Below are 115,343 nucleotides of genomic sequence, written 5' to 3'. Positions count from 1 at the left end.
GCGAGGTCTTCCTGCTGGACGACGAGGACGAAGCCCTCGGGATGGCGGCGCTCAAGCTGGGCCTGCCGATGAACACCGCCGACGCCGGCGACCTGGCGAAAATCGACGCCGAGCTGAAGAGCCTGCGCCCGCACCTGCGCGGTTTCTCCAGCGACGACTACAACAACCTGCTCAACGGCAACTCCCTGATGACCCAGGCCTGGAGCGGCGACATGGTCTCCGTGCTCAACCAGGCCAAAGACGCCTCGATCTACGGATTCCAGACCGCCAAGGAAGGCTCCGCGGTGAACACCGACTGCTACGTGATCCCTTCCAACGCCGAGCACCCCGGCACGGCGATGCTCTTCATCGACTACATGCTCCGGCCGGAGAACGTCGTCAAGAACATCGACTACATCGGCTACCCGATGCCGGTGAACGGCACCGAGGACGCCTACGCGAAGCTCGTCGCGCAGCTCCCCCAGTGCGTCATCAAGGCCGAGGACCTGGTGACCGACCGCATGTTCCAGAACGGCACGGCGGCCCAGGAGCACGCCCGGGACGCCGTGTGGACCGACGTGAAGGCGGGCTGACCGTGCCCAGGACCGCATCCGAACCGACGGCCGGCGGGCCCAGCCCGACCGGCCCGACCAGCCCGACCAGCCCGACCAGCCCGCCAAGCCCGCCAAGCCCGGCCGGCCCACCAGCCCCGAAAGGCTCGCCCGGCCCGATCCGCTTCCGGCGCCCGAGACGGCGGACCTCGCGGCGGCCGGCCTCGGCCGACACCCGGGTCTGGAACCGTCTGGCCCTTCCCGGAACGCTGTGGATGTCGGTGTTCTTCATCTCCTCCCTGCTGCTCGTCGCGGCGCTGTCGTTCGGGACCACCGACGATCTGGGCAACCCCCGGTTCGGCACCACGCTGGACAACATCCGGCGGCTGGCGGCACCGGCCTACCGCACGGTGATGTTCCGCTCGCTGGAGTACGCCGCCCTGACGTCGGTGCTGTGCCTGCTGATCGCCTATCCGGTCGCCTACGCGATCGCGCTGCACGCCGGGCGGTTAAAGAACGCACTGATCGCCGCGATCGTCGTGCCCTTCTTCGCCAACTACCTCGTCCGGATGTACGGGTGGTCGGTGGTGCTATCCGACGACGGCCCGGTGCTGCGCTTCCTGCGCGCGATCGGCCTCGCGGACTCGCACACGAAGATCCTCAACACCGGGCCGGGGGTCATCGCGGGCCTGGTCTACGGCTTCGTGGTGTTCATGATCATCCCGCTGTACGCGGCCCTGGAACGGCTGGACACAGCGCTGATCGAGGCCGGGCGCGACCTGTACGGCGGCCCGCTGCGCACCTTCCTGTTCGTCACGGTCCCCGCGACCCGGCAGGGCGCGGTGGCCGGGATGGTGCTGGTCTTCCTGCCGGCCATGGGCGACTTCGTGTCCGCACAGTTCCTGGGCGGCCCGAACCAGCTCATGATCGGCAACCTGATCCAGGACAAGTTCTTCGAGGGCCAGGACTGGCCGCTGGGCTCGGCGCTGACGATGCTGCTGATGGCCGTGCTCCTGGTCGGCATGTTCGGCTACCTGCGGCGCGCCCGCAAGGACGAGGCGGAGGCGACCCGATGACCGCTGTCGATCCCCAGAGGCGGCCGGGGCCGCCCGGGCTACCCGGACCGGACGGGCCGGACGCGCCGCGGCGACGCCGGCTGGCCCGGCCGCCACGGCTGGCCCGGCTGCCCCGCCTGCGCCGGCGCGGCGTCGAGGCCAGGCCCCGCTTCGCCTTCGTGGTCACCGTGCTGTTCTTCGTCCTGCTCTACCTGCCCATCGGCATGGTCGTGCTGTTCTCCTTCAACTCCCAGAAGTCGCTGACCGTCTTCAAGCACTTCAGCACCCGCTGGTACTCGGCCTTCTTCCACGACCACGTCCTGCTGTCCTCACTGGGCATGAGCCTGAAGATCTCGCTGGTGGCGATGATCGGCTCGGTGGTCCTCGGCGTGGCGCTGGCACTGGGCCTGGTGCGGGCCCGCGGCCGGCTCGGCTCCTACTCCGGCCTGATCATGCTGGTCCCGCTCATCACCCCGGAGATCGTCACCGGTGTGGCGTCGCTGATGCTCTACAAGGGCCTGGACACCACGCTGTCCACCGGCACGGTGATGATCTCCGAGATCACCTTCTCCATCTCCTACGTGACGGTGATCCTGCGCTCGCGGGTGGCCGCGCTCAATCCGGAGGTCGAGGAGGCCGCCATGGACCTGGGCGCGACGCGCTGGCAGGCCGTGCGCCTGGTGACGCTGCCCGCGCTGCTGCCCGCCATCCTGGCCAGCGCGGTCCTGATCTTCGCCTTGGTCTTCGACGACTTCGTCCTGGCCTACTTCACCACCGGCGTGGACCCGCAGCCGCTGGCGGTGCGCATCTACTCCGCCATCCGCTTCGGCGTCGAGCCGACCATCAACGCCGTCGGCACCCTGATGCTGGCCGGCTCCATCACCCTGATCGCCGCGGCCCTGTCCATCCCGCGCCTGTTCGGCCGCTCCGGCGGCCTCGACCTCCTGTCCGGGGACTGATACCGATGACCACCATCTCTTCTCCGGCCTCGCCGGCGGCTCCCGCCACGCCCGACACACCCGCGGTGCGGCTGGACCGGATCACCAAGACGTTCGGCGAGGACGCCGCGGCCGTCGCCGACCTGAGCCTGGACATCGCCGCCGGCGAGTTCTTCTCGCTGCTCGGGCCGTCCGGCTGCGGCAAGACCACGACGCTGCGGATGATCGGCGGCTTCGCCGATCCCACGGCCGGGACGATCCTGCTCTCCGGCCAGGACGTGACCCGCCTGCCGCCGAACAAGCGGAACGTCAACACCGTCTTCCAGAGCTACGCGCTGTTCGACCACCTCTCGGTGGCCGACAACGTCGCCTTCGGCCTCAAGCGGGCCGGCGTCGCCCGGGACCAGATCCGGCGCCGGGTCGCCGAGATGCTGGAGCTGGTGCAGCTGCCGGCCTTCGCCGACCGCAAGCCGCGCACCCTGTCCGGCGGCCAGCGCCAGCGCGTCGCGCTGGCCCGCGCCCTGGTCAACCGGCCGGCCGTGCTGCTGCTGGACGAGCCGCTGGCGGCGCTGGACCTGAAGCTGCGGCGGCAGATGCAGATCGAGCTCAAGCAGATCCAGCGCGAGGTCGGCATCACCTTCGTGTTCGTCACCCACGACCAGGACGAGGCGCTGACCATGTCCGACCGGGTGGCCGTGATGAACGCCGGGCGCGTGGAGCACTGCGGCACGCCCGAGGACGTGTACGAGCGCCCGGAGACGAAGTTCGTCGCGTCCTTCATGGGGACCTCGAACCTCATGACCGGCGTCTACCGGTCCGGTGCGGTCCAGATCGGCGGCGGCCCGGCGATCGCCGTGGGGCCGTGTCCGGAGATCGCCGACGGCGCCGAGGTCAGCGTCTCGATCCGGCCGGAGAAGATCTGGCTGTCGGACTTCGAGCCGGACATGCCCCGGGCCCGCGGGGTCATCAAGGACACCGTGTATTCGGGCCCGACCACTACCTACCTGATCGAGCTGGCGCCCGGAGTCACCGTCGCCGCGCTGGAGCAGAACACCGCGCGGTCCCGGAACGAGGACCGCTGGGTGGGCGGCGAGTCGGTCGAGATCGCCTGGAAGACCGAACACTGTCTGGTCCTGGTCTGATGCCGGCCCGCGAGGAGGACTCATGCACCACTATGACGTGATCGTCCTGGGCGCCGGCCTGGCCGGCCTGTCCGCCGCCCGGGACCTGGCCGCCGGCGGCGCGGACGTCCTGGTCCTGGAAGCCCGGGACCGGGTCGGCGGGCGGGTCGAACAGGCGATCCTCGAGGACGGCCGGATCCTGCAGCTCGGCGGCGAGGTCGTCGGCCGCGCGCACACCGCCTACCTGGGCCTCGTCGCCGAACTCGGCCTGACCCTGATCCCCAGCTACGTCGCCGAGCCGGGCGCCATGGTCCGCGCCACGCCGGAAGGCGTCTCGGCCGGGGGTCCGCCGCACTGGTTCGGTCCGGGCGACGAGGACTGCCAGAGAAGAGTGACGAAGGAGTTCGTGGACCTCGCCCAGACCGTCGACCCGGACGACCCGTGGTCGCACCCCGACGCCGCCGCGCTGGACGCGATGTCGGTGGGCCGGTGGCTCCGTTCGGCGGGGGCGACGCCGCAGGTCGTGCGGCTGTGGGAGATCGGGCAGCTCAGCCTGGCCAGCGGCTCGGTGGAGCGGACGTCGCTGCTCGGCGCGCTGCGCAAGAACGCGGCGGTACCGAGCGCCGGGCACTACGACTACGAGGACTGGGAGGGCCTGCGGGTCGCCGAGGGCTCGGCGACGGTCGCGCTGGCGATGACGGTCGAACTGGGGCACCGGGTGCGGACCGGGGCCGCGGTGGCGGCCGTGGACGTGCGGTCGGCGTCTGCGTCTGGGTCCGCGTCGTCCGGTCCGGGGCGCTGCCGGGTTCGCCTCGTGGGCGGAGAGACGCTGACCGCTGACGCGGTGGTCAGCGCACTGCCGGTGGGACCGTTGCGGTCCGTGGCCGTGACCGGGGTGTCGGACGAGCGCCTGGCTTCGCTGCACGCGCAGCGGCAGGCCTGCGCCGCGAAGCTTGCCCTGGCCTACGATCGGCCGTTCTGGCGCGTACAGGGGATGAATGGTTTGTCAGAGTGCGAGGATGTCCTGGGCAGCACCTGGCCGCAGGGATTCGGGCTGCTCTCGGCGCTGATTCCGCCTGAACGCTACGGCGTGATGCTGGGGATGCCTCCGCAGGAGCGTATGCGGGAGCTGATATCCGACGTCGCGCGGCTCTACGGGGCAGAGGCCGAGCAGCCGATCACCGCGTACCTGCGGATGTGGGGAAGCGACCCGTGGACACAGGGGTACGTGACGCAGTGGGCCCCGGGAGACGTGATGCGGGTCGGGCCCCTGCACGGCACGCATGAGCCGCCGTTCTACGTGTGCGGATCGGACCAGTGGGTCGCCGGGTACATGGAGGGCGCGGTACGGACCGGCCGCGCGACGGCCGGCGAGGTGTTGCGGCATGGCTGAGTTCCCGGATGTCCTCAACGTCATCGGCGGCCACGAATCCGCAGCGGCTTCCGGCGCGCGCCTGGACCTCGTTGATCCGTCGACCGGCCTGGTCGCCGGCCGTTCGGCGCTGTCCGGCGCCGACGACGTCGACGCGGCGTGTGCCGCGGCGGCCTCGGCGTTCGAGTCCTGGTCGGTGACCACTCCGGCGGAGCGCCAACAGGCGCTGCTGCGCATCGCCGACGGCGTCGAGGCGCGGGCCGGGGCGTTCGCCGACGCCGAGGTCCGGGAGACCGGCAAACCCCGGGCCCTGTTCCTGCGGGACGAGTTCCCGGCGATCGTCGACGTGCTGCGCTTCTTCGCCGGGGCGGCCCGGACCCCGCCGGGCGTGGCGGCGGCCGAGTACACCGAGGGCCGGACGTCGATGCTGCGGCGCGAGCCGGTCGGCGTGTGCGCGCAGATCACGCCGTGGAACTACCCGCTGATGATGGCCGTGTGGAAACTCGCGCCGGCGGTGGCAGCGGGCAACACCACCGTACTGAAACCCGCCGACACCACGCCCTCGACGACGGCGCTGCTCGCCCGGGTCGCCGCGGAGCACCTGCCGCCGGGCGTCGTCAACGTCGTGTGCGGCGACCGCGAGACCGGGCGCGCGCTGACGGCGCACCCCGCGGTCCGCCTGGTGGCCGTGACCGGAAGCGTCCGCGCCGGCCGCCAGATCGCGGCCGCGTGCGCCGCCGACCTCAAACGCGTGCATCTGGAGCTCGGCGGCAACGCCCCGGTCGTCGTGCACGACGATGTGGACGTGGAGGCGACGGCCGCCGCCCTGGCCGCCGTCGCGTTCTACAACGCGGGGCAGGACTGCACGGCCGCGACGCGGTTGCTGGTCGACCGGTCGATCCACGACGCGTTCGTGGCCGCGTTCGCGGAGCAGGTCAGAGGGCTGCGCACCGGTCCGTCTCCCGACGCCGACTTCGGCCCCCTGAACAGCGCCGCACAGCTGGCAGCCGTACGCGGTGTTCTGGAACGGCTGCCGGCGCACGCGGAAGTGACGGTGGGCGGCCACGCGCTCGACGGCCCCGGCTGGTACCACGAGCCGACAGTGGTCGTACATGCGGCGCAGGACGACGAGATCGTCCAGGAGGAGACCTTCGGCCCCGTGGTCACGGTGCAGTCGTTCGCCACCGAGGCCGAAGCGATGGCGCTGGCGAACGGCGTCCGTTTTGGACTCGCCGCGAGCGTCTGGACCCGGGACCACGACCGCGCGATGCGTGCGGTGCGCGGTTTCCGGTCCGGGATCGCCTGGGCCAACACGCACGGCACGACCGTGTCCGAGATGCCACACGGCGGAGTCGGGCACTCCGGCTACGGCAGCGATCTCGCGATGGCCGGGTTGCTGGACTACACGCAGGTCAAACACGTGATGATCTGATGCGCCGGTGGTGCGGTCCTCACGCGGAGCCGGCCAGGTCGCGAGCCAGGTCGCCAGCCTGCTCGCCTGCCAGTTCACCGGCCAGTTCACCGGCCAGTTCCAGTGTCCTGGCCTGCTCGGCGTCGTCGCCGACCAGGCTGACCAGCAGGTCGGTGGCGCCCGCGGCGGCGTACGCGCGGATCGCGGCGGCGACGGCGTCGTGGTCTCCGGCGACGACCGTCTCCGCGACGTTGCGCTGCCCCTGGCGGTCCAGCAGCGTCCGGTAGCTGGCGAAGTCGGACGCGAAGCCGACCACGGCGGCAACCTCGTCGCGCACGGCGTCCGGCCGGGCGGTCACGCTCACCATGACCGTCGCCACGACGCGCGGGTCCGCGGCCACCGCGTCGATCTTCGGCCGGATGTGGTCGGCGATCGTCGCGGGGGTCGCCCACACCGTGATCGTGCCGTCGGCCAGCTCGCCGGCGATGCGGAGCATCACCGGGCCGAGCGCGGAGAGCAGGACGGACGGAGGCTGCGCACCCGGCACCTGGAGATGGCCGGCACCCGACAGTTCGGTGCGCAGCGCGGTCAGGTATTCGCGGGTGTGCTGTGCGGGCCGGTCGTAGGACAGGCCATATACGCCCTCGATGAACTGCTTGTGGCTCGGCCCGACGCCGAGGGTGAGCCGGCCGCCGGTGGCCGCGGCCACCGTCAGCGCCTGCCCGGCCAGCGCGATCGGATGGCGCGGGTAGGTGTGCACGATGGCGGTGCCCAGCTCGATCCCGGGCACAGCCGCCCCGGCGAGCGCCGCGACGGTGAGCGGGTCCCACGCCAGGACCTGGTTGAAGAACGCGCTGGCCAGGCCGTGTTCAGCCGCTGTCCGAGCCTGCCCGATCTGGGACTGGGGGTCGCTCTGGTCTGCTACGTAAAGTCCGATCCGCATGGCGCACTCCAAGGTGAATTCAATATTCCGCTTCTGCGAAGGTAGCATAAGCTGAATCAGAGATTCCGGTTGATGGGAGGCCACGGATGCGAGCGGACGCGCTGCGCAATCGCTCGGCGATCACGAGCGCCGCCTTCCGCCTGGCCGCCGAACGGGGCGAGGCCGTGTCGATGGAGGACATCGCACGGGAGGCAGGCGTGGGCGTCGGCACCCTCTACCGGCACTTCCCGGATCGCCGCGCCCTGCTGGAGGACATCGCGATCGACACCCTGCGCACCCTGCTGGAGTCCACGCGCGCGGAAGTCGGCAGAACCCCGGCGTGGGAGGCGCTACTACGACTCGTGGACCGCTGCATGGCCCTGCCGCTGGCGCTGATCAAGTCTCTGATCGCCGACGCACCGGAAAGCCCCGAACTGCTCGCGCTGGAAGCCGAGGTCAACACACTGATCGCGGCCATCGCCGCAGCCGCGCAACGCGAGGGCGACCTGCGCGCCGACGTGCCGCCGGCCGAGGTGGTGCGCGTGCTCAACGTGGCGGTCTGCCGCTGCGGCGCTCGGCCCGACGACTACCTGACCCGCGTGCTGCTCGCCGGCCTGCGCGCGCCGAAGGACTAGGTTCGGAAGTCAGCCGCCGGACCGGCTACCCGTAGTACTTGTGCTCGACGTGCCCCGACTGGTCGATACCGAACAGATCGGTGCGGCCCGGCGCCCAGGAGACGACGGCGAGGCCCGACACGATCGGCGGCGCGTTGGCCCCCAACCCCTCCCAGGGCTGCCACGCGGCGCCGGTCCACCAGTGGTAGGCGGCGAAGTCAGTGCCCTGAGTGAAGACATCCAGCCGGACAGGTCCCCAGGCGGAGACGGCCGGCGCGAAGTCGAACAGGACTCCCGGCTGCGGGGCACCGGGCTCCGGCTGCCAGGAGGTCCAGCCGGTGCCGGTGGACCACTTGTGCCAGTAGCGATGGTCGGTTCCCACGCCGAACACGTCGATGCGGCCGGATGCCCCGGAGATCACCGCGGGGTTGGAGATGATGTCCGGTCCCAGCGATTCCCAGGGCATGCCGTTCACCCGTCCCGCCCCAGACGCCACTCGCCTTGTGAATCAGGGTACAGATTCACTATCCGCACATCATCGTGTCGCCCGCCGCGCCGGGACGCCGTCCAGGACGTCGGTCTCGCACGTCCTGCAGGTGCCCTCGGTGCAGGAGTAGAGGACCGGCACGTCGGCCGCGCGCAACCTGTCGAGGATCGATGCGTCGGCCGGGACGTCGAAGACGCCGCGGGTGCGGGACAGCTCGATCTCGAACCGGCGGTCGCCGGCGGCCGCACCGCGTGCCACGGCGCCCGCCTTCGGCTCGAAGCGCTCGACGTGCGGTTCGGGCCAGCCGGTGGTGCGGCAATACGCTTCGACCGCGTCGCGCAGGCCGCCCGGCCCGCAGCAGTAGACCTCGGTCCCCGGCGCGGGTACGCCGAGGTGCCCGGCGAGGTCGAGCAGGCCGTGCCGGTCCTGCGGACGCAGGATGACCCGGTCGCCGTAGCGGGCCAGTTCGTCAACGAACGCCATCGAGGACCGGCTCCGTCCGCCGTACAAGAGCGACCACTGCGCGCCGGCGGCCTCGGCCGCAGCGATCATCGGCAGAATCGGGATGATGCCGATGCCGCCGGCAACGAACCGGTAGCGCTCGGCCGGCCGCAGCTCGAAGCGGTTGCGCGGCCCGCGTGCCGAGACGCGCGTCCCGACCGACAGCCGGTTCGTAGAGGCGGCCAGAGCGCGAAGGCTGGCGAATCAGGAGTCGGATTCTCTGACGGCAGTCCGTCTCAACCTGGACGGAAGGCGTTCCCAACGATCAACCGGGCAAATTAGAGTTCTGCGATAGTCGTCACATCACCCCGGAAGGAATGCTGACGCCATGTCCCGTACTCCCCGAGCAAGCCGTCCGCGCTGGTTCGTGCCGCGCCGCAGGCGGGCCGCACTGGCAGCGGCGGCGATGCTGTGTGTCGCCGGCAGCGCCGCGGCACCCGCCTCCGCGACAGACTCCCCCGCCGTCCGCACGGCCGCCGCCGACCCGGTGACCGGACAACTCGCCTACGTCGCCGTGGGCGGAGCCTTCGGCCTGCCGAACGCCCTGGCCGTGATGGACACCCGGACCGACTCGCTCGTCGACTTCCACACCATGCCCCAGTACCTGAACGGCATCGCGGTGAACCCGGCGGGGACCCGGGTCTACGGGACCACGCAGGGCGCCGTCGTCGTCATGGACCCGGTGACCGACGCGACCCTCGGGACGATCCCGGTCGGCGCGAGCAACGGTGACATCGCGATCTCCCCCTCCGGCGCCCAGGCGTACGTCGCCGACTCCAGCGGCACCGGATCGGTCCACGTCGTCGACACCGCCGCGCAGACCGTGACCGCCACCATCGCGGCCGGCGGCGAGGGCCTGGCCCTGAGCCCGGACGGGACCCGGCTCTACAGCACCGGGCCTGGCGGAGTCCTGTCAGTGATCGACACCGCCACCGACACGGTCGTGGCGACCGTCGCCTGCGGCACCTCCACCGGATACGTGGCCGTCGACGGCACCGGAGCCCACGCCTACGTGACCGACTGGGCCACGCACTCCCTGTACGTCGTGGACGCCGCGACGGACTCCGTAACCGCCACCGTCTCGCTGGCGACCTTCGTCGGCAATCCGACCCGCGTGGTCGTCAACCCGGCGGGCACGACGGCGTACGTCGGCCAGGGCCCGGCCGGCGAGGTCCTGGGCATCGATCTGGCGACTCGCAATGTCCTGCACATCCTGCAGGCGGGCACGGGCATCCTCGCCGAGGCCATCGACAGTGCCGGGAGCAAGCTCTACGTGGGCGCCTCCGACGGCACCATGAACCCGGGGGGCTCGGTCACAGCGTTCGACACCGCCGGCCCGACCCAGAGCGGCGCGCTCGGCCTGGCCGGCTATCCCACCGGCATCGCCCTGGGCCCGACCTCGTCCGGCACGGCCGTGTCCTTGACGACCGCCCCGACCGGGACCGCCACGCAAGGAAAGCCGGTGACGCTGACGGCGACGGTGTCGGGAGCGGACTCCGGGACGGTGCAGTTCTACGACCGGACGTCGTCGGCCTACGGCCCCGTCCCCCTGGGCGCACCCGTGCCGGTCACCAACGGCACCGCCACCCTCAGCACCTCCTCGCTGACGCTCGACATCCACAGCCTCAGCGCCGCCTTCACTCCGGCCGCGCCCGGACTGTTGCGCTCGGCCTCAAGCGTGGTGAGCGTCCAGGTGATCCCCGCCGGCGTGAACGTCGAGCAGGCCTACAACGCGACCGGAACCGGCATCGTGATCAGCACGCTGTACACCACGGGTCCCCGGCTGCTGCTCGCGTTCGTCAGCTCAGACGGCCCCGCGCAGAAGCAGAGCGCCAGCATCACGAGCTCGGGTCTCGACTGGACGCTGGTGAAGCGCGCCGACAACCAGGGCGGTACCGCGGAGATCTGGTCCGCCTACGCCTCCGGTCCGCTGTCCGATTACGCCGTCGCCTCCTCACCGCAGTTCGACGGCTTCGACCAACAACTGACCGTCCTGGTGATCACCGGCGCGACGCGGGTCGGGGCGAGCGCCGCGGCCGGCAGTTCCACCGGTGTCGGACACGTGTCGCTGACCACGACCGGGGCCGGCTCGCAGGTGTACGGCGTCGGCGAGGACTACACCGACGCGCAGGCCCGGACCGTCGCCTCGGGGCAGCGGCTGTACAGCCAGTGGGTGGACACCGCCTCCGGGGACACCTACTGGACCCAGGGCACCAGCGGGACGACCATCCCGTCGGGGACCAAGGTCACCCTCTCCGACACCGCACCGACCGGCGATACCTGGAACATGGCAGCCGTCGAGGTGCTTAGTTCCGGTTCATAGCCGGGCTGGGCGAATTGCCGGGCTCGACTCACAGCCGGACTCGTTCCGCTGCAGGGACGACGATGACTTCCTGCAGCGGAATCAGCTTGCTGCCGATGTCGCCGATGATGTCGGCGGGGACATCCAGCTCCGTGAGCGTGTCCACAAGGTGGCCCACGACGCGGTCGAAGTGCTTCTGAGTGACCGCCAGGCGTGCGTGCGCCTCCTTCATCGCGCGGCCGGCGTAGATCTCGGAGCCACCGACCGCGGCGGCCAGGAACGAACGCTGATGCGCCTTCAGCCGCTCAAGATCCACACCCTCGAAGTAGCCCACGAGCTCCGTGTCCGCCAGGACCCTCGCGTAGAAATCCTCGACGGCCGCCACCAGAGCAGGCGCACCGCCGATCGCCTCGTAGATGCTCATGGCATCGATTTCAGGGCTGCTCCATACGGTCGGGATTGCCGACTGGTGACGGTTCGGTGAGAGCTTCCGCACGGTGCGTATCCGCGATCAGTGCCCGAGCGGAGCGCGACTGCGGCGAATACCGGAACCGGAACCCGAACCAGACGGGTCCGGCGAACCGAACGCGCCCGCCGAACCCCAGGCGTGGTACGTCGAGGACAGCCTGCCCGAGCACGAGGTCGGCACGTTCGCCGAATGGCCGGACGGGATGGTCGCCGAGGTTTTGAAAGGCTTGGCAGGCATCGGCCTGCTGGCTTCCGCGCACTAGTCGCCGGACGGCCGCCACTCCCGCCGGAGCAGCCCGTAGACCCACGAATCGGAGACCACGCCGTCGACGATGCAGTCCTCCCGCAACGTCCCCTCGCGCACGAAGCCGAGCTTCTCCAGAACGCGAGCAGATCCCACGTTGCGCGTATCGGTCTCGGATTGCACGCGATTCAAGTCCAGCGTGTCAAACGCCCACCCGAGCAGAGCGCGCCCGGCCTCGGTCGCATAACCCTGGCCCCACGCGGCATCGTCGAAGCAGTAGCCCAGCTTCGCGCTCCGGAAGTCCGGATTCCACGCTGGCACCGTGCACCAGCCGATGAACGCCCCGTCGGAGACGCGGTCCACGGCCAGTCGCACCCCGGAGCCCTCGCTTTCCATCTGCCGGCAACGTGCGATGAACTGCTCGGCCCGCGCGCGTTCGGTCCACGGCAGACTGTCCCAGTAGCGCAGCACATAAGCGTTGCTCTGCAGAGCGAAGAGGGCGTCCGCGTCCGAGTCTTCGAAGGCGCGCAGTCGAAGGCGAGCGGTCTGCAACGAGGGGGCGCGCAGGGACGTGCTCACATGTTCCTCCCATGATCGGTAGCCGGTCAATCAGACATCCGATACCGAGCGCTCGCAATGAGTTTTCGCGGCAGGACTACCTCTGCGGCAGGTCGCGTCACGTCCTCGCGGAGGGCACTCCCCCGCGTGGGAACAGGTCGAGGCCGCGCCGGTCGGCGTCGGCGGCGAGGACCTGCGTGGCCAGGTGCGACAGCCGCCTGCGGTCGCCGTCGGGCAGCCCGGCGACCAGCGCCTCGATCCGACCGGTGAAGGTCGCATGGATCTGGCTCGCCAACTGCCGTCCGGTTTCCGTGATCGACACCTGGAATGACCGGCGGTCGGACGTGCTCACGCTCCGCCTCACGAGGTCCCGCTTCTCCGCCCGGCTGACCAGCCCGGTGATCGAGGACTTGTCCAGGCTCAGGTAGCCGGCCAGCTCGTTCATCGTCGGCTCCCGGTCCGACAGGATGCCCAGCAGCCGGGTCTGGATGATCGACAGTTCGAACTCCCCCGCCACCTCGCCCAGCGCCTGCTGCACCAGGAACGACAGCTGCGTGAGGGCGTCCACCAGCCCGAGGTCTTCGCCGGGAGGCGGCGTTGCCGGGCTCTGCGGGGCGTGCGAGGAGTCCATGGACCCAGTCTATTTGCAAAAGTATGTGACGCCAACTAACTTAGTATGCGAGACAAACCAAGTGATCGGAGTGTGACATGGAGATCCAGGCCGCAGTGGTCAGCTCGTTCGACGACCCGCCGCGCTACGAGCCGTTCGAGCTACCGGCTCCGGCCGGCGAGGACCAGGAGCTCGTGGACGTCGTCGCCGTGGGCCTGCACCCGCGGGTGCGGACCGACGCCTCGGGCAAGCACTACACCAGCACCGGGAAGCTGCCGATGGTCCCGGGCATCGACGGCGTCGGCCGCCGGCCGGACGGTTCGCTGGTGTACTTCGCCGCCGATGACGACCTGGTCGGCTCGATGGCGACCCGGACGATCGTCGACCGGCGCCGCTGCGTGCCGCTGCCGGAGGGCGCCGACGCGGTGAAGATCGCCGCGGCGATGAACCCGGCCATGTCCTCGTGGGTGGCGCTGCGCCGCCGGGTGCCGATCCAGGCCGGGCAGTCGGTGCTGGTCCTGGGCGCGACCGGCAACGCGGGGCGGATGGCCGTGCAGGTGGCCAAGCGGCTGGGGGCCGGGCGCGTCGTCGGCGCGGGACGTGACCGCGACCGCCTGGCGACGCTCGCGGATCTGGGCGCGGACGCCGTCGTGGCGCTGACCGACGACGCCGAGGCGACCGGCGCCGCGCTGGCGGCCGCGGCCGGCGAGGTCGACCTGGTCGTCGACTACCTGTGGGGCAGGCCCGCGAGCGAGACGATGATGGCGCTGCTCGGCGGCCGCGCCGACCGCAGCCGCGCGCTCGACTGGATCCAGATCGGGGCGGTCGCCGGTCCGACGATCGAGCTGCCGTCGGTGGCGCTGCGCTCGGCGAACCTCCGGATCCAGGGCAACGGCCAGGGGGCGGTCTCGACCAGGGGGTATCTGGCCGAGCTGCCGTCGCTCATCGCCGAGATCGACGCCGGGGGCATCGCCGTCGGCACCCGGGTCGTCGCCCTGGCCGACGTCGAGGCGGCGTGGGCTGCGCCTGAGGTTCCGGGCGTGCGGACCGTTCTGGTCCCCTGACCTGAATACGCCACTCGCCACTCACCACTCGTCACTCGCCACGAGTTGACACGAACTAAGTTCGCCCAGTAGAACTTAGATCGTCAAACCGAACGAACTAAGTTCGTAACTACCTCGGAGGTACGTGATGCGAGTTTCCATAGTCGGAGCCGGTCTGGGCGGTCTGGCTCTCGCGCAGGGTCTGCGCGGTGCCGGTATCGAGGCCGACGTCTTCGAGCGCGACCCGGGCATCGTCGCCCGGTTCCAGGGCTACCGGCTGGTGTTGGACCCGATCGGCTACCAGGCCGTGCGCGACTGCCTGCCGACGCGGTGGCACCCGCTGCTGAACGAGATCGTCATGGACGCCGCCGCCGAGCAGCTGATCCTGGACCCGCAGCTGAACGAGATCGGCCGGCTCGGCGCGGGCCGGACCGGCATCGTGGTCGACCGGCAGGTGCTGCGCCATCTGTTGCTGACCGGCCTCACCGTGCACACCGACGCCGCGCTGACCGGCTACGACGTCCAGGCCGATGGCACCGTCCGCAGCGAGTTCGCCCGCCGCGGTCCGGCCACCGCCGACCTGCTCGTCGGCGCGGACGGCGTCACCTCCGCGGTGCGCCGGGTGCTGACGCCGCAGACCACCCCGACCGACACCGGCGTCCGGTTCGTCATCGGCCGCACCCCGCTGACCGACGAGTTCGCCGGCCTGTCCAAGGCCTACGGCTCCAAGATCGCCGGTGACGGCGTCAGCCTGCTCCTCGGCGCGATGCGCTTCCCCACCCCGCCGAAGCAGGCCGCCGAGCGCCTGGCGCCCGAAGTCACGCTGCCCGACATCGGCGACTACGTGCGCTGGGCCATGATCCTGCCGCCGGACGGCTCGCTGCACGACCTGAGCCCGCAGGACGCCGTACTGTCCCGTATGGACGGCTGGCACCCGGAGCTGCGCGCACTGATCGAGCAGGCCGACCCGGACAACAGCACCCTGCTGTCCATCCGCGTGGTCAAGCCCGGCGACCGCTGGACCCCCGGCCCGGTCACCCTCCTCGGCGACGCCATCCACGCCACCTCCCCGACCGGCGGCAACGGCGCCAACACCGCACTACGCGATGCCGACCTGCTCCGCCGCCGCCTGATCGAGGCCGACGCCGGCCGCCGGGACCTGCTCGGCGCGGTCGACGACTACGAGCGCCAGATGTTCGAGTACGGCGCCCAGGCCGTGCAGAGCAGCCTCGACAAGCTGCCCGCGTTCGCGCCCGAAGCGAAGCTGGCCTGAGGCCGAGCCGGCTCGCCAGACCCAGCTCAGCCGGTCGCCCTCGCGCCATCAGCGTTCATATATATGAACGCCAGTCACTAATCTGAAATTTTACCCGCCAACTCCTTGTGCGGCCCCGTATACGCGGACGACATTGTGTACCGCACGCGCGCACGCCCACGTTCCAGTCACGGATCCCGCGTCGAGCCAGGAGCTGTCACAGCGACCATGAAGACCGTTATACGCACGCGCGCCGTCACGGCTGCCGCGACCCTCGCCGCCGCCAGCCTCGCCGCCGCGCTGACCGGCGCCGCGGCGCATCAGCCCACGTCGACAGCCCCTGCGGCCGCCAGGGCCACATCCACCGGCCTGGCCATCACCGTCCACCCCGGCCAGACCGGCCAGCGGCTCCCCGCAGGCTTCGTCGGGCTCTCGTTCGGGGCCGCGACGGTCGCCGCCGACAACTACTCCAGTACCGACCTCGCCGGGTATCTCAGGACGCTGGGTCCGGCCGGGACCATTCGGGTCGGGGGCAACTCCGGCGACGGCACGTTCTGGACCTCCACCGGCGAGACGCCGCCGAGTTGGGCCACGTCCGGCACCATCACGCCGGCGAAGCTGGCGCCGCTGGCGGCGATCGCGAAGGCGGCCGGCTGGAAGGTGATCCTCGCGGTGAACCTCAAGCACCGGGATCCGGCACGGGCCGCTGATGAGGCACGCTACGCGCAGCAGATCTTCGGGCGCTCGCTGCTGGCGATCGAGGTCGGCAACGAGCCCAACTTCTACGAGGCCGACGCCGCCGCCTACTACGCCGACTTCGAGACCTACGCCGCCGCGATCCGGGCCGCCGTGCCGGGCATCCGGCTGACCGGGCCGGAGGCCGAGACGAACCACAGCTCGTGGCTCGCCGGCTTCGCCGCCGCCGACGCCGCGCACCCGGACGTCTCCCTCGTCACCGACCACACCTACCCGACGAGCGCCTGCGGCACCCAGGTCGCGACCATCCCGCAGCTGCTGGGCACCGCCTCGGTGCAGTACGAGAACGCCAACGCGCAGGCGGCGCTGAGCGCGGCGCGCCAGCTCCACGTCCCGGCGGCGATGAGCGAGACCAACTCCACGGTCTGCGCCGGTACCGCAGGGGTCAGCGACACCTTCGCCTCGGCACTGTGGTCCCTGGACTACAACCTGCTGCTCGCGCAGGACGGCATCACCAGCGCGGAGTTCATGGACGGCACCAACGCCGCCGGCTGCGACCCGTACACCCCGCTCTGCCCGACGACCGGCGACCTGACACCGCGTCCGCTGTACTACGGAATGCTCGCCACCGAGCTCGTCGGGAGCGGGGAGTTCGTCGCGCTGGACAACCCGGACGCCGCCGACGTACGCGCCTACGCCATCCGCGACCACGGCCACCTGACGGTGGTGCTCGACGACGTCCAAGACCCGGCGAGCCACACAGCCACGACGGTGAACCTGAACCTCGGCCTGCGCGGCCTGCACCGCGGAAGCCTCACCGCGCTGACCACGACTTCCCCGGCCGGGCTGGCAGCGACCTCCGGAATCACGCTCGGCGGACAGCAAGTCGGCGCACACGGAGCGTTCGGAACCCCGCAGCAGACGCCGGTCGAAGTGCGGCACGGGAACGCGAGCGTGACGGTGCAGGCGGGAAGCGCGGTCATCATCCGATTCAGCTGACGGCGCCCCGGATTCGGACAGGATTCGGCCATGGAGCGGGCCCGGCGTAGAGAGCAGTCAGTGCGAGCTCACGCCGGGGTCCGCCGCCGGACCACCACTGGAGCTCCCACTCGAATCCGCTCCCGAACTGGACCCCATGGATGACAACCGCGATGAAGGTCCTGACGACGACGTCGACGCGCTGCTGGATCCGGGACCGCTACCGGTGGTCTGCGGCAAGCCCGAGGTGCCGGAAACAGACGGCATCGGCGTCGAAGTACTGGCCGGCGGTCCCACCGGAGTCGTACGGTCGGGCGCGGGAGCCGAATGCGTACTCAGCACCAGCACAGCGGTCGCGGCACCCACCGCAGCAACCGTCCCGATAGCCAGAACCGACATCCGCAACGAAAACCGCCGCTCCTGCGACGACGGACGGATCGCGGCGACCCGACGCGCCAGATCCGCCGAAGGCTGGATGTCCTCGGCCCGGGTGGCGAAGTGTGCCCGCAGCGCCTGTTCCCCGTATTCGCCGTAATCGACCCGCTCAGCCTGATCGCTCATCGTGGAACCTCACTTGTCGAGGTCAGTCGGCCGTGGAGCGCTTTGAGCCCCCGGGACGCGTGCGTCTTCACCGAGCCGGTCGAGATGCCGAGCGTGTCGGCGATCTCGCGCTCGTCCAGGTCGCACCAGTAGCGCAGCACCAGGACCGCACGCTGCCGGGCGGGCAGCGCGGCCAGGCCGGCGGCGAGGTCGCCGGACGGATCCGCGTCGCCCGAGCCGGACCCGGGCCCGGAACCGGAAGGAGACCCCGACCCACCCACCGCATCCCGGCCAGAGCCGAGCAGGTCCAGATCGGTGGCATCACCGATCGGCGTGTCACGCCCGCGCTTGAGCTTCCGCGTCCGGTCGATCGCGAGGTTCACCAGCACCTTGCGCGAGTACGCCTCAGGATTGTCGCCCCCGATGCGCCGCCAGTGCCGCGCCGTGCGCTCCAGCGAGACCTGCACCAGGTCCTCGGCGGTGTGCCGGTCCCCGACCAGGAAGACCGCGGTGCGCAGCAGCCGGTGCATGATCCCGCGCGCGAAGAGCTCGAAGTCCGCCTCCGCCCGGTCCCCCAACGCTGCGCTCCCGTCAGCCACGCCCACCCCGCGACGGCCTCCTGCACTGCCGCGGGGACTGGACGGTACACCAGTTGATCACCTCAGCGCGCCGCCGACGACACCGGCGCCGAGCCGGACGAGCGGGTGTCGACCGGGCCCGAAGGCGAGGAGGACCAGCCACCGGAGCCGGGCCCCGAGGACACCGGCCCGCTCGGCGCAGAAGACGACCCCGACGACCCCGAGGACACCGGCCCGCCGGGCGCCGAAGACGACCCCGAAGCCGAAGGCCCACTCGACACCGGCGCCGAACCCGGCCCCGAAGAAACCGGCCCGCCCGGCACCACCGAGCCCGCCGGCCCCACACCCCCGGCGCCCGCCGAAGCCGCCTGCGACACCCCGATCCCGATCCCGGTCACGGCCAGCACCCCCAGCCCCACCCCGACACCCGTACTCCGCAGGTTCCGCTTCCGCGCGATCGCCATGTCACACCCTCTTCCCCGGCGGGCCCATCGCCCTGCCACGCCCTCCTCAACTCCGCCCGCCGGCCGCGCGTTGACACGACTTCCGACTTTCTCGCCGCCGTCCCCACACCCCGGCGCGCTATCGTGGACACCACAGCAAGACACCACAGCAAGACAACAGAACCCTCCGTCGATGGCCCCGGCGCGCCGCGAAGCGCCGCCACCGAAATGAAGTCCTCGATGATCCGCCCGACGATCTCGACCTCTCTGCCGGAGCCGCAGAAGCCCCTCCGGTGACCGCATCCGCCGTGCGGGTGAAGTCACCCCGCGATCTGCGCACCGAACGCCGCCGCCGCACCCACAGCTGCTGGGACCACCTCATCGCCGCACCCCTGTGGCCGATGCACGACGCCAACCTCGGCACCCTCCTGCGCACCTGCGACGCGGTCGGCGCCTGCCTGGCCGTCCCGAAGCTCCCCTGGGTCCCCGACGCCCTGGCCCGCGGCAACACCCTGCGCAAACCCGCCTGCGTGCACTGGACCGGCGACCAGCTCACCTGGCTCTCCCGCCAGCACGCGCGCAAGGACACGAACGTCGTCGGCGCCGAACTCGCCGACGAAGCCGTCCGCCTCGCCGACCTCCCGGCCGCCCGCACCCGCACCGTCCTGGTCCTCGGCCACGAACGCGACGGCATCCCGCCCGACGCCGTGGAACTCCTCGACCTGGCCGTCGAGATCCCCATGATCGGCACCGGTGCCAGCCTGAACGTGGCCGTGGCGGGATCGCTGGTGCTGTACCGACTGGCCGGGCTTTTGTGACGGGACGTGCCGCCCGTTGCGACCACCGGTGGGGCCCGGACCCGAAGGCCCGGACCCCACCACCTGGTCAAACGCTCACATCACTCGCGATCATGCATAGACGCCGAACTCGTACAGCGAGTAGCCGTACGTGGTTCCGCGCCGCGTCCCGTACATGCGCACATACCGGCCGGTCCCCGAGACATCGAACGTCTCCACCCCGCCGGCACCGGTCGTGGTGCTGTACACGGTGGTCCAGTTCGTCCCGTCGTTCGAGACCTGGATCTGGTACGCCTTGCCGTACGCGGACTCCCAGCCCAGCTGGATGTGCTTGATCGCAGTGCTCTGACCCAGATCGACCTGGAGCCACTGCGGATCGCTCCAATCACTGGCCCACCGGGTCGACCAGTTGCCGTCGGTGGCGTTCGACGCCACGTAGGTCTGCCCGTTGCCCGCGGCCTGGAAGGACGAGGCCGTGGTCGGTTTGCCCAGCGCCACGTTCGTCCCCGCGACCGGCGGCGCGACCACGCGGAACGACGCGGACTGGATGCCGACGCCGCCGTGCTGGTCGTAGACGTACACGTAGACCTTCCACACGCCGAGCGTCTGCGGCGCGGTGACGGTGAACGCTCCCGGGCCGGTCTGCGTGTAGCTGGACGGCGACTGCAGCGCGGTGGCGCTGTTCACGTACTTGCTGGACAACGCGACGTTGTAGCTCAGCGCGTCGCCGGTGTGGTTGTTCGCCGCGACGTTCACGGTGAACTGGCCCCCGGCCGGGACGCTCGCGGTGTTGCTGAGCGTCATCGACGTAATCTCTGGCGGGGTGTTGGTCTGCGCCTGGCCGGTGAAGGCCTGCTTGACCGCGTAGTACGACAGCCGCCGCCAGCCGCCGGTGAGCAGGTTGAACCAGACGCCGCCGAAGTCGTTCTCGACGCCGTAGTTGAACAGCGTCCCGCCGAAGGAGACGCCGGGATGCCCGGCGATGCAGTTCCACGCGCTGGTGTAGCCGTCGCGCTGCTGCTGGTCGGTGGGCTCGGTCGGCACGCCGTTGGCGTCGTTCGGCACCTCCCACTCGCCGGCGTCGCCGGACTCGGTGACGATGTACGGCTTGGTGTACCCGCCGTTGGTCCAGTCCGTGTTCACGTTGCAGACCGAGCCGTAGGAGTTCACCGCGAGCAGGTCCAGGCTCGGCGTGTACTGCTTGTAGTACGGCCAGGCGCCGGTCCAGGCGTCGGTCGAGGTGACCGGGTGGTTCGGGTCGATGGCGTGGATCGCCTCGGTGATCTGCTCGACGTACTGCGCGTACGCGTCGCGTTCCTGCTCGACCGTGGCGCCGTTGGGATACGTGTAGTTCTGCGAGGTGAGGATGACCTCGTTCCCGACGTCCCACATCAGCGTCGCGGGATGGTCCTTGTACTGCGCGACGTACTGTTTGATGGTGTTCAGGGTGTTGGTCTTGTACGTCGTGTCGTTGACGTAGTCAGCTCCCTGATTCAGCCAGAAGCCGTTGATCACCTTGATGCCGCGCGCCGCCGCCGCGTCCAGCAGTGGTTGCGACGTCCCGTCGGTACCCCAGGTGCGGATGGTGTTGACGCCCATCGAGGCGGCGTCGTTGAGGTAGCCGTCGCCGGCCTGGTTGCCCGGGCCCCACGTGACGCCCTTCACCTGGTACGGCGAGCCGTTGACGTTCAGCTGCCAGTTCCCCTGACTGCCGGTGACCTTCACGACGTTCGAGCCGGTCGCGGCCGGCGGCGGCGTCAGCGGGGTCGGAGCCGGGCCGGTCGTGGTGTAGACGGAGATCGGTCCGACGCTCAGCGTGCCGCCGGAGGTGGTGGCCGCGGTCGGCGAGGTGCAGCCGCAGTCGGCGTTCGGCCAGGAGCCGCCGACCGCCAGGTCCAGGATCAGGAAGAAGCCGTGGTCCACGGCGTTCTGCCAGGTGGTCACGCCGACCTGGCTCTCGCTGACCGACCAGGTCTGCACGCCGTCCACCGAGAAGCGGATCTGCTCGTCGGACTGCGTGCGGTCGATGACCTCGGTGTACGTGTGGTACGCGCTCAGGCAGCCGCTGCAGGTTCGCAGACCGCTGCCACGCCCGCTGTACTCGTTGCACGGACCGTTCGGCGCGACCCCGCAGTGCAGGCCGGACGAGGTGGTCGAATGGCCGTTGACGTTCTCCATGATGTCGGTCTCGCCGATGGCCGGCCAGGTGCCCGAACCCGTCCGCGATCCGTTGCCCAGGGCCCAGAACGCGGGCCAGTAGCCGGCCGGGTTCGCCACGTTCGGCTGCTTGATGGTCGCGGTGACCTCCAGCTCGCCGCCGGCCGGGGCGGCGAAGTCGGAACGCTGCGTCTCGATGCGGCCTGAGGTCCAGTTCCCCGAGCTGTCTTCGAGGGCTGTGATGTTCAGGTGGCCGTTGCCGTCCACGGAAACGTTTGCGGTGGACGACGAGGCCGATTCGACCTCACCGGTGCCCCAGTCCGCCGGACCGCCCGGCGAGTTGTGGCCGGTGTCCTCGATCCAGTTGGACGCCGACGGCGCGGTGCCGGCCGTGCCGCCGAACGTGTCCTGCCACACCAGGTTCCAGTTCGGCGGAGGCGGAGTGCTGCCCCCGCCTCCGTAGACGCTGAACTCCCACAGCGAGTAGCCGTAGCCGGTGTTGCGCGCCGTGCCGTACATGCGGATGTAGCGACCGCTGCCGGACACGTTCAGCGTTTCGGTGCCGCCGGGGCCGGTGGTGGTCGAGTAGATGCTCGTCCAGGTCGAGCCGTCGTTCGAGGTCTGGATCTGGTAGGCCTTGCCTGAGGCGGTCTCCCAGTTCAGAACGACCTCGCAGATGCTCTGCGTGCTGCCCAGGTCGACCTGGAGCCACTGCGGGTCAGAGAACTGCGACGACCAGCGCGTCCCAGTGTTCCCGTCCACCGCGGCCGAGGCCGGGGTACCGGCACCCTCGATCGAGGAAGCCGTCGCGGTCTTGTTCAGAGCCAGGTTCGTACCGGTGTCGCAACTCGCCGCCCGGGCCCGTACCGCCCCGAGTGACGGTACGGACAGAACAGCGAGCATCAAAGCCAGGACCAGCAGTAAAGCCGACGATCTTCGTGCGGGGAACATGACCCTCCTACGCGGGTGGCGGCGGTGAACTGACCATGCGGGGAGGGCGCCCCTTCGGTCCTGAATCGTCAACCCTCTGCTGTGGGGTGTCAAGAAGGAACCGGTTCCGGAACTGGTTTCGGAACCGCTACCGAAACCAGTTCCGGAACCAGCTCTGTATTGACAGCAGGTAACGCGTGCGCCACTTTTAGGGCCGAGGGCGCTCTCTTCGGTCCAACCACCCCACGCCTTGGAGAGCACATGAGTAGTAGGTTGGCCCGGCCACGGGCCGCTTTGTTCGTCGTACTCACGCTGTTGCTGGCGGCGTTGTCCGTGCCGTCCTTCGGGGCGCGGCCGGCGTCGGCAGCGAGTTGCAACACCGGCACCAATCTGGCTCTGAACAAGACCGCGACGGCTTCCTCGATCGAGGGTGCCGGCACCCCGGCCTCGGCCGCGGTCGACGGGAACCTCGGCACGCGCTGGTCGTCGCAGTTCTCTGACCCGCAGTGGCTCCAGGTCGACCTCGGCAGCACGCAGAGCATCTGTGAAGTGGTTCTGAACTGGGAGACCGCCTCAGGCAAGGCCTACCAGATCCAGACCTCGAACGACGGATCCACGTGGACGAGCATCTACTCCACGACATCGGGTCCCGGCGGTAACGAAACGCTCAACGTGTCCGGCAGCGGCCGTTACATCCGGATGTACGGCACCGCACGCAACACCGGCTACGGCTACTCGCTGTGGGAGTTCAGCGTCTACGGCGGCAACGGTGGCGGCGGTACTCCCCCGCCCCCGACCGGCGGCAGCCTGGGCTCGAACGTCATCGTGTTCTCCCCCTCGATGGCGCAGTCCTCGATCCAGGCGACGCTGAACTCGATCTCGAACCAGCAGGTGCCCAGCGAGTTCGGGACCGGCCGGTACGAGCTGCTGTTCGAGCCCGGCACGTACGGCTCGGCGGCCAGCCCGCTGATCTTCACCGTCGGGTTCTACGAGGCCGTCGCAGGGCTCGGACGCAACCCCGGCGATGTGGTCATCAACGGCACCGTCGACTCCTACAACCAGTGCTCGGGCAGCACCTGCAACGCCACCACCAACTTCTGGCGCTCGCTGACCAACCTGACGGTCAACGTCATGGGCATGAGCGGCTGCCAGAACGGCGACGACTTCTGGGCCGTGTCGCAGGCCGCGCCGATGCGCCGCGTGCACATCAACGGCAACGTGAGCCTGATGGACTACTGCGTCGGCGGCCCCGGCTACGCCAGCGGCGGGTTCATCGCCGACTCGCAGTTCACCGGCGGGACCGTGACCAACGGCTCGCAGCAGCAGTACATCACCCGGAACTCGGCGCTGGACGGCTGGAGCAACGGGGTGTGGAACCAGGTGTTCTGCGGGGACCCCGGCGCGCCGGCGCAGAGCTTCGCGTCGAACTCCGGCCTGTCCGGCGGCCCGGCGCCGTACACCACGCTCGGAACCTGCCCGGTCACGCGCGAGGCGCCGTACCTGTACCAGGACTCCGGCGGCAACTACAACGTGTTCGTACCCTCGCTGGCCACCAACTCCAACGGCCCCACCTGGACCGGCGGCCAGACGCCGGGCACCTCGCTGTCGCTGAACACGTTCTTCGTGGTGCAGCCCTCGGCGACGGTGGCCCAGATCAACGCGGCGCTGAACGCCGGCGACAACCTGCTGTTCACGCCGGGTGTTTACACCATCCCCTCGACTATCACGGTGACCCACCCCGACACCCAGATCGTCGGCCTGGGCTTCGCCACGCTGGTCCCGAGCGGCGGCAACACCGCGCTGAGCGTCGCGGACGTGAGCGGCGTGCAGGTCAGCGGCCTGATCTTCGACGCGGGCGCGACCACCTCGCCCTCGCTGCTCCAGGTCGGCACCGCGGGCTCCACGACCCGGCACAACACCGACCCGGTGGCGCTGGACGACGTGTTCTTCCGCGTCGGCGGCGCGACCGCGGGCTCGGCGACCACGCCGCTGGTCGACAACAGCAACGACTCGCTGCTGGACGACGTCTGGATCTGGCGCGCGGACCACGGCGCGGGCGCCGGGACGTGGAGCGGCGACCAGAGCCCGACCGGGCTGGTGGTCAACGGGAACAACGTGACCGCCTACGGCCTGGCCGTGGAGCACTTCCAGCAGAACGAGGTCGACTGGAACGGACAGAGCGGGACGGTCGTCTTCTTCCAGAACGAGAACCCCTACGAGGTGCCCAGCCAGGCCGCGTGGATGTCCTCGGCGTCGCAGAAGGGGTACCCGGCGCTGTACATCCCGAACTCGGTGAGTTCCTTCCAGGGCTACGGGCTCGGCAGCTACAGCTACTTCGACCAGGGCGTGGACATCCACAACGCGATGGCGTTCCAGGTGCCGCAGACCTCCGGGGTGCAGCTGCACGACCTGCTGACGGTGTTCCTGAACGGGTCCGGCGGGATCGACTCGGTCGTGAACGGGACCGGGAAGGCGGTGAGCTCGGCGTTCGGCGGACCGTCCGACATCGTCACGTATCCGTGAGTCGCCGACGCGCCTCCCAGTAGTCAGCACGACCGGAGCCGGCTTCCGAGATCTGATCGTCTCGGGAGCCGGCTCCCGGCGCGCGGCTATGCTGACGCGGTGACGCAGAACAAGATCCGCTGGGGCATCCTCGCGACCGGCGGCATCGCCGCGACCTTCACCGCCGACCTGCAGACGCTCGACGACGCCGAGGTCGTGGCGGTCGGCTCCCGCACCCTCGGCGCGGCTCAGGCCTTCGCCGACAAGCACGGCATCCCCCGGGCCCACGGCTCCTGGGCCGAGCTGGCCGCGGACCCCGAGGTCGACATCGTCTACGTCGCCACCCCGCACTCGGCGCACCACGCGGCGGCCGCGCTGTGCCTGGACGCCGGCAAAGCAGTGCTCTGCGAGAAGCCGCTGACCCTGGACGCCGCGCAGGCCGAGGACCTGTGCCGCCGTGCCGAGGCCGCGGGCGTCTTCTTCATGGAGGCGATGTGGACCCGCACGGTCCCGGCCGTGCTGCGCATGGTCGAGCTCGTGCGGGCCGGCGCGATCGGCACGCCGCGCCTGGTCACGGCCGACTTCTCGGTCAGCTTCACCGGCAGCCCCGAACACCGCATGCGCAACCCGGAGCTCGGCGGCGGCGCGCTGCTGGACCTCGGCGTCTACCCGCTGGCGATCTCGCAGCTGGTGTTCGGGACGCCGAGCGTGGTGCAGGCGGTGGCGACGCTGACGCCGGAGAGCGTGGACGACACCACGGCCGTCACGCTCGTGCACCCCGGCGGCGGGGTGTCGGCGCTGACGTGCTCGATCTCGGCGGACGGCACGTGGAGCGCGACCGTGGCCGGGAGCGAGGGACGGATCGAGTTCGGGCGTGGGTTCACCTCGCCGAGCGGGTTCTCGGTGTTCCGCGGCGACACGCTCGTCGAGCGCGTCGAGGCCCCGTTCCTGGCCGGCGGCATGGTGCACGAGGCCATCGAGGCGCAGCGCTGCCTGCGTGCGGAGCTTCAGCAGAGCCCGCTGGCGCCGTGGTCGGAGACGCTCGCGGTGATGCGGACGATGGACGCGGTGCGGGAGCAGGTCGGGGTCCGGTACCCGGCGTAAGCGAGCGCTTCAACGGCGGCCGAAGTACCGACAGTCTGAACGCTGAACCAACCCTAGGCTTACGTGGGTGTTCAGACGTCGCACCAAGACACCGGCTTATGATCCGGCGCGGTTCGTACCACCGTTGGGTCGACAGCTCGACGGACTCACGACCGGCCGACCCGACTCATCGGAGCCGTCGGCCTGGAGCACGGTCGAGGAGCTGCTGCGGCCGGAGGAAGCCTGCGGCAGCTGGTTCGACGTGGCGCTCCACGACAACGGCGGCAAGCAGCTCGGCGTCGGCCGCATCTTCTCCACGGACCGGGCGATCCTGCTGGACGCCGAATACCGCAAGCCCCGGCGCCAACCGTCGCCTGAGCGCATCGACGACGCTCGGCTGAGCGTCTTCGGCCAGCTCGACGGCCGCTTCTGCCTCGCCTTCACCCGCGCGCACGACAAGCGCGTCATCATGATCCTGAAGTTCCTGAACCCCGCCGACGCAGTGCTCCTGGATCGGTTGTCGACCGTGGCGGATCGGCTGCACCGCAAGGGGCCCGGCGTCTTCCGCTTCGATCCGGATGTGGTGTCGCTGCCGGTGTGAGAGTTCGCGGCGACCGGGCCCCGCGCCAGGTGCGGGGCCCAGCCGCCGGCTATCGCGCTGGCCTCAGCTCACGGTCGCGTGCGTCAGCGCGCACGAGTTCGTGTCGTTCGACCAGCTCCCCTGCTCGGTGTACGTCCCGTTCCCCATCGGCACGTTGCCGGCGCCGCCGGTCACGCCCTTGAGCCAGGCGCACTCGTCGGCGTTCTCCTGGCCGGTGCTGGTGTTGGTCCAGCCGCCGGGCGGGTTCTGGTCGGTCAGGGTCTCGCTGTACTCGTGGCCCAGGGTCATCGTCCAGCCGTCGAGCGTGCCCTTGCTGCCGGTGTTCAGGAAGTTCACGCCGCAACCGGCGCCGGAGTCCATGTTGTAGGGCTGGTTGGAGAAGGCGAAGTCGCCGACGTCGGAGGCGACGGCGCCGCCGGTCAACGTGCTGTCGCCGTTGTAGTCGTGCCAGGCGCAGTACGCACCCTGGTAGTTGTCCGGGTTGGTGCCGTGCGGGGACAGGATCACGTAGTACGCGTGCCGGTTCGAGGCCGCGGTCGTGTTGCCGAAGTGGTGCGCCGCGGCCAGGGCCTCGGCGCCGAGCTGGTGGCCGGAGGCGGCCTGCGGGGACGCCGCCGAGTTGTCGTACCAGACGCCGGCCAGCACGCCGGGGCTCGGGTAGGGCACGTGCGCGGCGCCGGACGAGCAGCTGGTGGCGCCCTTGGCGACCAGCGGGCCGTCGCAGTACTGGGTCATCGTGCCGGACCACTGCTCGCCGCCGGTGCCGATGCCCTTGAACATCATCTGCGCGGTCGGCGCGCCGCTGTCGGCGTCGTTGCTGAACGTCAGGTTGCCGTTGGCGTCGCTGCCCTGCGTCCCCCACTGACTGCCGTAGAACACGAGATAGACCTGGGGCTGCCCGTCCATCACGCCGATGCCGTCGATGCCGCCGCCGTACGTGAGCGTCTTGGAGCCGTGCCGGGTGGCCGCGCGTGCCGCCTGCGCGTCGGCGACGTCCGGCAGGTAGCCGTGGCCGCGGTTGACGTGCGCGCTGCCCGAGCCCGAAGCGTTCGGGGAGGCGGAGGCGGTGGCAGTGGAGACCGCGGAGCCGATAGCCAGCACCGCGGTGCCGACAACCGCTGCGGCGACCCGGCGCCGCTGAGACGAACCGTGGGACATGTGCTTCCTTCCGATGTGGGGTATCGGCGCACGCGGGATCGCCGCGGCACGCCGATGGAGCGTCCGTCGTGCAGGAAGTGGTGGCATCGGTTCGGTGAACCGTGATGCGGGAAACTAGCAACGGTTGACCTTGACGTCAACGGGCGAAGATGAGGGGGTTTACGCACCGATGGCCGAAGAGATCCACTTCGCGACCGACCTCTACCAGGGCACCGCCGGCTACTACGACCGCTATCGGCTGCCCTATCCGGCCGCTCTGCTCGACTACCTCGTGGCCGCGAGCCAGGTCTCCGGCGGCGGACGCCTGCTGGATCTGGCCTGCGGCACCGGCCAGCTCGCCTTCCCCCTGAGCCCGCACTTCGCCGAGGTGTGGGCCGTGGACCAGGAACGGGACATGGTCGCGACGGTGCGCGCCAAGGCGGACGCCGCAGGGATAAAAGCGCTGCGGTCCGTGGTTTCCAGCGCCGAGACGCTCGACGCGCCGCCGAACTCCTTCGAGCTGGCCGTCATCGGCAACGCCTTCCACCGGCTGGACCGCGACCTGGTCGCGCGGCGGATGCTCGACTGGCTCGCCCCCGGCGGACACCTCGCGCTGTGCTGGTCCACCTCGCCCTGGGTCGGCACGGAGGACTGGCAGCGATCGCTCGCGGCCACCCTGAACCGCTGGCAGCAGCAGCTCAGCGCTGAAGAGCGGATTCCAGCGGGTCTGGATCAGGCGCGCCGGGACTTGCCCGATGCCGACGTGCTCGCCGAGGCCGGGTTCGAGGTCGTCGGGCGCTCCGCGTTCACGGCCGAGCACTCCTGGACGCTGGAAGAGCTCACCGGCCACATCCGCTCGACGTCGTTCCTGCCGCCCGCGGTCCTCGACGACCACGGCGCAGCGTTCGACGCCGACCTCGCAGCCACGCTCCTGCCGCACAGCGCCGACGGGATCTTCACCGAGACCGTGAGTTCCGCCTACGACCTCGCCCGCAAGCCGGCCTGAACCGAGGTGGGCCGAGACCGGCCGACCTGAACCAAGCGGAGCCGAGCCGGCCTGAGCCAAGCCGAGCCGACCTGAGCCGAGCCGAGCCGAGCCGAGCCGAGCCGTGCCGGCCTGAACCGAGGTGGGCCGAGACCGGCCGACCTGAACCAAGCGGAGCCGAGCCGGCCTGAGCCAAGCCAAGCCGACCTGAGCCAAGCCGAGCCGAGCCGAGCCGACCTGAGCCGAGCCGAGCCAGCCTGAGCCAAGCCGTGCCGTGCCGTGCCGTGCCGAGGCCAGCGAAACCGAACCACAAGCAGCCGGCCGACGCCCTCCCAAACGCCGGCCGGCCACACTCAGAGTTCCGTCGACCGGCTCAGGAAGCAGCCGCCGGAGTGTAGTGAGCCGCCTCGTCGCCCTCGAGGATCCGGCTGGCCGCACCGTCGATCCCGATCGGCACGTCCCCCGCGATGGTCACCCGGTTCAGCCGCCGCGGCAGCGTGTCGTAGTCGTCCGGCGCGTAGTGCTGCGTGATCCGGTTGTCGAAAACGACCACGTCGCCCGGATTCCACTGCACCCGCAGCACGTTCTCCGGCCGCGTAACGTACGCCTGAAGCAACCGCAGCACGTCCTTCGACTCGGTCGTGCTCAGCCCCTCGATGGTCTGCGCGAACGCCCCGATGAACAGCCCGCGCTCACCGGTCTCCGGGTGCACGCGCACCACCGGATGCGCCGTCCGGTACTTCGTCGAGACGAACACGTCCCGGTACTGCTGACGCTTCTCGTCGTCCGCCTTCGGGCTCGGCCCCGCGTAGTCGTAGTCGTTGGTGTGCACGGCCCACAGCGTGTCGGCCAGATCGCGCAGCGGCTTGGGCAGATCCCGGTACGCCGCCCCGGTGTTGGCGATCAGGGTGTTGCCACCGTACGGCGGGATGACGATCCCCCGCAGCGTCGAGGCCTTCGGCGGCGACTGCACGAACGTGACGTCGGTGTGCCACACGTTCGCCGCCCCGCGCTCGCTGTCCACGGGCAGGATCTGCGGCTGCTCGGCGATGCCCGGCACGGTCGGGTGCGCGCTGGTCAGCGGCCCGAACAGCGAGGCGAAGCGCAGCTGCCCCTCGTCGTCCAGGTCCTGGCCGCGGAACACCAGGGCCTTGTGCTCCAGCAGCGCGGCCTTGATCTCCTTCAGGATCCCCTCGGCGAGCTCGCCGGACAGGTCGACGCCGGTGATCTCGGCGCCGATCCGGCCGCCGATGCGCCGGACGTCGAAGTCGGTCGGTGTGGGTGTGGAGGTCATTCCAGATCGTCCTTTCGAAAAAGCGGATCAGTACTGCGACGCGGAAGCGAGCAGCGGTCGGGAGAAGTGATCGGCCGGGCGCGACAAGCCGTAGTGGTCGCGCAGGGTGGTGCCGGTGTACTCGGTGCGGAACAGCCCCCGGCGCTGGAGCACGGGCACGACGTGGTCGACGAAGTCGTCCAGCCCGGTCGGCAGGATCGGCGGCATGATGTTGAACCCGTCGGCGGCGCCGGCCCGGAACCACGACTCCAGCGCGTCGGCGATCTGCTCCGGCGCGCCGGCCACGACCCGGTGTCCGCGGCCCCCGCCGAGCCGGGCGATGATCTGCCGGATGGTCAGCCGCTCGGCCCGCACCAGCTCGGCGACCAGCGTGAAGCGGCTCTTGTTGCCGTTGACCTGGTCCTCGGTCGGCAGCACCTCCTCCGGCAGCGGCTCGTCCAGGCGGTAGCCGGCCAGGTCGACGTTCAGCATGTTCGAGAGCTGACCCAGCCCGTAGTCGATGACCTGGAGCTCGGTGAGCTCGTCCTCCAGCGCCAGCGCCTCGGCCTCGGTGGCGCCGATGATCGGGCAGATCCCAGGCAGGATCACCGGCAGCTCGTCCCGGCCGTGGGCCGCGGCCCGGGCCTTGACGTCCGCCGCGAACCGCCGCGCCTCGGCCAGCGTCTGCTGCGCGGTGAACACCGCCTCGGCGTACCGCGCGGCGAAGTCCCTGCCGTCCTCGGAGGACCCGGCCTGCACCAGCAGCGGCCAGCCCTGCGGCGAGCGCTGGACGTTGAGCGGCCCGCGCACCTTGAAGAACTCGCCGGCGTGCTCGATCTCGCGCAGCCGATCAGGGTCCGCATACACCCCGGCGGCCTTGTCGAGCACCACGGCGTCGTCGGCCCAGCTGTCCCACAGCCGGGTGGCGACCTCCAGGAACTCCGCCGCGCGCTCGTAGCGCACCGCGTGGTCGAGGTGCTCGTCCAGGTTGAAGTTGTTGGCCTCGTTCACCGTCCCGGACGTGACGATGTTCCAGCCGGCCCGGCCGCCCGAGACGTGGTCCAGCGAGGCGAACCGGCGCGCCAGGTGGAACGGCTCGTTGAAGGTGGTCGAGGCGGTGGCGATCAGCCCGATGTGCCGCGTGGCCACGGCGATCGCCGGCAGCACCGTCAGCGGCTCCAGGCCGCCGGACACGTTGGCCCCGGCCCGGCCGCCCCACACCGCGAGCCCGTCGGCGAAGAAGATCGAGTCGAACTTGCCGCGCTCGGCGGTCTGCGCGAGCTGCTGGAAGTAGGTGATGTCGGTGACCCGGTGCGGCTGGCTGGCCGGGTGCCGCCAGGCGGCGTCGTGGTGCCCGGGCGCCATCAGGAAGGCGTTCAGGTGGAGCTGTCGTCGGTCGGTGCTCATGTCGGATGACCCCTCACGGTACGGAATCAGGCCCCTGCCACCGGACGCCAGCGGGTCAACCGCCGCTCCAGCAACACGAGCAGGTGGTTGAAGAGCAGCCCGATCACCGAGATGGCGATGATCGCGGCGTACATGTCGGGGATGGCGAAGTTCTGCTGGGAGGCGTTGACCAGGTAGCCCAGGCCCGCCTTGGCGCCCACCATCTCGGCGGCGACCAGCACCAGGATCGAGGAGGCGCCGGCCAGCCGGATGCCGGTGAACACGGTCGGCAGCGAGGCCGGCAGGATCACCTTGGCGAACAGCCGGTGCGGCGGCAGGCTCATCGAGCGGGCCGACTTGATCAGGACCGGATCGACCGTGCGGACGCCGCTGATGGTGTTCAGCAGGATCGGCCAGGTGCAGGCGTAGACGACGATGGCGATCTTCGAGGTCTCGCCGATGCCCAGCAGCAGGATGAACACCGGCAGCAGCGCCAGCGCGGCGGTGTTGCGGAACAGCTCCAGCAGCGGTCCCAGGATCTCCGCGACCGGCTTGTACCAGCCGATCAGCAGGCCCAGCGGCACGCCGACGCCGATCGCGATGAGGAAGCCGGACAGCGAGCGCACCAGGCTGGCCCGCGTGTTGTCCCAGAGCTGGCCGTCCTTCGCCAGCTCTATCAGGGCCTTGACGGCCTCGGAGAACGGCACCAGGAACGTGCGGTCGACCAGGCCGACGCGCGGCGCGACCTCCCACAGCACGAGGAACGCGGCGATCGCGACGGTGCGTTTGCCGAACACCGCCAAGGCCCCGGCCACGCGCGCGACCGGCGTCGGAACGGTCCGCTTCAACAGCTGGACGGTCGGTGCGAACGGGATCTCAGCCAACGGAAACAACCTCCCTCACCGCGGTGACCTCCTCGCGCAGCAGGCTCCACACCCGGTGCCGGTAGGCGGCGAACTCCGGGCTGGAACGCACGTCGTCCTCGGCCTGCCGGTCGCCGAGCCGCACGTCCACGACCTGCTTGATGCGCCCCGGCCGCGAGGTCATGACCGCGACTCGCTGCCCGAGATAGACCGCCTCGTCGATGCCGTGCGTGATGAACACGATCGTGGTGCCGGTCTTGTGCCAGATGCGCAGCAGTTCTTCCTGGAGCCCGTCGCGGGTCTGGGCGTCCAGGGCCGCGAAGGGCTCGTCCATCAAGAGCACGGCCGGATCGGCGACCAGCGCCCGGGCGATGGCCACGCGCTGGCGCATGCCGCCGGACAGCTCGTGCGGATAGCGGTCTTCGAACCCTGACAGTCCGACCAGGTCCAAATACTCACGGGCCCGCTCGGCGCGGCCCTTGCGGTTCAGCCGGTCCAGGCGCGGCTGGGCTTCCAGGGCGAACTCGACGTTGCGCTGCGCGGTGCGCCAGGGCAGCAGCGCGTACTGCTGGAAGACGATGCCCCGGTCCAGCGCGGGGCCGGTCACGGCCTTGCCGTCCAACAGGATCCGGCCGCTGCTGGGCTTCGTCAGGCCGCTGATGAGGTCCAGCAGCGTCGACTTCCCGCAGCCGCTGGGGCCGACCACGACCAGGAACTCCCCCGGCGCGACGGTCAGCGTGACGTCGTCCAGCGCGGTGAACGTGGCGCCGTCGCGGACGGCGAAGGTCTTGCTGACGCCGTCGATGCGGATCTTCTCCGCGCTGTTGATCACCGTGAGCGCGGTACCGGTCGCGGCCATCTCAGCTGCCCCCGTTCGCGAAGGAGTTGTACTTGTTGGTGTAGACGTCGGCGGCCTTGACCTTGCCCTTGGGGATCTGGCCCTGCCCTTCGAGCCAGCTGATCCAGGTGGTGAACTCCTTCTCGGCGATGACCCCGCCGGTCCCGGCGATGCCGAAGGATTTGAAGTACTTCAGCGCCGAGGCGTCCTCGTTCCGGCCGCGGGCCTTGATGATCTTCGTGAAGCGGTCCACGACCTCCGGGAGCGGCGTGCTGCGGGCCCACTCGATCGCCTTGCCGACGCCGGAGGTGAAGGCGTGCACGGTGTCAGGGTTCTTCGCCAGGAAGTCGTTGCGGAACACGTAGGTCCCGGCGCTGAACGAGCCGAGCAGGTCGAAGTCGGTGAACAGCGGCTTCACGCCGCCGTCGGCCAGCGCCTTGTCGCGCAGGATGCCGCCGAGCACGGCGACGTCGATCTGGTGCGCGCGCAGCGACTGCTCGGTGTTCACCGGCGGCACCACCAGCGGCTCGACCTTCTTCACGTCCGCCTCGGTGACGCCGTTGCGGCCCAGATAGATGTCCAGGATCGCCTCGTCGTGGGCGCCGAGGGTGTTCATCCCGATCTTCTTGCCGAACAGGTCGGCCGCGCCGGCGATCGGGCTGCCGGACAGGGTGTAGAAGCCGTTGTACGAGTACTGGTCCACGCCGTAGTAGCTGATGACCGCGGTGATCGGCGCGCCGGCGGAGTGCAGCTTGGCGACCGCGCCGTTGAAGGCGCCGCCGAAGTCGGTCTGGCCGGTGGCCGCCGACTGGATGTCCTGCGGCCCGCTGATCGTGTTGCCGACCCAGTCGAGCGTGACAGGGCCCAGATATCCGAGGTCCGCAGCCAGTTCGGGCGGGGTGATCGAACCCGCCGAGCCCTGGTAGCGCAGCTTGGTGGTCTTCCGGGCCGAGCCGCCCGACGCCGAACTGCACCCGGCGGCCAGGGCGGCGGTCCCGACCAGGCCGAGGAAGCCGCGCCTGGTGTGCGGGGCCGTCGTCAGGACGCTCATCGCCCGACCGCCGCGGGCGAACCGTTGGCCAGGGCCAGATCGCCGGCTTCGGCGTCGAGCTGCGGCCGCGCCGCCGAGAAGCCGATCCCGCGCAGGTCCAGCGCCCCGTCGAACCGCTCCAGCGTCTCGATCAGCCGCTTCTCGGTCTGCGGGGCGAGGTACACGCCTTCCGCCTCACTCCGGGCGATGTCGATGTCGAGCAGGAACCGGCCCGGCAGCACGTGGTCGGCACCGAGCGCGGTGAGTACGGGGCGCAGCGCGTAGTCGATCGCCAGCAGGTGTCCGACGGTACCGCCGGTGGCCAGCGGCAGGACCACCTTGCCGGCCAGCGCGTTCTCCGGCAGCAGGTCCAGGAACGCCTTGAGCAGGCCGGTGTAGGCGGCCTTGTAGACCGGCGTGGCCACAATGACGCCGTCGGCGTTGGCGACGGCGTCGAACGCCTCCCGCACGGCCACGGTGTCGCGCGCGCCTGCCAGCAGCTCGGCCGCCGGCAGGTCGCGGACCGCCAGATGAGCCGTCCGGTGGCCGCGGTCGGCCAGCCAGGAAAGCGCGTGGTCGACGGCCGACACCGTGCGCGAGGCCGGTGACGGGCTGCCGGAGACAGCCAGGATCGAGGGCATGGTGAGACTCCTTGGAAAAGGGCGAGAAAAAACAGGCGCGCTAAAGCAGTTCAGCAGAACACGCACACATGCGAAGGGGGCGCCGGAGCGGCGGCGCGAACCGAAAAGAAAGACCCGATGAAGCGAAGGCTACGGGTGGTCAGGACAGATGGCGCTCGCGGTCCGTCGCAGATCGACGTGACGGCGAGCCACAAGAAGTCGGCCCTGGTGCATAGCATGAGAATGACAGCGAAAGTGCACGCACGTCAATGGAAGTTCGAGCAGTCTCGTATCCCGGAAGTCCGATGCCTGGTATTCGAGAGCGCGTGAGACGAGCACAGAAAAGTGTCGGGCCCCGATGCAATAAGCATCGGGGCCCGACACATTGTCGCGGCGGAATTCAGCTCACGCGAGTCCCCGGGACCGCAGAACCCTGCGTTCCAACGGCACGAACAGCAGCTGGTTGACCGCGACGCCGACCGCGAGGATCAGCACGATCGCCGCGAACGCGCCGGCCATGTCGTTGGAGTCCTGGGCGTTCTTCAGCAGGAAACCGAGTGAGTGCCCCAGATCCGCGGACTGCACGATGATCTCCGCGGCCAGCAGCGACCGCCAGGCGAACGCCCACCCCTGCCGCAGCCCGGCCAGATAGCCGGGCAGTGCCGCCGGCAGCAGCACGTAGCGCACCGAGGCCAGACCCCGGGCTCCCAGGTTCCGGCCGACCCGCAGATACAGCGGCGGCACCTGATCGAGCCCTGAGACGACGCCGACCGCGATCGACGGCACGGCACCGAGCAGCACCACGCCGTACAGCATCGCCGGCTCCGGGCCGAAGAACATCAGCGCCGGGGGCACCCAGGCCACCGACGGCAGCGACTGGAGCCCGGAAAGGATCGGCCCGACACCGGCCCGGATCAGCCGGAACCGGCCGACCAGCAACCCCAGCGGCGTGCCGATGGCCACCGAGGCGGCGAAGCCGATCGCGCCGTGCTCGGCGCTGTGGCCGACCGACGGCCAGGCGTCGCCGCTGCTGAAGGCGGACTTCAGGGAGGTGAAGACCTCCGAGGGCCCGGGGAGCTTCCAGTCCGGCCAGATCTTCGCGACGTACAGCACCTGCCAGACGGCGATGATGATGAGGACGGCGAGCACCGGCGGGTAGACGGCGCGCAGGACCGTCGCGAGCCTGCTGGTCTCCCGCTCGACGGAGGTCTCCAGGGCGTCCAGGCCGGCTTCGACGTCCTGGAGGGCGTCGGTGGCTTCGGTCTGCGCGGCCTGCGGGGCTTCTTCGAGCGTTTCGGCCGCTTCGGATGCTTCAGGTTCCCGGTGTTCCTCAGGCTCCTGAGGCTCCTCGGCCTCGATTGCCTCGACCGGCTCTTCGACCTCGACCGGCTCGACAGGTTCATCGGCCTCGGGAGCCTCGACGGCAGCTCCCGTTTCGACGGATTCCCGCGCGCCGCTCACTTCTTGCTCAGCCCGGCGTCGGAGACCGCCGGCTGACCGTTCTTGGCCAGTTCGGCGTTCAGGATCGACAGGTCGAAGATGCCGTGCAGGTCGGTCGACTTCAGCAGCTTCACCGCGACCGCGTGGTCCAGCGCGGTCTGGAGCGTGGAGGCGTCGGGGTCGTTGGTGACCTTCTGCTCACTGAAGGACCGCTGGATCTCGGCGTCGGTCAGCGCCTTGCCGGTGAGCCGCTTCAGCTCGCTGTTCACCAGCTTCTGCGCGTCAGTCGGGTCCGAGGTGATCCAGGAGTTGGCGGCTATCTGGCCGTCGATAAGGGCCTTGACGGTGTCCGGGTGCTTGTCCAGGAAGCTGGTCGCGACCACCAGCGTGGTGGTGGAGAACTGGCCGTTCGGCCACAGGCTGCGCTCGTCGACGAGCACCTTCGCGCCGGCCTCGGAGACCAGCCGCGAGGCCCACGGCTCGGGCAGCCAGGCCCCCTCGATGTGCCCGGCCTTGAACTGGTCCAAGGTGGTCGCGTTGTCCTGCGGGTCCACCGAGACGTCGCCGGTGCCGTCCGGGTTCGCGGTCAGGCCGTTCTGCTTGAGCCAGTAGCGCAGCGCCACGTCCTGGGTGTTGCCCTTCTGCGGCGTGGCGAGGGTCTTGCCCTTGAGGTCGGCAGCGGAGTTGATGCCCGGCTTGACGACCAGCTCCGCACCGCCCTCGGTGGCGCCGGCCACGATCTTCAGCGCCTCGCCGTGCGACTGCACGAAGGCCGACAGGGCCGAGGACGGGCCGACGTACGCGGCGTCCAGCTGCCCGCCGAGGACCGCGGTCATCTCCGCCGGGCCCGCGTTGTAGATCTGGGTGGAGAGCTTGGTGGATCCCAGGGCCTTGGCGAAGTCGCCGTGCGCGACGCCGACCACGGCGGTGGCGTGCGTGACGTTCGCGAAGTAGCCCAGCCGCAGCGTCGAGGCCGCCGAACCACCGGAGCTGCCGGCGGCGGCGGCCTTGGTGTCCGAACCAGAGCTCTTCGACGACCCGCACGCGGCGGCCGAGGCGACGATCCCGAGGGCGGCTGTCAACGCCGCGGCCGTACGAACCAGAGTCTTGATGTCCATCACAGGAAGGCTCCCGAAAGGATCGCCGGGCACACCGGCGGGCGGCTTGGCGCAGCCGCTCGAATTGAGGAAAGAAAGAAGGTGGCTGTTCAGCGCCAGGACAGGCGCGAACCGGGCCGCGAAAAGCGCAGGCGGATCAGACGGCCGCCGTACAGCACGTGCTGGACAGGCGTCCGAAGTCGACGTACGGCCGACCGACCAGGGCCACTCCATCGCGGGACATGGCTAGAGAGTGGCACGGTCTCGGATTCCCGTCTATTTCTTGTCCGATATATGGACGGTCCGAAAGGCTTCGGAGAACCACTATTTCTGAGGCCATTCATATCGGTGTCCGAACCTTTTCTCCTCCGATATTTTCGGACTACCGGGAGGAAGGCATCGCAGGCAGCTCACGTGTCCGGCGCGCTCCCGGGACGACCAGCGGCGTCCCGGTCTCCGGGTCCTCGATCACCCGGCACGGCAGGCCGAAGACCGACTCCACCAGCTCGGCGGTGACGATCTCCTCGGGAGCCCCGGACGCCGCCACGCGACCGTCGCAGAGCACGATCAAGTGCGTGGCGTAGCGCGCGGCCTGGTTGAGGTCGTGCAGCACGGCCACGAGGGTGCGGCCCTCCTCCTCGTGCAGCCGCGCGCACAGGTCCAGGATCTCGATCTGGTGCGCGATGTCCAGGTACGTCGTCGGCTCGTCGAGCAGCAGCAGCGGCGTCTGCTGCGCCAGCACCATCGCCGTCCACACCCGCTGGCGCTGGCCGCCGGACAGCTCGTCGACGGCGCGCTCGGCCAGGTCGGTGACGCCGGTCGCGGCCATCGACGCGGCCACGATCCGCTCGTCCTCGCGCGACCACTGCCGCAGCAGGCCCTGGTGCGGATGGCGGCCTCGGGAGACGAGGTCGGCGACGGTGATGCCGTCCGGCGCGATCGAGGACTGCGGCAGCAGGCCGACGATCCGCGCGACCTGCTTGGTCGGCATCGAGGCGATGTCCGCGCCGTCGAGCACCACACTGCCGGCCTTCGGCTTCAGCAGCCGCGACAGGGCCCTGAGAAGGGTCGACTTGCCGCAGGCGTTGGGGCCGACGATGACCGTGAAGGACTCGTCCGGGATCGCGACCGAGAGGTCTTCGGCGACGGTCCGGCCGTCGTAGGCCAGCGTCAGGCCGGTGCCGCGCAGGCGGGACGAGGCCGGCGCCGGCTGACCGTTCTCGGTCGTCATGATGGGCGTCTCCTTGGTATTCGTCGTCAGCTTCGAGTTCAGCACGGTCAGATCCGCCCCGCCTTGCGCCCAGCCGCCAGCAGCCAGATCAGGTACCCGCCGCCGAGCACGCCGGTGACCGCGCCGACCGGCAGCTGCCGACCGGGGATCGCATGCTGCGCAACGAGATCGGCGCACGTCAGGAGCACCGCCCCCAGCAGCATCGAGGGGATCAGGTTCGGCCCCGGCGCCCGCGTCAGCCGCTTGGCGAGCTGCGGCGCGGTGAGGGCGACGAAGGCCACCGGCCCGGCCGCCGCCGCGGCGAACGAGGTGAGCAGCACCGCGGCCGCCAGTGCCGTGAGCCGGGCGCGGTCGACCGGGACGCCGAGCGCGCGCGCCACGTCGTCCCCCATCTCGGCGACGTGCAGCGCCCGGCCGCACCCGACCAGCAGCACCGGCACGAGCACCGCCATCGCCACGGCCAGCGGCGCGACGTCGCTCCAGCCCCGGCCGTCCAGGCTCCCGGTGAGCCACAGCATCGCCCGCGCGGCGTCCATCAGCTGCGCCTTGGTCATCAGATACCCGTTGACCCCGCTCAGGATCGCCGAGACCCCGATGCCGACCAGGATCAGCCGGTAGCCGTGCACGCCCTGACGCCAGGCCAGGGCGTAGACCCCGATGCCGGTGAGCACACCGCCGAGCACCGCCCCGCAGGCCAGCGCCAGGCTGCTGCCGCCGGCCAGCACCACGACCAGCGCGCCGGTCGCCGCGCCCTCGGTGAAGCCGAGCATGTCGGGGCTGCCCAGCGGATTGCGGACCAGCGACTGGAAAACCGCGCCGGCCAGCGCGAGGGCGGCGCCGACTAACAGCGCGGTCACCACGCGCGGCAGGCGCAGCTCGACGACGATGAAGTGGTCGCCGACCGTGCCGCCGCCGAACAGCGTGCGCAGCACTTCGCCCGGCGGGATCCGGTAGTCGCCGCTGCCGAGGGTGACGACCATGGCCGCGAACGCGAGCAGTACGCAGGCGGCGGAAGCGGTGAGCGTCCGGGGCCGGTAGCGCACCGAGAACGCGGCGGTTCGCAGAACCCTCATGCCCGCACCGCCTTCGCGCGCCGCAGGAAGTACAGGAACACCGGACCGCCGACCACGCTGGTGACCACGCCGACCTGGATCTCGCCGGGCCGGGCCAGGATCCGGCCGAGCACGTCCGCGCCGAGCAGCACCACCGGCGCGAGCACCGCGCAGTACGGCAGCAGCCAGCGCAGGTCCGGCCCGGTGATGGTGCGCACGACGTGCGGCACCATCAGCCCGACGAACACGATCGGCCCGCACGCGGCGGTGGCCGCCCCGCACAACAGCGTGACCGCGACGATCGCGGCCGCGCGTACTGCGGTTGGCCGTGAGCCCAGGGCCCGCGCCGAGTCCTCGCCGAGGGCCAGCGCGTTGAGCGGCCGGGCCAGGGCCAGAGCCAGCACCAGGCCGACGGCGGCGAACGGCAGCACCCTGACGACGGTCGACGGCGTCGCACCGGCCAGCGAGCCGACGGTCCAGAACCGCATGGCCTCCAGCGACGCGGAGTCCAGCAGCATCGCGACGCTGACGTAGGAGAACAGGGTGGCGTTCAGCGCGGCCCCGGCCAGCGCCAGCCGGACCGGCGTCGCCCCGCGCCCGCCGCCGACCAGGTAGCCGGCGGTGGTGGCGATCGCGGCGCCGGCCAGGGCGAACCAGACGTAGCCGTCGAAGGTCCCGATCCCGAACAGCCAGATGGAGGTGACGACCGCCGCCGAGGCCCCGGCGTTGATGCCGAGCAGTCCCGGATCGGCCAGCGGGTTGCGGGTCAGCGCCTGCATCACCGCGCCGGCCAGACCGAGCGCCAGGCCGACCAGCAGGCCGAGCAGGGTCCGGGGCAGCCGCATCTGGTGCACGACGGTGTAGTACGGGGAGCTCGAGTCGGACAGGCCGTGCCAGACGTCGCCGACCGAGAGCGACTTGGCGCCGAGGCAGATGCTGAGCACGAGCACTGCGAGCAGCAGCAGGGTCGCGGCGGCCAGGCCGGCGCCCCGGCTCACCCGGCTGAGGCCGCGCGGTCCCGGTGGAGGCCTGCGGAGTGTCGGGACTGCGGCCTCAGGGGCCTGCGGTGGCGCGGTGGCAGACAAAACCTGGCTCCGGATCGACGACGCGGGGGGCGACCCCCCTTGGGCGATTGGTGAGGTTAGGCTAACCTAACTTCACTGCGCCGGGTAAGCGCCCCTCGATCATGAGAAAGCGACATTCATGCCATACATCCCTTCCGTTTCCCCCTTATCCCGTCGTGGTGTGCTGGCCGGCGTCGGCGGTGGCGCCCTGGCCGCCGTGCTCGCGGCCTGCGGCAGCGGTTCGAGTTCAGGCCCGCGCTCCTCGGGCCAGAGCGGCCCGTCCGGTCCCTGGTCCTTCACCGACGACCGGAAGACGACGGTGAAGCTGTCCTCCGCGCCGACCCGGGTCGTGGCCTTCACCGGCACCGCCGCCGCGCTCGTCGACTTCGGCCTGGACCAGCAGATCGTCGGCGTCTTCGGAGAGACGACGCAGCCCGACGGCAAGCCCACGGCGCAGGCCGGCGACCTCGACGTCGGCAAGGTGACGGTGCTGGGCAACGCCTGGGGCGAGTTCAACGTGGAGAAGTACGCCGCGCTCAACCCCCAGCTACTGGTCACGCACATGTACGAGCCGGGAGCGCTGTGGTACGTGCCGAACGAGAGCAAGGACCAGATCGCCAAGCTGGCGCCGAGCGTGGCGATCAACGTGGCCCGGGCCTCGCTGCCGACGCCGATCCAGCGCTACGCCGACCTCGCGCAGTCGCTCGGTGCGGACTTGAACGCCAAGAAGGTGACCGACGGCAAGGCCCGGTTCCAGGCCGCGGCCGAGACGCTGCGCAGCGCGGCGAAGGCGGCCGGCGGGCTGAAGGTGCTGGCCGCGTCCGGCAATCCCACCGTCTTCTACGCGTCCAATCCGAAGATCGCCAGCGACCTGATGTACTTCGCCGAACTCGGCGTCGAGCTCATCGTCCCCACCAAGCTCGACACCGGAGACTACTTCGAGAGCCTGAGCTGGGAGAACGCCGACAAGTACGCGGCCGACCTGATCCTGCTCGACAGCCGGTCCACGGCTTTGCAGCCGAAGGCGCTGGCCTCGAAGCCGTCGTGGAACGCCCTGCCTGCAGTGAAGGCGGGCCAGGTCACGCCCTGGGACGCGGTGCCGCGCTTCTCCTGGGCCGGTGCCGCTCCGCTGCTGGAAAACCTCGCCAAGGCGATTCAGAACTGCAAGAAGGTGAGCTGACCGTTATGAACTCGACCTCCTCAGTAGACGCAGTGCTGGCGGCCACGGCCTCGGCCGCGGCCATCTCCTCGGTCGCGCCGGCATCGGCGCCGATTGCCGAAGCACCGTCGGCGTCCCCGCTCGTGCACGGCAAGTTCCGTTTCTTCCAGGCCCGCGTCGTGGTCACTCGCCGCCTGGGGCCTTCGATGGTCCGGATCACCTTCGGCGGGGCACAGCTGCGCGCCTTCGCCAGCGGCGGCCGGGACCAGAGCTTCTCGCTGTTCCTGCCGCAGCCGGGGCAGGACGCGCCGATCGTGCCGTTCGACGCCGGCGACGACTGGTTCACGCGGTGGCGGGCCATGCCGGCCGACGAGCGGGGTGTCATGCGCTCCTACACGGTTCGCTCACAGGACCGCGAGCGCGACGAGGTGGATGTCGATTTCGTGTTGCACGGCACCGCAAACTCCAGCGCGACTCCGGCCGGACCGGCATCACGCTGGGCCGCCGAAGCCGTGCCGGGCGACCGGGTGGTGCTGCTGGGGCCGGCGTTCGAGGACAACCGCAGCATCGGCTTCCAGCTTCCGCAGGACACTGACTGGGTCCTGATCGCCGCCGACGAGACCGCGTTGCCGGCCGCCGCGGCGATCCTGGAATGGCTGCCGGCCGGACTGCGCGCGCGGGCCTGGATCGAGGTCCCGGATCTGAAGGACACGCAGGAACTCCTGAGCCCGGCCGAGGCCGACATCACCTGGCTGGTCCGCGATCCCACGCGCCGGCCCGGCGCGTTGCTGACCGAGGAGATCGGCGGCGCGGCCTTCCCCGACGGCGCGCCCTACGCGTGGATCGCCGGGGAGGCCGGGATGGTCAAAACTCTGCGACGCCACCTCGTCGGCGAGCGCGGCATCGACCGCGGGCGCGTGGAGTTCTCCGGCTATTGGCGCCTCGGAGCCACCGAAGAGGATCTGCGGACCGAGAAAATCTCCGCCGCCGAAACCGAGGCGGCACAGTGAGCCCCCAAGCTTCCGCCGTCGCGACCGCACGCGCCATCTTCTCCCCCGCCGTCGAGGAAGCCGCCGGCCACCTGTTCAACGCCCGGACACTCGATCGCTACCGGCACACCATGGCCGACGGCATCGATCGCGTCGCGGACCGAATAGCGCGTACGGGCAGCCCTTTCACCGGCGTCTCCCCCGACGATCTCGCTCCCGGCATATCAGGCATCGATCTGGACCGGCCCTTGGCCGACACCGGAGCCGCCCTGGACGAGCTCGAAGAGCTCTACCTGCGCGACGCCGTCTACTTCCACCACCCGCGCTACCTCGCGCACCTGAACTGCCCGGTCGTCATCCCGGCGCTGCTCGGCGAGGCCGTTCTGACCGCGGTCAACTCCTCGCTGGACACCTGGGACCAGAGCGCCGGCGGCACGCTGATCGAGCGCCGGCTGATCGACTGGACCGCCGGCCGGATCGGTTTCGGTCCGGCCGCCGACGGCGTCTTCACCAGCGGCGGCAGCCAGTCGAACTTCCAGGCGCTGCTGCTGGCGCGTGAGGAGATCGTGGCGAAGGCCGTGGCCGGGTCGTCGGTGCCGGGAACCGGTGCGAAGTACACGGCTGCCCGGGACGTCCTGGACCGGCTGCGGATATTCGTCTCCGAGGCGGGGCACTTCAGCGTCCGCAAGTCGGCGAAGATGCTCGGGCTGAGCCCGGACGCGGTGGTCACGGTCGAGACCGACGCGCGCAAGCGGATGCGTCCGCAGTCGCTGGCGTGGGAGCTGGAGCAGTGCCGGTGGGCCGGCTTCATCCCGATGGCCGTGGTCGCCACCGCCGGCACCACCGACTTCGGATCCATCGATCCGCTGCGGCAGATCGCCGAGCTGTGCGCCGAATCAGGGGCCTGGTTCCACGTCGACGCCGCGTACGGCTGCGGTCTGCTCCTGTCGCGGTCCCGGCGCGACCTCCTGCGGGGCATCGAGCGCGCGGACTCGGTGACCGCCGACTTCCACAAGTCGTTCTTCCAACCGGTCAGCTCCAGCGCGCTGATCGTGCGCGACCGCACGGTCCTGAGCCACGCGACGTATCACGCCGACTACCTCAACCCGGCCCGCATGGTCGAGCAGCGCATCCCCAACCAGGTCGACAAGAGCATCCAGACAACGCGGCGCTTCGACGCGCTCAAGCTCTGGATGACGTTGCGCATCATGGGCCCGGACGCGGTCGGCGATCTGTTCGACGAGGTCATCGACCGGGCCGCGCAGGCCTGGGTGCTGCTGACCGTCGACCCGCGCTTCGAGGTGGTGACCAGGTCGCAGCTCAGCACCCTGGTTTTCCGCTACCTGCCCCCGGAGGGTCCGGCGCGGGACTTCGCCGACGGCGCGAATCTCCACGCGCGCGAGGCGCTGGCCGCCTCCGGCGCGGCGATGGTGGCCGCCACCAAGGTCGGCGGCCGGCACTACCTGAAGTTCACGCTGCTGAACCCCGAGACCACGGTGGACGACATCGCGCACGTCCTGGACCTGATCGCGGACCATGCCGCCGAATACGTCGAGCGCCGGAGAGCACTCTGAACATGCACGACTTGAACATGCACGACTTCATAGCCATCGGGCTCGGCCCCTACAACCTGGGCCTGGCCTGTCTGACCGAGCCGATCGAGGGTCTGAACGGCCTGTTCCTGGAAGCCCGTCCCGAGGCCCGCTACGCGTGGCATCCCGGGATGCTGCTGACGTCGGCGACGCTTCAGACGCCGTTCATGGCCGATCTGGTGACGTTGGCCGACCCGACGTCGCCGTACTCCTTCCTGAACTTCTTGAAGGAGACGGGACGGCTGTATCCCTTCTATATCCGGGAGAGCTTCTATCCGGTGCGCGCCGAGTACGACGAGTACTGCCGGTGGGCCGCGACGCGGCTGCGCACCGTGCGCTTCGGGCAGAAGGTGTCGCGGGTCGACTACGACGAAGCAGAGGGCTGCTACGTCGTCCGGTCGGTCGGCGTCGACAGCGGTGTGGTCACCGAGGATCGCGCACGGCGTCTTGTGCTGGGGACCGGGACGCCGCCGCATATCCCGGAACCCTGTCACGGGATCGGCGGGGACCTCGTGCACAGCGCCGATTACCTGAGCGCCAAAGCACTTCTGCAGAGCAAGGAGAGCGTCACCGTCGTGGGCAGCGGCCAAAGCGCCGCCGAGATCTACCTCGACCTGCTCGCCGACGCCGGGACCGACACCTACCACCTGAGCTGGGTGACGCGCTCGCCGAGGTTCTTCCCGCTGGAGTACACCAAGCTGACGCTGGAGATGACCTCGCCGGACTACGTCGACTACTTCCACGCGCTGCCGGAGGCGACTCGCTATCGGCTGGAGGCGGAGCAGAAGGGCTTGTTCAAGGGCATCGACGCGGTGCTGATCAACGAGATCTTCGACACGCTCTACCTCAAGAGCGTGCGCGGACCGGTGGCCACTCGGCTGGTGACGAACACCGAGGTGCGCGGGGCTTCGTACGATTCGGCCGGCGGCACGTACACGCTCGATCTGCATCACGAGGAGCAGGACCGCGCCTTCTCCCTCGCGACGCAGGGCTTGGTGCTGGCGACCGGATACCGGTATCAGTTCCCGGACTTCCTCGAACCGGTCCGCGACCGCATCCGCTTCGACAACAACGGACGCTTCGACGTCGCGCGGAACTACACGATCGACGCCGCCGGCCGCGAGATCTTCCTGCAGAACGCCGGGACCCACACGCACAGCATCACCTCGCCTGACCTGGGCATGGGAGCGTACCGGAACTCGTGGATCATCAGCGAGATGCTCGGCCGGGACTACTACCCGGTGGAGAAGACCATCACGTTCCAGGAGTTCGGCGCACCGGACGGTCTGCTCACATGATCACGTTCCGGCCGCTCGATCTGGACTGCGACGCCGAGGTCGCGATGCTGCACCGTTGGGTCACGCATCCGAAGTCGGCGTTCTGGCTGATGCAGGGATGCGACGTCGCCGAGGTGCGGGAGGAGTACCGCAGGATCGAGCGGCATCCGCATCACGAGGCGTTTCTGGGCCTGGTCGACGGCACGCCGGCCTTTCTGGCCGAACGCTACGACCCCCGGTACGTCGAGCTCGTCGGCTTGTACGAGCCCGAAGACGGCGACGTCGGGATGCATTTTCTGTGCGCGCCGACCGACACGCCGGTGCACGGGTTCACGCGGGCCGTCATCATCGCTGTGCTGGCCTGGATCTTCTCCGATCCGGACGCGCTGCGGGTGGTCGTGGAGCCGGATGTTCGCAATACCGCAGTTCAGGCGTTGAACGCCGCGGTCGGATTCCGGGTCGTCGGGCCGATCGCCAAACCCGAGAAGCAGGCGCTGTTGAGCGTCTGCACCTGGCATGACTTCCAAGCCGCCACTTCCGCCCTCCTCCGCCTAGGAGCCACTTCATGAACCCGCGCGACGCAGTCCGTCATTTGACCCCTGAGAACTGGGAGCGTGCCAATCGGCTGCTGTTGCGCAAGGCGATCGCAGAGTTCTCCCATGAGCGGCTTCTCGCTCCGCACCCTTTGGCAGACTTCGAACATGGTTTCGCAGTGCACAGCGATGACGGGAGCGTGGAGTACCGATTCTCGGCGAAGGTGCTGGCGCTGAATCATTGGCAGGTCGATGCGGAAAGCATTGTGCGCGTTGCCGACGGGGATCAGCTGCCGCTGGATGTGGCGGACTTCTGCATTGAGATGCGCGGGGCGCTAGGGCTGAGCGATCAGGTGCTACCGGTGTATCTGGAGGAGATCGGCTCCACGTTGGCGAGTACGGCGTACAAGCTGAGCAAGCCGGCGATCTCCGCGGCGGAGTTGGCGCGCGCCGACTTTCAGCGGATCGAGTCGGAGATGACAGAGGGGCATCCGACGTTCGTCGCCGGCAACGGCCGGATCGGGTTCGGTGTCGACGATTTCCGGCAGTACGCGCCTGAGGCTGCGTGTCCGGTGCATCTGATCTGGATCGCTGCGCATCGCGACCATGCGACTTTCACGGCGTGTACGGATACTGAGTACGAGAGCCTGATGCGTTCTGAGCTGGGTTCGGAGTTGCTGGGGCTGTTCGCCGACGTCATGACCGGGTTGGGTCTGGATCTGGACGACTATGTGCTGATCCCGGTGCATCCCTGGCAGTGGTGGAACAAGCTTTCGGTGACGTTCGCCGGGGATATCGCGCGGCAGCGTCTGGTGTGTCTGGGTCCCGGGGACGACGAGCATCTGGCGCAGCAGTCGATTCGGACGTTCTTCAACGCCACGGATCCTTCGAAGCATTATGTGAAGACGGCGTTGTCGGTGCTGAACATGGGCTTCATGCGGGGGCTCTCGGCGGCCTATATGGAGGCGACACCGGCGATCAACGACTGGTTGGCGAGCGTGATCGCTGACGATGTGGTGCTGAAGCGGACGCGGCTTTCGGTGATTCGCGAGCGTGCGGCTGTGGGGTATCGGCATCGTCATTTCGAGGCGGCCACCGGGTCTTCGTCGCCTTATCGGAAGATGCTGGCGGCGTTGTGGCGTGAGAGTCCGGTGCCGGCGGTGGAGCCGGGGCAGCGGCTGGCGACTATGGCGAGTCTGCTGCACGTGGATCGCGAGGGCGGGTCGTTGGCGGCAGCGCTGGTCGCGGAGTCGGGGTTGGCGGCGGAGGTGTGGTTGCGGCGGTATCTGGATGCTTATCTGACGCCGTTGCTGCATTCGTTCTACGCGTACGGTCTGGTGTTCATGCCGCACGGGGAGAACGTCATCCTGGTGCTGGACGGCGGGGTCGTCGAGCGCGTCATCTTCAAGGACATCGCCGAGGAGATCGCGGTGATGAGCGCCGGCACGCCGTTGCCGGCGGGGGTGGAGCGGATTCGGGTGGAGGTGCCCGAGGATGTCAGGCTGCTGTCGGTATTCACTGATGCGTTCGACTGTTTCCTGCGGTATCTGAACGCGGTTCTGAGCGAGCGGGGCGTGCTGGCCGAGGACGTGTTCTGGCGCACGGTCGCGGAGTGCGTGCAGGCGTATCAGGACTCGATGCCCCAGCTGGCTGCGGAGTTTCGGCGGTTCGACCTTTTCGCGCCAGATTTCGCGTTGTCCTGTCTGAATCGGCTTCAGTTGCGGAACAACCAACAGATGGTAGATCTCAGCGATCCCTCCGGGGCGTTGCAGCTGGTCGGGACTTTGGAGAATCCAGTGGCTCGATTCCGTCGAGATCCGCTCGATGGGTGAGATGCGGGTGGCGAACGGGCTGCTCGGGGATCGGGTGCGGCTTCGGGCGCTGTTCGCGGATGAGGGGTATCTGTTCTTTCGGGGCGTGCTTGATGCGGCTGCGGTGCGGGCCACGGCCGAGCAGGTGGTCCGCACGCTCGTCGAGCAGCGGTTCCTCGACGCCTCGTCGGCGTGGACTGGCAGGGCTTTGACGGCTTCGGTCGACAGTGAGCTCCAGGACGCGCTGAACTCGCAGCAGTTGTGGGAGCGTCTGGTCGCGGTTCCGGCGGTGGCGGCGTTCTTCGCGGCGATCGCCGGCGCGCCGGTCGGTTTCATTCCGCTGGCGCGGTACCGGATCATGCCGCCGGGCGGCGTGACGCAGGTGCATCAGGACGCGCTGCTGAATCCGGGCTTTGCGATGACCACGGCGTGGATTCCGCTGATGGCGATCGGGGTGGAGCTCGGGGGGTTGGCGGTGGCTCGGGGGAGTCATCGCGGGGGCTGCTTGCCCGCTGGTTCTCTTCCAACGCTGGATGATTCGTGGCTGCGCGCCGACTACCAACCCGGCGATGTGGTTCTCATGCACGAAGCTTTGGCCCACACCGGCCTGCCGAATCGGTCTCCTGACGGGGTGCGGGTTTCGATCGACGTGCGGTTCCAGGATCCGGCGGCTCCGGCGGCGGTCGTCGGGCGGATCACTGCGGTGGACGCCGGTTCGGTGCATATCGCGAGCGAGGACAGTGGCATCGTGACGCTCGGCGTGGATGCCTCGACTCTTCTCCGCAGCAGTACCGGCGCCCGAATTCCGCTCGATGACCTTCTGACATCCGACCTCGCTCCGGGCCGCCGCATCATCGCCTCGCGCCGCGACGGCCACGCCATCATGATCAAGCCGCTTTAACCCTCACCGTCGCAGCTGTCAGCTCCACCACGCCGGCGCGCACGCGATGGCGGCATCCACCAGGTCTTCCCTGGTCACGTCATCATCGGCGAGCCATGCCTCGATGGCGCCCGCGAATCCATGCGCCACGAACGACGCGACGATGGCGTGGTTGGCGCGCGGGGCGTCGGGGTGCGTCGAGCGCTGCATGAAGTCGAGCGCGTAATCGGTGAAATGGCGGACCAGCGCGGCGTAGACGCCGTGGTCGGCCGGGTCACCGAGCGCGTGCTGGTAGATCGGGCGGAAGCGCTCGACGTGCTCCGCGACCTCGGCGACCGACATGCGCAGCAGCTCCGCAAACGTGTGACCGCCCTCGGCACGCAGCGCACCTTCCCTCGCGTGGCCCAGTTCGAGGTCTGCTTCGAGGACCTGGACGAGGAGGTCGAGGGGGCTGGCGTAGCGGTTGTAAAAGGTCGCGCGCGTCACCCCGGCGCGAGCGGCCAACTCGGCGACCGTGACCCGCGAGACCGGCCGCTGCCCCGCCAGCTCTACGATCGCGCTGGTCAGGGCTTCATTCGTGCGGCTGACACGCGGATCGGTACGCCCGGCCACAGTGCTCAGCGCTCCCCGGCTTGCGCCACGGCCCCGCACTTGCTTCTATACATGTGTCAAATAGTTGCACGAAGGGATCCACCATGACATCCCCAGCGACACTCTCCCCCGCCGAAGCGGCCGACCGCCTGGCCATCCGCGAACTCGTGGACGCCTACGCCCACTGCGCCGACCGCCGCGACGCCAAGGGCCAGATGGCCCTGTTCACCGAGGACTCGCACGTCCTGGTCTACATGGACGTCAAGGCACCGGAGCCCACCCAGGAACTCCACGGCCGCGAAGCCCTGGCCCCGGTCTTCGACGCCCTGAACGCCTACGCCGCCACCACGCACTTCAACGGCCAAAGCACCATCACCCTCACCGGCGACACCGCCACCGGCGAGAGCTACTGCATCGCCCACCACCTGACCGTCAACGAAGACGGCACCCGCACCCTCATGATCGCCAGCATCCGCTACCTCGACCACTTCACCAAGCAGCCCGACGGCCGCTGGCTCTTCGCCGAACGCCGCCTGATGGTGGATTGGACCGACATCCGGCCGTCGGCACCCTGGCAATAGGCACGCGGCACCGGCACCGGCTCGGCCGACCGCTTCGCGCCGCAGCGACATGGCTCACCCGGCCACCCGGTCGCCTCGCCAAGCAACAGCACTGGCGACGCCTGCCGCCGCGAGCCCGGCCGACCAACTACTCCACCAGCCTGCTGGCACTGCCAAGCCAACCAGTCACCCCGCGACGCTCCAGCATTCACAGCACCGCCCGCCACCGCGAGCCCCGCCGACCAACTACTCCACCAGCCTGCTCGCACTGCCAAGCCACCCGGTCGCCCCGCGATGCTCCAGCATTCGCAGCGACGCCCGCCGCCGCGAGCCCGGCCGACCAACTACTCCACCAGCCCGCTGGCACTGCCAAGCCAGCCAGTCGCCCCGCGATACTCCAGCATTTCGCAGCGCCGGCTCGTGCTCCGGCGCCGGCATCATGACCCGTCGCGCGCGGCAGCGGCGGCCACCGAAGTCGCAGCCGCCTGCCGCTCCCCGATCTCAGCTCTTCGCCGGCGTGCTGCTCCAAGGCTCCAGGTCCCAAGCCGGGAACGAGAACCCGTCCCACATCCCCCGCTCAGCCTCCTGCGGTCCGTCCGCCACGCGCTCCGGTACGTCCCAGATCTTCGTCGCGCGCGTCGCCGGCGTGTAGCTCGGCCAGCCGGGGTGGCCGGTGCGGGCGAAGCCTGACCAGGCGGCCATCATGTGGTCCGACAGGGTTGTCAGCTGGGGGCGCTCGGCGGCCAGGGTGGCGGCGCCGCGGGGGTAGTCGCTGATGTCGAGGTTGCCCAGGACGAAGGGGACCTCCTCGGTGTGCATCGCGCCGAGGTTCTGCGCCTCTGGGGCGCCTGCGGCGTAGGGGACGTGCCAGTCGAACTGGTAGACGTACGTCGGGCGCCACTTGGCCTGGGCCTGGGCCATGCGCAGGGTCGGGACGCGGAAGATCTGGTCCGTGAGCATCGCGTTCACCACGCGCCCTTGGGTCAGGCCGGGGCGGTCGGCCGCGTAGCGGTCGAACATCTGCTGCTTCTGCGCCGCCAGTACCGCCGGGAAGCTGCGGTACGCCGACAGCGGCAGGTCCAGGACCTGCGGCGCGAACAGGGCCCAGTAGTCCGTCTCGTTCTCGGTGGTGCCGACCATCAGGTCGACGTTGCGGGCGCTGCCCGCCGCGATGCGGTCCGTGACCGGGCCCGGGATCAGCGTGCCGTCGATCGACGGGCCGAAGAACAGCGCGTCGGCGAGCCCTGACACCCCCTGCTGTGCCTTGCTCTGCAGCTCCAGCAGTTGCTGCGTGCTCATCGCGTCGAGCTGCGCGACGCTCGTGATGTTCCCGGTGCTCAGCAGGTGGTTCGCGGCGTCGTCCGCGTACTGCTGCGTGTGCACCAGGTACCCGGGGCCGCTCTCCACGATCGCGCGCTTGAACAGGCGCTCGGGGTGGTCGCCGGCCAGCAGCGCCGAGATCGAGACGGCGCCCGCCGACTGGCCGAACACCGTGACGTCGCGCGGGTCGCCGCCGAAGCCGCGGATCTGCCGCTGCACGAACGTCAGCGCCGCGATCTCGTCCCGCAGCCCGTTGTTGCCCGACCCCGCGTAGCGCCGGTCCAGGCCGCCGAGCTCGGTCCAGCCGAGCATCCCGAGCCGGTAGTCGACGCTCACCACGACCTCGTTCCCGCGCGCCGCCAGCGCCGAGCCGTCGAACACCGGCTCGCCCGCCGAGCCGAACTCGTCCGCGCCGCCGTGCAGGAACACCAGCACCGGCTTGTTCGCGCCGCCGGAGTGCGGCTGCCAGATCTGCGTGTACAGACAGTCCTCGCTGCCGCCGCCACCGCCGCTCAGATCCTGCGGACAGCCCGGCTTCGCGGTGGTCGCCGCCAGCGTGCCACGCCAGCGCGTGGGCGGCGCCGGCGGCAGGAAGCGCCGAGCTCCGGTCGGCGGCGCGGCGTACGGCACGCCGAGGTACGCGCACGTCGCCCCCTCGGCCACGCCCTGCACCCGCCCCAGCGAAGTACTGACACGGCAATCACGGCTGTCAGACGCGGCCGAAACGCCGGACGCGCTACCGAACGCACTGCCGGACGCGCTGCCGGAAGCACCACCCGAAGCAGCCGCCGCCGGCCCCACCGCACCCAGCAACCCGCCGCCCACCACCAAGGCCGCGGCAGCCGCCACCAGCCGCGTCCGCCCCCTCAAGGTCATGTGGAACACGAAGCAATCCCCTTCGTACCGACGCCGGGGCCCGAATGATCCCGGCCGTCCCAGCTTGGCGATCGAGGACCCGCGCGGGCATCGGCGCGCGGGTGGAAGTCCGGATCTCCACCCGGGGGGCCCAGCCCCGCAGGTGGACCACGCCCCTCCACCCCGGGGGTGGAGCGGTTGCGCAACCGCCCACAATCGGGAGTTCTATTCCCCGGCAGCTTATGTGAATGATATGTGTTGGCCTATGCATCTTGGCTCGCAGCAAGCCAGTGGTCGCACCCCGGACTCAGAGCCCGTATTCGCCTTCCATGACCCGGTCGACCTCGACGACGGCCAGCAGCTGCACCCCGAAACGCTCGAAAAACGCATCCTGACGGTCGCACCGCAGATCCGCGACTGCCTCGTCGCCTCGGCACGCCTGCGCGGCCGCGTGCAGACCGACGTCCTGCTGGTCCTGCAGCCCGGCGTCGACCCCGACGACGACCACGAGTCCGCCATCGGGCCCGCGTTCACCGCCACCGAGCTCGCGACGATCCGCCGCATCCTGGTGCTCGGCGCCGACCGCGACCTCCCGCCGGAGCGGCTCGCCGACGACCGGGTCCGGACGTGGCAGCACCAGATCCTGGAGATGGCCGGCGCGCGGCTGCCCGGCCTGGGCGCCGACCCCGATCCGGTGCCGCGGCCCGACGAGCGCGTCCCGGTGGAGTTCGCCGGCGACACCGCCGGCGTCGCGGCCCTGACCTGGGGCCAACATGAGATCTGGCAGTCCATGACCCGCCAGGGCAACTGGCTGCCGCTGGGCGGATGGCGGCCGCTGGAAGCCGGGACCACGGTCGAGGCCGTCGCCGACGAACTCGCCTACCTGCACACCCGCTTCCCCTCGATGCGCACCTTCCTGCGCTTCGACGCGCAGGGCAACCCGCACCAGGAGCTCCTGTCCTCCGGCACCACCCACCTCGAGATCTACGACGCGCCGCCCGGCGCCCAGGCCGCCGACGACCTCGCCGCCGCCATCTCGGACCACTACCAGTACACGCCCTACGACCTGCGCACCGAATGGCCGGTCCGGATGGCCGTGGTCCGCCAGGACGGCGAGGCGACCCGGATGGCCGTCGCCATGCACCACCTGGCCTTGGACGGCGGCGGGGCCGAGGTCATGTTCCGCGACGTCGCCGTGCGCGCCAGCACCCCGCCGTCGGGGCTCCAGCAGTTGGAGCAGACCAGCTGGCAAACCTCCCCGGCCGGCCTCCGCCACAGCGACAGGACCCTGCGACACTTCACCGACATCCTGCGGGTGATGCCGACCCCGACCTTCCCGCCGTCGGACGACCCGCGCCGCCCGCGCTACTGGAGCGCCGAGTACCACTCCCCCGCGCTGCGCCCGGCCCTGGCCGCGCTCGGCCAACGCACCGGCGCCGACCAGACGCGGGTGATCTTCGCGGTCTACGCGATCGCGCTGGCGCACGTCACCGGCGTGCACCCGGTCCTGTTCCGGCCGGTCATCGGCAACCGCTTCCGGCACCAGCTGGCCGACGTGACCTGCCACGCGGCCCAGGCCGGGCTGGTCCTGCTCGACGTCGCCGACTCGACCGTCGAGGACGTCATCGACCGCGCGGGATCCGCCGCGATGAACGCCCTCAAACACAGCTACTTCGACCCGAAGCGACTCAATGAGCTGATCGAGGAGATCGGCCAGGAGCGCGGCGCCGAACTGGACATCGCCTCGTTCTTCAACGACCGCCGCGCCACGACGATGACCTCGCCGAGCCCCGCGGACGCCGAAGCCCCGACGGGATCGGCGACCCCGCAGCCGACCGAGCCCGCCACCGCCGAGGAGTACGCGAAGGCGCGCGCCGCCGGCCGCTTCGAGTGGGTCCAGCGCCGCAACGACCCGGTGGAGCGGCTGTTCCTGCACGTCGACGAGGGCCCGGACGCGCTCAGCCTGATCGTCGAGGCGGACACCCGAGGTATGTCGCCGGCGCAGATCGAGCAGCTGGTCCGCGAGATCGAACAGGTCGCGGTCGAGGCGGCGCTCCAGCCGAATCTCAGTACAGGAATATCGAAATCCTGACAGTGCTGCCGAGGTCGAAGACACCGGCCTCGGCAGCTCTGCGTCTCGCGGAAGCTGTCAGGAGCTGTATGTAGTAGTGCAGACGGTGCCGTTCAGGCTGATCGCCGCCGGCGAGGGATAGGCGCCGTCGTTGTTCCCGACGAGCCCGATGCTGGCCGAGTTGCCGCCGCCGGGCGCCAGGTTCGCGTTCCAGCTCAGGCTGGTGGCCTCGATGTTCTGCCCGCTGCTGGTCCAGTTCGCGTTCCAGCCGGAGCCCAGGGTCTCACCGGTCCCGGGGAAGCTGAAGGTGAGCGACCATCCGTCGATCGGGCTCGGCCCGGTGTTCGTGACGGTGAGCGCCGCTACGTAGCCGTTCCCCCAGCCTGTCGTCACTTGGTAGGTCACGGCGCAGGTGCTGTTCGCCGGAGTCCCGGTGGTGAACGCGACCGGGTCCGAGGGCGGCGACAGGTTCCCGTTCCGGTCGGTGGCCAGCACGTTCAGGGTGTAGCCGCTGCCGGGGACCAGGTTGCCGATCGTCGCCGAGGTGGACGTCGACTCGGCGAGCAGTTCGCTGGTCGTGCCGAACTGCCGGTAGACCTCGTAGCGGGTGGCCGCGCCGCCGGCCGACGGGGACCAGCTGACGGTCGCCTGTGTGTCGGTGACCTGCGAGACCGAGGGCGAGCCCGGCGCCGTCAGGGTGCTGACGGGGTTGCCGGACGGGGTCAGGACGACGGTCTCGATCGAGTACGGCGCCAGCGTCTGGACCGCGCTGCTGCCCTGCGCCGCCGAGGTGATCGACGTGGCCTCGTCGCCGTACGTGTAAACCGTCGGCGTGACGGTGCTCGGCGTGTAGCCGGCGTAGTGCAGGTTCACGGTGTAGGTGTTCGCAGGATCCTTGTTCACCAGCATCACGGCCAGATTCCCGTTCGCCTGCCGCACCGCGTGCGCCGCGACCAGCTGCTGGTCGGTGCCGGCCTTGACCATCTGGTCGCCGGGACGGCCGAGCTTGCTCAGCATGCTGATGGCGTAGTAGGCCGGGAACGGCGTGTTCACCGCCGGCTCGCAGACCGAGCCCGTACAACCGCCGCTGGAGAGCACTCCCCCGTCACCGTAGTCGGTGGCGCCGTCGGGCGCGGTGCTGATCGTCCCGACCCCGTTGTGGGTGTTCCACCAGTCGACCGTGAAGACCCCCTGTTCCAGGGCCGTGAAGTAGGCGTCCGCGCCGAACAGGGCGTCGGGCTGGGTGTCCTGGTCGAAGCTGCCGTTCATCTCGGTGAGCGCGATGCCGAGCCTGGAGCCGCCGGAGCCGGCGTATTCGGTGATCTCGCTGCGCAGCTGGCTGAGCTCGCCGGGCAGCTGGGCCGGCGTGGCCATGGTGCCGGCGGCGTCCTTGGCGCTGGGATACCAGCAGCACGGTACGGTTCCAGTCCGCCGCGTCACCGGAGGCCACAACGCCGTCCGGCCAGTTGCCGGGCAGTGTCAGCACGGCGCCGACCTTGATCGTGGGATCCACGGCCTTCATGGCCTTGCTGTACTGGATGACGTTCTGCGCGTAGGTGGTCGGGCTCTTGCTGCTGTGGTTGTCGGCTTCCCAGTCGGCGCCGTAGTAGCCGTTGCCGTAGTTCTCGTTGCCGACCTCCCAGTACTTGTCGCCGTAGCCCTTGGTGACGTTGGCGTACTGGACCCAGTCGGCGGCCTCCTGCGGCGTGCCGGTGCCGTAGTTGGCGATCAGGATCGGCTGGGCGCCGACGGTCTTGACGGTGCCCATGAAGGAGTCGAAGTCGGTGCCCGGCGCGACGTAGCCGCCGGGCGCGGTGTTGGTCTGCCAGTTGTAGATGTCGCCGTAGGAACCGCCCGGATAGCGCAGCATCCCGATCCCGGCCTGGCCGAGCAGGTTCTGCACGGCCGGGGCGTTCATCTGGCTGTCCCAGACCGCGCTGTTCAGGCCGTAGCCGGTGGCCGGGATGGTGCCGAGGCCTTCCAGGGTGTTGACCGTGACGTTCACCTGCGGGGCCGTGGCCGCCGCAGCGGTTCCGTCCGGGGCGGCGGCAACCGCTGTGGTGAGGGTGAGCAGGCCGGCCGCGAGCGCCATACCCGGTCTCCATACTCTCAAAGTAATGACTCCCTTCGATCAGATTTCAATAGGCTGATATGCAAGCTCTCTCAGCAGCCGATCCGGCCGGTGCTCAGCACCACGTCGTCGAACCACAGCGTGTCGTCGCCGCTGCTGTAGTTCTCCCAGCCGAGCTTCAGGTCGGTGAGCTGCGGACGCCACGACGCCCCGGTGCCGGCCAGCCACTGGTCATCCAGGTTCGGGGTCGACACGCCGTCCTCGGTCAGGCCCGGGACGGGGCTGCCGTTGTACCAGGTGTGGATCTGGCCGCTGGTGCCGTCCACGGAGAACTCCAGGCACTCCCAGGCGCCGGTCGGCAGGACGACGCTCTGCGCGACGCCCGCCGGGCTCTGGTCGGGCAGCGTGGCGTCGTCGGACTGCCGGTTCCACATCAGCGCGCCGTTCTGCGCGCCGAGCCGCAGGTCGGTGTTGCCGTGCGCGGAGTCGTTCAGCGCCAGGAAGGTGGTGTGGTCGGTCGGCAGCGGCGCGGTGTGCTTGATCCAGAAGCGGACGTACCAGGTCGGCGCGGCGGCGGCCAGGTCGGTGGTGTCGCCGGCGAAGACGTGGTCGCAGTAGGTGCCGCGGCCGTTGATCTCCAGGGACTTGGTCCCAGAGTGCGCCTGCGCGGTGGTGATCGCGGCGGTTCCGGTGCCGGAGCAGTTCGGGGTGACGACCGACCATCGGCCGGACGGCGTGGTCGAGGTCTGATTCTCGAAGCCGTCGCAGAACACCGCGGCGGCCGGGCACGGTCCGCTGCTCGGCTGACTGGAGGGTTGACTGGAAGGCTGAGTCGACGGTGAGCTGGACGGCGAACTCGGCGAACTTGTCGAACTCGGCGACCCGGGGCCGCCGCACGACACACCGTTGAAGGCGAAGTTCACCGGGGCGGCATTCGTCCCCGAATACGTGGCCTGAAATCCGAAGGCGACCGTCGCCCCGGCCGCGACGGATCCGTTGTAGGGCTCGCTGGCGGCCGTGACCTGCTGCCCGCTCTGGCCGACCTGCGCGTTCCACCCCGACGTGACCTGCTGGTTCCCGGTCCACGACCAGGTCACGGTCCAGGCGCTGACCGCCGGACCGCCGTTCGTGACCGTCACGTTCGCGGTGAATCCGGTGCTCCACTGGTTCGGCTGGTAGGCGACCGTGCAGCCGGTCCCGGCGCCCGCGGCCGGCCGGGATCCGAGCACGAACATGGCCGACATCGCCAGCACCGCCGCCGCCACGACGACCAGGACGCGGATACTGCGCAGCCACGAGTGATCGCGGGACATCAGGGCACCTCCACCGTGAACGCCGCCGTGTGCTCGGCACCCGACGTCTCGAACTGGACGAACAGCCGCCACACCCCGGACTCGGGGAACTGGATCGTCGCCGTCAGGTCGCCGGCGCCGGCCGCGCCACCGGCGGAGCGTCCGGTGGACAGCGCTCGGGCGAAGGCCGCGTCGCCGGCGTGGAAGGCGGTCAGGTGTACGTAGCCGTCGAGGAGCCGGTCGAACTGCTGGACCGGCTTTCCGTTCTTGGCGACGGCGACCCCGAGGTCGGTCGCAGCCCCCTGATGCGGCGATCCGGTGAGCCGGAGTGTGTAGCCGTCGGCGGTCGTCGTCTCGGACGCGGCGGGCAGCGCCGAAACGGTCGCGCTACCGGGGACGGTCAGTGGCTGGGACAACGAGTACGACAAGGGCGTCCCGGCGCTGGAATCGGGCGCCGCGAACGTGATGTAGGTGCGGTAGGAACCAGGCGTCAGCGCCGACAGCGGCACGGTCCAGGTGCCGTCCGCGCGCATCGACGGCGTCAGCTGACGGAAGTCGCCGAGATCGCTGCGGACCAGGTAGAACACCAACAGTTGGCCTTCGTAGGGCTGGAACCGGGTGACCGTCTTACCGCTCGGGCCGGTGATGTGGAACGTGAACGGCGCGGCCGAATCGACGACGTAGGAGTAACCGCCGACAGCGCCGTGGAGTCCGTTGTCGGCGGCCACCGCGGCCGCGATCTTCGGGCCGGTGGGCTCTCCCATCCCCGGCATGTCATCGCCGGAGCCAGCCATGTTCATGCCGTTCATGCCGTTCATGTCCATACCGCTCATGCTTTTGGGAGCCGCCGAGTGGCTGCACGCCGCGAGGCCGGCCACGAGCAGGCACCCGGCGGCAGCCGATATCAGAGCGCGTCGAAGCGCGGCCATGACAGGACCCTTCATCAGAGGTGGCGGGCGGCGGCGCGGCCGGCTCGATCCCGGCCGCGCCGCCTCGGCTGCGCTACGGACTCGTGCAGGACAGGCTTTCCGGCTGTGTCGGAGCAGTGGTCTGATTCGCCACGAAGCCGAAGTTGGTACTGCCCCCGGCCGCGAGTTGCGCGTTCCAGTCCGCCGACTTCATCGTCGCCAGCGACCCGGACTGCGACAGCGTCCCGTTCCACGCGCTGACCACGCTCTCGCCGTCAGCGAGCACCCAGCCGACCGTCCACTTGTTCATCGGGCTGTTGGTCGGGTTCGTCACCGTGATCTGGGCCTGGAACCCGCCGCTCCAGGAGTTGGTCACGGAGTACGTGGCCGTGCACGGCACCGAGGGCGGCGGCGGTGCCGTCGCGCCGATGCCGGTCACCTGGCCGGTGCCGCCGTCGAACACCACGTCGGAGCAGCCGTAGAAGGTCTCGGGGCTGTCCGAGCGGGCCCAGACCGAGTAGATGATGTGCCGACCGGTCTTGTTCGCGGGCAGCGTCGCGTTCCACGAGTAGTAGCTCTGCAACGTGGCCACGGTGCCGGTGTTCGGCGGGTTGGTGATCGTCGAGAACGGCGCCGGTTCCAGGTCGGCCCAGGTCAGGGGCTTGGTCTGGTCCCAGCCGTCCTTGGTGATGTAGAGGCTGAACGTCCCGGGGTGCGCGGCCCACCGGTTGTAGTTGATGGTGATGCCCGCGCCGGAGGTCAGGTGCGTGACCGGCCAGTCGGCGTTGACCTGGTCGAACCCTGAGAAGTCGTAGTAGTTGCTGTTGCCGCTGCACAGCTTCCCGTCGGGGATGAAGCCGACTGTGCCGCCGCTGGTGGCACCGCTGCGGTTGCCGACGGCGAACCAGTTGTACAGCGGGGTGGTCCCGCTCTGGGCCACCGCCGCCTGACAGGCCGGGTTCTGCGGGACGATCTGGCCGGTGGAGGTCAGGCCGTCCTCGTAGCAAAAGAAGGTCCGGCTTCCGGGGATCATCATCGCGCCATGCGCCGAAGCCTGCGGCGCGAAGGTAATGGTCCCGATCAGGCCGGCCAGCGCGAGCAGCACGCCGGCCAGCTTCCTGGGGATCTTTCTGCTCACATCGCTCGCCTTTCCACAGATGTGGCGGACTGTGTCGGGCGGAGCGTAGCTCTGGCGACGCGGACCGTTACGCGAGCCGCCGGAGGGGGTCGGACGGCCGGTTCGTCGAACGAAATCGAACGGGCATGTCAGAGCCCGTACTAGTACGACGGCGCGCGCAGCGGCTCGCCGGCCGTTACCCGAAAGTTTCGTGCCGGAGCGGCTGCGACCTGGGGCGGTGTCGCAGGGCTTTGACGCTTTTCGACCCTCCGGCAGACCATGCGACTGCCGAGATCTACTGAGGGGAGCCGCCACCGTGCGCCACACCAGACCAGCTCCACCGTTCCGCCCGCGCCGCGCACGCCAGGCACGCCAGGCGCGCCGCCGCCGCGCCGTCCTGCACACCGCCCTGGCCGCGCTCGCCGCGCTGCTCGTCGCGCTGGCCGCGGCGCTGGCCAGCAGCCCCGCGCAGGCGCTCGGCGTCGGCGGCACCCCGAGCCCGGTGACCGGCAACGCGACCCACTTCGACGGGCTCGGCGCGCCGTACGGCGGATGCGGCTTGCCGCAGGCGAACCTGGACTCGCAGGACTTCATCGCGCTGAACGTCTTCAACACGCCGGGGAACTACGGCCAGTTCCCGCGTCCGGTACCGCCGTCGCAGGCCGGCGTCCTGGGCATGTTCGACAACGGCCTGAACTGCGGCCGGTGGGTGAAGGTGAGCATCGGCGACTTCTGCACCGGCACCAACGACGGCGCGCAGAACGAGCCCTTCTGCCGCAACGGCTCGTGGGTCGCCGACAAGTACAACGGCGCGACGCTGAACATGCTGGTCGCCGACAGCTGCGGCGACTCCAACGCCTGGTGCCGCGACGACCCGTACCACATCGACCTGCACACCGACTCGGTCAACCGTTTCCAGCTGAACGGCGCCGCCGTCGGCGACCTGCTGGACCACTGGAACAACCGCCAGGTGACGTGGCAGTTCATCAACGCACCGAACTACAGCGGCGACATCAACATCGGGTTCATCCAGGGCGCTCAGGTGTACTGGCCGGCGATCTCGGTGTCGCACCTGGCGAACGGGATCCACGGCGTGCAGTACCTGTCGGCGAACGGGACGTGGGTCGCGGCGACGATGGACAGCGACATGGGGCAGGCGTACATCATCGGGCCGACGGTGGCCGCCGGGTCGAGCTACCAGATCCGGGTGACCGACGCCTCCGACAACCTCATCAACGGCGGTCAGGTGTACAGCTTCTCGCTGCCTTCGTCGTGCGGGAGCAACTGCAGCGCCGCATATACGCAGGTGGCGTATACGACATCGCCGGGTTCGGGGCCGAGTTCGCCGAGCTCTAGCCCCAGTTCCACGCCGAGCTCAAGCCCCAGTTCGAGCCCGAGTTCCACGCCGAGTTCCACGCCGAGTTCCAGCGCCGGCGCGGGATGCTCGGTGACGAGTTCGGTGACCGGCTCCTGGTCAAGCGGCTACCAGGTCGCGTTCACCGTGACGAACACGGGGACGGCCGCGACCTCCGATTGGGCGGTGCGCTTCTCCTTCGCCGGAACGCAGACGATCGCGAACTCCTGGAACGTGACCGCAACACAATCCGGCCAGGCGGTCACTGCGAACTCGGTGTCCTACAACGGATCCTTGGCGCCGGGCGCCTCGACCTCCTGGGGCATGGTCGTCAACGGAGCGAATCAACCGCTCAGTAGAATTTCTTGCGTTTCCACCTGACCTCCTCCGGGTACCGCGTTCGACGTGAAGACCATGATGCGATTCGACGTGGTGATCGAGATACCGGCCGGCTCCCGGAACAAGTACGTCATGGACCACCGCCTGGGGCGCATCCGCCTGGAGCGGCAGCTGTTCACCTCGACCAGCTATCCCGCCGACTACGGCTACATCCCCGACACACTGGCCCAGGACGGCGACCCCCTGGACGCCATCGTGCTGCTGGACGAGCCGGCGTTCCCGGGGGTGGAGGTGGCCGTCCGGCCGGTGGCGGTCTACCGCTCGCATGACGAGAAGGGGGTCGACGACAAGATCCTGTGCGTCCCGGCGGGCGACCCGCGCTACGCGGACGTCCAGGATCTGGCCGACGTCGCCCAGGAGCGGCTGGACGAGATCGGACACTTCTTCGACATCTACAAGGACACCGAGCCCGGTCGGCAGGCCCAACCGGGCAGCTGGGCCGACCGCGCCGCGGCCGAGGCGGTCATCGCCGCCGACCGCCGGCGCCGCAGTGAAGCAGCACCCGAATAAGGCAGCAGCCTAATACGCCGTGCGCTCAGCGCGGCGGCGAGACGCAACAGCCTGCCGAGCGCCAGCGGACCCTGTGTCCGGCGTTCGGCAGGCTTCACTGCTCTACGGACCGCATGAACAACGGACCTGGCGACTAGTTGACGGCGACGCAGTCCGCCGAGATCAGCTCCCAGTACGAGCCGTCGGCGTTCTGGCCGTCGGTGTAGATCCACTTCCCGACCGTCACGTTGCCGATCATGTCCTCCATGGCCGCCTTGTGCGCCGCCTGAGGCGTCGGGCCGTCGCCGTAGCCGGTGCACTTCCAGCCGTGGTCATAGGCGTTCGCCGTCGAGGCCGCGACAACCGGCCCGATCGTTGCGGCCAGCACCGCTGCGGCGGCGATGGCGTTCCTGATCCGCATGAAGACTCCTGTCGTGATCTAGGCGTACCGCTCGACCTGGGCGGCTCGAATCATTAAGGCACCGGCCGAACGCTGGTGAGTCTCACATTCGTCTCATGCCGGACAGCCCGGTTGTCACACCGGTGCGACATTGCCGCCCCCGGCAGCCCGCCGGACGATGAAAGCGTGGAAGACGCTCTGTTCAGCGCGGTTCGCAGGGTCCTGACCCACTTGCGCAATCCGCGGCGGCCGTCGGACCGGTTGCTGGAGACCTGGCCGGGGCTCGGGTCGCTGCAGGCGGTCAACGCCTTCGTCCGCACCGAGATCGACGCGATGGCCGGCTCCGCCTCGCCGGTCGACCAGGAGGCCGCCGAGATCCTGCGGCTGTACTACCTGGGACGGAGCACCGGGCACGACGTGACCGCGCATCGCGTCCACCTGAGCCGCGCCACCTACTTCCGGCGGCTCGACTACGGGATCCGGTGCCTGGCCGAGGCGGTGCGGGCTTTGGACGTCATCGAGGGCTGAGACGGCGTTCCGGCGGCAGGCTCGGTGGAAGTGGCGGTGGCGGTGGCGGTGGCGACAACCGTGGCTGTGGCGGTATCGGCGGCGCGCCTGGCGAACTTGTCCCCGGCCCGCCGCAGCAGCGTGGCGACCGTGGACTTGTCCACGCTCAGCCGGTGCGCGATCGCCTCGTACGTGTGGCCGCGGCTGCGCAACAGCAGCACCTGGTGCTCGGTCGGGGACAGCACCGGCGGACTGAGGCTGATGACGAAGGCCAGCTCCGGCGTGATCGCCACGGCGCCGGCGTGCACGGTCCGGATGGCGTCGGCGAGCTGGTCCGGATCGTCGTCCTTGACCAGGTAGCCGCAGGCGCCGGCCTGCATCGCCGCCCAGACCTCCCGGTGGTCGGCGTGCACGGACATGACCAGCACCGTGCGGCCGGCGCGCACCAGCGCCGCGATGTTGCGGGCCGGGGCGACGCCGTCCTGCAGCAGCAGGTCCAGCAGCACCACGTCGGCCTCGACCCCGGCGGCCAGATGCCCGGCCAGGCTCGTGTGCACCGCGCAGACCTCGATGTCCGGCTGCGCGGCCAGCAGGGCCCTGATCCCCGCCGGGGCGAGCCGGTCGTCGTCGACCACCGCGACCCGGATCACGCCGGCCACCGCAGCCGGACCCAGGTCCCGTGGCCCGGCACGCTGTCCACCCCGGCCGCCCCGCCGACCTCGGCCATCCGGCCGGCGATCGCCGTCGGCAGGCCCACGCCGGCCGGCGTCGTGCCGGGGTCGAACCCGGAGCCGCGGTCGACGACGTCCACGGTCACCGCCTCCGGGTCGTCGCCCGCGGCCTCGACGGTCACCCAGGCGGTGCGGGTGCCGGCGTGCGCCAGGACGTTGTTCAGCGCGGCGCGCGTCGCCCCGCACAAGGCCTCGACGACCGGCTCCGGCAGCCCCGGCGGCAGCGCCCCGAACTGGTAGCGCACCCGCAGACCGAGCGCGGCGCAGTCGGCCCCGGTGCCGACCAGCGCGAGGCGGAGTTCGGGCACTGATTCCCCGCCGGAGTCGTCCTTCTCGCTCAGCAGACCGCGCAGCAGGTCGGCGTTCGCCGCGCACCGCTCCCGCACCCGGGCGTCGGGATGGCCGACCGGCGCGGGCCGGGACATGGCGGTCAGCAGCGCCAGCGGGCCGTCGTGCAGCTCCAGATGACGCCGCCGCAGGTCCCGGTGCTGGCGGCGGCGCTCCAGATCCCGGCCCCGGTCCTCGGCCAGCCGCTCCCGCTCGGCGAGCACCGACCGCGCGCCGGCGCTCACGGCGGCCGCGGCCCGGTGCAGACGGCGCGCGCCGGTCAGGCAGACCAGCGCGATGCCGACCTGCCAGGCCAGGTCGCCGAGCGCGTTGCCGACGTCGGCGACCGACAGCCGGGTGATGACGGTCGCCAGGTACGCCGGGCCGAGGACCGCGCAGGCCGCCAGCGTCTGCCGGGTCGAGGCGTGGATCGCCACCCCGACCAGGGCCGCGGACACGAACGGCTCCAGCGCCGAGTTGCTGACGTCGTCGAAGTAGCCGGCGCCGCCGGCGACGCGCAGCGTGATCAACGCGGCGGCCAGGAGCCCGACGTCGACCGCGCTGATCCAAAGGGCCGGCGGGCCGCCGCGAGCCCGTGCCAGGTACACCAGCGCCCACGACCCGACCGCCGCGTAGGCCGCGACGGCGAGTCGGACGTGCGCGAACTGTCCCTCGCGCAGCCCGACGACGAGGCTGATGACCGCGCAGACCAGCGCGACGGCCCGGGCCGTGACCGCGACCGCGGTCAGGACCGCACCGACGTGCCTCTCGATATGAAGGCCGTCTTCGACACCAGCCGTCACTGGCGCTTCCACCCGATCTCGCCGTGCCTGCCCGATGACGCGTCGTCGGTTTCACTCGACCGCCGATGAGACTCCACAGCTGATATGAGTGTCCGACGACGCTTTCATTCATCGTAGTTGCCACGGCGGGCATTGGCCCTCAGCGCGGCTCAATCCTCAACGAGACGCCGGCTGCTCGTTGACCGGCGGGACGGCGCCGAAGCCGTAGCCCCACTTCAGCTGGCTGACACCGCTGGCGTTGTTGTTCTGCAGGCGCCCCTTGGCATCCAGGCTCTCTATCGAGTACGAGTCGCCGGTTCGCAGGCCCGGCCAGTAGACCATCCCCATGCCCATGCCGCGGGCGGTGTCGGTGACGGCGGCGAAGTAGGACGTGTACTGGTTCCCGTTGTGGGCGCCGTAGTTCAGGCCGGTGGTCATCGGGGAGCCGGCCTCGTCGATGATGGTGCGGTAGGCGTAGCCGCCGATGCGGGGAAGCAGGTTGTTGATCCAGTCCGCCTCGGTGGTGGAGCTGGCCCAGTAGCCGTAGAAGTGCAGCGAGAGCAGCGTGCCGTTCAGAGCCGGGGCGGCACCGACGCCGGTGACGTTGTCGTTGTAGCCGCTGCCGGAGATGACGACGTGGTCGCGCGGGACGTCGGCGTGCCGGGCGAGCCAGCCGGTGCAGACCTGGACCCACTCGTCGAGGGTGTAGCCGAAGGGCTCGTTCATCGGCTCGAAGTAGACGCGCGGGTTGGTCCGGTACGCGGCGGTGACGGTGTCCCACATGGTGTTCCAGGCGGCGACGTCGTCGATCCTGCCGTTCTTCGGGGTCGGCGCCTCCCAGTAGCTGAGGATCACCTTGTCGCCGGAGGCCGTCGCGGCGTCGATGGTCGCGCGGTAGGAGTTCCACCAGGCGGTGCCGACGCTGGCCGGGTTGATCGGCAGGCGCAGGGTGTCGGCGCCGAGGTTGGCGCGGAAGCCGTCGACCATCTTCTGGGTGACGCGGTAGACGGTGCGGTAGTCGTCGGTGACGCTCAGGCCGCTGGGCACGACGGCGTCGCTGGCGTAGTTGTCGCGGGGGTCGGCCCAGTTCACACCGTGGAAACTGCTCGGCGGGGCGCCCTTGGCCGCGCCGGCGGCGGCTGCCGGGGCGGCCGGAGCCGGGCTCGCGGCGGCGTAGGCGGCGAACCCGCTGGTCACGGTGGCCGCGAGCACGCCGACCACGATGACCGAAGCGGTGCGCCGGAAACGCACGAGGGGATGACGCATCAGGTACTCCCTCAATTAATTCGGGTGTAAATTAACTGCACGGAAGCTAGGGCCGCAGCGAACGCACTGTCAAGGGGCGGCCCGGCACGCCGCCCGGCCCGGACCACTACGATTCCCCCATCAGCTTCCCCATCAGTGCGCCCGGCACGGCCGACGACGTGGCGCGGGGCCGTCCGGCGAAGAAAGCGGTTGATATGCGGTGGGGCGCGGGCTTCGTCTCCGGGGACATGACCCGCACCGCGGTGCTCGCGCTGCTGGCCCGGCGCGGCCCGCTCAGCCGCGCGCAGATCGCCGAGCTGCTGGACCTGAGCCCGGCGACGATCACGCAGGGCACGCGGCGGCTGCTCGCCGAGGGCTTGTTGGTGGAAGAAGCGCCGCGGCCGTCGCAGGGCGGCGGACGTCCCTCGATCCCCCTCGCACTGGTCCCCGAATCGGCGCACACCATCGGGATCCAGGTCGCGCACGAGCACGTCACCGGCGTCACCTGCCGGCTGGACGCCGAGGTCGTGCACAGCTTCCGCCACACCTTCGACCCGGCCGCCCCGGACGCACTCCAGACTCTCATCACCCTGATCCGCACGGAGATCGACGAGGCCCGGCACCGCGGACTGCCACTGGCCGGAGTCGGAGTCGCGGTGCCCGGCATCGTCGACCCGGAGACCGGAACCCTGCGGATGTCGGTACGGCTGGGCTGGAACGGCCTGCCGCTGGCCGCACGGCTCCGCGAGGCGCTGGGCGTCCCGGTGTTCGTGGACAACGACATCAGCGCGGTGACGGCCGCCGAACGCCTCTACGGCCCCGGAGCAGACGAGGCCGACTTCCTGCTCGCCGCCATCGGCCAGGGCATCGGCCTCGGGATGGTGCTCGACGGCGCGCCGTACCGAGGCGCCCTCGGCGCCGCCGGCGAGTTCGGGCACATGCCGGTGCAGCCCGACGGACCGGTGTGCGTGTGCGGCAACCGCGGGTGCCTGGAATCGCTGGTGAGCACAGAGGCCTTGCTGCGCAGAGCGCACGACGCGGGCATCCTGCCGGCCGCATCAGACCTCGATGACCTCGGCACAGCCGCCCGCAACGGCGACCCGGCGGCTGTGGCGCTACTGCAGACGGCGGCGACACTGCTCGGCCGAGCCCTGGCCGGGGTGGTGAACCTGCTGGGGCCGCGCAGCGTGGTCGTCATCGGCGAGATCACGGCACTGTGGGACCTGCTCGGCGAACCGATGCACGCGGTCCTGCTGGACCACCTGCTGCCCTGCGTCCGCGACACCACGATCGAGGTGCGGCCGTGGGACGACGAGCTGATCGCGGCCAGCGCTGCGCGCGTGGTGCTGGCGGCGCCGCTCGCCGCGCCACGGCAGCGGGGGTGAGGCGCTGAGTTCCGCGCCCACGTCTCGTCTGACGGTGTGAGAGCCACGACGGCCTTGCTCGGCGTGGATGCTCAACGCGGCGCACGCGCTGGCCAGTCGCGCACGCCGCGAAGCGCGCGCCCTCAGCGGAACCGAACATCCCGCCGCCACCGCGCCGGCGGCGTGCCGTACCGGTTCTTGAACGCGCGGCTGAATGCGGCCTCCGAGGCGTAGCCCACGCTCTCCGCGACGTGCGTGACCGGCAGGAGGGTGTCGCGCAGCAGCGTGGTGGCGGCGTCCAGGCGGACGTGCGCGAGGTACGTGGCCGGCGGCTTGCCCACCCGGGCCACGAAGCGTGCCGCGAATGCCGAGCGGGACAGGTTGCTGGCGCGTGCCAGCTCGTCGACTGTCCAGTCGTGGCCGGGTTCGCGGTGGATGGCGCTCAGGGCCAGGCCGATCTGCGGGTCGAAGGCGCCGGCCAGCCAGGTGGGTTCGGCGTCGGCGCCGGAGGCCCAGGTGCGCATGATCTGGATGAAGATCAGGTCCAGGATGCGGGAGACCATCACTGCGGAGCCCTGCGACGGCGACTGCATCTCCAGGACGATCATGCGGCGGGCGACTTCGAGTCCTTCGAGCGCCTCCAGGTCCGGGCCGCCGGAGCCACCGGAGCCGCGCAGGATGATCACCGCCGGCAGGCTGCCGAGCAGGTGGCTGGCCTGCGGGTCGCCGATGGTGAACGTGCCGCAGAGCCAGCGCGCGGGTTCGGGGACGTCGTCCGCCGCTCCGTCGGCGAGCGCGAGGGCGTGCGCGCCTCCGCCGGCGTCGCTGATCGAGTGCGAGTCGCCGCGGGGCAGCAGGACGAAGTCGCCGCGGCGCAGGTGCTCGGCGTGCGGGTAGCCGTCGATCTCCAGCAGGACCTCGCCGGCTTCGACGATGTGCAGACTCCCCCGGTCGGCGAACCCGATCGAGAACGACGGCGGCGGGGTGTACGCGACGATCCGCTCACCGCTCAGCCGGACGCTCCGCAGCAGTTCCGAGAGCAGGTCGTGGGGCTGGCCGTCCGGCGTGGCTGGACGATCTGCAAGGTTTTCCGGCGGGGCGGTCATGGTCGCTGCCCATTCCTCTGAAATATTCTCGACGAACAGTGAGCGGGACCACCATACGCCACATCAAATCCGGCCCGCGCACGTCGATTACCGCCACCATAACGGGAGGTCATAATGGCCGAGTACAGCAACTCCACCAAAATCAGCTTCATCTATTCCAATCCCGCCGACCCGGACGCCTTCGAGGCCGCCTACGCCGACCAGCTCGCGCTGGCCCGCAAGCTCCCGGGCCTGAGCCGGCTGGAGGCGGCGAAGGTCTGGCCGAAGGAGGACGGCAGCCCCACCCCGGCATACCGCCTGCTGGACCTGTACTTCGCGGACTACGCGGCGGCCAGTGCCGCCGCCGCGGAGGCCGGTCCGCTGGTCGGCGCCACGAAGCAGCACGCCACCGGCGGCGTGATCATCGCCTTCGCGGAAGTGCTCGAAGAAGACTGAGCGTGTAGGTGATTCTTAATCGTTGCCGGGGCCGGATTCTTCGGGCCCCGGCAACGATTATTTTCCCCACATTGAACTGCGAATATTCAGCGGCGAGAATACCACCGAGTCAGTCATGTCAGCATCCCTGTCAGCGCCGAGTCAGTCCTGTCAGCGCCGAGTCAGTTCCGTGTCAGCACGCCCGCCGAAAGTGGAGACACGACAGCGGGCCGCAGCGGCCCGCGAAGCAGACAGCCAGACCAGGGAGACCACGATGACCACCTTCGCCACCCCCGCCCCGATCTCCGTCGTCCTGGACATCCCGGCGGGCCGGGTCCGGCTGATCGCCGGCGAGCGCGCCGAGACCACCGTGGAGGTGCTGCCGGTGCAGGCCTCGAAGAAGCGGGACGTCAAGGCCGTCGAGCAGACCGCGATCGAGTTCGAAGACGGCGTCCTGCGCGTCACCACGGTCGAGACCAACCGCTACCTCGGCACCGGCTCCGTGGACGTGACGATCCATCTGCCCGCCGGCTCACGAGTCCAGGGCAAGGCCGGCGCCGCCGAGCTCTACGGCACCGGGCGGCTCGGCGACGTCGCGTTCGAGGGCGGATACCGCGCCATCGACCTCGCCGAGGCGGCCAGCGCGCAGCTCACGATGCACATGGGCGAGGTCACCGTCGGACGCCTGACCGGACCGGCGCGCATCCGCAACGGCATGGGCGACATCACCATCGCCGAGGCCGTCACCGGCACCGTCGAGCTGCGCACCGACATGGGCAACCTGTCCGTGCACGCCGCCAGCGGTGTCTCGGCCACCCTCGACGCCGGTACGACGCAGGGCCGCATCATCAACGCGCTGACGAACAGCGTCGGCGCCACGGCCGCCCTGACCATCAAGGCGACCACGTCCAGCGGCGACATCACGGCCGTCAGCCTGTGACGGCGGTGCGTGAAGCGTGCAAGGCGCGTGAAGCCTACGACAGCCTCACAGCGGCGCGATCTCGGTCTTGCGCAGATGCTCGTACACCAGCGACGTCCGCACGTCCGCAAGCTCCTTGCGCCGCGTGAGCTTGTCCAGCACCAGCGCCTGCAACTGGTCGGTGTCCTTCACGGCGACGTGGATCAGGAAGTCGTCGCCGCCGGAGACCACGAACACCGACAGCACCTCGGGCAGCTCCTCGACGAAAGCCCGGAACCCGTCGATGACCGCGCGGTTCGGCGGCCGCACGCGCACCGCGATCAGCGCCTGCAGCGTGCGGCCGATGGCCGCCAGGTCCACCTGCGCGTGATACCCGACGATCAGCCCGCGGCGGCGCAGCGAGCGCATCCGCTCCAGACAGGTCGAGGGGGCGATGTTCAGCGTCTTGGCCAGCTCACGGTTCGTGCGCCGGCCATCGTTCTGCAAAAGCGCCAGCAGCGCCGAATCAATGGCGTCCAGATCGGTCACTCCGGCAACCTAGCAGAACTTAATTCGGATCTTGAGCGATCGGAGCGCACCAGCGGCTACTGTCGGCCCTCAGATCCGGCACTGGTTCGCCCGAACGGCGCGAACACCGACTGCCGGCCGGCGCCCAGCCCCGCGAGGAGTACCGCATGCCGTCGCCCGAGAACACCCTCCCCCGCTTCGAGAAGTGCGCGATCGTCATCGACGACGCGCTGCCCACCGGCCTGGCGATGAACGCCGCGGCCGTCCTGGCGCTCTCGATCGGCGACGCCTACGGCCAGAGCGCGCTCGGTCCGGAGGTCAAGGACCGCGACGGCCAGGTGCACGCCGCGATCACCGAGGTCCCGCTGCCGATCCTCAAGGCCGACGCGCAGGCCCTGCACGGCATCGTGGCCAAGGCGCTGGCCGAACCCGACGTCTTCCTCGTCGACTTCACCTCCGCCGCGCAGGCGGCCCGCGACTACGGCACGTACATCGAGTCGATGGAGGTCACCTCGGCCGAGGACCACGTGTATGTGGGCGTCGCCGTGGTCGGTGCGAAGAAGGCGGTACAGCGGCTGAGCGGAAGCCTGCCGCTGTACCGGTAACGGTAACCAGCCGAAGCCGGATCGGATCAGATCGGTTCAGCTCAGATCGCTTCAGATCAGATCGGATCAGCTCGGATCAGATCAGCTCGGCTCGGATCGGTTCAGCTCAGGCCGAGCGTCGACAGCGCCGTCTGCCAGTCCGTCGCGATCGCGTTCTGCGCGTCGGCCAGGCTGGCGCTCCCGTTGCAGACGGCCTTCTTCAGCTTGTTCTCGACACTGTCCTTCGTGTACGAAGTGCCGCCCGAGCTGTCGGTGCCGTAGTGCGGCTCGGGCCACAGGTTCTGCGGGTCGCGCGGCGCGCCGCCGAGCTCCAGCGGGATGAAGTGGTCTTCCTCGTAGTCGCTCGTGCTGGTGTCGCTGTAGCCGTACTCGGCGATCTGCTTGACCTTCAGCGCGTTGGTGTAGGACGTCGGCGGACGGACCGTCGCGGTCCAGCCCGACACGCAGATCGTCGAGTCGATCGTGTCCTGCGTGACGTCCGGGTTCAGCGCGCCCGGCGTGCACGCCGGGTCCGGCAGCGGCAGGTACGCCTGGGAGCACGTGATGTCTGCGTGGGCGGCCTGGGCGTCGGGCCCGACGAACACGGCCGCGCCGGCGATGGCGGCCGAGACGGCGACGAACAGGGTGAAGCGACGCGATATCGCGTAGGACATGGGGATGCGGCCTTCCGGTGGGTGGCGAAGGTGGCTTTCGCTGTCGCCGGGGAAGCTACCGACGAGTACGGAGGGCCGCAAGATGCTGATATCAAGATTCAGTCATAGGCCCGGAACTCATAACCTGCCGTTTCCCGCAGCGCACGCCTCAATCCATCGGAAACCCGGACTTGGCCGCCATCCCGAAGTCCGACAGCAGGTGGGCGCCGTTCACCGGCCGGGACACCGGCGAGGCCAGGAAGAGCACCAGAGCGGCGACCTCATCAGGGCTCTGAACCGGGTAGCCCACGCCGTCGAAGCCGGCCGCGAGCCCCATGTCGGCACGGGACATCGGCGTGTCCACGATCGAGGGGCACACGCAGTTGACGCGGATGCCGTCCGGCGCGAGATCGGTGGCCAAAGCCTTGCCCAGCATCAGAACCGCGCCCTTGGACGCGCAGTAGGGCGCCATGCCTTCCGAGGCGACCAACGACGAGTCGGAGGCCAGCAGCACGATGCTCGGCGCCGCCGCGCGCCGCAGATGCGGCACGGCGTGCTTGGCGCTGAGGAACGCGCCCCTGGCGTTCACCGCCATCACCGAATCCCAGTCCCGCACTGCGATATCGGCCGCGTGTGTACCTACCGGACCGGAGATCCCGGCGCAGCACACCAGGACGTCGATGCCGCCGTGCGTGCCGGCGATCGCGTCGAGTGCGGCCGCCACCTGTGCCTCGTCGGTGACGTCGGCCGGCCACGGCGCCGAGGCCGAGCGGTCCAGGACCGCGACGCGGGCACCCTCGGCCCGGAACGCCTCCGCGCACGCCGCCCCGATCCCGGAGGCGCCGCCGGTGACGACGACCACGCGGTCGGCCAGTCGCAGCTCCATCGCCTCAGGCCGTCCAGGTGGCCGGGTCGTGGGCGGTGTGGTTCAGGAACACCGCGCGGGCGCCCATCGCGATGGCGTTGGTCGTCCCGGCGTCGGTGTCGTAGCCCCAGATCCGGCCGGTGGACTGGTAGGCGCCGGCCCGGAAGTTCAGGATGACGACGCCGTCGCAGGGCACGACCTTCTCCTGCCAGGTGAGCAGGTAGATGTCCGCGCGGATCTTCCACACGCGAGCGCGGTCGACGTCGGCCAGACCTTTCTCGGCCCCGGCCAGGCACTGCCAGGCGTAGGCGTTCTCGTGCAGGTAGATGTGCTCGTAGGCGTTGTCGGGTCCGTAGACGTACTGGATCCGACGACCGACCAGGTCGGCCGTGCGCTGATGGCGTTCGGCACTGGTGCCGTCGAAGGTGCCGCCGTCCACGTCCTCCTCGGCGAACAGGCCGCCCTTGGCCGGGCCCGAGACTATGGAGCTGCGCACGACGGTTGCGACGCTCGCGGTCAGGTCGAGGAGCATCACCACGGCGGCCATATCGTCGTCAGCCCGAACGAAGTGCACGAGGAACAGCCCCGCATCGACCTCCTTGATCGAGGCCTGATGAACGGTCGTCGCCGAGCCCTCCCGCAGTTCCACGGCTCCCCCGCCGCTGAACCACACCGATACCTCGCCGGCCGTGTCCAGCCGCAGCTTGAGAACTCTGCCGTCCAAGGCCGAGGACTCGGGGATGTTGTAGGCGGCGAACCCGTTGTTGTCGAGGACGTTCAGCGTCGGCCACAGATCGGCGGCGACGTAGTCCTGCTCGTAAGTGGTCATCGTGTGCTCCTGTACTCCTGTGCTCGTTACCTTCAGCCGAGCCCGTCGGCGCCGACCCGCGTGGCGTCGGCGGACTCGTCGAGAACGGTGTCGGTGATCGGCTGCGGGACGCCGTCGAGGTCCAGGACCGGAGAGGCCTCCTTGTACCAGGACTCGATGACGGCGTTGCCCCAGAAGTCGCGGCGCCGGTCGTCGTGGATGTTCCAGCGCCACGTCCGGTGGTCCGGATCGCCGGTGTAGTAGTCGGAGGTGTAGATCTCCACGCGGTGCCCGTCCGGGTCGCGCAGGTAGACGTAGAAGGCGTTGGAGACGCCGTGCCGGCCGGGGCCGCGCTCGATGTGGTGCTCGGCGTGCACGGCGCCGAACAGGTCGGCGGTCCGCAGCACCTGGTGCGACTCGTGCGTGGCCAGGCCGAGGTGGTGCAGCCGGGGCCCGGCGCCGCCGGTGAAGGCGACGTCGTGGACGGTCTGCTTGCGGTACATCCAGGCCGCGTACAGCTCGTGCTCGTCGCCTTCGATGGTCTCCGAGCAGCCGAATCCCAAGCCCTGGTAGTGCTCGTAGGCGGCGGGGATGTCCGGGGTGCAGATGTTGAAGTGGTCCAGGCGCGCAATCTCGGCGCCTCGCCGCAAGTCGTAGCGCTGGATCAGCCGCTCAGCCTGCGCTATCTCATAGAAGAACTCGACCGGGAAGCCGAGCGGATCCACCACGCGTACCGCTTCGCCGATCCCGTGCGTCCCGCTCCCGCCGGGGATCCGACGCGTCTGGCATCCCAGGGCCCTGACGTAGGCCTCGGCACGATCGACATCCTGCGGGGTCCGGACGCGGTAGGCGATGTGATCCAATGCCGCTGTGTCGCCGAGGCGCAGCACCAGCGAGTGGTGCGTGAGCTCATCAGTGCCGCGCAGGTAGAGGCTGTCCTCGGTCTGGTACTGCACGTGGAAGCCCAGCATCTCGACCCAGAACCAGCGCGCGGCGTCCAGATCGGTGACGGCCAGCTGCGCGTACGCGGAGCGCACGACGTCCGGTGGCGGCGGGGTATCGGTCATAGATATCAGCCCTCCTCATCAGTACCGGCGCCGAAGCGCGGGACGTGGGTCTCGCCGAGCGCGACGGAGACGATCTGGGAGTCGGTGTAGAAGTCGATGCTGTGCGCGCCGCCCTCCTGGCCTAGCCCCGAGGCCTTCACCCCGCCGAACGGCGTCCGCAGATCGCGCACGTTGTGCGAGTTCAGCCACACCATCCCGGCCTCGATCGCCTGCGCGACCCGGTGGCCGCGCTGGAGGTTCGAGGTCCAGACATAGCCCGCGAGTCCGTAGCGCGTGTCGTTGGCCAGCCGGACCGCCTCGGCCTCGTCGGCGAACGGCACGACGGCGACGACCGGCCCGAAGATCTCCTCGCGCCAGATCCGCATCGACGGCTGCACGTCGGCGAAGACCGTGGCGGCCAGGTAGTTGCCCTCCGGCAGTGCCTCCGGCCGCGCGCCGCCGGCCACCAGGCGTGCGCCTTCGGCGATGCCGGACGCGACGTAGCCGAGGACCCGCTCGTAGTGCTCGGGGTGGACCAGCGCGCCGATCTCAGTGTCAGGATCCTGCGGATGCCCGACACGGATCCGTGCGGCGCGCGCCGCGTAGCGCGCCACGAACTCCTCGTAGATCGAGGCCTCGACGATGACCCGCGAGCCGGCCGTGCAGCGCTCGCCGTTGAGCGAGAAGACGCCGAACAGCGCGCCGTCGACGGCGGCGTCCAGGTCGGCGTCGGCGAACACCACGCACGGCGACTTGCCGCCGAGCTCCATCGACAGGCCTTTGAGACCGGTGGCGGCGGCCCGCATGATGGTCTGCCCGGTCGTGGTCTCGCCGGTGAAGGAGATCAGCGGCACGTCCGGGTGCTCGACCAGCGCGGCGCCGGCTTCCTCGCCGATGCCGTGCACGATGTTCAGGACCCCGGCCGGCAGCCCGGCCTCCTCGGCGATCTCCGTCCACAGCGACGCCGACAGCGGCGTGAACTCGGCCGGCTTGAGCACGACGGTGCAGCCAGCGGCGATGGCCGGGGCCAGTTTCCAGCTCTCCAGCATGAACGGCGTGTTCCACGGCGTGATGAGCCCGGCCACGCCGATCGGCTTGCGCACGACGTAGCCGATCTGCGCGGCGGTGCGGAAGGCGTCCTCGTGCAGCGCGTTGACCAGGTCGGCGAAGTACCGGAAGTTCTCGGCCGCGCGCCGGGCCTGGCCGCGGGCCTGGGTGATCGGCAGGCCGGTGTCGAAGGACTCCCAGGCGGCGAGCCGGTCCTCGCGGGCCTCGATGGCGTCGGCGATCCGGTGCAGGATCCGGCCGCGCTCGCGCGGGCTCATGCGGGGCCAGGGGCCGATCTCGAACGCGGCGCGCGCCGCCACGACGGCCGCGGCGATGTCGGCGGGGCCGCCGGAGGCGACGTCGCAGTACCCGATGTTGGTGGCCGGGTCGGCGTTGGCGAAGGTGCGGCCGTCGGCGGAGTCGGTCTGTTCGCCGGCGATGTAGTGGCGGATCGTCTTGGGCAGGTCCGCAGGGATGGAAGTCATGGGTGGTCCTCTATGCGGGGAAGTCGAGCAGGTCGGCACCGGCGGACCGCAGGGCCCTGATCTTTGCCAAACCGGCCTCGGTGGGTTCGATCAGCGGTGGGCGGACGTGCGCGGATGCCAGGAGTCCGGCGTCCTTGAGCACCCATTTGGCCGGGGCCGGATTGGTCTCTACGAACAGCAGGTCGACCAGCGGATGCAGCCGGTAGTGCAGGTCGCGCGCGCCGTCCTGATCCCCGGCTTCCCAGAGTTCGTACATGCGCGCGACGGCGGCCGGTGCGATGTTGGCCAGGGCGGAGACGAAGCCGGCGCCGCCGAGGGCCAGCAGCGGCAGGCACAGCAGTTCGATGCCCGACCACATCAGCAGGTCCGGGCCGCAGGCGTGGGAGGTGCGGGAGAAGTGTTCGAAGTCCTTGGTGGTCTCCTTGATCCCGACGATGTTGTCGAAGTCCTTGAAGAGCCTGGCGACGGTGCCCGGGTCGATCTCGACCGCGGTGCGGGAGGGCACGTTGTAGACGACCAGCGGCAGGTCGGGGAACTCGGCGGCGATCGTGGCGTACCAGCGGTACAGCGCCTCCTGCGTCGGGCGGGCGTAGTACGGCGTGATGATCAGCGCGGCGTCGGCTCCGAGGTCGCGGGCGGCCGAGGTGAGTTCGAGGGTTTCGGCGAGCTTCGCCGAACCGGTTCCGGGCAGGAAGGGCACCTGATCGGCGATGGTTTCGGCCGCTACTCGCATGGCCTCGATGCGTTCCTCGGTGCTCTGCGCACCGGGCTCGCCGGTGGAGCCGCCGAGGGAGATGCCATGGGAGCCAGAGCCGATCTGCCAACGGATCAGGGTTCGCAGTCCCGCCACGTCCAGGGCGCCGTCGTCGGCGAACGGCGTGACGACCGGCGCCAGGGAGCCGCGGATCTGCCGGGGGTCGGAGCGGAACTTCATGCCGGGCTCTCCATCCGGTTGTCGGTCGAGCTGTCGGTTCGGCCGGCGAGCCACGCCTGGTAGGCCTGCTGCCAGTCCGGGCCGAGCGGGTACAGACCGGCGATCGAAGCTCCGGCGGCCACCTGCTCGGTGATGAACGCCTCCTGGAGTTCCTGCTCCCGAGCGTCGGTAATGAGGTCGTCCAGCAGATGCGAGGGCAGGACGAGCACGCCGTCGGCGTCGCCGACCAGAACGTCGCCGGGCTGAATCAGGGTGTTGCCGCAGGCGATCGGGACGTCGGTGTCCCAGGGCACGTGCTTGCGGCCAAGCACCGCGACGTGCACGGAAGAGGAGTAGACGGGAAGATCGAACCCTGACACGGCAGCGCTGTCTCGCAGTCCGCCGTCGGTGACGATGCCGGCGGCGCCGCGTTGGAGCGCGCGCAGGGCCAGGATGTCGCCGAGCGTGCCGGCGTCTGCTTCCCGCCGGGCGTCCATCACCAAGACCTCGCCGGGCAGCAGCGATTCGATGGCGCGCTTCTGCGCGTTCATGCCGCCGCCATAGCGTGCGAACAGGTCCTCCCGCAGCGGGAGGTAACGCAGGGTTCGAGCAGTCCCGACCATCTTCAGGTCCGGACGCGTCGGGCGCACGCCGTCCACGAAGAAGCCGTTGAAGCCGCGCTTGCGCAGCTGGGAGGCGAGCGTGGCGGCGGAGATCACGGCCAGGGCGGCGCGCCGCGCGGCTGTGAGGGTCGCTACGACAGCAGCCGCGTCGCCGAACGCCGCCGCCTTGTCCTCGGCGAGCACCCGTGGCATCGCGCCGTACTCGGCCAGCGCGGCCTCCGCCTCGACCACGCGGTTGGCGAGCTTGCCGGTGGTGTGCGTGCCGCTGCTCACCTCGACCTCGACCAGGTCGCCGGGTTCGACGACGCCCGCCCCGGCGGGGGTGCCGGTGAGGATGACGTCGCCGGGCTCCAGGGTGATAGTCCGGGACAGGTCGGCGACCAGCCGGGCGAAGTCGAACAGCAGCGTGTCGCTGGTGTCGTCCTGGACGACGGTGCCGTTGACCCAGGTCCGCAGCCGCAGTGCGCCGGGTTCGACGGCGCGCGCGTCCAGCAGGCGCGGACCGACCGGCGTGAAGCCGTCGGAGCCCTTGGAGCGCAGGTTGGAGCCGCGGTCGGCGTAGCGCAGGTCGTAGACGCCTGCGTCGTTCGCGGCGGTGACCCAGGCAACGTGCTGCCAGGCCCGCTGCGGCGGGACTCGGTAGGCACGCTCGCCGATCACCAGGGCGATCTCGCCCTCGAACGCCATCAGCTCGCAGCCGCGCGGCCGGACCAGCGGGTCGCCGGTGCCGGCCAGCGAGGTGGCGGGTTTGAGGAAGTACGAGGGCTGATCCGGGATCCGGCCGCGCTCGGCGGCGCGGCTGCGGTAGTTGAGGTGGACCGCGATGACCTTGCCGGGCCGCGTTCCCAGGGGGTGGGGCATCAGTGTTCTCTCTCGCTGTTCTGGTGGGCTCAGCCGCGCGGCTCGATGCGGAATCCGTAGGCGCTGGTGCCGACGTCCACGACGGTCGCGCCGCCGTCGATCGGCAGTACGGCGCCGTTGACGTAGGAGGCCGCCGGGAACAGCAGCCAGGCGACCGCCTCGGCGATCTCGGCCGCGGCGGCGGCGCGGCGTTGCGGGACCAGGCGCGTGACCTGGTCGTAGCCGGCGTCCCGGGCGCCGCCGTGACCGATGAAGTCGTCCATCTCCTGGTCGGCCATCTCGGTGCGGACCCAGCCGGGGCACACCGCGTTGGCCCGCAGTCCCGCCGCGCCGTAGTCCGCGGCCAGGGTCTGCGTCAGCATGATCAGACCGGCCTTGGACGCCGCGTAGGCGCTGGCGCCGGTCGGGGCGCGCAGCCCGGCCACCGAGGACACGGCGACGACCGAGCCGCGTGCGGCAAGCAGGTGCGCGAGCGCCGCCTTGGCCAGCAGCGCCGGACCGGTCAGGTTGATCCGCAGCACCGTGTCCCAGTCCTCGGCCGAGGTCTCGCCGAGCGCGCCCGGGATCATCACTCCGGCGTTGAGCACGAGACCGTCAAGGCGGCCGTAGGTGTCCACGGCGGCAGCCACGACCGCGTTCGCCCCGTCGGCGTCGGCCGCGTCTCCGGCGACGGCCAGCGCGCCGGTCTCGGCGGCGATCGCGGCCAGCGGCTCGGGGCGGCGTCCGGCCGCGACCACCTGGTGCCCGGCGGCGGCCAGGCGTCGGGCGGTCGCCGCACCGATGCCGCTCCCGGCGCCGGTGACGATGAAGACGTGCTTGTCGGTCATGAGACCGAGTCTGCTCACGCGCCGGGCCGCGCACTTGTCCGGCAACGCACACCCGTTGTCGTCGGGTGAACGTCAGCCGAACGTCGGGCATGGCTCGGGTCCGGATCGATCGACTGGAGCTAAGGACACGGCCGGAAACCCTTGTCGCTCCCCGACAACTCCTGAGCGCTCCTGGACAAGACCCCCGTCGGGCGGCCCGCTCACACTGTGCTCACTTGTCCCCCGACCACAGGTCCCCGGCCCGAGGAGCAGCAGTGACCACGCAACAAGCAGGTCCCGGATACGAACAGCTCGGCAACGGCCGCAAACTCGGCCTGCTGGACGTCGTGGCCCAGTCCGTCGGCTTCATGGGGCCGGTGTTCTCGGTGGCGGCGATCGTCCCGCTGGTCGCCGGCATCATCACGGCCTCCGGCAAGGGCGCCGGCGGGGCGGCGCCGCTGGCGGTCGTCATCGCGGCGGTCGGGATGCTCGGGCTGGGCTGGACGGTCGTGCAGTTCACCAAGCGGATCCAGTCGGCGGGGTCGTTGTACGACTACATCGCCGAGGGCCTCGGCGAGCGGATCGGAGTGGCCGCCGGCTGGGTCTACTACGCCGGGATCATCATCCTCGGCGCCGGGATCGCGGTGCTGATCGGCGGCACCGTCCACGACCTGCTGCTGGCCGAGTTCGGGCACTCCGTGCTGCCGGGCTGGGGCTGGAACGTGCTGCTGCTGGCGCTGCTCGCGGTGGTGCTGCATCTCGGCGTGCAGCTGTCGACGCGGGCGCAGTTCGTGCTGGCGATGCTGTCGCTGGCGGTGATGACGGTGTTCTTCCTGTACGTCATCATCAAGTCCGGTTCGGCCAACAGCTTCAAGGCGTTCAAGCCCTCCAGCTCCCCGACGCACTGGAGCGGCGTGTTGTTCGGCGTGCTCTACGGGGTGCTGCTGTTCACCGGCTTCGAGGCCGCGGCCAACGTCGCCGAGGAGAGCGAGCACCCGAAGCGGGACGTGCCGCGCGCCGTGCTGTTCGCGATCCTCGCCGCGTTCGGGTTCTACCTGTTGGGCAGCTACGCGCAGGTCGTGGGCTTCCACTTCGACCTGAACGCGATCGGCCAGGCCAACGGCAACGCCCCGGCTCCGGCCGCCGGCCTGGTCACGGTGCTGGCCGGGCCGCACTCGGCCGGCGGTGTCGGCGCGGTGGCCGTGCGCCGCCTGGTGGAGCTGATCGTGCTGCTGGACATGACGGCCGTGTACATCGGCGTTTCGGTCTCCGGCGCGCGGGGCGTGTTCGCGATGGCCCGCGACCACCGGATGCCCAAGGCACTGGCCCGGGTCTCGGCACGCCGGGGTACGCCGAGCGCCGGGAACGCGGTGGTGGTCGTGGTGTACGGGACGTGGATCGTGCTCACCGCGGCCTGGGCCGGGCTGTTCGCCACGCCGGGGCTGCCGCACTACTTCGCGATGTACTCGTGGCTGTCGGCGTTCGGCGCGTTCGGGCTGGCCGTCACGTACGCACTGCTGTCGCTGGCGGTCCTGTCGCCGGTGATCGACACCGCGTTGTGGCGCAAGGGGTTGGCCTGCCTGCTCGGACTGGCGGTCACCGGAGGGGCGATTTTCGGCTCGGTCTACAAGGTCACGGCGCCGACCATCTACGCCCCGTACGCGGCGCTGGCGGTGCTGGTGCTCGGGTTCGCGGCGTCGTTCGTGTTCACGGGACGGACCCGGGCCGGCCAGATTCGTTGATCACCGGTGCATTGACTACCAGCCCCGCTTGGAGCAGCGTGGACCCACCCGCACGACCAACCCCGGGACGCACCATGACCCTGGCACTGCGCACCGCCGACCTGCCCGCGAACGACCGCTTCGACTTCTGGCGCAGCGTCGTGTGCGACACCTTCGTGCCGCTGCGCGCCGAACCGGGCACCGCGGACTTCCACGGCCAGATCCGCAGCATCCACCTCGGCGAGCTGCAGGTCACCGAGATCGACGCGACCGCGCACACCGTCAACCGCACGCCGCGCGCCATCGCCGCCTCCGACCGCGACTACTTCAAGCTCGGGTTGCAGCTGCGCGGCTACTGCGTCCTGACCCAGGACGGCCGCGAGGCCCCGCTGACCCCCGGCGACTTCGCCATCTACGACACCACCCGGCCCTACAGCCTGGCCTTCGACGACAGCTACCGGCAGCTGGTGCTGATGCTGCCGCGCCGGCTGCTGCGGGTCGCGCCGGAGGACGTCGGGCGGATCACGGCCGTGCGCGTCTCGGGGCGGCAGGGGGTCGGGGCGCTGGTGTCGCCGCTGCTGATGCGGCTGGCGGACCATCTGGACGAGTACGAGACGCCCGGCAGCGTGCGGCTGGCCGACAACATCGTCGATCTGCTGGTCACGCTGGTCGCGGACCGTCTGGAGCTGGAGGCTCCATGTCCGGATTCCGGGCGGCGGGCGCTGATGATGCGGATCACGTCGTTCATCGAGAGCCACCTCGGCGATCACGACCTCGGCCCGGACACCGTGGCGGCGGCGCACTTCATCTCGACGCGGTACCTGCACAAGCTGTTCCGGGACGAGGGGACGACGGTCTCGTGCTGGATCCGCGATCGGCGGCTGGAGCACTGCCGCCGGGATCTGCGCGACCCGCTGCAACTGGACCGCGCCGTCGGGGCGATCGCGTCGCGGTGGGGCTTCGCCGACGCCGCGCACTTCAGCCGGATCTTCCGCTCCGCATACGGCGCGAGTCCTCGGGAGTACCGGCTGACCAGCGATCCCGGCGGCGAGATCACGCTGAGCGTGGCGGATCGGGACTTCTAGCGCGGCAGCTGTATCAGGACTCGAACGCACCGCCCGGTCGAGGCCGCCCGGCGGGGCCGTCGCGTTGGCACTCTTGACGCGAGAGTGCCAACACTGCTTTCGTTGACACTCTCGCAAGCACAGAGCGCCGATCGCAGGGGGCTGAGAATGGCGACACCGGCGCTGGGCGCACCGTATCGGCGGCTGTGGACGGCAACACTGTTGTCCAACCTGGGCGACGGCATCCGGGCGGCGGCGTTCCCGCTGCTCGCGGCGGCCCTGACCAGCAGCCCGGTGCTGATCTCCGGCGTGGCCGTGGCCACCCAGCTGCCCGGCGTGCTCCTGGCGCTGCCGGCCGGTTCGTTCGCCGACCGGTTCGACCGCCGGCGCGTCGTGGTCGCCGCGGACGCCATCCGGCTCGTGTTCCTGCTGGGCCTGATCGCCCTCATCGTCTCCGGCGGAGCGACGATGAGCGTTCTGTACGTCGTCGTGTTCATCTCCGGCGCCACCGACGTGGTCCGCGCCACGGCTGCCAGCACCCTGGTGCCCTCGCTGGTACCGCACGAGCACCTGGACATCGCCAACGGCCGCATGGTCACCGCCGAGATCGCCGGCAACGAGTTCCTGGGCCCGCCTCTGGGCGGCTACCTGTTCGGCATCGCCCTGGTCCTGCCGTTCGCCGTCAACGGCGGAACACTGGCGATCGCCGTCGCGCTGGTGGCCGGCATCCCCGCGCTACTCCGAACCCCCGCCGGAGCAACGGCGGAAGCCAAAGCCGGCCGGCGACCGAACCGGACCGGCGGCGGCATGCACTGGCTGCGCCACCACCGCGGCTTCTGGCCGGTACCCGCGACCAGCGCCGCCCTGGCCCTGACGGACAGCGCCTGGTTCACCCTCCTCGTGCTCTACCTCCACCAGGTCCTGCACCTGAGTTCGGCCTGGTACGGAATCCTGCTCGCCGCCGGAGCCTTCGGCGGCCTCAGCGGCGGCTACTTCGCCGCCGCCCTCACCCGCCGGATCGGGCCGAAAGCCACCGCCCTGACCTGCCTCGCCCTCGCCGCAGCCGGCCAGCTGGCGCTGGGCACCACGAGCTCGGTGCTCGCCACCGCCGCCGTCCTGGCCAGCAGCAGCATGGCCTTCGCCATCTGGAGTGTGCAGGCACGCACCGCCATCCAGAGCTCGGTACCGCCGGACCTGTTGGGACGCGTCATCAGCATCAACCGGGCGGTCATCACTGCGGCATCGCTGGCCGGAGCCGGGCTCGGCGGCGTCGTCGCGAGCCGGCTGGGACTGCACGCGCCGTTCCTGCTCGGCGTCCCGGTCCTGATCGCCGCCGGGATACTGATCGCCGCGAGCACCGGGACGTTCGCAGACGCCGGTTGAGCCCGATCCTGCCTGACGCCCTACTGAGCAGCCCCCGTCAACGGCTGTTCGCTGACGGACAAGCCCCGGCTGCGGCCGCTTGCGACGCTGAACGCGACGACGCTTCAGGCGGCGCCAGCGGACCCGTACACGAAATGGGGCATCGAAAGCATGGAGCAGACACAGGCCCGGCTGTTCATCGGCGGCGAGTGGGCCGACTCCGCCGACGGCGGCGCACCGTTCCCCAGCCTGGACCCGGCCACCGGCGCGGTGGTCGGGACCTTCGCCGAAGCCGGCCCCGCCGACGTGGACGCGGCGGTCGACGCGGCGCGCGCCGCGCTCGGCGCCCCGGCCTGGGCCGGGATCACCGCCGCCGAGCGGGCCCGGCTGCTGTGGCGGGTCGCCGACCTGATCGAGGAGCACGCCGGGGAGCTGGCCGAGCTGGAGACGCGCGACCAGGGGCAGCCACTGGGCGTCGCGCGGGACGTCAGCGTCGCCGGGGCGGCCGAGCACTTCCGGTACTACGCCGGGTGGTGCACGAAGATCGAGGGCGCGGTGGCGCCGGTGTCCTTCCCGGACACGCTGCACTACACGCGGCGCGAGCCGGTCGGGGTGTGCGCGCTGATCACGCCGTGGAACTTCCCGCTGATGATCGCGACGTGGAAGATCGCTCCGGCGCTGGCGTGCGGGAACACGGTGATCGTGAAGCCGGCGGAGCAGACCCCTGCGACGACGGTGCGGCTGGTGGAGCTGATCGAGCGCTCAGGGATCCCGGCGGGCGTCGTCAACCTGCTGACCGGCGGGCCGGCGGTGGGGCGGGCGCTGGTCGAACATCCGGGCGTCGACAAGGTCTCGTTCACCGGGTCGACGGCGGTCGGCAAGGAGATCGTGCGCGGGAGCGCGGGAAACCTGAAGCGGGTGACGCTGGAGCTCGGGGGCAAGGCGCCGAGCGTCATCGCCGCCGACGCCGACATCGACGCGGCGGTCGCGGGGAACCTGCAGGGCGGGCTGTTGAACAGCGGGCAGGTATGCGCGGCGTACACGCGGTTCTACGTCGATCGGCGGCGGGTGGACGAGTTCACTGAGAAGCTGGCGCGCGGCGCGGCCGGCCTGCGGCTGGGGAACGGGCTGGACCCGGAGACACAGCTGGGGCCGCTGGTCACCGCCGAACATCTGGCGAAGGTTGAGGGGTGCGTGCGGCGCGCGGTCGAGGAGGGCGCGGAGTTGGTGACCGGCGGGGCACGGTGCGACGGGGAGTTGGCGCGCGGGAACTTCTACCGGCCGACGGTGCTGGCCGGGGTGCGGGACGGGATGTCGATCGCGCGGGACGAGGTGTTCGGGCCGGTGCTGCCGGTACTGGCTTATGACGATCCGGAGGAGTTGGCGGCGCGGGCCAACGACACCGAGTACGGATTGGCCGCGGCGGTGTGGACGAAGGATTTGGCGACGGCACACCGGTTGGCGGCTGATATCCGGGCCGGGGCGGTGTTCGTCAACATGCTGCCGATTCCGGACAGCGGGGCGCCTTGGGGCGGGTTCGGGGCCAGCGGGTGGGGGCGGGAGATGGGGAAGTACGCGGTTGATGTGTACACGGAGGTCAAGGGCGTGTGGATGCATTTGGGCTGAGTGCTTCAACGACCCCTTTCCCTTCTGGTTCAAGGAGATTTCGATATGCCCGCCGAGAAGCTGCCCGCTGCGGCTCATCCGCTTGACCGCCTGAGCGAGGCTGATGTTCTCGCCGTCCGATCGATTCTGGAGAAGGCCGGGATGCTGGACGACGGTACGCGGTTCGCTTATGTGGGGGTTGAGGAGCCTGATAAGCGCGATGTGCTCGCGTTTCTGCCGGGGGCGCCGTTCGAGCGACGTGTCAGGGTTCTTCTTCTCGATGTGACGGACGGTCGGTCCCGCGATGTCGTCGTCTCGGTGAGCGGCGGGATTGTGGAGTCGGTGCGCGAGCCCGATGCCGAGCGGGACGGTCGGCTGCCGATCCTCGATGCGGAGTTCGCGGTGGTCGAGGAGATCCTTGGCGGGGATGCGGGCTGGCGTGCGGCTTTGGCGGCGCGGGGGTTGGTACCGGAGCAGGTGCGGGTCGCGCCGTTGTCGGCGGGGTCTTATGACCATCCGGGCGAGCGTGGGCGGCGGATCATCCGGTCGCTCGGGTTCCGGCAGGACCATCCTCGGGACAATCCTTGGGCGCATCCGGTCGATGGGCTCGTGGCGTATGTCGATCCGATCGCGCGGGAGGTAGTGAGCGTGATCGACACCGGTGTGGTGCCGGTACCGGCCGAGTGCGCGGACTTCGACGATCCGGCGTATGTCGGGCCTACGCGGGAGGGGTTGCGGCCGATCGAGATCACGCAGCCGGAGGGGCCGAGTTTCCGTCTGGTCGGCGATGTTCTGCATTGGCAGAACTGGAGCGTGCGGCTCGGGTTCGACGCGCGCGAGGGGTTGGTGCTGCATCAGCTGGCGTATCAGGACGGCGAGGAGGAGCGGCCGATCCTGTATCGGGCTTCGATCGCGGAGATGGTGGTTCCGTACGCCGATCCTTCGCCGGTGCGCTTCTGGCAGAACTACTTCGACGCCGGCGAGTATCTGTTCGGGCGGTATACGAACTCGCTGGAACTCGGGTGCGATTGTCTGGGTGACATCACGTATCTGGATGTGGTGCTGGCCGACGAGCTTGGCGTGCCACGGCGGGTCCGGAACGCGGTGTGCCTGCATGAGGAGGACTACGGGGTGCTGTGGAAGCACTCTGATGGCTGGACCGGTGCTTCCGAGACGCGGCGGCAGCGGCGGATGGTGGTGTCGTTCTTCACGACGGTCGGGAACTACGACTACGGGTTCTACTGGTATCTGTACCTTGACGGCACGATCCAGTTGGAGGCCAAGGCCACCGGCATTCCTTTCACCTCGGCCATGACGCACCGCGAGCCGGAGTTCGCCTCCGAGCTGGCGCCGGGCCTGGGCGCGCCGTTCCACCAGCACTTGTTCTGCGCGCGCCTGGACATGAGCGTCGACGGGCCGCTGAACGCGGTCGACGAGGTGGAGGCGCGCGCGCTGCCGCTCGGGGCGGGCAATCCGTACGGCAACGCCTTCACCCTGGACCGCACGCGGCTCGCGCGCGAGTCGCAGGCCCAGCGCCTGGCCGACCCGGGCCGCGCCCGCGCGTGGCACGTCGTGAACCCCGGGCACGCCAACCGCCTGGGCCGCCCCACCGGCTACGCGCTGCACCCCGAGGGCCAACCGGTGCTGCTGGCGCACCCCGACTCCGCGGTCCACCGCCGCGCGGCCTTCGCCGCCAAGCACCTGTGGGTCACGCGCTACGACCCGGCCGAGCGCTACCCCGCCGGGGATTTGGTGAACCAGCACCCCGGCGGCGCGGGCCTGCCGAGCTACGCGGCGGCGGACCGGGACATCGACGGCCAGGACATCGTGTTGTGGCACACGTTCGGCCTGACGCACTTCCCGCGCACCGAGGACTGGCCGGTGATGCCGGTCGACTACGCGGGCTTCACGCTGAAGCCGGTGGACTTCTTCGGGCGGAACCCGGGGTTGGATGTGGGGGCGGTGGGTCACGGGGCGGCGAGTGACGGGGCGGCGAGTGACGGGGCGGCCGGTGACGGGCATTGCTGCGGGTGACGGGGCGGTGGGACGCGGGGCGCCGGGGACGGGGCGGTGGGTCGCGCGGCGGCCGGTGGCGGGCATTGCTGCGGGTGATGAGCCGGGCTCGCCGGCACCAGCTCTCGGACATCGGTGCGCAGCTGGATATCAAGCGATCTTCAGCCGGATCTGCACTCCGAGTTCGGTGAAACCCAACGCGTGCGCCACCCGCTGCGACGCCGGCACTCGCGCGCGCCACTGCGGCAACATCCCGGCTGCGAGCGCATGCGCGACAGCGCTGGAGGCGGTCACTTTCGCCAGGCCTCGCCCTCGCGCACGGGGCGCGGTGAGGATGGCCAGGTGCGCGGTGTCGCGTGGCCAGGCCACATAGCCGGCGGCCGCGATGAGGTCGCCGCCCTCGCGGATGGCGAACACCGGCGAGGTGAGCTCGCCAATGCTCGCCTCGCCGCGTTCTTCCAGGCTGCACCGGCTTTCCAGAGCCCTGAGGTCGATATGGTCGGCGGGCAGCTGCTCGACAGCGGGACCGGAGGCGGGCCGGAACGCGTCCGGCGCGAGGTAGGCCAGGGCCGCAGGTCCGAGGATCTCGCCCGCCGGAAGCACCTCGGCGGCCTCCACCGGATCATGCAGCCGTTCGGGCGGACAGTCGGCGAGCGCCGCACGGACCGCGTCGGCGGTCGCGTCATCCGGAGCCGTTCCGATCCCGGCACCGGCCAGCACCACGAGGCCGACGGATCCCGGCGGGCACATCCCCGACCTCGGGGACGTCACGATGCTGATTCCCCGGTCCGGGAAAGCTACAGGAGCTGCGGCGATCTGGGTCCACAGGTCTCGTGCGCCCTGGAGGATCTGCGAATGCTGTCTCAAAGCCTGTGCTCAGTTCCCGCAGACGCTCTTCACCGAGGCCGAATCCGTCGTGACCTTCGCCGAGATGGTCGTGACGTCCGCGGCCGCCGCCTTGTCGCCGGCGTCGGCCTTGCCGATGGCCGCGACGAGCGAGGTGTAGTCGGCGGCGAACGCGGCCATGGCGGTCTTGGCGTTCGGATCGGTCGCGGCGGCGGCTTCCTGGGTGAGGCTTTGGGCCAGCGCCTGGCCGTTCTTGAGGGTCGTGGCCTGGTCCGTGGCGCCGTTGTTGCCGCTGATCGCGGCCGCGATCAAGGTGGCGAAATCGGTGCAGGATGTGGTCTTGGCCGACTGCGCGGGCGCCGACGACGAGCACGCCGACGCGCCCAGGGCCGCCGAAGCAAGCACGAGAACGAGCGCCGCTACGCGGGTGGTCTTCTTGCGGTGGGGCACCGGTTCACTCCCAGGAATGAGCCGGTGATCTTCACCGGCGTCTCCAGACTAGAGCGCGGCATCGGGCTATCGGCTCAATTCGGCTCGTCGTCGGGCAACGCTCGCGAAATCCAAACGCGGACCGGGCTCAGCACCTCAGCAGCATCTCGCCCCTCGAAAACCCCTCGCCCGCAGGCTCCGGCGACACGGATATTGGGGCCATGGCCCTGAACATGCACCTGTTCGCTGTCTTCCTGCTCACCACCGCGGTCGCGATGGTCAGTCCCGGCCCCGACATGCTCTTCGTCCTCGGCTGCGGCATCCGGGGCGGCGCCCGGGCCGGGCTGCTCGCCACCGCCAGCGTCGCCACCAGCGAGGTCGTGCACATCGCGCTCGCCGCGGCCGGCCTGTCGGCGTTCTTCGCCGCGGCGCCGACCGCGTTCACGGCGCTGCGCCTGGCCGGCGCGGCCTACCTGATGTACCTCGGCGTGCAGGCCATCCGCCACCGCGGCCAGGACCGGTTGGAGACCGGCAGCGGGGTCTCGGGGCGGCGCGCGTACCTGCGGGGCCTGCTGACCAACCTGGTGAACCCGAAGATGATCACCTTCACGATCGCGTTCCTCCCGCAGTTCGTCGACCCGCGCCTGGGACGGGTCTGGCTCCAGTTCGCGATCCTCGGCGCGGTCTTCATCGCACTGGAGTTCCTGGTGGACGGCGCCGTAGGCGTCTTCGCGGGGCGCATCGGCGGCTGGCTCGGCCGCCGCGAGAAGGCACGGCGCCGCCTGGACGCCGCGACCGGCGGGGTGTTCATCGGCCTGGGAGTGCGGCTGGCGGTGGAACGTTGAACGGTGAGCATCGCCGACGTTGGGCCTAACGGCTGAACTCCGGCCGGCGGCGGCGTTGCGGGCGCCGTGACGGCTGTGCCAGGGCTTTTGATGGCCGGTGGAAAAGGGAGGGCGTCCGGCCCGGTCCCTGACGCCGTGCCGCGGCCGGCGGCCGGGCCGAGAACCTGAAAGGCACCCGCATGCCCCGCTCCCTCCGCCGAATCGATTCCGGCTGGCGCCGCACCCGGGCCCGACGGCGGCTGCGCACGACCGCACTCTGCGTGGCCGGCGCCATGCTGCCCCAAGCTCTGGCTCTGGTCACGGCCGCGCCGACGGCGTCCGCACAGGACCCCTACTGCGGTACCGCCAGCACCAGCGACGGCGTCATCACGATCGGCTTCAGCGGGACCACCGTCCAGTGCTCCTACACGGTCACCGCGAACGCAGGGGGCGAATTCGCCTTCACTGTCCCGGCCGGTATCACGACCCTGAACGACATCACCGCGACCGGCGCGCCCGGCACCCAGCTGGGTGGATTCGGCGGCACGGTCACCGCCTCGACCCTGGCCACCGGCCCCGGCCAGACCCTGTACTTCGAGGTCGGCGGCGTCTACAGCGGCGTCGGCCCCGGCGCCTACAACGGCGGCGGCTCCCCCGGCTTCGAAGGCGGCGGGGGCGGCGGCGCGACCGCCGTCCAGACCTGCCCGGCGTCCGCCTGCGTGCTGACCGGAGACCCGGCCACCGACCCCCGCCTGCTCGTCGCCTCCGGCGGCGGCGGAGGCTTCCCCGAACCTTTGGGCGGCGGCGGAGGAAACGGGAACGGCACCGGCGGTATCGCCGGTCAGGCCGGCGCGCAAGGCGGCAGCGGCGGCGGCTTCGGCATCGGCGGGGGCGGCGGCGCCAGCTCGCTCCCCGGCGGCGACGGCACCACCGACGCCGGAGGCGCCGGAGGCATCGGCAACCCGGACATCGGGAACGGCGGAGCAGGAGGCGGGCCCTCCGCGGCCGTCGCCGGCGGCGGAGGCGGCGGAAGCTTCACCGACCCCGCGTCCGACGCCGGCGTCGGAGCCGGAGGCGGCGGCGCCACCGGAGGCGCCCTCGGCGGAGTCGGTTCGGAGGGCACCCCCGGCCTCGGCGGCCGAGGCAACGCCGGCGGCGGGGGCGGCGGCGGCTTCTTCGGCGGAGGCGGCGGCCAGGGCGGCGGCGGGGCCGGATCGTCCTACGCCTCGCCGGCGCTGGTCACCGGAGCGGTCGCCATCCCCGACACGACCGGCAGCCCGACGCTCACCTTCTCCTACTCCGTGCCCGGGGCGACACCGACGGCGCCTGCGGCTGCGGCTGCGGCGGCGGCTTCGGGTCGCCGGTCGCGGTAGGGACCGCCGACACCTGCACCAAGGCAGGGACGAGTGAGCCAGACCCCGAGTACCAGGGCCTGGCTCACTCGCTGGGTTTCCCGACTATTCGGTCACGTCACCGATGCCCCCAGCCACCGGAGACGTTCAGGAAACCGCTCGGCAGGTTGTCGTTGGGGTCCCGTCAATGGCTGTCGGCTCGAAATAGCTCGCGCGGCCAACGGGTTTGACGGTGGCGGTCGGCGCGATGGCGACCGACGCCGCGCCGGTCCGGATCCCGCCGCCAACGGGCCCCGGCGCCGGCGAGCGTGACGGCCCCGACGGCCAGGACGACCGAGTGCATGGAATGACGCCTCGAAGCCCTCTTGGCGCTGCTGGCAGTAGTGAGCATGCGTTTCCTTCTATTGGCCGTACGGACGAGTGGTACGCCCGCGGACCGGGGAGAGGTCCAGCGGGCGGCCGTGCTGTGTGGTCCGCCCCGTGTCGGTCACGTACTCCGGTCTAGCGCTGTGTCGTTGTCCGGTGTCGGAAGACGGACACCTGACAACAGAGTTCTGACAAACTCGTGGACAGCGATGCGTTATCGTTCTGTGACATTGGACGATCGGGGGATGCCGTGCCACGTACTGAGCAGCCATTGCCGCCGGACAGCGGGGTGTTGGGAGAGTTCGCAGAAGAACTCAGGGGTCTGAGACTCCGGGCGGGGATGCCGCCGTATCGCGAGCTTGCCCGGCGCGCGCATTTCTCGGCCACCACCCTTGCCGAGGCCGCCGGCGGACGCCGACTGCCGAGCCTGTCCGTGACTCTGGCCTTCGTCCGCGCCTGCGGCGGCGACGCGCAGGCATGGGAGCCGCGCTGGCGTGCGCTCGCCGCGGATCTGGCGTCGCGGGGCGGCCAGAGTCCGCAGGAAGACGCCGACTACAAGACCTGTCCCTACCTGGGCCTGGCTGCCTACGGTCCGGCGGATGCCGACCGGTTCTTCGGCCGCGAGGTGCTGACCGAGCAGCTGGTGGAAGCGGTCCGTAAGCAGCGTTTCGTCGGCGTCTTCGGTGCCTCCGGCTGCGGCAAGTCCTCGCTGCTGCACGCCGGGCTCCGAGCCTGGGCGGCCCGTCCGGTCCCCGAGGGCCCGTTGTGGCAGTGTGTGGACTTCACCCCGGGGCCGCATCCGCTCCAGCAGTGCGCAGCCCAGTTCGCCTGCCTGAGCGGCATCTCGGCGATCGGCCTGTTCCGCGACCTGAAGACAAGTCCGGAGGCGCTGCATCTCAGTGTCCTGCAGATACTGGCCGCCAGCGGGCCGAACAGCCAGTTGTTGATCGTGGTGGACCAGTTCGAGGAACTGTTCACGCTCTGCTCAGAGGAAGAGGAGCGCGAAGCCTTCATCGCCGCGCTCGCCGACGTCGCCCGGGCCGGCGAGAGCCGTGCCCGCGTGGTCATCGGGGTGCGCGCCGACTTCTACGCTCACTGCGCACGGTATCCGGCGCTGGTAGAACTACTGCAGGGCGCACAGTTCCTCGTCGGACCGATGACCGGCGAAGAGCTGCGGACCGCGGTCAGCCGGCCGGCCGCCGAGGCGGGCTGCGCCGTGGAAGCCGCTCTCCAGGCGCGCGTGGTGGCTGACGCCGCCCGGCAGCCCGCGGCCTTGCCGCTGGTCTCCCACGCCATGCGCGAGGCGTGGCGGCGCCGCCGTGGCAATACCCTGACTCTGGCCGGGTACGAAGCCTGCGGCGGCATCGCCGACGCTCTGGCGCGCACCGCCGAGACCGCCTTCTCCGGGCTGCCGCAGCGACAGCAGCAGGTGGCCCGACGACTGCTGCTGCGCATGGTCCGCCTGGGCACGAACGCAGAAGACACCAAGCAGCGACTGGACCGGCGCGAACTGGACCCCGACACCGCCGAAGTGCTCACCGCACTGGTCGGCGCGCGCCTGCTCACCGTCGACACGGACAGCGTGCAGATCGCCCACGAGGCGCTGTTGTCGGCCTGGCCGCGCCTGCGGTCCTGGATCGAGGAGGACCGCGCCGGACTGCTGGTCCGCCAGCGGCTCACCGACGCCGCCGCGGCCTGGACCGACGCCGGACACGACCCCGGCCTGCTGCTGCGCTCCGGCCGCCTCGCGGTCGCCGCGGAGTGGGCGTCGGGCCACCGGGACGATGTCCTGGGCACGCCGGCCCTCGATCGGTACCTGGCGGCGTCGCGGCGCCAAGCGAGTCGGGCGGCGCGGGCACGGACTCTGGTGATCGCCGCGCTGGCCGTTCTCAGTGTCCTGACCGCGACGACGGCGGCCGTGGCCCTCCAGCAACGGACGACCGCACGAGCCGCGCAGGACCATGTGGTCGCCGACGAGTTGGCCGTGGACGGCCCCGAACTGCTCGGCCAGGACAGTTCGATGGCGGCCCGCGCGGAGCTGGCGTCGTATCGGATGTACCACGACGCCGACATCGGTGCCGACTTGCTGAGCACCGAACACGCGCCCCTGGCTCGGGTGTTCGCCGTTTCCTCCCCGACGGTCTACGCCCTCGCGTACAACCCGAATGGGAGCGTTCTGGCCACCAGCGGGGGCGATGACTCGGACGGAAGCGCTCCGGGCCCGTCCGGGCGCGGCGGCCAGATCCGGTTGTGGGACGCGACGTCGTTCGCTCAGCTCGCCCCACCTCTGGCCTCCGGCAGACAGATCTTCGACCTCGCATTCAGTCCCGACGGCAAGCTCCTGGCCGGCTCCGGAACCGAGGCGGGAGTCCAGCTGTGGGACGTGTCGGACCCCAGACGCCCCGCCGCGTACGACATTTCGGCGACCGGCCTCGGTACCAGCCGTGCGGCGTCCGTCTCGTTCAGCCCCGACGGTCGGCTGCTGGCGACCGCGAACAACGACGACACCGTCGGGATCTGGGACATCTCCAACCCCTCGCATCCCCGGGCAGTCCAGCGGCTTTCGAACGGCGGCCAGGGCGTCGCGTCGGTCACGTTCGTCCACGGCGGGATCCTGGCCGCGTCAGGGCGCGACGGCACCGTCCGTCTGTGGGACGTGAACACCGCGGGCTTCAGTCCCCTGACAAAGTTTCGAGTCGACTCCGACGACAGCGTCGCCATGCAGGTCACGTTCAGCCCGGACGGTGCCGTCATGGCAGCCGCGGGCGACGACCACGCCGTCCAGTTGTGGAGCTTGGCCGACCGTGCTGATCCGACCCCGCTCGGACCGCCGCTCACCGGCCACAACGGCGCGGTCATGGCCATGACGTTCAGTCCGGACGGTCGGGTTCTGGCCACTGCCGGCGCGGACCACACCGTGCGATTGTGGAACACCGCCAACCCGGGCGCCGCGATCCAGCTCGGCCAGCCGCTGACCGGTCACACGGGGGCGGTCGACGCGCTCGCCTTCCGTCCCGGAGGCCACGAACTCGCCAGCGCCGGTACCGATGCCACCGCACGGATCTGGACTCTGCCCGGAACCGTGCTGGTCGGCCACAGCGCTCCCGTCACGGCACTCGCCTTCCGGCCGGACGGCCAGGTGCTGGCCAGCGGCGGCAAGGACGAGACGGTCCGGCTGTGGGACCTGGCCGACCCTTGGCACCCGAAGGCTCTCGGGGATCCGCTGGCCGATCGCGGCGGCACCGTGACCAACCTGGTCTTCCGAGCCGACGGCAAGGTCCTGGCCGGCGGTTCGCAGGACGGCACGATCCAGCTGTGGGACGTCTCAGACTTCTCACATCCGCTCGCGATCGACATGCTGCGGACGGGCTTCGTCGGAGCGGTGACCTGCCTGGCGTTCAGTCCTGACGGCCGTATCCTGGCAGCGTCCAGCGAGGACGGGACCGTACGCCTGTGGAACGTCTCCGATCCGGCGGACCCACTGGCGATCGCCTCGCCGCTGTACCGGTCCACCAGTTCCGTCCACGCCCTCGCCTTCACTCCCGACGGCCGCGACCTGACATCCGCCACCGACGCCGACACGGTCCGCCGGTGGCGGATGTCAGACCCCGCCAACCCCGTACCGCTCGTGTCCTCCCGCCTGGCCGGCGCGCCCGACGGGATCCTGGACCTGGCCTTCAGCCCCGACGGCAACACACTGGCCGCAGCCGCCCAAAACGCGGGCATCGACCTGTGGGACCTGACGGCCTGGTCGAGCCGGAAGCAGGCACCTCAGGAACCCGCACCGGCGAGCGGCACCGGCAGCGTCTCCACCGTCGCCTTCAGCCCGGACAGCCGCACGCTGGCCAGCGGCGCCACCGACGGCACCCTACGGTTGTGGGACACCGCGGACCCGGCCTCGACCGCACCCCGCGGCGCCGCGATCGCCGGGCACGACGGGCCCGTCGACGCAGTCGCGTTCAGCCCGGAGGACCGCCGCGTGGTCGCCACTGCCGGCGACGACGAGACCGTGCAGATCACCGTGCTCGACCCGCAGGCGGCGGGAGAGAGAATCTGTTCACTGACTGCGGGAGCTGAGGACAGGCAGCGATGGCAGCAGTACTTGCCGGATGTGCCTTACAAGAACCCCTGCCGCTGACGTGACCAGGCCATCAAGCAGCTTTTGTCACAGGATCTGATGCGTTCGTCCTGGGCTCCGAGTTGGCAGCACAACTCGAGCACCCCGCCGGTTGCGGCCACTGCCGGGACCGGCGGGGTGAACGATATACATCACCGTACGAAGATCGCACAGAGCGTTGAGACCGTAGTGACGAGCCCAACCACGAACCCGAGGACCCGACGAGGGAACTTCTCGAGAACGAGATGAAATCCACCAACGTGAATCGCCAGTGCTGGGATCTCGTTCGTGCAAGTACAGGACGATGCACGTCTTGCAATGGGAGGCATACGACAACTCCGGGAAGCTGACGGGACCCCGGCCCGGGAAAAACCACGGTGCCTACCGCTGGATGAACAGTCAGTAGGAGGGGGACGGCTGGCCGGGCACCATCCCGCTCGCCGAAGCGACGAGCGGAGGGGCTGTACGCGTCAGAGTGCCTACCAGAGCCGTGCGGAACTGGGCCGCAATCCGGGACGGCGGAGGGTAGCTCTGACGCCACCATCTCGGACACAGCGCCTCCAGCGCAGCCCTTCTCGCACGCGCTGAGTTTTGGTAGAGGCGGCGGCCGGCCGCGTCCTTGAGCAGTAGGCGCCGAGCAATTCGCTGCCACCGGTCCCGTGTCGCCGATTCACGCGGCGGCAGGGACGTACGAAGCTCGCGCTCTGCCTGGTCAAGTGCGAGAAAACGACCTGCATTGGCGAACTCGGCCAGCCCTGCCGACGGCTGCTGGCACAGTTTGTTGCCTGTACGCAGGTAAGGCACGGCGTGGAACTCGCGCAGCGGAGCCGCGTCGGATTGGTTCCGGAAGACGTACCCAGGCCGCCGGACCGCTCGGAGCATCCAGCCTCGACCGCGAAGAGACGGGATAGCCGGCGACCACAGCAACGTCTTCCCGGCGCCCGCATCGGCCACGAGCCATGCGGCTAGGGCGCGCTCTGCTCGCCAAGTCTCTTGCCGCGTCGTTTCCAACAGGCGCAGAACGTGGGTAATGGTCGACTTGCCCCGACCTGGCTCACCGAAGATGATCACTGGGGTGGTCGCGAGCGATTCCGCGACCGAGCCGAAGGATCTCGGGTTGTCGTGCACTCTCGCCTCCTCCCCAGAGGTTTATCCCAGAGTTCTGACTCATTGGCTGTCGCGATTCTACCGCCTTCGGTCCGTTTGCGACGGCTCATCGGTGTCTTGCTCGGCGTGCTTCTGGTCCCGCTGGTCACGATCGCAGCGCAGGCGTCGCAAGAGAGTCGGCGGGAAAGACGGCGGAGAACCGCCAACCGGCATCTATCAGTTGACGCCACTCTCGAGCCCTGACTTGGCCGCCAAGTCACGGAGCAGGTCATATCAATGTCGGGGCACCGTCTCGTCGCGCCAACGCGGGGCCTTCCACCGCAGCTAGGCTCTACAGCGGTTGCTACCTGAAGAGCGTGCTGGGCCGCGTCGACATCCCCGCTGCCCAGGATCGCGACGCCTGCCACGGCGGAGGCGGTCAACGGAAGCGGACAGCTTTCGTGACCCGGTTTCGTGTGGCCGGCCCGCCTACCCGAGGAACTTCACCAGCTCGGCGTTGACTTCATCCGCGTAGGTCCAGCACAGGCCGTGGTCGGCACCCTCGATCGCCTTGAACTCGCTGCCGCGGATCAGCGCGTGGGTCCGGGGGCCGCAGGCGTCGATCGGGAGGATGCGGTCGGCCGTGCCGTGCAGCACGAGCACCGGGACGTCGATCTTCGGCAGGTCTTCGCGGAAGTCCGTGTACCAGGTCGCCACGCAGGCGATCGTGCCGGTCGGCGAGGCCGCGACCGCCGTGTTCCAGCAGTCCTGGACCTCCTCGGGGCTGATGCGGGATCCCAGGGTCTGGTCCAGGTTGAAGAAGTTCTTGTTCCACTCGGTGAAGTAGGCGGCGCGGTCCGCGGTCAGCGCCGCCGCGATCTCGTTGAAGACCTCGAGCGGCACGCCGTCGGGCGTCTCCGGCGTCTTGAGCAGGTAGGGCGGGACGCCGGAGATGATCACGGCCTTGCGGATCCGGGACGAGCCGTAAGCCCCCAGATAGCGCGCGATCTCGCCGCCGCCCATCGAGTGCCCGGCGAGGTCGGCGTCCCGCAGGTCGAGCGCCTGGAGCAGCTTGTCGAGGTCGGCCGCGAAGGTGTCGTAGTCGTACCCGGTCACCGGCTGGCTGGACCGGCCGAACCCGCGCCGGTCGTACGTGATGACGCGCCGCCCGGCGGCCAGCAACGCCCGCTCCTGGCGCTCCCAGGCCCGGCCGCTGAGCGGGAAGCCGTGGATCAGCACCACCGGACGCCCGGAGCCGTGGTCTTCGTAGTAGAGGTCGATCGAGGCGGTGTTCTCGTGTCCCACGGTGACGAACGGCATGGCGGAGCTCCCTTTCCCGGCGATGCGTCGGTGGATCGGTGGATCGGTTGGTGGATCGGCGCTGTGGCCGACGCCAACCGCCACCTTTCCCCCGGTCGTCCAGCGACGCTTCCGGACCTCACCGAGCCGGCCCGCATCCGACCGGCCGACCAGCGGATTCCGCCGGGTGCGGCGGGCGGCCGTTACGCCGATCGGGTGACGCGTCCGGCGGCGTGCCGGTGCGGGTCACGGCCGGCGGCGAGCCGTGCCGCTGCGCGCGGGTCGCGGTCCCGGGACATTCCCGGTCTTCCCGATCTTGGGGATCTTGGCCGCCGCCTCGCGGCTCCGAAGCCGTCCGTCGGCTATGGCGGCCTCGACCGCCCGCAGCAGGGTTCCGCTGCGGGCGTATTCCTTGCCGACCAGCGCGCCGGCGCCGGATACGAGGAGGAGCGTGTAGTAGCGCCGGACTTCACGGCCGGTCGTCGACGAACGCACGCTCGTCCGGTGCACGAGGACGACGTCCCGCCACGGCACCGCCACGAGGTCGCCCTCGCGCTCGGCCGACACCAGGCCCTCCTCGAACAGGTAGATGGTCGCACGGGCTTCGCGGAGGCTCGCGCGGATCCCGAACGGTGCGATCAAACCCAGCGCGACGCAGACGGCCAGGGCGACGTACTCCGCGAACGGTGCCGATTCGCCGTCCACCTTCGACGCGAGGTGCATCGCGACGATGATCAGAACGCTGCCAGCCCACCCGAGGGCAGTCAGGATCGACCACAGGTACGCGTTACGCCGATTGCCCGGGAACCTGCCGTCGAAGTCTCCGAGTTCCGCTTTCTCCGCCGCCTCGACAGCTGATTCGAACACTTCCATCGATCTCGTCGACATCCCGGCTCCCCATCGCCCTGTTGTCAGCGGCTGCACGGTTATGAGCCGTCGAAGACCTGCCGCACGCTAACCATCGCGGCGCCAGCGTACGCCGGTACTTCTGCCCGCAAGCCGGCTCGCCGGGCCCCGGGCGCGTGGTCGCGGGTGTAACGCCTGGGCCGATGCCTCGCACAGTGCACAGAGAGCAACACTCAACCACGGAGAACCATGAGGCTCAGTACTCGACGTCTGACAACCGCGCGGTCGCCGCAGTCCTGGGTGATGACGTAACGCGGTTCGAGGGCCGGGCGGCGTTGAAGGGGTCCACGCCGGCAGCCTCACATTCGGACTCCGGACCGTGGTCCAATGTGGACCGGCGGAATCAGCGCGAAAGGTGCCCGAGGATGGACTGCGACGAGTTCGTGGAGCTGGTCACGGACTTCCTCGAGGGTGCCCTGCCCGAGGCGGACGAAGCTCGGTTCATCACGCACCTCGCGGAGTGCAGCGGGTGCGAGACGTATCTGGAGCAGTTCCGGCAGACCATCGACACGCTCGGCGAACTCCCGCCGGAGTCGTTGTCCGGCGAGGCTCGCGAGCGGTTGCTGACGGCGTTCCGCGGGTTCCGGCGCGGGCAGTGACCGCGCCAGAACCTCCCGTGACGCTGTAACGGACAGCCGTACCAGGACACTGAGCCCCCTGAGAACGGGGCCGGTGGCAACCACGCGTGCTCTCGTGTCAGCAACCATGTCGAGGAGCCGTCCGTGGAAGTCACCAGCGAGAGCGTCGCCATCCGCACCCTGGTCGAGGTGGTGAAGTCCTCCATCTGCGAGGTCCAGGGCGCCGCGGAACCGCGCCCCGGAGAGCTGGTCGCGTCCTCGGCCGCACTGACCCTGCACGTCATGATGGACACCACGGTCGGCGGCACGGTCGACCTGCGCGTGCCGGTGATCGGGGCCCACCTTCGGATCGGCGGGCGCCGCGCCCGGCACCGGATGCACAGCGTGCACGTGACCCTGGTTCCCGAGCACCACGGCCGAACCCACCACGACCACGGCGCCGGCGACCCGGAACTGGTCATGGCGCTGCGCGCGATCAGGGACCTGATGCACGGGACCGGCCACGGCGGTCACTCGTGGTCGGTGGCCGGCGGCACGGTCCAGGTCTCCTTCGCGGTCACCGACCAGGGCTCCATCTCGGTCGGGCTGACCGGCGACCGCAGCGACGAGCACGTGCACAGCCTGGAGCTGGAGCTGCAACCGGCGGATGCGGATCAGGATCTGGATCTGGATCAGGACGGATCGGTCGGCTAGGCGGCGGAACACTCACGACCGAGTAGCAACGAGCGACGCGGCCAGGAACTCCGCCACGCGCACCAGCGCCGCGTCGCCCTCGTCCAACATCGCGGCGAAGGCCTGGAACAGGTGCGGGACGCCCGGGGTCACCTCCAGCGAGACCGGGACGTCCGCGGCCGCCGCACGCGCCGCGAGCCGTACCGCGTCGTCGAGCAGTAGCTCGTGCGTCCCGACCTGGATCAGCAGCGGCGGCAGGCCGCGCAGGTCGGCGAACACCGGGCTGATCGACGGATCGGCCGGGTCCGCGTCGGCGACGTAGTCCACGGCGCGGCGCGCGATCGCCTCCGCGGTGAACGACGGGTCGACGTCGGCCTTGGTCTTCATGCTGTCGCCGGACAAGGTGAGATCGGCGTACGGCGAGAACAGGACAGCGGCGGCCGGCATCGCAAGGCCCTGATCGCGGGCCGCGACCAGCAACGCCGCCGCCAGCCCGGCACCCGCGGACTCGCCGACCACCGCGATCCGGCCAGGATCCGGGACAACATCCCGACCGGAGTTCCGGCCCTCGGCGCTCGCCAGGATGGCCCGGTAGACCGCAACCGCGTCATCGAGCGCTGCCGGATAGGGGTGCTCCGGCGCCAGCCGGTAGTCCACCGAGATCACCTTCATCCCGGTCCGCCGGGCGACGTCCGAGGCCAGCGCGGCCGAGGTGCGCGGCGAGCCGAGAACGTAGAACCCGCCGTGGAACCACAGCAGAGTGCCGACCGGCTCGACCTCGACCTCGACCTCGACCTCGACCTCCAGCACCGGCACGCCGCCGATGACGGAAGGAGTGAGGATCACGTCGTCGGGCAGCGGACGGGAAGTCAGCATGCCGGTGAAGACCTCACGCTGGACCGCCGGATCGCCGCCGATGTCCAGCGCGCCGTTACGAAAGATGGTGTCGAGTGCTTCGCGCTGTTGCTGAGTCATGTGTCCAGAATGATTTCGGACCCACTATGCGACAATACCATATCCTGCATACCCTGTATGCGTGCCACGCATAGAGTCCGTCGACCTGAACCTCCTCGCGCCGCTCAACGCGCTCCTCGAGGAGCGACACGTCTCCCGCGCCGCCGACCGCCTGCACATGAGCCAGCCCACCATGAGCCGCGCACTCCAGCGGCTACGCGCCACCCTCGGCGACGAACTCCTGGTCCGCGGCCCGGGCGGATATCAGCTCACACCACGTGCCGAACGCATCGCGGCCGAACTCCAGCTCGCACTCCCCCGCCTGGAACACGTCTTCACCGGCGAGGAGTTCGACCCGGCCGCCGCCGCGCGCGCATTCCGGCTCGCCGGCACCGACTACACCGTCTCCGTCCTCAGCGGCGCGCTGCTCGCGCAGGTCTTTGCCCAGTCTCCCGGATCGACCGTCCTCTTCTCCCGCTGGCACCACACCGTGTTCACCGACGCCGAGCACGGCATGGTCGACCTGCTGGTCCACGGCGGAACCGCACCGCCCCCGCTGCGCTCCCGGCCGCTCTTCGAAGAGGGCTACGCCTGCCTGGTCGCGACCGACCACCCTCTGGCCCGCTCGAAGACCGTGTCGCTGGCGGACTACCTCGACTGCACCCACATCGTCGTCGACGTCACCGACGGCCGCCAAGGCCACGTCGACCGCAGCCTCGAAGCGCTCGGCCGCCCCCGGCGCGCCGCCGTGACAGTGCCCTACCACACGGCGGCCGCCGCGGCGGTACCGGGAACCCGGCTGGTCGCGACGCTCCCTCAGAGCTTTGCGATCCAGCACGCGGTGCCCGGGACGACCACCGTCATCCCGGCACCGGAAGCGATCGGCCCGATGACCTACGCCATGTCCTGGCACCCCCGCCTCGACGACGACCAGGCCCAGCGCTGGCTCCGTGAACTGATCGCGACGACGGTCAGGACGGGGTGACCCGCAGCCACACCGTCGCATCAGCCGGCAGCAGCCCATCGACCAGATCAGTGCTCTGCAACAGCACCTCGTCATGCACCGGCAGCACAACAGCATCCGACGACAGGTTCGCCACGCACCGGAACCGGCCGTCCCGCACGAAGTCGAGCACTGATTCCCCGCTCTCCATCCACGTCAGGCCGCCGTCCCCCAATCCCGGCTCGCGCCGCCGGATCCGCAGCGCGGCGCGGTACAGCTCAAGCATCGAGCCCGGGTCGCCGCTCTCGGCCTCGACCGTCAGGTCCGACCAGAGCGCCGGTTGCGGCAGCCACGGACTCGCCGGCGCGTCGTCCGGCGAGAAGCCGAACGGCGGCTGCGCGCCCGACCAGGGCAGCGGCACGCGGCAGCCGTCGCGCCCCGGGTCCGCGCCGCCGGTGCGGCGCCAGATCGGGTCCTGGCGCAGCTCGGCCGGGATGTCCTCGACCTCCCACAGGCCCAGTTCGTCGCCCTGGTAGACGTACACCGCGCCGGGCAGCGCGAACGTCAGCAGCGCCGCGGCCCGGGCCCGGCGCGTGCCGAGCTCCAGGTCCACCGGGCGGCCGTGTTCGCGCCGGTCCAGGCCGAACGAGGTGTCCGCGCGGCCGTAGCGGGAGACGTGCCGGTCCACGTCGTGGTTCGACAGGACCCAGGTCGCCGGGGCGTCGACCGGGGCGTGGATGGCGAGGGTCTCGTCGATGACCGAGCGCAGGCGCGCCGGGTCCCACGCGCTGCACAGGTACGGGAAGTTGAACGCGCTGTGCAGTTCGTCGGGCCGGAAGTAGCGCGTGAAGCGCTCGGCGTCCGGGATCCACAGCTCGCCGATCAGGGCGCGGTCGCCGCCGTAGGATTCGGCGACGGCGCGCCAGGCGCGGTAGATCTCGTGCACGTCGTCGCGGTCCTCGTACGGGTGCGGAGAAGGGTGCGACGCCAGGTCCGGCAGGTCGGGGTCCTTGGTCACCAGGGCCGCCGAGTCGATCCGGATCCCGTCCGCGCCGCGGTCGAACCAGAAGCGCAGGACGTCCTCGAACTCCGTCCGGACGTCCTGGGACGTCCAGTTCAGGTCCGGCTGCTCGGGGGCGAACAGGTGCAGGTACCACTCCCCCGGGGTCCCGTCGGCGGCCGCGACGCGCGTCCACGCCGGGCCGCCGAAGATCGACTGCCAGTCGTTCGGCGGCAGCGCGCCGTCCGCGCCGCGGCCGGGACGGAACCAGAAGCGGGAGCGCTCCGCCGAGCCCGGTTCGGACGTCAGGGCCGCGAGAAACCAGGGGTGCCGGTCCGAGCAGTGGTTCGGCACGATGTCGATGATGATCCTGATGCCGTGGTCGTGCGCCTCGGCGATCAGCAGGTCCGCGTCCGCCAGGGTGCCGAACGACGGCTCGATGTCGCGGTAGTCGGCGATGTCGTAGCCGGCGTCCGCCATCGGCGAGGGATACCAGGGGTTGAACCACAGCGCGTCGATGCCCAGCGCCGCGAGATAGGGCAGCTTCGCGCGGACGCCTGGCAGGTCGCCGACGCCGTCGCCGTTCGAGTCGGCGAAGCTGCGCGTGTAGACCTGGTAGATCGCCGCTCCCCGCCACCACGCGTCGGTGCGGGCCGGTGTCTCGGAGCCGGAGGCGGTCTCGACAACGGCCTCGGCGCCGGCCATGGGCAGCATGTTCTCTTGAACGGTCGTCACGAAAGGGACCCGCTTTCTGGTGCGTACGGTTCGGGTTCAGACATGGCGGTGCCATACGGACGGCGCTTGCGCGCGGTCCGTCGGCGGTACTCGGGCGCTCAGCCCTTAAGACTCCCGGCGGTCAGACCGGACATGATGTTGCGTTGGAAGATCAGGAAGAAGATCAGCGGCGGGATGGCCGCGATCGCGGCGGCCGCGATGACGACGTTCTGCGGCGACGTCGAAGCGGCCTGCGTGATGCCGACGTTCAGGGTCTCCCGGGTCGGGCTGTAGCCGCCCTCGACGAGCAGCGGCCACAGATAGTCCTTCCACACCGCCGTGACCGCGAAGATCGACACGACGCCGAGGATCGGCCGCGACATCGGCAGGACGACGGACCACAGCGTGCGCATCCGCCCGGCGCCGTCGATCGCGGCGGCGGCCATCAGGTCGCCGGGGATGGAGTCGAAGAACCGCTTGAGCAGGAAGATGCTGAAGCCGTTCGCGACCGCCGGCAGCCAGATCGCCTCCGGCGTGCCGACCAGGTTCACGTGCAGGATCGGCAGGTCCGACACCGTGATGTACTGCGGGACCACCAGCACCGTCGCCGGCACCATCAGCGTCGCGAGCATCAGGCCGAACAGCGCGTTGCCGAACACCGGCCGCAGCTTGGACAGCGCGTAGGCGGCGGCGACGTCGAACACGAGCTGGAACGCCAGCGCGCCGAACGCGTAATACAGGGTGTTGACGAGCAGGCGGCCGACGCCGCCGACGGTCCAGGCGTCGGCGTACGTGCCGGGGTGGATCGAGTGCGGGTAGAGCGTCGGCGGGACCTGCACGGACTCGTGCGTCGACTTCAGTCCGTCGGTGAACAGGAAGTACAACGGGCCGATGAAGATCAGTGTGAACGCGACGATCACGGTCGTGGCCGTGCACCGGTAGGCGATGCGGCCCCGGCGGCGGTTCAGGGCGGTCGTCGAGACGAGGGTTCTGGTCGACATGGTTCTCGCTCCCTGGTCCTAGTCCCGGTCCCGGCTGAGCCACAGGTACCCGGCGGAGAAGACGCCGAGCACGAGCATCAGCAGGACGCCGAGTGCCGAGGCGCTGTTGTAGTTGCTGGATCCGGACAGGTTGAAGGCGTACTGGTAGATCAGGTTCACCACGGACACGGTCGAGTTCCCCGGTCCGGCCCCGCCGTTGGTGAGGATGAACGGTTCGATGAACAGCTGCATGGTGCCCACGATCTGGAGCATCAGCATCATCGACAGGATCAGCCGGGTCTGCGGGATCGTGACGTGCCGGACCCGGCCGAGGATGCCGGCGCCGTCCAGTTCGGCGGCCTCGTAGAGCTCGCCGGGGATGTTCTGCAGGGCCGCCAGGTAGATGAGTGTCGTGCCGCCCATGTTCATCCAGGTCGAGGCGACGGTGACGGAGACCAGCGCGCTGCCGGAGGACTGGACGAACTGCGACGTCGGCAGGTGCAGCATCCGCAGCAGGTGGTCGAACAGGCCGTAGTTCGGGTCGTAGAAGTACTGGAACAACAGCAGCGCCGAGGCCGGCGGCAGCATCACCGGCAGGTACACCAGGATCCTGAGATACCCGCGCGCGTGCCGGAGTTCGTTGAGGATAATCGCGGTGAGGAACGGGACCGCGAAGCCGATCAGCAACGCCAGCAGGCTGAACTCGATCGTGTTCTTCCAGGCCTGCGCGAAGGTCGGGTCGTGGATGATCCGCGTGTAGTTCTGGAAGCCGGCCCAGGTGGTCTCGGGCTGGCGGGTGATCTTGTTCCGGTGCGTCTGCTGGAAGCTCATGACGATCTCGCGGATCATCGGGTACCACGAGAACATCGCGAAGCACAGCACCGCGCCGATCAGGAAGCCGTGGGCGCCGAGCTGGCGGCGCAGGACCCTGAGGAACCTGCCGCCCGGCCCGCCGTCGGGGACCCGGCCCGAACTCCCGCTCGGACCTCTGCTCGGGCCCCCGCTCGGGCCCTCGCTCCGTCCCAGGCCGGGGCCCCAGCCCCGTTTGCCGTCGGCCCGTCCCGGACTGCGCCGTCCCGGCCTGCTGAGGACTTGCTCGGCCATCACCGCTCCCTGATCGGCTCGCTGTCGTGTCGGGCTAGCTCGCGTTCGCGAGCAGTGTGTTCACCTGTGTCTCAGCGGTCTTCAACAAGGCGGCGATGTTGGCGTTCGGATCCTGCAGCACACTGAGCATCGTGGCGTCGAGGGTCTTGTAGACGGCCTGCGCGTCGGCGGGCTCCCCCATGCCCTTCTCGTGCGCGTCCACGAACGTCTTGAAGTGCGCCGTGTCGACGGTCTGGCTCGCCGCCTTCAGCTGCTCGTTCTTCGCCGAGGTGGCGCCGACCCAGTCCAGCGGCTCGGGGAAGCCGACCGGCAGGCCGTCGGCCTTGGTGCGCGCGTAGTTGAACTGGCCCTGGCCCGGCGTCAGCATGGAGAAGGCGATCCACTTGACGCCCGCGCGGATCTGCGCCGGGGTGTCGTGCTTGTTGAACACCAGCGCGTCGCCGCCGGACAGCGAGCCGGCCGGGGTGCCGCTGGTGCTCGGCAGCGGGCCGACGCCGAAGTCGTCGACGTTGCCGCCGTCCTGCGGGACGATCACGTTGTAGATGTCGTCGGGGGCGGCGATGTACATGCCGAGCTTGCCGGCGCCCATCTGCTTCTGCAGGTCGCCCCACTTCAGCTGCTGCGTCGGGCTCATCGAGTCGTCGACGAAGCGCATCTGGTGCAGCGCCTGGAGGACGTCGGTGGCCGGCTGGCCGTTGAACGCCGCCTTGCCGTCGTCGCCGACCATCTGGCCGCCGTCGGCGTCGACCTCCGAGGAGAGGTGCCAGCCGCCGTTGTTGCCCGCGCTGTACTCGCCGTAGCCGTAGATCCCGTTGCCGAGCGCGGTGATCGCCTTGGCGTCCTTCTCCACGTCGGCCCACGTCGTCGGCGGCTGGTCCGGGTTGAGACCGGCCTGCTGGAACAGCTTCCGGTTGATGATCAGGCCCTGGGTGTAGATGCCGGTCGGCAGTCCGTAGACGGTCTTGCCGGCGGTGACCGCGGCCATCGCCGACGGCGCGATGTCGCTGAAGCCGGGGACCGTGGTGTCGTTGACGTAGGACGTGATGTCCGCGGCCTGCCCGGCGTCCAGGACCTGGTTCAGGTCGGTGAAGTACATGTGGAACACGTCCGGCTCGGTGCCGGCCTTCAGCTGCGCGGTGAACGTCGCGGTGTTCTCACACGGGTAGGTGTCGACGCCCTTGATCGTGACGTTCGGGTTGGCCTTCTCGAACGTCGCCACGTCCTGGAGCCACTCGGTGCGCTGCTTGGCCTGGCTGGTCGGCGGCTCGCAGGCCACCGAGATGGTGACCGGGCCGTCGCCGCCGGCCGGGGCGGCGGCGTTCTGCGAGCTCTTGCTGCTGGAGCACGCCGCGGCGGAGACGCCGAGGCCTGCGACGAGGACGGCGGCGGCTATCCGGCGCGCCGCGGGCCGTCGGGCGGGACTCATCATCGAACACCTTCCATAAGGGGGACCTGCGCTTGGGAATGCGCGGTGGGAAACCTGAATGTGATGGCGAACGCTTGCGATGTGGTGCCGAGTGGGGCTCACCGTACTGACGGTCAAAGATGAACGCAAGATGTCGATGAAAGCCCGCAAGGACACGACTTCATCACGGCCTTGATGGGCGAATCGGTGCATACCGCCCGGAAGTCCCGACCTGCGCCAGGTTGACGGAACGCGCCGGATCCCGCGCGACGGTTCCGGGATCCCGAAAAAGATCATGCGGCCCGGCCGTGGACGGCGTGCGCCATCGCACTGCCGCGCTCACAAAATGAACGGCTTCCCGCAAACCCTTGCGGGCACCTGTCGTATCGTTGCGACCATGACTCCCCCACCAGCCCGCCGCCTTGCCGAAGTCGCGAAGAAGGTCGGCGTGAGCGAGGCGACCGTGAGCCGGGTTCTCAACAACCGGCCCGGCGTGGCCGAGGCGACCCGCGAAGCCGTGCTGACCGCCCTCGACGTGCTCGGCTACGAGCGCCCCACCCAGCTGCGCGGCGAGCGCGCGCGGCTGATCGGCCTGGTGCTCCCGGAGCTCCAGAACCCGATCTTCCCGGCGCTGGCCGAGGTGGTCGGCGGCGCTCTCGCGCAGCGCGGCTTCACGCCGGTGCTGTGCACGCGCACGACCGGCGGCTTGTCCGAGGCCTACTACGTCGACATGCTGCTGGACCAGCAGGTGTCCGGCGTCGTCTTCTGCGGCGGGCACTACGCCGAGGCGGACGCGCCGCACGAGCACTACGAACGGCTGCGGGAGCGCGGCGTGCCGGTGGTGCTGTTCAACGCGGCCGTCGGCCATCTCGGCTTCCCCTGCGTGGCGACCGACGACGAGGTCGCCTCCGAGCAGTCCTACGGGCACCTGGTCTCGATGGGGCACACCCGGCTGGGTGCGGTCGTCGGCCCGGAGGACCACGTGCCCTCGCAGCGCCGCGTCGCGTCCTTGCACGCCCAGGCGGCGCGGTCGTCGGGGACTGTGACGGTCGAGGTCGCGCACGCGCAGTTCTCGATGGAGGCCGGCCGCGCGGCGGCCGCGCGCCTGCTGGCCGAGGGCGTCACCGGGTTGGTGTGCGGCAGCGACATCCTGGCCCTCGGCGCGATCCGGGCCGTGCGCCGGGCCGGGATGGACGTGCCGGCCGACGTCTCGGTGATCGGGTTCGACGACTCCGGTTTCATGAACTGCACCGACCCGCCGCTGACCACAGTGCGCCAGCCGATCGAGGCGATGGGCCGGGCCGCGGTCACGCTGCTGCTGAACCAGGTCGAGGGGGCGGCGGCGAGCGAGGAGGAGCTGCTGTTCGAGCCGGAGCTCGTGGTGCGGGGGTCGACCGGGCCGCTCCGGGACGGCGGCCGGGGAGCCCGCGTCGGGAGCGGATGACGATTTTCGTCAAAGATCACGTCGTTTCTTGCGTAGATCGGTTGTACGCTGACGCCCGTGGCCACGAAGCTTACCGAGGTAGCCGCGTTCGCTGGCGTGAGTCTCGCCACGGTGCGCCGCGTCCTCAACGACCAGCCGTCCATAGCCCAGGAGACCAGGGAACGCGTCCTGACCGCCCTGGACGTGCTCGGACACGAGCGCCCCTCCAAGCTGCGCGGGCACCGGGCCGGCCTGGTCGGCCTGGTCGTGCCGGACCTGCAGAACCCGATCTTCCCGGCGTTCGTGGAGACCGTCTCGGCGGGTCTGGTGAAGCAGGGCCTGATGCCGGTGCTGTGCACCCGCACCGCCGACGGCGTGTCCGAGGCCAACTACATCAAACTGCTGATGGACCACGAGGTCGCCGGGATCGTGTTCATCGGCTCCTCCTACGCCGACGCCGGGCCCGAGCACGGCCGCGCCCTGAAGGAGCGCGGCATCCCGGTCGTGCTGATCAACCCGGCCGACGCCAACGACGGCGTCCGCCGGATCACCGTCGACGACGCCTCGGCGGTGGACCAGGCGCTGGAACACCTGCGGGCGCTGGGCCACACCCGGATCGGCATGCTGCTGGGCCCCGGCGGCCACATCCCCTCGGCCCGCAAGCTCGGCGCCTTCGTCGCGGACTGGGAACGGCGCGCGGCCCCCGGCGGCGAACCGGGCGCGTGGCGGGAATTGGTCGCGCACACCGGATTCTCGATGGAGGACGGCCGTACCGCGACCGCCCGGCCGCTGGAGGCCGGGGCCACGGCCCTGATCTGCGCCAGCGACGCGCTGGCGCTCGGCGCCGTGCGCGCCGCGTACCGGCAGGGCCTGAGCGTTCCCGGGGATCTGTCGGTGGTCGGCTTCGACGACTCGCCCTACATGATCGCCACCGATCCGCCGCTGACCACGGTGCGCCAGCCGGTGCGGGCGATGGGCGCCGCGGCCGTGGACGCGTTGAAGGCGCAGATCGGCGGGCACGCGGGGCCTCCGGACGAGACCCTTTATGAGCCCGAGCTTATCGTGCGCGCTTCGACGGGGGTCGTGCGGTCCCGCTGACCGTCTCGGCGCCGCGCTCCAGGTAGCTTCTTCGCAGATCATCGCAGGTCACCGCAGACGCAGTGGCCTGAGAAACAGGCGTGCCCGCACCGTTGCTACGGCCCTGAGTCAAGAATCTGCGCTGTGACGCAAGATTGTCCGTTGATTCTGGCGGTTTTTTGCGCTGCCCTCTGGACTTCAGCCTTCCGGGGTCGTACGGTTTCGCCAGTCTTCCAGCCCTACGAAACACCGTCGTAACCCCGCCACCAGCGCGATGGGTCACGCGACGGTACCCCCATGCCTCATTTCAAGGAGTACCGAGCGATGCTCCGCCTTACACCCCGCTTGACGCAGGCTGCTTTACTTGCGATCTGCTTGGCCTCGACGACGGCCTTCACCGCATCGTCCGCCCACGCGACGACGCCGCAGCCCGCGTTCTCCGGCGCACCCGGCGCCGCCGTCCCGTTCACCGAGTACTCCGCGGCGAACGCTTCGACGAACGGCGTCGTCACCGCGGCTTCCCGGGCGTTCACCCAACTCGCCGCCGAAGCGACCGGCCGACGCGCCGTTCAGTTGGCGGCGAACCAGTACGTCGAGTTCGTCCTGACCCGGCCGGCGAACGCCGTCGACATCCGGTACTCGGTGCCCGACGGCTCGGCCGATTCAGCGCTGCGACTCACCGCCGACGGCAGATCCCTCGCGACCACGGCCCCGCTGACCACGACGGCCCGGTATTCGCACTTCTACGGGAACTACCCGTTCACCAAGAACCCGGCCGACGGCGGCGAACACCACTACTTCGACGACACCCGCGCCTTATTCGCCGGGAACCACGAACTCCCGGCCGGGACGCGAGTACGCATCACCGCCGCGCAAGCCACGACGGTCGACGTCGCAGACTTCGAAGACGTCGCCGCACCACAAACCCGAACCCCCGCTGGGGCGTTGAGTGTGCTCGACTTCGGCGCCGACCCCACCGGTGCGGCGGATTCCAGCCAGGCGATCCAGAACGCCATCGACGCCGGGAGTGCCCAACAGAAGACGGTCTGGATCCCGCCGGGCACCTACACCGTCACCCGCCACCTGACGGTGGACGACGTCACCGTGCAAGGCGCCGGCCCCTGGTACTCGGTCCTGCACGGAGCCGGAGTCGGCGTGTTCGGCAACGCGGCACCGACGCCGAGCACCGCCGTCCACCTCTCCGGGTTCGCGATCTTCGGCGAGACCACGATCCGCGACGACTCGGTCTCCGACAGCGGCATCGGCGGCTCGCTCGGCGGCGGCTCGACCGTCGACGACCTGTGGGTCCAGCACACGAAGGCCGGCATGTGGCTCGACGGCCCGGCCGACGGCCTGACGATCAGCGACTCGCGGATCCAGGACACCACAGCCGACGGCGTGAACCTGCACGACGGCGTCAGCCACGTCACGGTGCGGAACACCTTCGTCCGCAACACCGGGGACGACGGCATGGCGATGTGGTCGGACCAGAACGCCGACCACGACGACGCCTTCGTCCACGACACCGTCGTAGAGCCGCAGCTGGCCAACGGATTCGCGGTCTACGGCGGGCACGACAACGCGGTCCAGGACGACCTCGCCGCCGACACCGTGACCCAGGGCGGCGGCGTCCACGTCGGCAACCGCTTCGGATCCGTCCCCCTGGCCGGGACCACGACCATCGCCGGGAACCTGCTGCTGCGGACCGGCGACCTCGTCGCCAACGCCCCGACCGAGATCGCCGCGCTCTGGTTCGACGCCGCGGACTCGCCGATGACCGGCGCGATCTCCGTGCACGACGACACCATCGTCGACAGCTCCTACGCCGCGATCCAGTTCGTCGGGAAGAGCATCACCGGCATCCGGGTCGACCGGGTCGCGATCGCCGGGGCCGGGACGTTCGCCGTCCAGCTCCAGGCCCCCGGCTCGGCCGCGTTCTCGGACGTGGCGGCGTTCGGTCTGGGCGCCTCCGGAACCTATGACTGCGCCAGCGGATTCGCCATCACGAAGAGCGGCGCGGACTTCGGCTGGGACCGGACGGCCTGCGGCTTTCCGCCGAACGGCACGCTGGCCATCGACAAGGCCGACGGCGTCGACTTCGGCTTCCAGGCGCTGAACACCGGCAGCACGCAGCCGGTAGTCATCACCAACCCGGGGCCGAAACCGATCACCGTGCAACGGATCGCCGCCCCGGCCGGGTTCACCGCCGACGACCCCTGCGGCACCATCGCCGTCGGTGCCTCCTGCACCGTGCACGTCGGCTTCGACCCGGCGGTGTCGGGCAACTTCACCGGGCTGCTGACCATCGACAGCACCTCGCCGGCCGGTCCATACGTGGTGGGGCTCAAGGGCGTCGGCTACGACCCGAACGGCGACCTGGCCCTCGGCCGCACCGCGACCTCCAGCTCGCAGCAGTGCTCGTGGTGCGGTCCGGACAAGCTGACCGACGGCGACCCGGGGACGTACTTCGAGAGCCAGGACGGCACGTTCCCGCAGACGGTCACGGTCGACCTCGGGCAGAGCACGTCGGTGGACCGCGTCGTCCTCAAGCTGCCGCCGAACTGGGGCGCGCGCACGGAGACGCTGTCGGTCGCGGCCGACGGGGCGCCACTGGTCGCGTCCGCCTCCTACACCTTCGACCCGGCCACCGGGAACGCCGTCACGATCGCCGTCCCGGCCACGGTCCTGCGCACGCTGACGCTGACCGTCACCGGCAACACCGGCTGGCCCGCCGCGCAGTTGTCCGAGGTCGAGATCTACGCACACTGATTCCCTCCCACCCCGAGTAAGGAGTACGACCAATGCTCCGATCCAAACGCGGATCCGCCGTCGGCCTGCTGGCCGCCGCGACCCTCGCGTGCACGACCGTCGCGGTCTGGACGATCGCCCAGCCCGCGTCGGCGGCCGGCACCACCTATGAAGCAGAGAACGCTGCGCTGTCCGGCGGCGCGGTCGTCGCCAGCGACCACACCGGATACACCGGCACGGGATTCGTGGCGGGATACACGGACACTGACAAGGGCACGGCGAACACAACCTTCTCGGTCACGGCGAGCAGCGCGGGGAACGAGACCGTCGCGCTGCGGTACGCCAACGGGACCGGGGCGCAGATGTCGCTCTCGCTCTACGTCAACGGGAGCAAGCTCAAGCAGATCCTGCTGCCAGCGACCTCCGACTGGAACACCTGGACCACGGAGACCGAGACCGTCTCGCTGAACGCCGGTACCGACTCGATCTCGTACAAGTTCGACAGCACCGACCTGGGCAACGTCAACCTCGACAACATCACGGTGGCCCCTGTCACCCCGCCACCGCCCGGGCAGTACGAGGCTGAGAACGCTGCGCTGTCCGGCGGCGCGGTCGTCGCCAGCGACCATACCGGCTACACCGGGACCGGGTTCGTCGGCGGATACACGGACACTGATAAGGGCACGGCGAACACGACGTTCACCGTTTCCGAATCGACTGCCGGCTCCACGACTACTGCGCTGCGGTACGCCAATGGGACCGGTGCGCAGATGTCGCTCTCGCTCTACGTCAACGGCACGAAACTCAAGCAGATCCTGCTGCCGGCGACCGCCGACTGGAACACCTGGACCACGGAGACCGAAGCCATCTCGCTGAACGCCGGCAGCAACACGATTTCGTACAAGTTCGACAGCACCGACCTGGGGAACGTCAACCTCGACAACATCGTGGTCGCGCCGATCACGACGCCGACGAGCAGCCCGAGCTCGAGCTCGTCGTCCCCGCCGCCGCCTTCGGGCCAGCCGTATGAGGCGGAGACGGCCTTCTTCTCCGGCGGGCCGAGTGTCGCGACGTCCATCGCCGGTTACAACGGATCCGGCTATCTGACCGGCTTCACGACGCAGGGCGCGCGTACGGTCATCGACGCGTTCCTTCCCTCTGCCGGAACGGATGCGGTCACCGTTCGGTACGCCAACACCACCGGCTCGGCTCAGACCATCTCGCTGTACATCAATGGTCTGAAAAAGCAGCAGCTCTCGCTTCCTGCAGGCGCCGGCTGGCTGACCACGACGCTGAACCTGGCGCTGCGGTCTGGTGAGAACCTCATCGGCTTCCAGAACGACTCCGGCGACACCGGGAACATCGGTATCGATGACGTCACCGTCGCCAACGGGACGGCTCCGGCGGCGACCGGCGCGACCGTCCCGTACACCGAGTACGTCGCCTCGGCGGCGCAGACCAACGGCACGGTTCTGGCGGCCAGCCGGAGCTACCCGAGCATCCAGTCGGAGTCGACCGGGCGTCAGGCGGTGCAGCTCACCGCGACCGGGCAGTACGTGCAGATCACGCTGGCGCGGCCGGCGAACTCGATCGTCGTCCGCTACTCCATCCCCGACAACTCCGACGGTTCGACGGCCACCGCGCCGATCGCTTTGTACGCCAACGGCGCCAAGGTCCAGGACCTCAGCCTGACGAGCGAGTTCAGCTGGCTGTATGGCGGCGGGTACACCGACACGCACAGTCCGTCCAACGGTCCGGCGCACCACTTCTACGACGAGACCAGGGCTCTGATCGGCAACTGGCCTGCCGGCACCGTCCTGAAGCTCCAGAAGGACGCCGCGGACACCGCCTCCTCCTACACCTTCGACGTCATCGACACCGAACAGGTCGATCCGGCGTTCACGATGCCCTCGGGCTTCGCCTCCGTCACCGACTACGGCGTCACGCCGAACAGCGGCGCCGACGACACCTCCGCGCTCAACAGCGCGCTGTCCTCGCTGGTCGGCACCGGCAAGGGCTTGTGGTTCCCGGCCGGCACGTACGACATCTCCGGGCGGGTCAGCATCGACGGCATCCCGGTGCGCGGCGCCGGCCAGTGGTACACGACGATCCAGTCCACCGCGCTGAACGGCAGCGGCGGGCTGTTCACCTCCGGCGGCGTGAACCAGATCGCCGACCTGACGATCAGCGGCGACCAGACCGACCGCAACAACGACAGCGGCGCGGCCGGCATCGAGGGGACGTTCCAGCCCGGGTCGCTGATCTTCGACGTGTGGATGGAGCACCTGAAGGTCGGGCTGTGGGCCGTCCCGGCGGACGGCCTGTACGCGACCGGGCTGCGCGTCCGCGACGTCTTCGCCGACGGCGTCCACTTCCACGGCGGCAGCGCGGACTCGCGCGTCGACCAGTCGGTCGTCCGCAACACCGGCGACGACCAGCTGGCGCTCGACACCGAGGGCGGGAACGTCACGAACTGCGTGCTGGCGAACAACACCGTGCAGAGCCCGATCCAGGCCAACGGCATCGGTGTGTACGGCGGCTCGGGCAACGTCGTGCAGAACAACCAGGTCTCGGACACCGTCGCCTTCGGCGCCGGAATCACGATCAGCACCCGCTTCGGCGCCGGCTTCAGCGGCCCCACAACCGTCACCGGCAACGTCCTGACCCGCGCCGGCTCCTACAACAGCGGCTGGGGCAGCAGCCTCGGCGCGCTGTGGATCTACGCGAACCTCGACGACATCACCCAGCCGGTGACGGTCAGCAGCAACGAGATCGACTCGGCGAGCTACGAAGGCGTCCTGCTCAGCTACGCCAAGCAGATCAGCAACCTGACCCTCGACCACCTGACGATCAACGGCGCCGGAACGTACGGCATCAACGTCAGCAACGTGACCGGCGGGATGACGGCGAACTACGTGACGGTTTCCGGGACCGGGTCCGGCGGGCTGAACAACCCGGGGAGCGGGTTCAGTATCACGCGGGGGGCGGGAGATACCGGCTGGTAGGTGCTGAAGATTCTGGATCTGTTCGCTGACACGTCCTCGGGCGTTCCGTTCGGACGGGACGCCCGAGGCGGCGGCTTCTGAGAAGATCGCCGAATGCCGCCGTCCGCTCCCCTTGCCGAGGCATGGCTCCGCGGCGTCGCCACCAACCCGGCACTGACCGCCGAGTAGTTGCACGTCCTGGCTAAGGCCGCGGAATGTTCCGCAAGTTCAACCGCGCCATCCGCGCGATCTCCCCGACTCCGCCGCCGAGCACGACCTTGCCCAGTCCCAGGGCGAAGCCCCGCGCCTGTTCGAGCGTGAGGTGCGACGGCACCTCCAGCGCGTCCGGGGTGGTCACGACGTCCAGCAGGGCCGGGCCGTCGTGGGCGAGGACTTCGGCTGCGGCCGCGCGCAGGTCGCCGGGGTCCAGGACGCGGCGGGTGAAGAAGCCCGCGCCGGCGGCGATCGCCGCGTAGTCGACGGAGTCGTGGTCGGTCTCGAAGGGCGGGTCGCCGGCGACCAGCATCTCCAGGCGGACCATGCCCAGGCTGGAGTTGTTGAACACGACGACCTTGACCGGCAGCCGGTGCGTCTTGACCGTCAGCAGTTCGCCCATCAGCATCGCCAGGCCGCCGTCGCCGGACAGCGAGACCACCTGGCGGCCGGGGTGCGCGATCTGCGCGCCGACCGCCATCGGCAGCGCGTTGGCCATCGAGCCGTGGACGAACGAGCCGAGCAGCCGCCGGCGGCCGTTGGGGGTC

At 70.1% G+C, this 115,343-nt stretch carries 99 protein-coding genes and 2 pseudogenes (2 of these 101 only partly in view); 49 read left to right on the top strand and 52 right to left on the bottom strand.

Going from position 1 to position 115,343, the window contains the following annotated elements:
- The 6 genes in view from ABH920_RS17860 to ABH920_RS17835 are tightly spaced (at most 22 nt apart) and all read left to right on the top strand, a layout consistent with a single transcriptional unit that may run on beyond the window.
- A protein-coding gene (locus ABH920_RS17860) for a spermidine/putrescine ABC transporter substrate-binding protein (RefSeq protein ID WP_370350129.1) crosses the window boundary here: on the top strand, positions 1-572 show its 3' portion. It extends 595 nt beyond the left edge of the window; the window shows 572 of its 1,167 coding nt (coding positions 596-1,167); its start codon lies beyond the left edge, outside the window; the stop codon is at positions 570-572.
- A 2-nt stretch (positions 573-574) separates the two neighbouring features.
- Positions 575-1,606 (top strand): ABC transporter permease, encoded by a 1,032-nt coding sequence (locus tag ABH920_RS17855; RefSeq protein ID WP_370350128.1) that lies wholly within the window; start codon positions 575-577, stop codon positions 1,604-1,606.
- Positions 1,603-2,544 (top strand): ABC transporter permease, encoded by a 942-nt coding sequence (locus ABH920_RS17850; RefSeq protein ID WP_370350127.1) that lies wholly within the window; start codon positions 1,603-1,605, stop codon positions 2,542-2,544. Before ABH920_RS17855 ends, ABH920_RS17850 begins: the two co-directional genes overlap by 4 nt.
- Positions 2,545-2,549: 5 nt before the next feature.
- A complete protein-coding gene (locus tag ABH920_RS17845; RefSeq protein WP_370350126.1) occupies positions 2,550-3,665 on the top strand; it encodes an ABC transporter ATP-binding protein in 1,116 nt (371 codons plus the stop codon).
- Positions 3,666-3,687: 22 nt separating this feature from the next.
- On the top strand, positions 3,688-5,037 hold the full coding sequence (locus ABH920_RS17840) for a flavin monoamine oxidase family protein (protein ID WP_370350125.1): 1,350 nt from the start codon (positions 3,688-3,690) through the stop codon (positions 5,035-5,037).
- A complete protein-coding gene (locus tag ABH920_RS17835; RefSeq protein WP_370350124.1) occupies positions 5,030-6,448 on the top strand; it encodes an aminobutyraldehyde dehydrogenase in 1,419 nt (472 codons plus the stop codon). The genes ABH920_RS17840 and ABH920_RS17835 overlap by 8 nt, the downstream gene beginning before the upstream one ends.
- Positions 6,449-6,467: 19 nt before the next feature.
- On the opposite strand, the gene ABH920_RS17830 is transcribed toward ABH920_RS17835, so the two are convergent.
- Entirely contained in the window at positions 6,468-7,370 is a 903-nt protein-coding gene (locus ABH920_RS17830; RefSeq protein WP_370350123.1) for a TIGR03564 family F420-dependent LLM class oxidoreductase, read from the bottom strand.
- 86 nt (positions 7,371-7,456) lie between these two features.
- On the opposite strand from ABH920_RS17830, the gene ABH920_RS17825 reads away from it, so the two are divergent.
- Positions 7,457-7,984, top strand: a complete 528-nt coding sequence (locus tag ABH920_RS17825; RefSeq protein WP_370350122.1) for a TetR/AcrR family transcriptional regulator — start codon at positions 7,457-7,459, stop codon at positions 7,982-7,984.
- Between the two features lie 25 nt (positions 7,985-8,009).
- Here ABH920_RS17825 and ABH920_RS17820 read toward each other — a convergent pair whose 3' ends face one another.
- Both ABH920_RS17820 and ABH920_RS17815 read right to left on the bottom strand, forming a co-directional pair.
- Complete coding sequence (locus ABH920_RS17820) at positions 8,010-8,429, bottom strand: hypothetical protein (RefSeq protein WP_370350121.1); 420 nt, start codon at positions 8,427-8,429, stop codon at positions 8,010-8,012.
- A gap of 81 nt (positions 8,430-8,510) precedes the next feature.
- Positions 8,511-9,119 (bottom strand): annotated as a pseudogene (locus tag ABH920_RS17815) (2Fe-2S iron-sulfur cluster-binding protein); the annotation flags it as partial.
- A gap of 160 nt (positions 9,120-9,279) precedes the next feature.
- Between ABH920_RS17815 and ABH920_RS17810 the strand changes: the two are divergent.
- Positions 9,280-11,274 carry an Ig-like domain repeat protein gene (locus ABH920_RS17810; RefSeq protein ID WP_370350120.1) on the top strand — a complete coding sequence of 665 codons (1,995 nt, stop codon included), beginning with the start codon at positions 9,280-9,282 and terminating at the stop codon, positions 11,272-11,274.
- A 28-nt stretch (positions 11,275-11,302) separates the two neighbouring features.
- Here the strand turns inward: ABH920_RS17810 and ABH920_RS17805 are convergent, their stop codons facing one another.
- A complete protein-coding gene (locus tag ABH920_RS17805) occupies positions 11,303-11,677 on the bottom strand; it encodes a group 1 truncated hemoglobin (protein ID WP_370350119.1) in 375 nt (124 codons plus the stop codon).
- Between the two features lie 73 nt (positions 11,678-11,750).
- On the opposite strand from ABH920_RS17805, the gene ABH920_RS17800 reads away from it, so the two are divergent.
- Positions 11,751-11,984 (top strand): hypothetical protein, encoded by a 234-nt coding sequence (locus ABH920_RS17800; protein ID WP_370350118.1) that lies wholly within the window; start codon positions 11,751-11,753, stop codon positions 11,982-11,984.
- Here ABH920_RS17800 and ABH920_RS17795 read toward each other — a convergent pair.
- Together ABH920_RS17795 and ABH920_RS17790 are read right to left on the bottom strand one after the other, a co-directional pair.
- Entirely contained in the window at positions 11,981-12,544 is a 564-nt protein-coding gene (locus ABH920_RS17795; protein ID WP_370350117.1) for a GNAT family N-acetyltransferase, read from the bottom strand. The genes ABH920_RS17800 and ABH920_RS17795 overlap by 4 nt on opposite strands.
- A gap of 97 nt (positions 12,545-12,641) precedes the next feature.
- Positions 12,642-13,154 carry a MarR family winged helix-turn-helix transcriptional regulator gene (locus ABH920_RS17790; RefSeq protein ID WP_370350116.1) on the bottom strand — a complete coding sequence of 171 codons (513 nt, stop codon included), beginning with the start codon at positions 13,152-13,154 and terminating at the stop codon, positions 12,642-12,644.
- Positions 13,155-13,231: 77 nt separating this feature from the next.
- Here ABH920_RS17790 and ABH920_RS17785 point away from each other — a divergent pair, with 77 nt between their 5' ends.
- The 4 genes from ABH920_RS17785 to ABH920_RS17770 all read left to right on the top strand — a co-directional run bounded on the left by ABH920_RS17785 (position 13,232) and on the right by ABH920_RS17770 (position 17,637).
- Positions 13,232-14,197 (top strand): zinc-binding alcohol dehydrogenase family protein, encoded by a 966-nt coding sequence (locus ABH920_RS17785; protein WP_370350115.1) that lies wholly within the window; start codon positions 13,232-13,234, stop codon positions 14,195-14,197.
- Positions 14,198-14,324: 127 nt separating this feature from the next.
- A complete protein-coding gene (locus ABH920_RS17780; RefSeq protein ID WP_370350114.1) occupies positions 14,325-15,449 on the top strand; it encodes an FAD-dependent oxidoreductase in 1,125 nt (374 codons plus the stop codon).
- Between the two features lie 207 nt (positions 15,450-15,656).
- Positions 15,657-17,123 carry a glycosyl hydrolase family 79 C-terminal domain-containing protein gene (locus ABH920_RS17775; RefSeq protein WP_370350113.1) on the top strand — a complete coding sequence of 489 codons (1,467 nt, stop codon included), beginning with the start codon at positions 15,657-15,659 and terminating at the stop codon, positions 17,121-17,123.
- A 136-nt stretch (positions 17,124-17,259) separates the two neighbouring features.
- Positions 17,260-17,637 (top strand): hypothetical protein, encoded by a 378-nt coding sequence (locus ABH920_RS17770; protein ID WP_370350112.1) that lies wholly within the window; start codon positions 17,260-17,262, stop codon positions 17,635-17,637.
- A 22-nt stretch (positions 17,638-17,659) separates the two neighbouring features.
- On the opposite strand, the gene ABH920_RS17765 is transcribed toward ABH920_RS17770, so the two are convergent.
- Complete coding sequence (locus tag ABH920_RS17765) at positions 17,660-18,241, bottom strand: sigma-70 family RNA polymerase sigma factor (RefSeq protein ID WP_370350111.1); 582 nt, start codon at positions 18,239-18,241, stop codon at positions 17,660-17,662.
- Between the two features lie 62 nt (positions 18,242-18,303).
- On the bottom strand, positions 18,304-18,684 hold the full coding sequence (locus ABH920_RS17760) for a hypothetical protein (RefSeq protein ID WP_370350110.1): 381 nt from the start codon (positions 18,682-18,684) through the stop codon (positions 18,304-18,306).
- A 272-nt stretch (positions 18,685-18,956) separates the two neighbouring features.
- Between ABH920_RS17760 and ABH920_RS17755 the strand changes: the two genes are divergently transcribed.
- Positions 18,957-19,481, top strand: coding sequence for a TrmH family RNA methyltransferase (locus tag ABH920_RS17755; protein WP_370350109.1), 525 nt, complete (start codon positions 18,957-18,959; stop codon positions 19,479-19,481).
- 90 nt (positions 19,482-19,571) lie between these two features.
- On the opposite strand, the gene ABH920_RS17750 is transcribed toward ABH920_RS17755, so the two are convergent.
- Positions 19,572-22,568: a discoidin domain-containing protein gene (locus tag ABH920_RS17750; RefSeq protein ID WP_370350108.1), complete on the bottom strand. Its 2,997-nt coding sequence runs from the start codon at positions 22,566-22,568 to the stop codon at positions 19,572-19,574.
- A 240-nt stretch (positions 22,569-22,808) separates the two neighbouring features.
- Between ABH920_RS17750 and ABH920_RS17745 the strand changes: the two genes are divergently transcribed.
- The 3 genes from ABH920_RS17745 (at position 22,809) to ABH920_RS17735 (ending at position 26,733) form a co-directional block, all read left to right on the top strand.
- Entirely contained in the window at positions 22,809-25,070 is a 2,262-nt protein-coding gene (locus tag ABH920_RS17745; protein ID WP_370350107.1) for a discoidin domain-containing protein, read from the top strand.
- A 99-nt stretch (positions 25,071-25,169) separates the two neighbouring features.
- Positions 25,170-26,153 (top strand): Gfo/Idh/MocA family protein, encoded by a 984-nt coding sequence (locus tag ABH920_RS17740; protein ID WP_370350106.1) that lies wholly within the window; start codon positions 25,170-25,172, stop codon positions 26,151-26,153.
- 67 nt (positions 26,154-26,220) lie between these two features.
- The gene (locus tag ABH920_RS17735) at positions 26,221-26,733 is read left to right on the top strand and encodes a hypothetical protein (RefSeq protein WP_370350105.1); all 513 of its coding nucleotides are present in this window, start codon (positions 26,221-26,223) and stop codon (positions 26,731-26,733) included.
- Between the two features lie 63 nt (positions 26,734-26,796).
- Here the strand turns inward: ABH920_RS17735 and ABH920_RS17730 are convergent, their stop codons facing one another.
- Positions 26,797-27,891: a hypothetical protein gene (locus tag ABH920_RS17730; RefSeq protein WP_370350104.1), complete on the bottom strand. Its 1,095-nt coding sequence runs from the start codon at positions 27,889-27,891 to the stop codon at positions 26,797-26,799.
- Positions 27,892-28,060: 169 nt separating this feature from the next.
- On the opposite strand from ABH920_RS17730, the gene ABH920_RS17725 reads away from it, so the two are divergent.
- Positions 28,061-28,876: a class I SAM-dependent methyltransferase gene (locus ABH920_RS17725; protein WP_370350103.1), complete on the top strand. Its 816-nt coding sequence runs from the start codon at positions 28,061-28,063 to the stop codon at positions 28,874-28,876.
- Between the two features lie 352 nt (positions 28,877-29,228).
- Here ABH920_RS17725 and ABH920_RS17720 read toward each other — a convergent pair whose 3' ends face one another.
- From ABH920_RS17720 to ABH920_RS17665, 12 genes are all read right to left on the bottom strand, one after another.
- Positions 29,229-30,149, bottom strand: coding sequence for a TauD/TfdA dioxygenase family protein (locus tag ABH920_RS17720; RefSeq protein ID WP_370350102.1), 921 nt, complete (start codon positions 30,147-30,149; stop codon positions 29,229-29,231).
- Between the two features lie 27 nt (positions 30,150-30,176).
- Complete coding sequence (locus ABH920_RS17715) at positions 30,177-31,535, bottom strand: LLM class flavin-dependent oxidoreductase (protein WP_370350101.1); 1,359 nt, start codon at positions 31,533-31,535, stop codon at positions 30,177-30,179.
- 26 nt (positions 31,536-31,561) lie between these two features.
- Complete coding sequence (locus ABH920_RS17710; protein ID WP_370350100.1) at positions 31,562-32,398, bottom strand: ABC transporter permease; 837 nt, start codon at positions 32,396-32,398, stop codon at positions 31,562-31,564.
- Positions 32,391-33,236, bottom strand: a complete 846-nt coding sequence (locus tag ABH920_RS17705) for an ABC transporter ATP-binding protein (RefSeq protein WP_370350099.1) — start codon at positions 33,234-33,236, stop codon at positions 32,391-32,393. Before ABH920_RS17705 ends, ABH920_RS17710 begins: the two co-directional genes overlap by 8 nt.
- A 1-nt stretch (position 33,237) precedes the next feature.
- A complete protein-coding gene (locus ABH920_RS17700; protein WP_370350098.1) occupies positions 33,238-34,266 on the bottom strand; it encodes an ABC transporter substrate-binding protein in 1,029 nt (342 codons plus the stop codon).
- Positions 34,263-34,886: an NADPH-dependent FMN reductase gene (gene ssuE / locus ABH920_RS17695; protein WP_370350097.1), complete on the bottom strand. Its 624-nt coding sequence runs from the start codon at positions 34,884-34,886 to the stop codon at positions 34,263-34,265. Before ssuE ends, ABH920_RS17700 begins: the two co-directional genes overlap by 4 nt.
- A 129-nt stretch (positions 34,887-35,015) precedes the next feature.
- Positions 35,016-35,099: a putative leader peptide gene (locus ABH920_RS17690; protein WP_369125583.1), complete on the bottom strand. Its 84-nt coding sequence runs from the start codon at positions 35,097-35,099 to the stop codon at positions 35,016-35,018.
- Between the two features lie 171 nt (positions 35,100-35,270).
- Positions 35,271-36,326, bottom strand: a complete 1,056-nt coding sequence (locus tag ABH920_RS17685; protein WP_370350096.1) for an ABC transporter permease — start codon at positions 36,324-36,326, stop codon at positions 35,271-35,273.
- Complete coding sequence (locus ABH920_RS17680; protein WP_370350095.1) at positions 36,323-37,423, bottom strand: ABC transporter substrate-binding protein; 1,101 nt, start codon at positions 37,421-37,423, stop codon at positions 36,323-36,325. Before ABH920_RS17680 ends, ABH920_RS17685 begins: the two co-directional genes overlap by 4 nt.
- 361 nt (positions 37,424-37,784) lie before the next feature.
- On the bottom strand, positions 37,785-38,633 hold the full coding sequence (locus ABH920_RS17675) for an ABC transporter ATP-binding protein (RefSeq protein WP_370350093.1): 849 nt from the start codon (positions 38,631-38,633) through the stop codon (positions 37,785-37,787).
- A gap of 47 nt (positions 38,634-38,680) precedes the next feature.
- Positions 38,681-39,706, bottom strand: a complete 1,026-nt coding sequence (locus ABH920_RS17670) for a FecCD family ABC transporter permease (protein WP_370350092.1) — start codon at positions 39,704-39,706, stop codon at positions 38,681-38,683.
- Positions 39,703-40,770 (bottom strand): FecCD family ABC transporter permease, encoded by a 1,068-nt coding sequence (locus ABH920_RS17665; protein ID WP_370350091.1) that lies wholly within the window; start codon positions 40,768-40,770, stop codon positions 39,703-39,705. The genes ABH920_RS17670 and ABH920_RS17665 overlap by 4 nt, the downstream gene beginning before the upstream one ends.
- Positions 40,771-40,888: 118 nt before the next feature.
- Here ABH920_RS17665 and ABH920_RS17660 point away from each other — a divergent pair, with 118 nt between their 5' ends.
- The 7 genes from ABH920_RS17660 to ABH920_RS17630 are packed head-to-tail and all read left to right on the top strand — an operon-like array spanning position 40,889 to position 49,011.
- The gene (locus tag ABH920_RS17660; RefSeq protein ID WP_370350090.1) at positions 40,889-41,929 is read left to right on the top strand and encodes an ABC transporter substrate-binding protein; all 1,041 of its coding nucleotides are present in this window, start codon (positions 40,889-40,891) and stop codon (positions 41,927-41,929) included.
- Positions 41,930-41,934: 5 nt separating this feature from the next.
- On the top strand, positions 41,935-42,918 hold the full coding sequence (locus ABH920_RS17655; protein ID WP_370350089.1) for a siderophore-interacting protein: 984 nt from the start codon (positions 41,935-41,937) through the stop codon (positions 42,916-42,918).
- Entirely contained in the window at positions 42,915-44,471 is a 1,557-nt protein-coding gene (locus ABH920_RS17650) for an aspartate aminotransferase family protein (RefSeq protein ID WP_370350088.1), read from the top strand. The genes ABH920_RS17655 and ABH920_RS17650 overlap by 4 nt, the downstream gene beginning before the upstream one ends.
- An 11-nt stretch (positions 44,472-44,482) precedes the next feature.
- The gene (locus ABH920_RS17645; RefSeq protein WP_370350288.1) at positions 44,483-45,787 is read left to right on the top strand and encodes a lysine N(6)-hydroxylase/L-ornithine N(5)-oxygenase family protein; all 1,305 of its coding nucleotides are present in this window, start codon (positions 44,483-44,485) and stop codon (positions 45,785-45,787) included.
- Positions 45,784-46,335, top strand: a complete 552-nt coding sequence (locus tag ABH920_RS17640; protein WP_370350087.1) for a GNAT family N-acetyltransferase — start codon at positions 45,784-45,786, stop codon at positions 46,333-46,335. Before ABH920_RS17645 ends, ABH920_RS17640 begins: the two co-directional genes overlap by 4 nt.
- Positions 46,332-48,131, top strand: a complete 1,800-nt coding sequence (locus ABH920_RS17635) for an IucA/IucC family siderophore biosynthesis protein (RefSeq protein WP_370350086.1) — start codon at positions 46,332-46,334, stop codon at positions 48,129-48,131. Before ABH920_RS17640 ends, ABH920_RS17635 begins: the two co-directional genes overlap by 4 nt.
- Positions 48,124-49,011, top strand: a complete 888-nt coding sequence (locus tag ABH920_RS17630) for a phytanoyl-CoA dioxygenase family protein (protein WP_370350085.1) — start codon at positions 48,124-48,126, stop codon at positions 49,009-49,011. The genes ABH920_RS17635 and ABH920_RS17630 overlap by 8 nt, the downstream gene beginning before the upstream one ends.
- An 18-nt stretch (positions 49,012-49,029) precedes the next feature.
- Here the strand turns inward: ABH920_RS17630 and ABH920_RS17625 are convergent, their stop codons facing one another.
- Positions 49,030-49,602, bottom strand: a complete 573-nt coding sequence (locus ABH920_RS17625; RefSeq protein WP_370350084.1) for a TetR/AcrR family transcriptional regulator — start codon at positions 49,600-49,602, stop codon at positions 49,030-49,032.
- Between the two features lie 83 nt (positions 49,603-49,685).
- Here ABH920_RS17625 and ABH920_RS17620 point away from each other — a divergent pair, with 83 nt between their 5' ends.
- Positions 49,686-50,162, top strand: a complete 477-nt coding sequence (locus tag ABH920_RS17620) for a nuclear transport factor 2 family protein (RefSeq protein ID WP_370350083.1) — start codon at positions 49,686-49,688, stop codon at positions 50,160-50,162.
- Between the two features lie 480 nt (positions 50,163-50,642).
- Here ABH920_RS17620 and ABH920_RS17615 read toward each other — a convergent pair whose 3' ends face one another.
- Positions 50,643-52,337, bottom strand: coding sequence for a carboxylesterase/lipase family protein (locus ABH920_RS17615; protein WP_370350287.1), 1,695 nt, complete (start codon positions 52,335-52,337; stop codon positions 50,643-50,645).
- 244 nt (positions 52,338-52,581) lie between these two features.
- On the opposite strand from ABH920_RS17615, the gene ABH920_RS17610 reads away from it, so the two are divergent.
- A complete protein-coding gene (locus ABH920_RS17610; protein ID WP_370350082.1) occupies positions 52,582-54,408 on the top strand; it encodes a condensation domain-containing protein in 1,827 nt (608 codons plus the stop codon).
- A gap of 57 nt (positions 54,409-54,465) precedes the next feature.
- Here ABH920_RS17610 and ABH920_RS17605 read toward each other — a convergent pair.
- From ABH920_RS17605 to ABH920_RS17590, 4 genes and pseudogenes are all read right to left on the bottom strand, one after another.
- Positions 54,466-56,479 (bottom strand): annotated as a pseudogene (locus ABH920_RS17605) (cellulose binding domain-containing protein).
- A 71-nt stretch (positions 56,480-56,550) separates the two neighbouring features.
- Positions 56,551-57,771: a cellulose-binding domain-containing protein gene (locus tag ABH920_RS17600; RefSeq protein ID WP_370350081.1), complete on the bottom strand. Its 1,221-nt coding sequence runs from the start codon at positions 57,769-57,771 to the stop codon at positions 56,551-56,553.
- Complete coding sequence (locus tag ABH920_RS17595) at positions 57,771-58,679, bottom strand: hypothetical protein (RefSeq protein WP_370350080.1); 909 nt, start codon at positions 58,677-58,679, stop codon at positions 57,771-57,773. The genes ABH920_RS17600 and ABH920_RS17595 overlap by 1 nt, the downstream gene beginning before the upstream one ends.
- 73 nt (positions 58,680-58,752) lie before the next feature.
- Complete coding sequence (locus ABH920_RS17590) at positions 58,753-59,796, bottom strand: lytic polysaccharide monooxygenase (protein WP_370350079.1); 1,044 nt, start codon at positions 59,794-59,796, stop codon at positions 58,753-58,755.
- A 295-nt stretch (positions 59,797-60,091) separates the two neighbouring features.
- On the opposite strand from ABH920_RS17590, the gene ABH920_RS17585 reads away from it, so the two are divergent.
- Together ABH920_RS17585 and ABH920_RS17580 are read left to right on the top strand one after the other, a co-directional pair.
- A complete protein-coding gene (locus ABH920_RS17585) occupies positions 60,092-61,510 on the top strand; it encodes a cellulose binding domain-containing protein (RefSeq protein WP_370350078.1) in 1,419 nt (472 codons plus the stop codon).
- A 36-nt stretch (positions 61,511-61,546) separates the two neighbouring features.
- On the top strand, positions 61,547-62,038 hold the full coding sequence (locus tag ABH920_RS17580) for an inorganic diphosphatase (protein ID WP_370350286.1): 492 nt from the start codon (positions 61,547-61,549) through the stop codon (positions 62,036-62,038).
- 133 nt (positions 62,039-62,171) lie between these two features.
- Here ABH920_RS17580 and ABH920_RS17575 read toward each other — a convergent pair whose 3' ends face one another.
- Positions 62,172-62,438 carry a hypothetical protein gene (locus tag ABH920_RS17575; protein ID WP_370350077.1) on the bottom strand — a complete coding sequence of 89 codons (267 nt, stop codon included), beginning with the start codon at positions 62,436-62,438 and terminating at the stop codon, positions 62,172-62,174.
- 165 nt (positions 62,439-62,603) lie between these two features.
- Here ABH920_RS17575 and ABH920_RS17570 point away from each other — a divergent pair, with 165 nt between their 5' ends.
- Complete coding sequence (locus ABH920_RS17570) at positions 62,604-62,945, top strand: hypothetical protein (protein ID WP_370350076.1); 342 nt, start codon at positions 62,604-62,606, stop codon at positions 62,943-62,945.
- On the opposite strand, the gene ABH920_RS17565 is transcribed toward ABH920_RS17570, so the two are convergent.
- The 3 genes from ABH920_RS17565 to ABH920_RS17555 form a co-directional block, all read right to left on the bottom strand.
- Entirely contained in the window at positions 62,888-63,574 is a 687-nt protein-coding gene (locus ABH920_RS17565) for a response regulator (RefSeq protein WP_370350075.1), read from the bottom strand. The genes ABH920_RS17570 and ABH920_RS17565 overlap by 58 nt on opposite strands.
- A complete protein-coding gene (locus tag ABH920_RS17560) occupies positions 63,571-64,785 on the bottom strand; it encodes a sensor histidine kinase (protein WP_370350074.1) in 1,215 nt (404 codons plus the stop codon). The genes ABH920_RS17565 and ABH920_RS17560 overlap by 4 nt, the downstream gene beginning before the upstream one ends.
- A 156-nt stretch (positions 64,786-64,941) precedes the next feature.
- Positions 64,942-66,030 (bottom strand): cellulase family glycosylhydrolase, encoded by a 1,089-nt coding sequence (locus ABH920_RS17555; RefSeq protein WP_370350073.1) that lies wholly within the window; start codon positions 66,028-66,030, stop codon positions 64,942-64,944.
- 194 nt (positions 66,031-66,224) lie between these two features.
- On the opposite strand from ABH920_RS17555, the gene ABH920_RS17550 reads away from it, so the two are divergent.
- Positions 66,225-67,394, top strand: a complete 1,170-nt coding sequence (locus ABH920_RS17550; RefSeq protein ID WP_370350072.1) for an ROK family protein — start codon at positions 66,225-66,227, stop codon at positions 67,392-67,394.
- A 122-nt stretch (positions 67,395-67,516) separates the two neighbouring features.
- Here the strand turns inward: ABH920_RS17550 and ABH920_RS17545 are convergent, their stop codons facing one another.
- The gene (locus ABH920_RS17545) at positions 67,517-68,479 is read right to left on the bottom strand and encodes a cupin domain-containing protein (protein WP_370350071.1); all 963 of its coding nucleotides are present in this window, start codon (positions 68,477-68,479) and stop codon (positions 67,517-67,519) included.
- 114 nt (positions 68,480-68,593) lie between these two features.
- Between ABH920_RS17545 and ABH920_RS17540 the strand changes: the two genes are divergently transcribed.
- Together ABH920_RS17540 and ABH920_RS17535 are read left to right on the top strand one after the other, a co-directional pair.
- The gene (locus ABH920_RS17540) at positions 68,594-68,914 is read left to right on the top strand and encodes an EthD family reductase (protein ID WP_370350070.1); all 321 of its coding nucleotides are present in this window, start codon (positions 68,594-68,596) and stop codon (positions 68,912-68,914) included.
- A gap of 253 nt (positions 68,915-69,167) precedes the next feature.
- A complete protein-coding gene (locus ABH920_RS17535) occupies positions 69,168-69,833 on the top strand; it encodes a DUF4097 family beta strand repeat-containing protein (RefSeq protein ID WP_370350069.1) in 666 nt (221 codons plus the stop codon).
- 45 nt (positions 69,834-69,878) lie between these two features.
- Here the strand turns inward: ABH920_RS17535 and ABH920_RS17530 are convergent, their stop codons facing one another.
- Entirely contained in the window at positions 69,879-70,331 is a 453-nt protein-coding gene (locus tag ABH920_RS17530) for an Lrp/AsnC family transcriptional regulator (RefSeq protein ID WP_194908649.1), read from the bottom strand.
- Positions 70,332-70,486: 155 nt separating this feature from the next.
- Between ABH920_RS17530 and ABH920_RS17525 the strand changes: the two genes are divergently transcribed.
- Positions 70,487-70,924: a DUF2000 domain-containing protein gene (locus ABH920_RS17525; RefSeq protein ID WP_370350068.1), complete on the top strand. Its 438-nt coding sequence runs from the start codon at positions 70,487-70,489 to the stop codon at positions 70,922-70,924.
- Positions 70,925-71,025: 101 nt separating this feature from the next.
- Here ABH920_RS17525 and ABH920_RS17520 read toward each other — a convergent pair whose 3' ends face one another.
- The 8 genes from ABH920_RS17520 to ABH920_RS17485 form a co-directional block, all read right to left on the bottom strand.
- Positions 71,026-71,577, bottom strand: a complete 552-nt coding sequence (locus ABH920_RS17520) for a hypothetical protein (protein ID WP_370350067.1) — start codon at positions 71,575-71,577, stop codon at positions 71,026-71,028.
- A 148-nt stretch (positions 71,578-71,725) separates the two neighbouring features.
- Positions 71,726-72,442, bottom strand: a complete 717-nt coding sequence (locus tag ABH920_RS17515) for an SDR family NAD(P)-dependent oxidoreductase (RefSeq protein ID WP_370350066.1) — start codon at positions 72,440-72,442, stop codon at positions 71,726-71,728.
- A gap of 4 nt (positions 72,443-72,446) precedes the next feature.
- Positions 72,447-73,250, bottom strand: coding sequence for a MoaF C-terminal domain-containing protein (locus ABH920_RS17510; RefSeq protein ID WP_370350065.1), 804 nt, complete (start codon positions 73,248-73,250; stop codon positions 72,447-72,449).
- Positions 73,251-73,282: 32 nt separating this feature from the next.
- Positions 73,283-74,296, bottom strand: coding sequence for a 3,4-dihydroxyphenylacetate 2,3-dioxygenase (hpaD, locus tag ABH920_RS17505; RefSeq protein WP_370350064.1), 1,014 nt, complete (start codon positions 74,294-74,296; stop codon positions 73,283-73,285).
- Between the two features lie 5 nt (positions 74,297-74,301).
- Positions 74,302-75,807 (bottom strand): 5-carboxymethyl-2-hydroxymuconate semialdehyde dehydrogenase, encoded by a 1,506-nt coding sequence (gene hpaE / locus ABH920_RS17500; RefSeq protein ID WP_370350063.1) that lies wholly within the window; start codon positions 75,805-75,807, stop codon positions 74,302-74,304.
- A 10-nt stretch (positions 75,808-75,817) separates the two neighbouring features.
- Positions 75,818-76,741, bottom strand: a complete 924-nt coding sequence (gene dapA / locus ABH920_RS17495; RefSeq protein WP_370350062.1) for a 4-hydroxy-tetrahydrodipicolinate synthase — start codon at positions 76,739-76,741, stop codon at positions 75,818-75,820.
- Entirely contained in the window at positions 76,738-78,204 is a 1,467-nt protein-coding gene (locus tag ABH920_RS17490; RefSeq protein ID WP_370350061.1) for a fumarylacetoacetate hydrolase family protein, read from the bottom strand. The genes dapA and ABH920_RS17490 overlap by 4 nt, the downstream gene beginning before the upstream one ends.
- Before the next feature lie 29 nt (positions 78,205-78,233).
- Positions 78,234-79,031 (bottom strand): SDR family NAD(P)-dependent oxidoreductase, encoded by a 798-nt coding sequence (locus ABH920_RS17485; RefSeq protein WP_370350060.1) that lies wholly within the window; start codon positions 79,029-79,031, stop codon positions 78,234-78,236.
- A gap of 254 nt (positions 79,032-79,285) precedes the next feature.
- Here ABH920_RS17485 and ABH920_RS17480 point away from each other — a divergent pair, with 254 nt between their 5' ends.
- From ABH920_RS17480 to ABH920_RS17460, 5 genes are all read left to right on the top strand, one after another.
- Positions 79,286-80,752, top strand: a complete 1,467-nt coding sequence (locus tag ABH920_RS17480; protein WP_370350059.1) for an APC family permease — start codon at positions 79,286-79,288, stop codon at positions 80,750-80,752.
- Between the two features lie 74 nt (positions 80,753-80,826).
- Positions 80,827-81,816 (top strand): helix-turn-helix domain-containing protein, encoded by a 990-nt coding sequence (locus ABH920_RS17475; RefSeq protein WP_370350058.1) that lies wholly within the window; start codon positions 80,827-80,829, stop codon positions 81,814-81,816.
- Positions 81,817-81,963: 147 nt separating this feature from the next.
- Positions 81,964-83,178, top strand: coding sequence for an MFS transporter (locus ABH920_RS17470; protein WP_370350057.1), 1,215 nt, complete (start codon positions 81,964-81,966; stop codon positions 83,176-83,178).
- Between the two features lie 150 nt (positions 83,179-83,328).
- Positions 83,329-84,783 (top strand): aldehyde dehydrogenase, encoded by a 1,455-nt coding sequence (locus ABH920_RS17465; RefSeq protein ID WP_370350056.1) that lies wholly within the window; start codon positions 83,329-83,331, stop codon positions 84,781-84,783.
- Between the two features lie 45 nt (positions 84,784-84,828).
- On the top strand, positions 84,829-86,796 hold the full coding sequence (locus ABH920_RS17460) for a primary-amine oxidase (protein ID WP_370350055.1): 1,968 nt from the start codon (positions 84,829-84,831) through the stop codon (positions 86,794-86,796).
- Positions 86,797-86,925: 129 nt separating this feature from the next.
- On the opposite strand, the gene ABH920_RS17455 is transcribed toward ABH920_RS17460, so the two are convergent.
- Both ABH920_RS17455 and ABH920_RS17450 read right to left on the bottom strand, forming a co-directional pair.
- Positions 86,926-87,498 (bottom strand): GNAT family N-acetyltransferase, encoded by a 573-nt coding sequence (locus ABH920_RS17455; RefSeq protein WP_370350054.1) that lies wholly within the window; start codon positions 87,496-87,498, stop codon positions 86,926-86,928.
- A gap of 153 nt (positions 87,499-87,651) precedes the next feature.
- Entirely contained in the window at positions 87,652-88,071 is a 420-nt protein-coding gene (locus ABH920_RS17450; RefSeq protein ID WP_370350053.1) for a hypothetical protein, read from the bottom strand.
- Positions 88,072-88,271: 200 nt separating this feature from the next.
- On the opposite strand from ABH920_RS17450, the gene ABH920_RS17445 reads away from it, so the two are divergent.
- The 3 genes from ABH920_RS17445 (at position 88,272) to ABH920_RS17435 (ending at position 94,730) form a co-directional block, all read left to right on the top strand.
- Positions 88,272-88,895, top strand: coding sequence for a LysE family translocator (locus ABH920_RS17445; protein ID WP_370350052.1), 624 nt, complete (start codon positions 88,272-88,274; stop codon positions 88,893-88,895).
- Between the two features lie 179 nt (positions 88,896-89,074).
- Positions 89,075-90,247 (top strand): hypothetical protein, encoded by a 1,173-nt coding sequence (locus ABH920_RS17440; protein ID WP_370350051.1) that lies wholly within the window; start codon positions 89,075-89,077, stop codon positions 90,245-90,247.
- A gap of 685 nt (positions 90,248-90,932) precedes the next feature.
- Positions 90,933-94,730, top strand: coding sequence for a hypothetical protein (locus tag ABH920_RS17435; protein WP_370350050.1), 3,798 nt, complete (start codon positions 90,933-90,935; stop codon positions 94,728-94,730).
- 1,554 nt (positions 94,731-96,284) lie between these two features.
- Here ABH920_RS17435 and ABH920_RS17430 read toward each other — a convergent pair.
- Positions 96,285-97,115 (bottom strand): alpha/beta fold hydrolase, encoded by an 831-nt coding sequence (locus ABH920_RS17430; protein ID WP_370350049.1) that lies wholly within the window; start codon positions 97,113-97,115, stop codon positions 96,285-96,287.
- A 225-nt stretch (positions 97,116-97,340) separates the two neighbouring features.
- Positions 97,341-97,982, bottom strand: a complete 642-nt coding sequence (locus tag ABH920_RS17425) for a hypothetical protein (RefSeq protein WP_370350048.1) — start codon at positions 97,980-97,982, stop codon at positions 97,341-97,343.
- A 383-nt stretch (positions 97,983-98,365) separates the two neighbouring features.
- On the opposite strand from ABH920_RS17425, the gene ABH920_RS17420 reads away from it, so the two are divergent.
- Both ABH920_RS17420 and ABH920_RS17415 read left to right on the top strand, forming a co-directional pair.
- Entirely contained in the window at positions 98,366-98,599 is a 234-nt protein-coding gene (locus ABH920_RS17420; RefSeq protein WP_370350047.1) for an anti-sigma factor, read from the top strand.
- Between the two features lie 123 nt (positions 98,600-98,722).
- Positions 98,723-99,271, top strand: a complete 549-nt coding sequence (locus ABH920_RS17415; RefSeq protein WP_370350046.1) for a trypco2 family protein — start codon at positions 98,723-98,725, stop codon at positions 99,269-99,271.
- Positions 99,272-99,283: 12 nt separating this feature from the next.
- On the opposite strand, the gene ABH920_RS17410 is transcribed toward ABH920_RS17415, so the two are convergent.
- Entirely contained in the window at positions 99,284-100,225 is a 942-nt protein-coding gene (locus ABH920_RS17410) for an alpha/beta hydrolase (RefSeq protein ID WP_370350045.1), read from the bottom strand.
- Positions 100,226-100,286: 61 nt separating this feature from the next.
- On the opposite strand from ABH920_RS17410, the gene ABH920_RS17405 reads away from it, so the two are divergent.
- Positions 100,287-101,189, top strand: a complete 903-nt coding sequence (locus tag ABH920_RS17405) for a LysR family transcriptional regulator (RefSeq protein WP_370350044.1) — start codon at positions 100,287-100,289, stop codon at positions 101,187-101,189.
- Here ABH920_RS17405 and ABH920_RS17400 read toward each other — a convergent pair.
- From ABH920_RS17400 to ABH920_RS17385, 4 genes are all read right to left on the bottom strand, one after another.
- Entirely contained in the window at positions 101,176-102,852 is a 1,677-nt protein-coding gene (locus ABH920_RS17400; protein WP_370350285.1) for an alpha-amylase family glycosyl hydrolase, read from the bottom strand. The two genes, ABH920_RS17405 and ABH920_RS17400, sit on opposite strands and share 14 nt — an antisense overlap.
- 128 nt (positions 102,853-102,980) lie before the next feature.
- A complete protein-coding gene (locus ABH920_RS17395) occupies positions 102,981-103,862 on the bottom strand; it encodes a carbohydrate ABC transporter permease (protein WP_370350043.1) in 882 nt (293 codons plus the stop codon).
- A gap of 18 nt (positions 103,863-103,880) precedes the next feature.
- A complete protein-coding gene (locus ABH920_RS17390; RefSeq protein WP_370350042.1) occupies positions 103,881-104,945 on the bottom strand; it encodes a carbohydrate ABC transporter permease in 1,065 nt (354 codons plus the stop codon).
- A 34-nt stretch (positions 104,946-104,979) separates the two neighbouring features.
- Positions 104,980-106,371, bottom strand: a complete 1,392-nt coding sequence (locus ABH920_RS17385) for an ABC transporter substrate-binding protein (protein ID WP_370350041.1) — start codon at positions 106,369-106,371, stop codon at positions 104,980-104,982.
- A 376-nt stretch (positions 106,372-106,747) separates the two neighbouring features.
- On the opposite strand from ABH920_RS17385, the gene ABH920_RS17380 reads away from it, so the two are divergent.
- From ABH920_RS17380 to ABH920_RS17365, 4 genes are all read left to right on the top strand, one after another.
- Positions 106,748-107,794, top strand: coding sequence for a LacI family DNA-binding transcriptional regulator (locus tag ABH920_RS17380; RefSeq protein WP_370350040.1), 1,047 nt, complete (start codon positions 106,748-106,750; stop codon positions 107,792-107,794).
- Between the two features lie 57 nt (positions 107,795-107,851).
- Positions 107,852-108,871 carry a LacI family DNA-binding transcriptional regulator gene (locus tag ABH920_RS17375; RefSeq protein WP_370350039.1) on the top strand — a complete coding sequence of 340 codons (1,020 nt, stop codon included), beginning with the start codon at positions 107,852-107,854 and terminating at the stop codon, positions 108,869-108,871.
- 354 nt (positions 108,872-109,225) lie between these two features.
- Positions 109,226-111,619 (top strand): glycosyl hydrolase family 28-related protein, encoded by a 2,394-nt coding sequence (locus ABH920_RS17370; RefSeq protein WP_370350038.1) that lies wholly within the window; start codon positions 109,226-109,228, stop codon positions 111,617-111,619.
- A 32-nt stretch (positions 111,620-111,651) separates the two neighbouring features.
- Positions 111,652-114,603, top strand: coding sequence for a CBM35 domain-containing protein (locus tag ABH920_RS17365; protein WP_370350037.1), 2,952 nt, complete (start codon positions 111,652-111,654; stop codon positions 114,601-114,603).
- A gap of 181 nt (positions 114,604-114,784) precedes the next feature.
- Here ABH920_RS17365 and ABH920_RS17360 read toward each other — a convergent pair whose 3' ends face one another.
- Positions 114,785-115,343, bottom strand: partial view of a thiamine pyrophosphate-dependent enzyme gene (locus ABH920_RS17360; RefSeq protein ID WP_370350036.1) — the 3' portion only. 1,193 nt of this gene lie beyond the right edge of the window; 559 of the gene's 1,752 nt are visible here — the last part of the coding sequence; its start codon lies off the right edge, out of view; the stop codon is at positions 114,785-114,787.

It is taken from the genome of Catenulispora sp. EB89 (assembly GCF_041261445.1).
Lineage (GTDB): Bacteria > Actinomycetota > Actinomycetes > Streptomycetales > Catenulisporaceae > Catenulispora.
Note: the sequence above shows the minus strand (reverse complement) of the source record. Positions and strands in the feature narration are given on the sequence as shown.

Excerpts from the sequence above, each read along its gene's own strand:
- ABH920_RS17850 (WP_370350127.1), top strand. The coding sequence starts at position 1,603 with ATGACCGCTGTCGATCCCCAGAGGCGGCCGGGGCCGCCCGGGCTACCC.
- ABH920_RS17845 (WP_370350126.1), top strand. The coding sequence starts at position 2,550 with ATGACCACCATCTCTTCTCCGGCCTCGCCGGCGGCTCCCGCCACGCCC.
- ABH920_RS17840 (WP_370350125.1), top strand. The coding sequence starts at position 3,688 with ATGCACCACTATGACGTGATCGTCCTGGGCGCCGGCCTGGCCGGCCTG.
- ABH920_RS17835 (WP_370350124.1), top strand. The coding sequence starts at position 5,030 with ATGGCTGAGTTCCCGGATGTCCTCAACGTCATCGGCGGCCACGAATCC.
- ABH920_RS17830 (WP_370350123.1), bottom strand. The coding sequence starts at position 7,370 with ATGCGGATCGGACTTTACGTAGCAGACCAGAGCGACCCCCAGTCCCAG.
- ABH920_RS17825 (WP_370350122.1), top strand. The coding sequence starts at position 7,457 with ATGCGAGCGGACGCGCTGCGCAATCGCTCGGCGATCACGAGCGCCGCC.
- ABH920_RS17820 (WP_370350121.1), bottom strand. The coding sequence starts at position 8,429 with ATGCCCTGGGAATCGCTGGGACCGGACATCATCTCCAACCCCGCGGTG.
- ABH920_RS17810 (WP_370350120.1), top strand. The coding sequence starts at position 9,280 with ATGTCCCGTACTCCCCGAGCAAGCCGTCCGCGCTGGTTCGTGCCGCGC.
- ABH920_RS17805 (WP_370350119.1), bottom strand. The coding sequence starts at position 11,677 with ATGAGCATCTACGAGGCGATCGGCGGTGCGCCTGCTCTGGTGGCGGCC.
- ABH920_RS17790 (WP_370350116.1), bottom strand. The coding sequence starts at position 13,154 with ATGGACTCCTCGCACGCCCCGCAGAGCCCGGCAACGCCGCCTCCCGGC.
- ABH920_RS17785 (WP_370350115.1), top strand. The coding sequence starts at position 13,232 with ATGGAGATCCAGGCCGCAGTGGTCAGCTCGTTCGACGACCCGCCGCGC.
- ABH920_RS17780 (WP_370350114.1), top strand. The coding sequence starts at position 14,325 with ATGCGAGTTTCCATAGTCGGAGCCGGTCTGGGCGGTCTGGCTCTCGCG.
- ABH920_RS17775 (WP_370350113.1), top strand. The coding sequence starts at position 15,657 with ATGAAGACCGTTATACGCACGCGCGCCGTCACGGCTGCCGCGACCCTC.
- ABH920_RS17770 (WP_370350112.1), top strand. The coding sequence starts at position 17,260 with ATGGATGACAACCGCGATGAAGGTCCTGACGACGACGTCGACGCGCTG.
- ABH920_RS17760 (WP_370350110.1), bottom strand. The coding sequence starts at position 18,684 with ATGGCGATCGCGCGGAAGCGGAACCTGCGGAGTACGGGTGTCGGGGTG.
- ABH920_RS17750 (WP_370350108.1), bottom strand. The coding sequence starts at position 22,568 with ATGTTCCCCGCACGAAGATCGTCGGCTTTACTGCTGGTCCTGGCTTTG.
- ABH920_RS17745 (WP_370350107.1), top strand. The coding sequence starts at position 22,809 with ATGAGTAGTAGGTTGGCCCGGCCACGGGCCGCTTTGTTCGTCGTACTC.
- ABH920_RS17730 (WP_370350104.1), bottom strand. The coding sequence starts at position 27,891 with ATGTCCCACGGTTCGTCTCAGCGGCGCCGGGTCGCCGCAGCGGTTGTC.
- ABH920_RS17725 (WP_370350103.1), top strand. The coding sequence starts at position 28,061 with ATGGCCGAAGAGATCCACTTCGCGACCGACCTCTACCAGGGCACCGCC.
- ABH920_RS17720 (WP_370350102.1), bottom strand. The coding sequence starts at position 30,149 with ATGACCTCCACACCCACACCGACCGACTTCGACGTCCGGCGCATCGGC.
- ABH920_RS17715 (WP_370350101.1), bottom strand. The coding sequence starts at position 31,535 with ATGAGCACCGACCGACGACAGCTCCACCTGAACGCCTTCCTGATGGCG.
- ABH920_RS17705 (WP_370350099.1), bottom strand. The coding sequence starts at position 33,236 with ATGGCCGCGACCGGTACCGCGCTCACGGTGATCAACAGCGCGGAGAAG.
- ABH920_RS17700 (WP_370350098.1), bottom strand. The coding sequence starts at position 34,266 with ATGAGCGTCCTGACGACGGCCCCGCACACCAGGCGCGGCTTCCTCGGC.
- ssuE (WP_370350097.1), bottom strand. The coding sequence starts at position 34,886 with ATGCCCTCGATCCTGGCTGTCTCCGGCAGCCCGTCACCGGCCTCGCGC.
- ABH920_RS17690 (WP_369125583.1), bottom strand. The coding sequence starts at position 35,099 with ATGCACCAGGGCCGACTTCTTGTGGCTCGCCGTCACGTCGATCTGCGA.
- ABH920_RS17680 (WP_370350095.1), bottom strand. The coding sequence starts at position 37,423 with ATGGACATCAAGACTCTGGTTCGTACGGCCGCGGCGTTGACAGCCGCC.
- ABH920_RS17675 (WP_370350093.1), bottom strand. The coding sequence starts at position 38,633 with ATGACGACCGAGAACGGTCAGCCGGCGCCGGCCTCGTCCCGCCTGCGC.
- ABH920_RS17670 (WP_370350092.1), bottom strand. The coding sequence starts at position 39,706 with ATGAGGGTTCTGCGAACCGCCGCGTTCTCGGTGCGCTACCGGCCCCGG.
- ABH920_RS17660 (WP_370350090.1), top strand. The coding sequence starts at position 40,889 with ATGCCATACATCCCTTCCGTTTCCCCCTTATCCCGTCGTGGTGTGCTG.
- ABH920_RS17655 (WP_370350089.1), top strand. The coding sequence starts at position 41,935 with ATGAACTCGACCTCCTCAGTAGACGCAGTGCTGGCGGCCACGGCCTCG.
- ABH920_RS17640 (WP_370350087.1), top strand. The coding sequence starts at position 45,784 with ATGATCACGTTCCGGCCGCTCGATCTGGACTGCGACGCCGAGGTCGCG.
- ABH920_RS17635 (WP_370350086.1), top strand. The coding sequence starts at position 46,332 with ATGAACCCGCGCGACGCAGTCCGTCATTTGACCCCTGAGAACTGGGAG.
- ABH920_RS17630 (WP_370350085.1), top strand. The coding sequence starts at position 48,124 with ATGGGTGAGATGCGGGTGGCGAACGGGCTGCTCGGGGATCGGGTGCGG.
- ABH920_RS17620 (WP_370350083.1), top strand. The coding sequence starts at position 49,686 with ATGACATCCCCAGCGACACTCTCCCCCGCCGAAGCGGCCGACCGCCTG.
- ABH920_RS17615 (WP_370350287.1), bottom strand. The coding sequence starts at position 52,337 with ATGACCTTGAGGGGGCGGACGCGGCTGGTGGCGGCTGCCGCGGCCTTG.
- ABH920_RS17610 (WP_370350082.1), top strand. The coding sequence starts at position 52,582 with ATGCATCTTGGCTCGCAGCAAGCCAGTGGTCGCACCCCGGACTCAGAG.
- ABH920_RS17600 (WP_370350081.1), bottom strand. The coding sequence starts at position 57,771 with ATGTCCCGCGATCACTCGTGGCTGCGCAGTATCCGCGTCCTGGTCGTC.
- ABH920_RS17595 (WP_370350080.1), bottom strand. The coding sequence starts at position 58,679 with ATGGCCGCGCTTCGACGCGCTCTGATATCGGCTGCCGCCGGGTGCCTG.
- ABH920_RS17580 (WP_370350286.1), top strand. The coding sequence starts at position 61,547 with ATGCGATTCGACGTGGTGATCGAGATACCGGCCGGCTCCCGGAACAAG.
- ABH920_RS17575 (WP_370350077.1), bottom strand. The coding sequence starts at position 62,438 with ATGCGGATCAGGAACGCCATCGCCGCCGCAGCGGTGCTGGCCGCAACG.
- ABH920_RS17555 (WP_370350073.1), bottom strand. The coding sequence starts at position 66,030 with ATGCGTCATCCCCTCGTGCGTTTCCGGCGCACCGCTTCGGTCATCGTG.
- ABH920_RS17550 (WP_370350072.1), top strand. The coding sequence starts at position 66,225 with ATGCGGTGGGGCGCGGGCTTCGTCTCCGGGGACATGACCCGCACCGCG.
- ABH920_RS17545 (WP_370350071.1), bottom strand. The coding sequence starts at position 68,479 with ATGACCGCCCCGCCGGAAAACCTTGCAGATCGTCCAGCCACGCCGGAC.
- ABH920_RS17540 (WP_370350070.1), top strand. The coding sequence starts at position 68,594 with ATGGCCGAGTACAGCAACTCCACCAAAATCAGCTTCATCTATTCCAAT.
- ABH920_RS17535 (WP_370350069.1), top strand. The coding sequence starts at position 69,168 with ATGACCACCTTCGCCACCCCCGCCCCGATCTCCGTCGTCCTGGACATC.
- ABH920_RS17525 (WP_370350068.1), top strand. The coding sequence starts at position 70,487 with ATGCCGTCGCCCGAGAACACCCTCCCCCGCTTCGAGAAGTGCGCGATC.
- ABH920_RS17520 (WP_370350067.1), bottom strand. The coding sequence starts at position 71,577 with ATGTCCTACGCGATATCGCGTCGCTTCACCCTGTTCGTCGCCGTCTCG.
- ABH920_RS17515 (WP_370350066.1), bottom strand. The coding sequence starts at position 72,442 with ATGGAGCTGCGACTGGCCGACCGCGTGGTCGTCGTCACCGGCGGCGCC.
- ABH920_RS17510 (WP_370350065.1), bottom strand. The coding sequence starts at position 73,250 with ATGACCACTTACGAGCAGGACTACGTCGCCGCCGATCTGTGGCCGACG.
- hpaD (WP_370350064.1), bottom strand. The coding sequence starts at position 74,296 with ATGACCGATACCCCGCCGCCACCGGACGTCGTGCGCTCCGCGTACGCG.
- hpaE (WP_370350063.1), bottom strand. The coding sequence starts at position 75,807 with ATGACTTCCATCCCTGCGGACCTGCCCAAGACGATCCGCCACTACATC.
- dapA (WP_370350062.1), bottom strand. The coding sequence starts at position 76,741 with ATGAAGTTCCGCTCCGACCCCCGGCAGATCCGCGGCTCCCTGGCGCCG.
- ABH920_RS17490 (WP_370350061.1), bottom strand. The coding sequence starts at position 78,204 with ATGCCCCACCCCCTGGGAACGCGGCCCGGCAAGGTCATCGCGGTCCAC.
- ABH920_RS17485 (WP_370350060.1), bottom strand. The coding sequence starts at position 79,031 with ATGACCGACAAGCACGTCTTCATCGTCACCGGCGCCGGGAGCGGCATC.
- ABH920_RS17475 (WP_370350058.1), top strand. The coding sequence starts at position 80,827 with ATGACCCTGGCACTGCGCACCGCCGACCTGCCCGCGAACGACCGCTTC.
- ABH920_RS17470 (WP_370350057.1), top strand. The coding sequence starts at position 81,964 with ATGGCGACACCGGCGCTGGGCGCACCGTATCGGCGGCTGTGGACGGCA.
- ABH920_RS17465 (WP_370350056.1), top strand. The coding sequence starts at position 83,329 with ATGGAGCAGACACAGGCCCGGCTGTTCATCGGCGGCGAGTGGGCCGAC.
- ABH920_RS17460 (WP_370350055.1), top strand. The coding sequence starts at position 84,829 with ATGCCCGCCGAGAAGCTGCCCGCTGCGGCTCATCCGCTTGACCGCCTG.
- ABH920_RS17445 (WP_370350052.1), top strand. The coding sequence starts at position 88,272 with ATGGCCCTGAACATGCACCTGTTCGCTGTCTTCCTGCTCACCACCGCG.
- ABH920_RS17440 (WP_370350051.1), top strand. The coding sequence starts at position 89,075 with ATGCCCCGCTCCCTCCGCCGAATCGATTCCGGCTGGCGCCGCACCCGG.
- ABH920_RS17435 (WP_370350050.1), top strand. The coding sequence starts at position 90,933 with ATGCCGCCGTATCGCGAGCTTGCCCGGCGCGCGCATTTCTCGGCCACC.
- ABH920_RS17430 (WP_370350049.1), bottom strand. The coding sequence starts at position 97,115 with ATGCCGTTCGTCACCGTGGGACACGAGAACACCGCCTCGATCGACCTC.
- ABH920_RS17425 (WP_370350048.1), bottom strand. The coding sequence starts at position 97,982 with ATGTCGACGAGATCGATGGAAGTGTTCGAATCAGCTGTCGAGGCGGCG.
- ABH920_RS17420 (WP_370350047.1), top strand. The coding sequence starts at position 98,366 with ATGGACTGCGACGAGTTCGTGGAGCTGGTCACGGACTTCCTCGAGGGT.
- ABH920_RS17410 (WP_370350045.1), bottom strand. The coding sequence starts at position 100,225 with ATGACTCAGCAACAGCGCGAAGCACTCGACACCATCTTTCGTAACGGC.
- ABH920_RS17400 (WP_370350285.1), bottom strand. The coding sequence starts at position 102,852 with ATGGCCGGCGCCGAGGCCGTTGTCGAGACCGCCTCCGGCTCCGAGACA.
- ABH920_RS17395 (WP_370350043.1), bottom strand. The coding sequence starts at position 103,862 with ATGTCGACCAGAACCCTCGTCTCGACGACCGCCCTGAACCGCCGCCGG.
- ABH920_RS17390 (WP_370350042.1), bottom strand. The coding sequence starts at position 104,945 with ATGGCCGAGCAAGTCCTCAGCAGGCCGGGACGGCGCAGTCCGGGACGG.
- ABH920_RS17385 (WP_370350041.1), bottom strand. The coding sequence starts at position 106,371 with ATGAGTCCCGCCCGACGGCCCGCGGCGCGCCGGATAGCCGCCGCCGTC.
- ABH920_RS17380 (WP_370350040.1), top strand. The coding sequence starts at position 106,748 with ATGACTCCCCCACCAGCCCGCCGCCTTGCCGAAGTCGCGAAGAAGGTC.
- ABH920_RS17365 (WP_370350037.1), top strand. The coding sequence starts at position 111,652 with ATGCTCCGATCCAAACGCGGATCCGCCGTCGGCCTGCTGGCCGCCGCG.